The sequence below is a fragment of the Modicisalibacter coralii genome (assembly GCF_004117855.1).
GTDB lineage: Bacteria > Pseudomonadota > Gammaproteobacteria > Pseudomonadales > Halomonadaceae > Modicisalibacter > Modicisalibacter coralii.
The window spans coordinates 1-112,055 of the sequence record NZ_QWBW01000013.1; the positions used below are offsets into that span (position 1 = coordinate 1).

A 112,055-nucleotide genomic window follows, 5' to 3' on the forward strand; every position below is an offset into this window, starting at 1 on the left:
CTCACGGTCGATGCCGAGGAACTGGCGCAGCTCGACCGCTATGAACACCTGGGCGTGCGCTATCGTCGGATACAGACCACCCTGGCCGATGGCCGGCGCGTATGGCTTTACGACCGGCTGACGCCCCCTGAATCCTGAGCGGGACGGCCATGCGTTGTGGCCCTTCGGCCGCCCCCGTAGAATGGACGGCATCATCAACCCTTGAAAATCAAGGAGTCGGCGTGTCCGCTCTGACGCTCTATCACAACCCGCGCTGCTCGAAATCCCGCGACGCCCTCAAGCTGCTCGAGGCGCGCGGCGTCGAATTCCAGGTTCACCGCTATCTCGACGATCCCCTGCCCAGGGCGCAACTCGAGTCGCTGGCCGCGCGCCTCGACACCCCGCTCGAATCGCTGCTGCGTGACAACGAGACGGAATGGAAGGCTCTCGCGCTGAGCTCTCCGTCCCGCGACGAGATACTGGCGGCGATCGCCGAGCACCCGCGGCTCATGCAGCGACCGATTCTCGATCGTGGCGACAGGGCGGTCATCGGTCGGCCGCCGGAAGCGATACTGGCCCTGCTCGCCGACGACTAGAACCTGGCACGCCCACGGCCCGCACGACACGGGACCGTCGGTGCCGAACACTCTTTCCGACTGGCCGGCTGGCCGTCGCAACGACAAGGAATGCCCATGAGTTCGTCACGCCCCTTCGTGCTGGTGCTGTACTACTCCCGTCATGGTGCGACGCGCCTGCTGGCCGAACAGGTCGCGGCCGGCATCGAGAGCAACGCCGGCATCGACGCCCGGCTGCGCACGGTACCGCCGGTGTCGGCGACCTGCGAGGCCGTCGATCCCGAGATCCCCGACGAGGGCGCGGTCTTTGCCACGCTCGACGACCTGCGCGAGTGCGCCGGCCTGGCCCTCGGCAGCCCGACGCGCTTCGGCAACATGGCCGCGCCGCTCAAGTACTTCCTGGACGGGACCAGCGAGCTCTGGCTCGGCGGCACCCTGGTCGACAAGCCGGCCACCGCCTTCACCTCCACGGCGAGCCTGCACGGCGGTCAGGAGGCCACCCTGCTGACCATGCTGATTCCGCTGCTGCACCACGGCATGGTCTATGCCGGCGTGCCCTACAGCGAACCGGGGCTGCTGGCGACCACCAGTGGCGGCACGCCCTACGGCACCAGTCACGTTGCCGGGGGGCGCAGCGATCGCAGCGTCGACGACACCGAACGCGAGCTGGCCCAGGCCCAGGGGCGGCGGATCGGGCGACTGGCCAAGGCACTGCAGGGGCTGACGGAGGCGCGCCGATGACGGGCGACGCCGCGACGCCTGCGACCCATCAGGACCAACGCCTGCGTCAGGCGCGCCGCGTGGTGATCGGCAGCTATGCGGCATTGATCGTGCTGCTGTGCCTCGGCGGCTGGCTGCTCAAGAGCCAGCATCAGGTGGGCTGGGGGCCGATCCTGGTCCGCCTCCTGCCGCTGGTGCTGCTGCTGCCGAGCCTGTTGACCCGCCGCCCGCGCGGTCACCTCTGGCTGGCCTTCGTCAGTCTGCTCTATCTCATGCAGGGGGTGATGATCGCCTCGCTGCCGGACAAGCTCTGGCTGGGCGGGCTCGAGATCGCCGCCGCGGCGGTGCTGTGTGTCGCCAGTGCGCTCTATGCGCGCTGGCGCGGGCGGCAACTGCGCTCGTGAGACCCTCGAGCGCGCTGATCCTGGCGATGCTCGCGTTGAGCATCGCCAGCAGTCTGATGCACTGGCCGCTGTGGCCGGCGGCGATTCTCAGCTGGCTGGCGACCCTGCGTCTGGCCCGTCAGTTGCCACGGGCCTCGCGCCGCCAGGCGTTGGCCCTGGGCGGTGCCGGCGTGGTGTTCTGGGCCGTCGCCCTGGTCCGCGGCACGCCGGTGACGCTCCTGCATGCCCTGGCGATCAACCAGACGCTGCTGATGATGTTCGCCGGCGTGAGCTTTCTGTCGATGGCCGCGCCCAGCGTGCCGACCCGGGCCGACACGACACAGCGCGACAGTTTCTGGGGCACGCTGTTCGGCGTGCACCTGTTCGGCGCCGTGATCAATCTCTCGGCGCTGTTCCTGTTCGCCGACCGCATGCAGCACGACCGACGGCTTTCCCGGCGGCAGGCGATGGTGCTGGGCCGCGCCTTTCCCGCGGCGGCGGCCTGGTCGCCGTTCTTCGTCGCCATGGGCGTGGCCCTGACCTATGCCCCGGGGCTCGAGTTCACCGCCCTGCTGCCCTGGGGGCTGGCCTGCGCGCTGGCCTTGCTGACCCTGGTCGCCCTGGACACCTTGCGCGTCAAAGGGCCTTTCACGGGCTACCCGCTCGAGGCACGCGCCCTGGTGCTGCCCGGCGTTCTCGCCCTCGCCGTTCTCCTGCTTCACACCGCCTGGCCGACGCTGGGCATCCCCTTGATCATCAGCATTGTCTCCCCGCTGGCCGCCCTGCTGCTGGCGCCGGCACGCGAGCGCCGCTCCCGGCTGCGTCACCAGCTCGACCACGGGCTGTCACGGCTGATGCCGCAGTTCGCACTGTTTCTCGCCGCCGGGGTACTGTCCAGCGGCCTCAGCGCCCTGCTGGCGAGCTGGCCGGAGGGCCCGGCACTGCCGTTCACGCACTTCGGGCATCTACAGGCCTGGTTGACCCTGGGGGTGATCGTGGCACTGGCCTTCGTCGGCATCCACCCGCTGGTCGGCGTGACGACCCTGGCGCCGCTGCTCGCCTCGCTGCATCCCGACCCCACGCTGCTGGGCATGGTCTTTCTCATGGGCTGGGCGCTGGGGACCGGCAGCAGCCCGCTATCGGGCAGCAATCTCGTGTTGTGTTCGCGCTATGGCGTCGCGCCCCGGGAGATGCTGCGCTGGAACCTGCCCTACGCGATCGTCGGCTGGCTGGCCTGCGGGGCGATCCTCGGCGTGCGTGCGGCATTGTCCTGATCACGGCCTCTCGACGCGCCGGGCTCGGGTGCCTATGTTGTGAAGGTCCCGGGGGCGATCGGTGGCAGGACTGACATCCCGGTCGTCGGCGGCGAACGCCGCAATAACAAGACAACAAGGAGTGACTCATGAAGCGCATGCTCTCCCTGCTCGCCCTGGCGAGTCTGACGGGCGGCCCCGCGACGATCGCTCAGGCCGATGACATCGACGACGCCATCCACTATCGGCACGCGGCCATGGAAGTGATCGCCTGGCAAATGGTGCCGATGTCCCGGATGGTCAAGGGCGACATCGACTACGATGCCGAGGCGTTCGCCGAGCGTGCCCGACGTGTCGCCGACCTGGCGCCGCTGCCCTGGGAAGGGTTCATCGCGGACTCCTACGATCGCCAGGGCACCCATGCGTTGCCCGACATCGCCGCTAATCGCGATGATTTCGATGCCAAGGCGCAGGCCTTCGAGGACGCCGCCGTGCAACTGGCCGAGGTCGCCGGCGACGGCAGCTTCGATACGGTGCGGGCCCGCTTCGCCGAGATGGCGCGCAGCTGCAAGGCATGCCACGACGACTACCGTGCCGATTGAGTCGCCGCCGGGTCAGGCCCACTCCAGAATGGCCACCAGCACCGCGACGGCCAAGGCGGCGACGGCCCAGGCCCGCCAGCCGGATACCGGCTGGTTCTCGCCATCCTTGACGGCACCAGAGAGCCGCTTGCGTCCGGTGACCATCGCCACGACCAGCGCCTCCCCCCGGAGTCGGTGAAGCACGATCGCCGCCAGGTGGATGCCCACCAGCACGAACAGCGCGTTGCCGTTCCAGTGGTGCAATGCCACCAGGATCTCCTCGAGGCGCCCGCCCAGCTTGCCGGCCAGCGGTGCCGTGAACAGCACTTCGTCGCTCATCACCAGCCCCGAGGTAACCTGAAGGCTCAGCGACAGCAACAACAGTAACGTCATCCAGCCGCCCAGCGGGTTGTGGCCGACATACCGGTCGGGATGGCGCCGAAACCAGCCCGCGGCGTAGCGCGCCACGACCCGTGGCGAGCGCAGCAAGGCGCGCAGCCGGGCGTGCCGGCTGCCGACGATACTCCACGACCAGCGAAAGACCAGCAGCACCAGAATGGTGTAACCGGCGCGCGCATGCCATTCGATGGGGAACAGCAGGGGTTCGCCACTGGTCTTCACCGTGTACCAGGAGACCAGGATGCTGGCGACCAGTATCCAGTGGAACAACCGGATGGGGACGTCCCAGGCTTTCAGCGTCTTCATCGTCACTCCTCGTGGCCACGCCCTCGATCGGTAGAACCGGCCCCGTTCCCCTCATCGAGGGAGTATAGCCGCGACGTCCCGGGGGCACCGGATGAGGTGCGTCAGGTGAAAATAGCGCCCGGCATGATCTCGATGCGGGTCATCGGCCCTTGACAGAGGGTGATTCGGGCCCGCTACGCTTGAGCCTCCCGGCATCACGGGCGATGATGAGGAAAACCTCAGGAGAGCGCCATGAACACCGACATTGCCGATGTACGACGCGACTACAGCGGGGACCACCTCGATACCGAGAGCACGCCGGACGCGCCGCTCGAGCTGTTCCAGAGCTGGCTGACACTGGCGCTGGAGCGCGAGAACGACGATGCCAACGCCATGACCCTGGCCACCGTCGACAGCCTGGGACTCCCCCATGCGCGCATCGTGCTGCTCAAGGGCCTCGATGAGCGCGGCTTCGCCTTCTACACCAGCTATCAGAGTCACAAGGGCGCAGAACTCGCCAATGTGCCCCACGCCGCCCTGGTCTTCTGGTGGCCGGTCCTGCAGCGCCAGGTCCGCGTCGAGGGCCGGGTCGTGCAGGTCGAGGACGGCGAATCGGACCGCTATTTCCAGAGTCGCCCGCGGGCCAGCCAACTGGGTGCCTGGATCTCCCAGCAGGGCGTGGAGATTCCCGACCGCGAATGGCTCGAGGAGCGTCGCCACCGCTTCGAGCAACTCTACACCAGTCAGGATGTCGATCGCCCGCCACACTGGGGCGGTTACCGGGTCGAACCCGAGATCATCGAATTCTGGCAGGGGCAGGCCGACCGGCTCCACGATCGCCTGCGCTATCGCCGCCAGGACGATCACTGGAGCAAGGTGCGTCTGGCGCCCTGAGCCGTCGGGCGCGCGCCGGATCGAAAAAACGCCCGGCCAGGCCGGGCGTTTTCGTCAGCGACATTCGCTCGGGGTTCAGCCCTGGATGTCGGCGGTCCACTCCTTGACCACGTCCGGGTGCTCGTCGACCCACTTCTGGGCATTTTCGTACGGGTCGGAGCCTTCCTTCTGGTTCATCAACATGACCTCGCCCATCTGCTCGGGCGTCCAGTGGAAGTTGTCGAGGAATTCGTACACCGCCGGCATGTCTTCCTCGAGACCCTGGCGCACGATGGTATTGATGTGCTCGGCATCGCCGTAGACGTTCTTGGGATCGTCGAGATACTTGAGATCCCAGCGCGAGAACATCCAGTGCGGGGTCCAGCCGGTGACGACGATGTCCTCGTGGTTCTGGATCGCCGACTTGAGCGCGGCGGTCATGGTCGCGCCACTGCCGCTGCGCAGCTTGACGTCGCCCTGCAGGCCGTAATCGTCGATCACGTCCTCGGTCAGGCCCATCAGGCCGGCACCCGGGTCGATGCCGATGATCTCGCCGCCGTAGCTGTCCGCCTTGTCGTCGAGCTGCTCGATGGAATCGATGTCGGTATAGGCGGGAACCACCAGACCCAGCTTGGTGCCGTCGAGATTGGCGCCCAGGTCGACGACCTTGTCCTTGGTCTGTTCGTAGTAGTTCTTGTGCGTGGTCGGCAACCAGGCGGCCACCATGCCATCGGCATCGCCATAGGCCACGGCCTGCCACATCGCGGCGGCCGACAGCGAGGACATCTTGACGTCATAGCCCATGTCCTCGAGCACCGCGCGCACCACATTGGTGGAGGCGACCTCGGAAGCCCATTCGACGTAGGCCAGGGTCACGGTGCCCTTGCTGTCGTCCTGCGCGTGAGCCAGTCCGCTCATGCCCAGGCCGGCAACCATCATCAGCGAACCGAAACGCACGGCGCGTGACATCGTATTGAACGCTTTCATCACTTTCCCCTTCTTCTTGGTTGAGTGTGAGGGCGGCCCGCCGTCACGCTTCGGGCCGCCCCGACCCTGCATGAATCATGCAAGAGTCGGTCCAGGCGTCTTATTCACTGCTTCATTGCGCCTTCTTGGTCTTGCGGAACGACTGAGTCAGGCGATCGAGCAGCATGGCCAGGATGACCACCGCGATCCCCGCCTCGAAGCCATCACCCGGGCGCAGCCGCTGGATGGCCTTCCAGACCTCGTTGCCCAGACCATCGGCACCGATCATGGCGGCAATCACCACCATCGACAAGGCCAGCATGATGGTCTGGTTGATGCCGGCCATGATGGTCGGCAGCGACAGCGGCAACTGGACCTTGAACAATTTTTGCCCGCGTGTCGAGCCGAAGGCATCGGCCGCCTCGATCAATTCCTTGGGAACCTGGCGAATGCCCAGGGTGGTGAAGCGGATCGCCGGCGGCATGGAGAAGATCACCGTGGCGAAGATCGCCGACACCGAGCCGATGCCGAAGAACGGAATCGCCGGAATCAGGTAGACGAAGGCCGGCATGGTCTGCATGAAATCGAGCACCGGCATGATCACGCCGTAGAGACGGTCCGACAACGCCCCCGCGATGCCCACCGGCAGTGCGATGACGATCGCCACCAGGGTCGCGATCACCACCAGGGTGAGCGATTCGATCATCGGGAACCACAGACCCATGTTCCAGATCAGTCCCAGGCCGAGCAGCGAGCCGATCGCCAGGCGGATGCCCGACAACCGCCAGCAGAGCAGCGCGATGAGCGCCATCAGCGACCATTCGGGCATCCACGCCAGGGCGTCGTTGAGCGCATTGATACCGGTCTGGGTGACGTGGGAGATGCCCCGGGTGACCGAGGAAAACTGCGTCGTCAGGAAGTCCAGTCCACTCTCGATCCAGTCGCCGAGAGGAATACGGGGAATATCGATAGCCATCAGCGTTCTCCAGATTCAGCCAGTTCCGCCAGCACGGCACCCTTGACCACCACGCCGAGCAGGCGCTGGTCCTCGTCGACTACGGCGATCGGATAGCTCTTCTCGCTGAACATCGCGAAGAGGTTGTGCAGGGGCTCGTCGGGGCCGACCCGCGGGAAGTCGTCGTGGATGAGCGACTTGATGGACTGCGCCCCGTCCTTGGCGGCCTGGTCGACGGCGTCCACCTCCACCAGGCCCAGCAGCTTGCGCTCGCGATTGGTGACGTAGATCGAGTCGAGGCTGTTCTCGCGGAGCTTGTGCAGGATGGTACGCGGGCCGTCGTCCTCGCGGGCGGTGGCACGGACCGGCCGCATGGCATGGCGTGCGGTGAGAATCCGCGACATGTCGACGCCCTCGATGAAGCGCGCGACATAGTCGTTGGCGGGCTTGGTGAGAATCTCCTCCGGCTTGCCGATCTGCACGATCTCGCCGTCCTTGAGCAGGATGATGCGATCGCCGATGCTCAACGCCTCATCGAGATCGTGGGTGATGAAGATGGTGGTTTTCTTCATGCGATGCTGGAGTTCCAGCAGTTCCTGCTGCATGTCCTTGCGGATCAACGGATCGAGTGCCGAGAAGGCCTCGTCCATCAGCAGCACGCTGGAATCGTTGGCCAGTGCCCGGGCCAGGCCGACACGCTGCTGCATGCCGCCGGAGAGCTGGTTGGGCAAGGCGTCTTCCCAACCGTCCAGACCGACCTGCTTGAGGGACTCCCGCGCCTTGTTGGCGCGCTCCTCCTTGTCGATGCCGCGGATCTCGAGACCGTACTCGGCATTCTGCTGCACCGTGCGATGGGGGAACAGCGCGAAGTTCTGGAAGACCATCGAGAAGTGCCGACGACGGCACTGCAGCAGCTCTTTCTCGTTGAGCTGAGGGATGTTCTCGTCGTCGATGATGATGTCGCCCTCGGTGGGCTCGATCAGTCGGTTGAGACAGCGGATCAACGTCGACTTGCCGGAGCCGGAAAGGCCCATGATCACCAGGAGTTCCCCCTCCTGGACATCGAAGCTGATATTGGACAGACCCAGCGTCTGGCCGGTCTTGTCGAGAATCTCCGGGCGCTTCAGGCCCTGGTCGCGCAACTCGAGCGCCTTCTTCGGCTGGCTGCCGAAGACCTTGCTCAAGCCGCGTACCTGAATCTTGATCGTTTGGGATTCGCTCATCGGCTTTGCCTGTTTTTCGTCGTGACCTGTTCTCGTTGTGTCGGGGGCGATCGCCAACGATTTTCCATTGAAATCGTTACCCCTTTTTTTCATAACGATTGATTATGATTTTTCACGCATCGTACATTCTTATTAAACGGGCTTCAAATCAGAAGATCTGATGATTGATCAACGGTTCAATAACCCGTTGGCTCAACCATGCGCCTTGGTGAGCATTCCCCGATCAGTACAGTGAGTTCTCGAGACGGTGGCGTTGCCAGTCGCTGCTCGGTTCGTTGAGCCTCAGCGAGGCATCAATCACCTGCTCTTCCATGTTGTAGCGGCAGGTAAAGCCCAGCTGCTTGAGCAGGGCGCGCATCGGGCCATTGTCGACCATGATCTTGCCGGTCATCTCCAGCGTGCCCAGCCCCCGGGAATAGCGGATCATCTTTTCCATCAGCAAGCGCCCCAACCCGTGGCCATGCAGGTCGTCGCGAATGATGATCGAGAACTCGGTGCGGATGTTGTCGGGGTCGTTCCAGACCCTGACCACGCCGAGCATTTCCTGGCTGCCGTCGTCGCGCCGGTGCTCGGCGATGAAAGCCATCTGGCGGTCGTAGTTGATCTGGGCCAGCGTCGACAGGTCGCGCTGGGACAGGTCCGCCTTGTTGTGGAAGTAGCGAAAGCGGATGCTTTCCTCGGAGAGCCGGTCGTGGAAGGCACGGATCAGGGGGGCATCCTCGCCGCGGATGGGGCGTATCTCGACGGCCATGCCATCGTCGAGGGTCAGCCACTCACGCAATTCTTCAGGATAGGGCATGATCGCGTGGCGCGCCGGTTCACCCAGATCCATGGCGAAATCCACCGCGACCAGGCCATCGCGATTGAGCAGCAGCGGGTTGAGTTCGAGCCCGCGCAGTTCCGGCAGGTCGGAGGCCATCTGCGAGAGCTTGACCAGCAGTTGGCAGAGCCGCTCGATGTCGCGGTCGGGGGCCCGGGAATGCTCGAGTATCAAGCGCGCGGCGTGGGTACGCCGGATCAGTTCATCGGCCAGCGTCATGTTCAACGGCGGCAGCGCGACGTGGCGATCGGCCAGCACGTTGACCTTGTAGCCGCCGATGCCGAAGACGATCACCGGCCCGAAGACCGCATCGCGGGTGATGCCGGCGCACAGCTGCATCGAATGCTTGCCGCGCTGCATGCTCTGCAGGCAATAGCTGTAGACCGGGCTGTCGGGAAACTTCTCGCGGACCTTGTCGCCCAGCTGGCGGACGCCCTCGGCGACCTGCTCGGGGGTTTCCAGGTCCTGCAGCAGCCCCGCCGAGAGCTTGTGGGGGTGCTGGCGATAGCGAAACGGCAGGCAGTTGTGCGCGTGAACCACCTTCAGCGCCAGGCGTCCGGAGAGCTGGGCCGCGGCCTCGGCAGCCTGATCGGGATCGAAGACGTAGCGACTGGGTGCCGCGGGAATACCGTAGGCGGCGAGCACGTCGGCGGTTTCCTCATGGGTCAGGCGGTCGCGGCCGCGTTCCTTGGCCGACTCGATCAGCCGGTGGCAGCGCTCGCGGATCGCCGGCGTGGTGGTGAACGGCAGACTCGGCGGGGTTTCCTGCAACAGCGCCTGAACGCGCTGGTAGTCGACCATGTGCATGAAGGCCTTGATCGCCTTCTCCGGCGAGATATAGGTCGGGATCCCGGCGAGATTGCACTCGTGACGGGCCGACAGCGCCTCTTCCAGCCCCATCCAACTGGTCAGCAGATTGCGCTTGAAGCGCTTGCGGTTGGCGACCAGCGCCTGTGCGGTGGTTCGCGACGGCGCCAGGCGGGTCGGCGCATGGACGACCAGCACCGCATCGGCCCCGGGATCGGCGGCGACGATCTCCAGGGCCTCGACGAAACGTTCGGGCGTGGCGTTGCCGCCCAGGTCGACGGGATTGCGCCCGGGCAGGCTGATATCGAACTCGCCGGCGGTGAGCGCTTCCCGGGTGGCATCGCTGAATTCGGCGAGTTGACCGCCGGCACTGATCAGCTTGTCGATCGCCAGCAGGGCCGGCCCCAGTCCGTTGGCGACGATCGCCAGGCGGTCGCCGCGCAGCGGTTTCATGCGTGACAGGGTTTCCAGGGCGTCGAACAACGCGTCGGAATCGTCGACCCTGACCACCCCGGCACGCGCGAGCGCGGCGTCGATGACCACGTCGCGGTTGGCGATGCCCGGCGTGGGCGGCGCCTGGGACAGGTCGGAGCGTGGCGTGCGGCCACTCTTGATCGCCAGAACCAGGCGATTGCGCGAGGCGTCGCGCAGCGCGGTCATGAAATGCTGGGCGTCGTGGATACGCTCCAGGTGCAGCAGCATCGCCTGGCAGGGCGAGTACTGGTTGATGTAGTCGATCAGGTCGGGAAGCATCACGTCGACGCTGTCGCCCAGGGTGGCCAGGTGCGAGAAGCCGATGCCCCGCCCCGCCGCCCAGTCGATCATGGCGTTGCCGAGCATCCCCGACTGGCCGAGATAGGCGACCCGGCCCGCCTTGACCGGCTGGCTGGCGTAGGTGGCGTTGAGCCGCCGGCCGGGCACGATCATGCCCATGCACTCGGGGCCGAGCACGCGGATCCCCGAGCGACGCGCCGCCGTCAGCATGCGCTCGCGGATGGAACCGCCGTGGTGCGGCCGGTCGTCGAGATGGGCGCCACCCGAGAGTACCATGGCCGCCCGCACGCCGAAGCGGCCGAGCTGTTCGATCAGTCCCGGGACACTGGCCACCGGGGAGCAGATCACCGCCAGATCGGGGACCTGCGGCAGGTCGGCGACCCGGCGCACGCAGTCGCAGCCATGGACCGACGCATAGCCCTTGGGATTGACCGCCCAGAGGGTGCCCGGAAATTGGCTGTCGGTGAGGTTACGAAGCACCAGACCGCCCATCGAATGGGTCTTTTCGGAGGCGCCGATCACCGCAATGCTGCGTGGGTCAAAGAAATACCGTAGAAAGCGCGTACTCACGATGCTCTCCTGCCTCGCCCTTGCCTCGAGAATGTTCCCTGTGTACGACTTATTGCCAGTGTCGTGCAAGCCTCGTCGCCGATTACCGTGGAACCGCTCGCCGCCGGAGACAGCCCCTCATGATCACCGCTTTCATCAGTCACCCCTACTGTGATCGTCACCACATGGGGCCGGCGCACCCGGAAAGCCCCCAGCGGCTCGAGTCGATCCGCTCGCACATGGCCCTGGCCGGGGTGCTGCAGCAGACCATGCAGGCGGATGCCCGCCAGGCCAGCGACGAGCAGATCTCGCGCATTCATCCGCTGCGTTATCTCAAGGCGCTGGCGCGCTGCGTGCCCGATCAGGGGCTGATCAACCTCGACAACGATACCTTGATGAATCCCGATAGCCTCAAGGCGGCGCGGTATGCGGCCGGGGCCGCCGTCGCCGGGGTCGACCGCGTCTTCCGCCATCAGGCCGACAACGTGTTCTGCGCGGTACGGCCACCGGGCCACCACGCCGAGCTCAGCGAAGCGATGGGATTCTGCTTCTTCAACAACGTCGCCGTGGCCGCCGCTCACGCCCGGGCACAGTACGGGATCCGGCGCGTGGCGATCATCGACTTCGACGTCCACCAGTGCAACGGCACCATCGATATCTTCGGTGGCGATCCGGACACCCTGATCTGCACCAGTTACCAGTACCCCTTCTATCCGTGGCGCTACCTGCGCCCCGAGTTCGACAACGTGGTCGATACCCCGCTGGAGGCGGGTTGCGACGGCGCCACCTTCCGTGCCCGGGTCGAGCGGGACTGGCTGCCGGCCCTGCAGGCCCACCGCCCCGAACTGGTGCTGGTCTCCGCCGGGTTCGATGCCCATCGCGACGACCCGCTGGCGGACATCTGCCTGGACGAGACCGACTATCACTGGGTCACCACCCTGCTCATGGACGTGGCGAGAAGCCATGCCGACAACCGGCTGGTCTCGGTGCTCGAGGGGGGCTATTCGCTCGAGGCCCTGGGGCGCAGCGCGACCGCCCACGTCCGGGCACTGCTCGGCCAGCCCTACGTCATGCCGTGAGTCTGGCGCGGGAGGTTTCTCGGTCCCGGGAAACCTCGCCGGCCCCCAGTCGCCGGCGACCACGTGCGTGGCGCGAATGGCACGGCCCGGCGAGGCGAGTGTGGTAGCATGACGGGAAATTTTGTTTCCTATCGTGAACCGCCGCCATGTCCAACACCGATCAGGATGCCGCTCTGCGCATCGCCTCGGGTCGCAAGCCCTTCGTCGAACCGCTACGCCTCGGCGAGCGGCTCAAGGAGATTCGTCTGGCCAACCAGTGGACGCTCGAGGACGTCAGCCAGCGCACCGGCCTGGCCCGTTCGACGCTGTCCAAGATCGAGAACGGCCAGATCTCGCCGACCTTCACGGCGGTGCAGAAGCTGATCCAGGGCCTGGACATCGACCTGCCCCAGTTGCTCAGCACGCCGAAGGCCCAGACCCGTACCATGGGGCGACGCGACCTGACGCGTTCCGGGGACGGCCAGCGCCACCCCACCCCGACCTACGAGCACGAACTGCTGTCCCATCAACTGGCACAGAAGCGCATGATCCCCTTCAAGACCATCGTCCGGGCCCGGCGCTTCGACGAATTCAGCGAGTGGGTCCGTCACGACGGCGAGGAGTTCCTGATCGTCCTCGACGGCAGCATCATGCTCTACACCGAGTTCTACGAGCCGGTGCCGCTCGACGCCGGCGACAGCATCTATTTCGACAGCGACATGGGCCACGCCCTGGTGTCGATGAGCGAGCAGGATGCCATCGTGCTGTCGGTGTGCACGCGGGCGGACGCCGGCTGAGCGCCCGCCTGTCTCGCATTCAGCGCGACTCGCCGGCCAGCTCCTCGCGAACGATCTCCCGGGCCGGCTCGAGGCCGTAGCGAGCCCGCGACCAGGCATACATCGCCAGCCCCACCAGCATGGCGACACCGAAAACCGCCCACTCCACCGGCGTGAGGGCCGAGGGGCTGCCGGGCAGATAAAGCACCACCATCCCCAGGCCCAGCAGTACCGCCACGCCACCCACCACGAGCCCGCCGGGTACCCGAAAGGGCCGCGGCATCGCCGGCTCGCGCAGGCGCAGCACCACGAAGGACAGCGCCACGCACAGGTAGGCGATGACGATGCCCAGGCCGCCGGCGTCGACCAGCCAGACCAGGGCCGGACGCCCGAAGAACGGCGCCAGGCTGGAGAACGCCCCCATCAGCAGGATGGCGTTGACCGGCGTGCGATGACGCGGATGCAGCTTGGCCAGGAAGGCCGGCAGCATGCCCGACGCGGCCAGTGCGTAGATGGCCCGCGAGCCGCCCACGTAGAAGGCGTTCCAGCTGGTGATGATTCCCGCGACGCCGGCCAGTACCATCAGCTTGCCGGCCCAGGGTGCATCGAAGACCGCCTGCATGGCAGCCGGCACCGCCAGCTTGCTGTCGGCCAGGGCCTGACTGTCGAGCATCAGCGAGGTGCCGAGAATGATCAGGGCGTACCAGAACACCGCCAGGATCACCGAGAACATCAGCACCCGGCCGATCTCGCCAAACGGCAGGTCGATCTCCTCGGCCGCCTGCGGGATCGCATCGAAGCCCACGAACATGAACGGCACCATGACGATCACCGTCATGATCCCGCCGACCACCCCGGCCTGGGTATTGAACAGCGGCTGCATGGTGGCCGTGTCACCCTCGAACAAGGCGCCGGTGATGAACATCACGCCGACCACCAGGATCAGCAGCGTGACCAGTTTCTGGACCAGCGCCGCGGTGCGAATCCCCAGGTAATTGACGCCCATCATGATCAGCGAGCCGATCACCCCGACCGCCACCCAACTGGCGGTGACCTCCCAGCCGGCGATGGTCCACAGATGCCCGGCCGAGTACCCCGGAAACAGGTTCTCGAACACCGTCGGCAAGGCGACGGCTTCGAAGGCGACCACGCTCACATAGCCCAGCACGATCGACCAGGTACAGAAGAACGACGGAAAATGCCCCAGGGCGCGGTAGCTGTAGACGTGCTCGCCACCGACCCGCGGCATCGCCGAGGCGAGCTCGGCGTAGGTCAGGCCGACCAGCACGATCGCCAGGCCACCGAGGATGAAGGCCGTGATCGCCCCCAGGCTGCCGGCCGAGGCGATCCAGCGTCCGGTCATCACGATCCAGCCCCAGCCGATCATCGCCCCGAACGCCAGGGCCAGAACATCCTTGCGGGCGAGCACGCGGACCAGTTGGTGGGAAGACGTATCCCCTGTCATAGTAATTCTCCTTGTGTCGGGAATGACCAGCGGCCTCTCGTTCGAGTGCGCCGCTATTCTCGAAAGGTAGAAACCGCCGCCGGCCGCCGCCACGATAGTGTCGCCGCTCTGGATGGCACATCGCTCAGGAGAACCGCATGTCCGCCCCCTCATGCACTGCCCGCCGTCGCTTTCTCCGCGGCCTGGGCCTTGCCGGCCCCGCCCTGGCAATCGTTGCGCTGCTCGGCGGGCGCTCGGTATACGCCGAGCGGAAACCGGCCATCGGCGACAGCGACGGCGGCGAGGCCGACCTGAGGCGCCAGGTGGGTCACTTGAGGGCCTTCCGCGCCGCGCTGGGCGAGTGATCCCGCATCGGGCAGCCCTGTCGTCATTGCCTTTTTGTTATGCTGGGCGCACTTTCATCACCCGGAGCCGCCTGCTATGGACCATCTGGACAACGCCACCCGCGACGCCATCGAGGCTGCCGCCTTCCGGCGTCTCCTCGAGCACCTGGACGCCAACAAGGACGTCCAGAACATCGATCTGATGATCCTCGCCGACTTCTGTCGCAATTGCCTGTCCAAGTGGCTGGCCGCCGCCGCCGAGGAGCGCGGCGAGACCCTGGATTACGAAAGCGCCCGCGAGTACGTCTACGGCATGCCCTACAGCGACTGGAAGGCCCACTATCAAGCGCCGGCGACACCCGACCAGCTGGCGGCGCTGGAAGCCCGCCAGAGTCGCAAGCAGAAGGACGACGCATGAGTACCGATCGCGACGCTTTCGTGCCGCTGAATATCGCGGTACTGACCATTTCCGACACCCGTACCGAGGACACCGATCGTTCCGGCCAGGCGCTGGTCGAATGCCTGAGCGAGGCTGGCCACCAGCTCGCCGAGAAGCGCATCGTCGTCGATGACGTCTATCGAATCCGCGCGGTGGTCGCCGAGTGGATCGCCGATGCGCGCGTCCAGGTGGTGCTGACCACCGGGGGCACCGGCTTCACCGGCCGTGACTCGACCCCCGAAGCGGTTGGCGTGCTGCTCGACAAGACCATCGAGGGTTTCGGCGAACTGTTCCGTCACCTCTCCTGGCAGGAGATCGGCAGCTCGACCATCCAGAGCCGCTGCCTGGGCGGGCTGGCCAATGCCACCGTGGTGTTCTGTCTGCCGGGCTCGACCGGAGCCTGTCGCACGGCCTGGGACGGCATCCTCCGTGAACAGCTCGACAGCCGTCACCGGCCCTGCAACTACGCCAATCTGGTGATCCCCGGACGAGGCCAGCATGGCTGAGTTGCAGAGCGTCGAACGGGCCCTGGCCGCCCTGCTCGACGGCGTCGCGGCGCTGCCCGCCGAGCCCCTGTGCGTCGAGCGGGCGGCCGGGCGCGTGCTCGCCGAGCCGGTGGTCGCACGCCTCGACGTGCCGCCCGCCGACAACAGTGCCATGGACGGTTACGCCCTGCGCGCGACCGATGCCGGCCGCACCCTGCCGATCAGTCAGCGGATCGTTGCCGGCCGCGCTACCGAGCCGCTGGCGCCGGGCACCTGTGCGCGCATCTTCACCGGCGGCGAGATTCCCGACGGCGCGGACTGCGTGGTCATGCAGGAAGTCGTGAACGTGGCGGGCGACAGCGCGATGCTGCCCGCCGACATCCCCGCCGGCGACAACGTGCGGCGTCGCGGCCGCGATGTCAGCGTCGGTCAGCCGTTGCTGGCGGCCGGAACGCGGCTCGAAGCCGCGGCCCTGGGGCTGCTGGCGGGCCAGGGCATCACCCGGGTGGCGGTCAGGCGACGGCCCCGCGTCGCCCTGCTCTCTACCGGCGACGAGCTGATCGAGCCCGGCGAGCCGCTTGCCCCCGGGCAGATCTACAACTCCAACCGGCCCATGCTGGTGCGTCTGCTCGAACGCTTCGGCGCCGAGGTAGTGATGGCCGTCCACGTTGCCGACGATCCGGCGACGACGCGCGAGCAGCTGCAGGCGGCGGCCGAGCGGGCCGATGTGGTGGTATCGACCGGCGGGGTCAGTGTCGGCGAGGAGGATCACGTCAAGCAGGCGCTGGAGGCGCTCGGTCGGCTCGATCTGTGGCGGCTGGCGATGCGCCCCGGCAAGCCGCTGGCATTGGGGCGGCTGGCGGGGAAGGACACGCAGATGGTTCGCTTCGTGGGGCTGCCGGGCAATCCGGTGTCGAGTTTCGTCGGCGCCTGGCTCTACCTGCGCCCTCTGATCGGCGCCCTGCTGGGCTGCCCCCGACTGAATGAACTGCCACGGCTCGTCGCGCGTGCTGCCTTCTCGACGCGCACCCAGGCGCGCCGGCACTACATGCGGGTGAGTCTCGAGTTCACTACGCATGGGATCGTTGCCCGGGCGTTCGCCGATCAGAATTCCGCGGTGCTCACGTCCTGTGCGGCGGCGGATGCGCTGGCGGTGATACCCGCCCACAGCGTGGTCAACGAAGGCGACGCCATCGAATGCCGGTGGCTCGTCGACGATTGAACGCCGTTCACACGCCGAGTGCGTCGTTGAGCGCCGGCCACAGGGCGTTGAAGTCGCTTTCCAGCGCCGGATAGTCCGCCTCGACCCAACTCACCAGGCCGGCGAGCCGGTTGGGGCCGGACAGTCGGCGGCCGAGGCCGGCCATTGCCCGACAGGTGAAGGCGAGTTCGGCGTAGCGTGACAGCCAGTCCTCGGCGATCAGGGCGGGCACCAGGCGCGCCAGGCGATCGGGGGCTTCGCCCGACGCCAGGACCCGATAACAGCGCTCGATCAGCGCCGCATCGGCATGGTCCCGGGCGACGAAGTGATCCCAGACCATGTCCAGCGCGATGCCCGCATAGCGCCGTCCGGGACGAGGCGCCCTGGCGCGCGCGCCGAGAACCACGGGGTGCCGGTCGACCCAGGCATCCACGCGCCGATGGTGGCGGATGCCGGCGGCGACATCGGCGGGCCACGCTTCCAGATCGCGCCCCTTGACCCCGTCGGCGATCAGGTTGCCGTAGAGAAAATCATCCGAGCCGCCGCGGGCCAGCCAGCCATGGGCGAGAAAGTTCACGGCGTGCCTCGGCCCTGGACGAAAACTGCCCGTGCTCGGCGACTTTTCATATAAGCCTAGAGACAGTTGGTCGGTTTGGGCAGGCCGGCGAGACGCGCCGCCACCTTGGCCGGACTGTCGGGAAACAGCCGCATCAGGTGCAGCGAACGCCCCTTTTCCGCGCCGAGTTCCAGCCCCACCGCCTTGACCAGCGGACGCATTGCCGGGGCCGCCTCGTAGCGGGCATAGAAGGCGCGCAACACCTCGATGACCTCCCAGTGATCGGCGGTCAGTTCACGCCCCTCCTCGGCGGCCAGCGCCTCGGCCACGGCGGGCGTCCAGGCCTGGAGATCGACCAGATACCCTTCCGGGTCGAGCGCCACCTCGCGCCCGTCGACGACCAGATGACGTGTCGGGTTGGTGGCTGCCATCAGTACCAGCTCACGGTGCGTTGGGTTTGCGCGGTCAGGTCGACGAATTCGGCCATGTCGACCATCGCGATCCAGGGGGCGCAGTGTTCGACCAGCCCCCGCGACACGAGGTCCTCGCGCAGGGCGAAGCAGCGCCCCTCGAGCGCGGCGTACAGGTCCGCCTGGGGCGCCACGGCGCCGTAGACCGCGGACTCGATGAGCAACAGCCGATCGTGCGCGCCCATCGCCCGCAGTGCGTCCTGCGGGACCTGGCTGCTGGCGGGCGAACGGTTGAGGAGATGCAACAGCATGTCGACAGGCTACCTGGCTGGGGTCAGAAATTGAAAACGGCGGCGCTGCCGGCGATCAGGGCGGGCAGTGACTCGACGTCCACCGGCGCCGCCGTCCAGCCGAGCGCGTCGGGCGTCAGCCCGCGACGCTCCAGCGAATCGCGATCCACGCGGATGTCCTCGATGTCGTACATGGCGAGCATGTCGAGGGTGGGATGCGTCCCCTTCTGCCCCAGGGCACCGGCACTCTGGCCGGGGCGCAAGGCCTCGACGCCGTCGCCCAGGAACAGCAGCGTCACGCGCTGGCCGAACGCCGCCGCCACCAGCGCCACGTCGAGCCCTTCGCGCAGCCAGCTGCTGTCGTGGGGGGCGTGGCGCAGGATCACCAGCATCGCGGGCGCGGTTTCCTCGCTCATCTCGGCTCCTCAGGGCGAAAACGTGACCAGCCGGTCGTGATCGACCGCCGCCTGGACCAGCTGCCCCAGCCCGGTCAGCACGAAGGGCGCTTCGAGGCTGTGGGCCGGCTTGCCGTGTCGTGCGGCCTCGCCCTCGTCGATCAGGCCGCGGCGCAGGGCGGCAGCGATGCACACCAGCAGTTCACAGCCGTGCTCGCTGGCCAGTGCCTGCCAGCCTTCCCGCAGTTGCGGTTCGTCCTGGGGGGGCGCGGCCAGTCGCGAGGCATTGTAGACCCCGTCGTGATAGAAGAACACGGTTTGCAGCCGATGCCCGGCAGCGATGACCGCCCGCGCGAAGCGCAGCGCGGAATGCGCCGCCTGGTGGCTGTAGGGGCCGCCCTGGACGACGACGGCGTAGCGCAACGGTGCGTTCTGCAAGCTGAACTGACTCCCTGAATGCAAATGGCCCCGTCATCGCGACGGGGCCGGAAGCACGACGTTACCCCGACGCTCAGTCGTCGCTCATCACGCCCAGCAGCGACAGCAGGCTGATGAACAGGTTGTAGATGGACACGTACAGGGTCACGGTGGCGAGGATGTAGTTGGTTTCCCCGGCGCGGTGCACGATCTCGCTGGTCTGGTAGAGGATCACGGCCGAGGAGAACAGCACGAAGCCGGCCGAGACCGCCAGGGCGAGCGCGCCGATGTTGAAGATCATCGCCACGACCATCGCCAGGATCAGCACGATCGCGCCGGCCATGAGGAAGTTGCCGAGGAAGCTGAAGTCCTTGCGGGTCACCAGTGCCACCGCGGAGAGACCGACGAAGGTGGCGCCGGTCATGGCCAGCGCGGTCATCACCAGTTGCGCCCCGTTGGGCACCGACAGGTAGAGGCTGAGGATGGGGCCCAGCGTGAAGCCCATGAACCCGGTGAAGGCGAAGATCGCCGCCAGGCCCGCCGCGGAGTCGGCGGTCTTGTGCACCAGGAACATCAGGCCGTAGGCGCCGATGAAGAAGATCAGGATGTTCATCTGGCCGACACCCAGGGCGACGGCCACCGCTGCGGTGACTGCCGAGAACAGCAGCGTCATCGCCAGCAGCATGTAGGTATTGCGCAGAACCTTGTTGGTCGCCAACGCCGACTCGCGGCGATCGGTGACCTGGGACGATTGATAGGCCATGTGCTCGGACTCCTGTGGGATCGAATACTGCACGATTGGACCTAGCATGCCGACTGCGAGTTCCCTACGCAAGCCCGCTGCGAACGCGACGGTTGACGCTTTTCAGGCGTCCCCGTCAGTCGGCGAGCCTGGCCAGACTTTCGCTCAGCGGTTCGACATGCAGATGCTGCGTGGTGAAGGCGCCGGTATCGATGTAGCGAACGTTACCCAGATTGGTCGGCCGTTCGAGAATCGAGTGGCCGACGATCACCGCATCGATGCCGGCGACCGGCCGCGTATCCCAACCCGCCAGTCGCTGCCGCGCCCAGACGAGATGCCGGCGCAGCATGGAGTCGGCCTGCTCGATATCCCGCCAGTCATCCGGCGGTTCGGCGTGAACGATGCCGATCCGCGTCGCACCGAGCGCCACTTCGATGGCGTAGGGCATCCTCGCCAGCGCGGCATCGACCAGCGCCTGCAGCGATACCCGATCTTCCTTCAGTGCCCAGCGCCCGCCGTTTTCCAGCCACAGCGGCCAGGCGCCGTTGTCGAGGGCGTCCTGCGCGAGGCATTCGTGGTTGCCGCGCACGGCGTGGAACCAGGGTTCGAAGACCAGCTTCAGACACGCCGGTGAATCCGGGCCGCGATCGACCAGGTCGCCGACGCTGAACAGACGGTCGCGGGCCGTATCGAAACCGAGCCGGTCCAGGGCCGCCATCAGCAGGCCATGACAGCCGTGGATGTCACCGACGACATAGTCGGTACCGTGGCGATTGGGGGCGAAGCGTTCGATCATCGTGTCTCGGGCAGACGGTGCCGGTTGAGGTCGGTCGCCACGCATGGCGTACCGCGATCGATGATGGCGGAGGTCGGGTGGGGGCGTGCAACGGCCCCGGCGCAGGCCGGGACCGAGCGACCGGCGTCAGGTCTTCTTGTCGCCGGTGAGGTTGATCTTGAGGGCAATGCCGGCATTGGTGCGGACATTGTTGAGCTCCAGCGCATGCTGAGTCATGTCCGCTTCGAGCTGCTTGAAGGCCTCGGCGTCATCGCGCTGCATGGCCAGCAGCTGGTTCTCGGACAGATTCTTGGAACCGAGATAATCCTTGCCGGTCTTGCGCAACGCGGTACCGACTTCCCCGGCGACCATGTCGTGGAAGTTGGTCTCGTCTTCGCCAGCGTTCTGAATCGTGATCTCCATGGCGTCTCCTTTTGCCATTCTGGAATGGGTCTCGCATCCGGCGAGAGCGTTCAGGACTGAGGCTGTACACGCGCCTCGTAGTGCGCCGGCACATCGCCGACCTCGGGATGGTAACGCGGGTCGGTCACCGTCAGCCGGGCATCGTCGGTATCCACGCGGCGGTGAATCAGCACGTCACCCTTGTCGATGTCGTGCAGCGCCTCGAGGATGACGGTGTCGCCCGTGACCGTGCCATGCACGGGACCCAGCCGCTCACCCGAGGACGATTTCTCGATGAGGAGCGTGTCATTCTGAGGGTTCTCGGTTTGCATATGCCTCTCCGTGGCCGTTTCGTTTCAGAGCTTGCCGTAGAACGCGTCGACTTCCTTCTTGGCCTCTTCGCGCTCCATGCCGTGGCGCTCCTGGAGCTTGCCGACCAGCTTGTCGTATTCGCCGCCGATGACGTCGAGGTCATCGTCGCTGAGCTTGCCCCAGCGCTTCTTGGCTTCGCCCTTGAGCTGATTCCAGTTGCCTTTGACCTGATCCGAGTTCATGACTGTCTCCTTGTCTCGCTCATGTGGGCAGCCTTCTTGGCTGCTCATGGATTACCCTAGCAGGCCTGCCGCGAGTTCGCCTAGGGTTTGCGCCACCGTCCGCCGAGATCTTCGGCGTCGCGTCCCGCCAACGGGAAGAGCGATCTGCCATCGCCCCGCCATGGCCAGCGCAAACGAAAAAGGGAACCAGCCAAATGGCTGATTCCCTGGAATAAAGTGGCGGGGCACGCGGGATAGCGATGAGAACTACGTTTGCTCTATAGCCCTCCATGCCCCTCTAAAATAGACTGGCGACCTATCCAGATGCCGTGAGCAACACACAAGGATCATCCTCCGGCGTGAGGATTGTGGTGCGTAGCTTTGCGCGTGTAACGCTTACGCGGAAATTCTGTCGAGCCTGCACCATCGGCCCGGCAGCAATATTCTCACGCACGATCCGGTCGAAGTTGGCCACGACCTTGCCTTTCGCACGCCTTGGCCATCCCTCGAAGATAATGACCTCATCGAATTGCTTCCCCTTGGCCTTGTGCATATTCATCACCACCACGCCGGTTTCCGGCTTGTGCGCCGTGGCAAAATGCTCCTGCACAAAGGATTGCCGCGTGATGGCAAGAGCATTGAGATAGCCGCCGGTATCTCGCCAATCTTGAGTTAAGCCCTGCCGAAGCTGGGTGCCGCGCTCGAGCAGGCGGACGTTGCGAACGTCTCCAGCTATCGCCCGCAATCTCGCACAACCGCCGGCCTCCAACGCCGCGCGGATCGCAGCCCAATCGCGGTCAGGATCGCCGGTCAAGCCAAGCTCTAGGGCGGTCGCATAAACCGCCGCAGTCGCGTTCAGCACGGAGTTTTTGGGAGGTGCCTTCCCCACTGCCAAGCACTGATTCCATTTCCCGAGCGCTGCATTGAGACGCGCCGCTTCCGTCAGATCGCCCGCTGTCGGCGCTGCGCCACCCCGGCCATGGTAGTAACTACAGAGCAGGTCCAAGAATTCGTCGAAATGGCCGGCATGACGCCCCTGTTGAAGCAGGAAGGCTACGATCTCCGCCGCGAGAATCGGCCCATCCATATCAACGGCCGCCGTATGTCCGATTGCTGGCACCTGCCCAAAGGGCTCACGCAACACATCCGACACCAACCGGGTCATCTTCTTCGTAGGCACAAGGATCGCGAGCGACCAATTAGGTTTGCCGCTGTCTATCAGCCGCTTACGTGCTTGGAGCACATGACCAACCAAGCTAGCAAAGGCTTGGTTCTGGTTCGATTTAAACCCCTGAAAAGCGATGCCACTGTAGTTGCTTTGCCGGAATTTCCCGCTCAGCACATCGTTACCGAACAGGGCGATTTCGGTGCCTTTGCTGCGGTGGTTGTCTCCGGCTAGGTCATGTTCTGAGGGGTGAAACGCGGCGCGAAAATGATCCAAGCGTTCGGGGTCAGCACCGATAAAGTCGAATATCCGCTGCTCGGGATCAGCCAGTGCGATTAGTGTGCTGTTCGCGCCAAGCGCCTGGACTACACGCCATTGATCCGCGCTAGTGTCCTGAAACTCATCGAGGATGATAAATGGATACATGGTTGAGATCAGTGTCCGAACCTTCGCCGAACCATGCAGCAACGTCGCAACCCGGTCGGCGAAAAGATCGAAACAGACCCGGCCTTCCTCTTTCGCCAGACGGTTCCGTTCAGCCTCTTCGCGCGCTTTCTTTTCGGCCTTCTCCGCGTCACTGAGCTTGGAGTTGGCCTTGTAGCCACTCCGCACCGCCGATAGGGCGATGGCCTCGTTAGGTGGTGTCAGGATCGCCAGCCGGCGCGGAAAGCCTACGAGATAGCCGTGCGTCTTGAGGATGCGCCAGAAGAACGCATGGTAGGTGTCCACCTCAATACGTCGCTTTTCGTCTCGTGAAATCCGGCTTTCTTCATCCATGGCCTCCAGGACGCGGGATACGGTTGCACGGGCGAAGCTGAGAAAAAGGATACGTTGCTCCGGTCGCAATGCCTCACGCGCGATCTTCGCTGCCTTGAGGATAGAAACCGTGGTCTTGCCCGATCCGGGGCCGCCGGTGACGAGTTGATAGCCGTCCGTGGCAAGCACATCCTGTTGGGCCTTCGTCAACTCGACCATAGCAGAGCACTCTAGCCAAAAATGTCAGCGAACAGGTCGCCACCATTAGCGCCCGCCGCCGGCGGCGCCGGCGGAGGATCGCATCGCTTGCGCAGTTCGATGCAGGCATCGCGTATCCATTGCGGAATCTCCGCCTCCGTGCATTGGGCGAGAAACTCCGCAATTCCCCAATTTCCCTTGGACCAGCCAAAGTATGCCTTAAGAGCGTCGACAGCTTGAGCTTTGGGGTCAGGATATTGTGCGAGTAGATGCGGCGGCCAATCTAGCATCTCTGCGAACCGCCCAAGCGCGGCCGCCGTTGTGTTGTTCAGCACCAGATCCTCGATACCCTTTTCCTCGTGCATGAAAAGATGCTCAACTTGCGCCTCGATAGCTCCTTTGGCGGCATCGGTCTGCTTATCGCAAACCGCGAAGGTCCGCTTACCAAGACCTCGGTAAAGCAATGCCAGATCGGCAATCTGGCTTTCGCTACCGGCGTCGATGATGCACAGCCCCAACGCTTCCAGAGATGAATAGATTGCCGGGTTCAACTCCGCTAGCCGGCGCGCCGCTGCCGGAAAGGCGGTCGCCTCGGTCGCGCCCTCTGCGATTAGCACCCGCCGGGCGAGCAGCCCTTCGCAGAAACGTGTGCGGAACTCCTGGCGATAGCGCTTGTGTTTCACGCTGTCAGGCAGCGCGATCTTCGCTTGGCTGAGGTCGCCGCCGTCAGAACGCGCCAAAATTACGGTTTGCTCCAGCCCGAACTCCTCCAGCACATAGGGAGAGTGGGAGGTGATGATCGACTGCGCGGAGAGCTTGCGTAGCTCATGCACGATGCGCTTCTGCGCATAGGGCGGGATCGCGGTCTCGACCTCCTCCATAGCGAAGATCACGTTCTGCTTGTCCTCGGCAATTTGCGAAAGCATCGCCAGCACCAGCATGTTGATGGTGCCCGTGCCCTGTCGGTAGAACGGTGCCGCATGGTCGCCGTTGCCCGTCGCTATGAACGCGGTCACGACCTTGCGCAGATGCTCACGGGTGAGGCTGGATACTTTGAGGTGCGGTTTCGCTCCCCATTCTTGCGGGACATATTTTTTCAAAGACGTGTTGATGCTTTCCAAGACGCCGGAAATCCCCAGCTCCGGGTCACTCGCCACGTCAAAGCCCGCGAGCGTCGCGATGGTTGCTTCCCACATCTGCGGCCGGATTTCCTTTAGGCGCAGGATAATGTCGAGCAGGCTGCCATGTTCGAGACTGAGAGCGCGTGATCCGGTCCTGAGCGAGCGCAGATAGAGGAACCCGCAATGCTGCTTGTCCTTCTTTGAGAAGGTCGCTGGGGGATCGTCCTCCGTGAGACTGCGCGTGTAGTAGGTGTTGCCGTCGAAATCATCCTCATCGACGTTGTATTCGCCAATGAATGTTACGCGCAACGCTGCCACGATTGCGGCGGCATCGACACCTGCTGGGTTAGCCTCTGCATAAAGATCGCCGGTCTCGACGTTCAGCCACTCGATATGTCCGCCGAACCGCGCCTGCTGTTCGATGGAGAGGTGAACGATAGTGACGTTAATCCTGATCTTGGGGGCATCGTCCTCGACGGCGTTCTCGCCCTCCAGCACGGCGGCGACATAACGACCCTGCCAGAAATCATGCTCATCCACGGGTGGACGACGGTTGAGACGATCCGGTCCCAGAACGAGGTCGATGGCCTCGATCACCGACGACTTTCCCGTATTGTTGTCACCGATGAGCACCGCATGATCGGGCAACACGATTGTAGCCGTGCGGATGCCACGAAAGTTCTCGATGGCCACAGAATAGATTTTCATTGCTCGCCCCCAAACATGGCAAGGTCGCTCGCCCCACTCACGCACTTCTTCCTTGTTTGCCCACGACCCGCCGTATCATTTCGATATTCGATTTCACGGTGCTTAGAAAGACTGAGCCTAAATCTCAGTTGCAAGGCGAAGCGGACCTGCTGCGCGGACGAGGCGCTTCCGCATGGTCACGTGAAGACCTCGCCCGGCATTATGCGGCTATCAGTGTGTCAGGGTCTTCGGCTTTCCGGTTTCCCACATCCTGATCCTGTTCATACACCCGGCCGCCGCTTTGCTCTGGCCGGGCCGGTTGCTTGGGGGCGCTGCCCCCTGGCGCGGCACAAGGGCGGCCGGGCGGTATCCCCGACCTTCCGCGCAGATGCCAGCATCGCACCTTCGTCACGACTTCGATCCGCTTGTGCAGGCCGGGTGATCCCCCTCCGCCCGTCCGCCCTTGCGCCTTGCACCCCCCGGTCTCGCCGACGGGCAGGGTTGCAGCGCAGCGCTGCGCTCCAACCCAAGCCCATGAAAGGAAAGACCATGAACACCAAACCACAGACCTCGACCGTCCCCGAACATGGCGAAACGGTTTTCATCCCGCTCAACAAACTCAAGAAGCACCCGCAGAATGCCCGGAAGACCCCGCATAGCGAGGCGTCCATCGAGGCGAAGGCGGCGAGCATCGCGGCCAAAGGCATCCTGCAAAATCTGGTGGTGGAGCCTGAGCTTGACGCGGAAGGCGAGCTGACCGGCTGCTATCTGGTGAGCGTCGGAGAAGGCCGCAGGCTGGCGCAGTTGCTGCGCGCCAAGCGCAAGGAGATCAAGCGGACCGAACCGATCCGCTGCGTCATCGACACGGCGAACGATCCCGCCGAGATCAGCCTTGACGAGAACGTGACCCGCGAAGACCTGCACCCCGCCGACCAGTTCGAGCGCTTCCGCGAGCTTGCGGAAACGCGCGGATGGGGTGCGGAGGAAATCGCCGCCCGGTTCGGCGTCACCGCGCATGTGGTGAAGCAGCGGCTTCGCCTCGGCACGGTCAGCCCCAAGCTGATGCAGATTTACCGTGATGGTGATCTGACCCTGGATCAGTTGATGGCCTTCGCCATCACCGAGGACCATGCCCGGCAGGAACAGGTTTACGAAAACCTGTCCTACAACCGCGAGCCGTGGATCATTCGCCGCGACCTGACCGCCAGCAACGTGGCGGCGACCGACCGGCGCGCGATCCTTGTCGGGGCGGAAGCCTATACGGAGGCAGGCGGCACCATCATCCGCGATTTGTTCACGGAGGATCGCGGTGGCTTCTATGAAGATGCCTCGTTGCTCGACCGGCTGGCCCTCGACAAGCTGGAAGGCATCGCGGCGCAGGTGCAGGAGGCCGAGGGATGGAAATGGGTTTCGGCCCATATCGACTGGCCCCATGCCCATGGCCTGCGCCGCACCTATCCGCAGCCGGTGGAGCTTTCGGAGGCAGACGAAGCCGCCTACGCCGCCGCGCAGGAGGAACTTGAACGCCTCTCGGCGGAATGGGAGGACGCGGAGGTGGACCTGCCGCCGGAAGTGGATCAGCGTTTCGCGGAGCTTGAAGCCGAGATCGAGCGCATCGACGCCAAGCGTTATGCCTATGAGGCCGACGAGATCGCGCGCGGTGGCGTGTTCGTGGTTCTGACCCATGACGGAGAAGCCCGGATCGAGCGCGGGTTCATCCGGCCCGAAGACGAAGCCCCGGAACCGGAGGAAGAAGAAGCGGGGGACGGCAGCACCGTTTTCGACGGGGTGCGCGTCAATGGCGATGGCGAAATCATGGACGGCGACGAACATGATTGCGACGGCCATCCCGTTTCCGACCACGGGCGGGAGGACAAGGACGCGGAGGAAGACGGCAAGCCGCTGTCGGACTCGCTCATCCGCGATCTGACCGCGCATCGCACCCTTGCCCTGCGTCTCGCCCTTGGCGAGCAGCCGGACATGGCCTTGATCGCCGTCACCCATGCGCTTGCCGCGCAGACCTTCTATCGCGGCGGCGGGGATGCCCATTGCCTCGAAATCCGCCCGACGAGCGGCTATCTCGCCAGTCACGCGGACGGGATCGAAGACACGGCGGCGGCGAAGGCATTGGAGGATCGCCATGCCGGATGGGCGGCGGACATGCCGCGCGAGGTGGCGGAGCTTTGGGGCTTCATCGCCGGTCTGGACCATGCCAGCGTCATGGCGCTGTTCGCGCATTGCGCTTCGCTGACCGTCAATGCCGTCAAGCAGCCATGGGAGGCCCACAAGCGCCATACCCTTGCCACCGCCGACAGGTTGGCGACGGCGGTTGCGCTCGACATGACGGCGCACTGGACCCCCACGGTTCGCGCCTATCTCGGGCGCGTCACCAAGGCGCAAATCCTCGCCGCCGTGCGGGACGCCCTTGGCGACGAGGCGGCGGAGCGGATCGCGGACAGGAAGAAGCCGGAAATGGCGGAAGCCGCCGAGCAACTTCTGGCCGGAACCGGCTGGCTGCCGCCCGTGCTGCGCACAGAACGGCCCGCATGGCTGACCGACGAGCAGTCGGAACCCTCCGCCATCGAAACCGAGGACGTGCCAGAGACCGAGAGCGCCGAGGCCACGGAGGACGAGGCTTTCCCCGTCGCGGCGGAATGAAAGGTGGGCCGGGATCGCGCGAGCGGTCCCGGTCTTCCACCGAAAAAATCGCGGCCGCGCGGCTTCCCCGCGCGGCCGGATGACCTCGACAGATTGGAACGATAACGGCACCATGATGTGCAGCGACTTTTTTGACAACTGCGCGAAAGGCGGTGCCGAAAAGGTAAGGGAACAAGATCATGGTTGCCGTCATGTTCATGAGCGTTGCGCTGGTCGCGCTTCTCTGCCTTCTCGCCTACACGCTCGCCATTTACGCGCTGCCCTTCTTCGTCGGGCTGGCCGCCGCGCAGTTCGCCTACCAGACCGGCTCCGGCCTGATCGGCGCGGGGCTGGTCGGGCTGTTCTCCGCAGGCGTCGCCTTCGGCATCCTGGCCGTGCTGTTCGAGACGATCCGCACACCTATCATCCGCCTGATCGTGGCGCTTGTCTTCGCCGCGCCCGCCGCCGTGGCCGGTTATGCATTGGTCCATGGCATCACCAAGGAAGCCGTGCCGTCCGAAATCTGGCGGCAAATCTTCTGCATCGTCGGCGGCGGATGCGTCGGTATAGCGGCATGGATGCGACTGGCGGCGGGCGTCGGCCAGCCCGCGGGTTAGCCGTGTTGCGCGATGCTGATCCTACCTTCGCCAGTTCTGTTTGAATTCATCGTCAAACCACATCTCCACGTCGTAAGAGACGGAGGTGGTGGTGCGAAAATTGAGATAGGATGAATAATCCTGCTGGACCCATGACAGGAAGCTGCCGAAGCTCAACTGGTCTGCCGGAGTGGACGAAAAGCCAGATTCTTTCCGCCATTGATGGCACAAATGCCGGATAACTTGCTCGCATTCAGCTTTTTTCACGCATCGTCCCCGTTCGCCGCGAAGATTATGATTTCAGGCTCCCAACCGGCAGGAAGCTCCGGCGGACTCACCGAGTCCAGATCGAGGCGGATAAACGACTTGAGAATCGACTGAAACGTGTCCGTATCCCGCGCCCAGTGAATGACGCCATCGAAATCTTTGGCGAGCTTGTGCGTCAAGTCGAGTGAAGACCGCCGATTGACCCCAACAGGACTGTCCACCTGCACGATGGCGATCCTGTCGCCGCCAACCCATCGCACGATGTTTTCAGGGAGTTCATGCGCATAGTTGCGACGGCCATCCCAAACGGCGGTTCTGATGACTTTTCCGGCAGGAGTTCCAACCCGGAATATCCATGGCGAGTCTTCCTGCGTGACACCGGATGCTGGATAGAATCTGGGCGGCGGCGGTCGATTGAGCATCGCAGCTTTTTGTTCGCGTATCTTGCGCCGCTGCGCTTCGGTCAATCGGCCAAGCAAAGCGCCGCCTGGATCGAACTGACGGATATGTTTCGAGTAGGAAACTTCTGCGGTGCCCGCATCGTAAACATCTGAATTCGGGAAGGCGAACAACAATACCTGCCCCGTGAAGCTGCGTAGATGCCGCATCACGATGTCCCATGCGATGTCGTCGTGAACGATAGGCACAATGTGAAGCGCGGCTCCGGGCGCTTCCATCGACAGTCTTTCGATGACGGCGATACCAACAGCGCTGAAGGATTCTCCGTCACCGAGGCAGAATCCGACATGGAAGGTCCGCTCACCAACGACTGCTCTGAACGCGCGCAAGATGACCTGCGTCGTGTCCGGTATTGTATCATCACCTGTCAGTTCGCGAATGCGTGCTCCGTCAATCTCCGCCGCCGGCTGCAGAACGTGAAGATTTATCGTGCCGTTGTAGCGATCAGAATCCGGCCAAGCAGCCCGTTCTTGCTTCTTTCGCTTGGCTTCACCCATCGCATTTCTCCCAAACTCTAGCTAAACGCCGCGACCACGGTTTCGATAGGCAGGAACAGCGTCCGGCTGTCTTCGGGATATTCGACGAACTCGGCACAGCGCAGATAGAAGCGTTTGGCCGCTTCATCCTTCGCCTGGACCATCACGGCCCCGATGCCGATGCTTTGCGAAGCCAGCGCGATCCGGCGCAGCGCGTCCGCCAAAAGGTCCGCGCCGAGACCCTTTCCGGCGTGGTCGAGGTCAACGGCCAGCCGGCCGACGACCGAGACCGGAATCTGGTCGGGCGCGTTGCGCCGCACCTTGCCGGGCGCCGCACCGCGCTCGACCGACCCGGCCGAAATGCAAAAATAACCGACGACCTGATTGCCCACGCACACGACATAGGTGCGCGAGAACCGGCTTTCGTTCTTCAAGGCCCGGTGGCGCAGCCAGTCGTTCAACGCAGGCTCACCGCAGTCGAATGCCGCAAGGTCATGCTCTGCCGTCAGAGGAACAGGAGCAGACAGTGGCAATTCGGGATGGTCGGGCGTGTCGTCTATTTCTGCCATGCCGGGGTCCGGCGCAGCAGGGCTTTGAGCTTCGGCCCCGGTGCGGGCGGATTGTCGAGCGCTTGCATGAAGGCGTCGTAGCGCTCGGGGTCGAGCGTGAACAAGCGCTGGTCGAGCAGCACATCGACCGCTTGCCGCCGGGCGCTTTCCACCATGAACTCGGTGCGCGTCTTGCCGAGCACCGCCGCCGCATCGTCGATGAGCTGGCGCGTGCCAGTCTCGATCCGCAGATTGATGCTGCCCTTGGTGTCAGCCGCAGAGGCACGAACTGCAACGGCGGTGGTCGCAGAACGGGCAGAGTCCGAAGGGGCGATACGAGCTTTGGTCATGATCGCAATATGAGTGCTCGTATCCACAATGTCAATACGGCAGGAGGAAGGGAAGGCTTGGGCGTTCCCCTTCGGGCCGGGCTTTCGGCTGCGCCGGAACCACGCCTCTGGCGCGTTTCCGCCATTCGGCTTAAATCCCTAACGCAAGGGGGCGGCGGCGTCCATTTCGCGGTAGGCTCCACACGGATAGACGGGAGCAATCCGAGGCGTCGATCCCGGTCGCCGCGGCAGGCCCATGAGATTGGGCTTTCCATTCACTTCAACTGGCAGGCGGATCAGCGCCGGGAAGCTGGAACCATCCACCTGGCCGAGCATGGCGCAACGCCCGCAAGCGACGTTCCAGCCGCATCGGACACGGCAGCACCGGCGAAGGTCAGACGAGACCACACCCGCAGGCCCACACTGGCGACAGCACGAATTGGCCTTGCCGGTCGGATCAGGGAAAACCGCAGCCAATAAACCCGCGTAGAGTCCCCGATTCCGGCGAGGCACAGGACGGCCGTCATTGCCGTATTCCACGCGATTTCCTGTGATGGGCGCTCCATCCGCGTCCTCGATCTGGCAAGGTCTGACCGAAGACCGGCTTCGCCTCGCTCGTCTTCCCGCAACGTCCGCCGCCAGCTTTTTTCCGCCGCCCAACCACCCCATACGGCAGGCCGCATGGGGACCCCGGATTGGCTTTGCAGCGCGAAACAAAAAAGCCGTCGTCGGCCGCCTTCCACTTGTGTTCCAGCCCCAAGGGGTGCGGGGCCGATCGTCCCCGGTCTCACGACCGCCATCGAGGTCGCAATGGTGCGGCCCGACAGGAAAAGGAATACGATAATGGCAACCATCGGCACCTTCACCCAGAACGAGAACGGCGCGGGCTTCACCGGCGCGGTCAAGACCCTGACCCTCAACGTCAAGGCCAAGTTCACCGCCACCGAGAGCGACAGCGAGCGCGGCCCCGACTTCCGCATCTTCGCCGGAGCCACCGAGTTCGGCGCGGCCTGGAAGAAGATCGCCCGCGAGACGCAGCGCGAATACCTCTCCGTCAAGCTGGACGATCCGAGCTTTCCGGCACCGATCTACGCCAGCCTGGTCGAGGCCGAGGACGGAAAGTCCCACAATCTCATCTGGTCCCGCCGCAACGGCGACTGAGACCGAAACCCGAGATCGCCCCGCTCATCCGAGCGGGGCTTCTTTTTTGCTCATGGCCGCCGCCTATCAAGGAACAAGGAGATCGGGATACACGGCTTTCCGGTTTTCAGGCTTTGCGTATCCCGATCAGATCTTATCCCCCGGCCGCCGCTTTGCTTTGGCCGGGCCGGTTGCTTGGGGGCGCTGCCCCCTGGCGCGGCACAAGGGCGGCCGGGCGGTATCCCCAGCCTTCCGCGCGGATACATGCTTCGCATCTTCGTCATCACTTCGATCCGCTTGTGCAGGCCGGGTGATCCCCCTCCGCCCGTCCGCCCTTGCACCTTGCACCCCCCGGTCTCGCCGACGGGCAGGGTTGCAGCGCAGCGCTGCGCTCCAACCCAAGCCCATGAAAGGAAAGACCATGAACACCATGACCCTGAACCATCAGCAGAAACCCGTTTCCAAGGGCTTCCGCGTGGACATTTCACGCGGCGAGAATATCGGCCGCGTTTCGTCGGAATGGTTCTCGCGCCCGGATGATGAACGCTATCTGTCGCTGACCGAGCTTTACGGCGCCGTGAAGTCCCGCGCGGATCGCGCCAAGGCCCGCACCGTGGAGAGTCGCGCTGTGCGCGTGGAAGCCAGCCGCGACGATGCGGAACGGCTTTCGCTGATCGTCCCCGGACAGGAGCAGCCCGTCGCCCCGACGCATTGGAGTTTCGGGCAGCTTTGCAGCCTCGTCGGCGCACCCGCCCGCTACCTGCGCGACCTTCCCGCACCGCTGGCGGGCATCAATCTGCAACATGGCCTTGTCAGCCATCGCGGCGAATTGGTGAAGACGCTGGAAACCGAGGACGGGCGCGTTGAGCTTCGCGCCGTGACCGGCCCGGACTACGGGCGCATCTGGGATCACGAGCTTGTCGCCGCCGTCATGAAGATCGCGGGCAATGGCGTCGGCGATACCATGTGGAAGGTGCCGGGCGTTCTGGATTGGGCGACCATGACGCACAATCCATTCGTGGACGTGACCAAGGACACGACAACGCTTTACGCCAGCGACCGCGACGTGTTCCTGTTTCTGGTGGACGATACGCACCCAATCGAGGCCGGACGCCTGCCGAACGGCGACCCCGACCTTTATTTCCGGGGGTTCTATTGCTGGAACAGCGAAGTCGGATCGAAGACCCTCGGCATCGCCTCTTTCTATCTCCGGGCGGTTTGCATGAACCGCAACCTTTGGGGCGTGGAAGGGTTCGAGGAAATCAGCATCCGGCACAGCAAGTTTGCCGCGCAGCGTTTCGCCCATGAAGCGGCCCCGGCATTGACCAGCTTCGCCAATTCCTCACCCGCGCCGTTCGTGGCCGGAATCAGGGCGGCGCGCGAGCGGATCGTCGCCCGCACCGATGAGGACCGCGAAACCTTCCTGCGCAAGCGCGGGTTCAGCAAGGCCGAGACCGGCAAGATCATCGAGACCGTGTTGCAGGAGGAAGGCCGCCCGCCCGAGAGCATCTTCGATTTCGTGCAGGGCATGACGGCCCATGCCCGCAGCAAGGTCCATCAGGACAGTCGCCTTGAACTGGAGGCGAAGGCCAAGACCTTGCTGGAGAAGGCCGCCTAATCAGCAGAGCCGCGCAGCCGGAAACCCGGTTGCGCGGCTTTCTGCTTTTCAGGCTTTCAGGGTTCCAAAATTTTCCGCCGATCCGGCGACGCGGATCGGCGTTGCGGCCATGCCCGATCACATGGCCGCGCTCGCCGGGCTGCGCCAGGCTCGCAAAATCACGCAAACACTGTTAAGAATAAAATAACTATAAGTGTTCTGGATATACGAACAACGTTTCAGATCATACAGACTATTTCCCGCATAGATCGTGCCCGAAACTCCTTGGTCCGGGTGTCTTCCCAAGCACCCGTGAGTAAAGGGAGGGTGCGCCATGCTGAAGATCAATTGGCGGGCGCCGGCGGCCTACAGGCACACGCGAAAGATTCCCGCCGCCGGATTCGCCTGGGAGTATCTGCGTCGCAACGACGACTACCGAGAGGATTTCCGGCTTCTCGTCCGCGCGAAGCGCCCGGATGCGACCGAGCTGGAAGCCTTCGCCCGACGCTGGGGCTTGCGATTTCCCGCACGATCCCGACGCCGCGCCTGACCGCGACCCGCTGTTCTGGTCGCCCCGGTTTCAGCCGCAAGCCGTCAAACTCGTGCCGGCCGAGCCGGATGAGGCGGCAAGCCAGCCGACCGTCGTTCTCGCCCATCTCGACGGCCTCGACCTGCGCCGCGCCGCCGATGGCTGGCACGGCATCTGGCAGGCGGATGGCGTCGAGCACCAATTCTGGCTGTCCCAATCCGTGCCGGATGCGGCGGCGTTCTACGCCGTCGAACTGCCTCTGGACGACTTCATGGAGCTTCGCGTCCATGCGGCGCGGCGTCTCTGGCGGTCCATCAAGGGCCGAACGCCTGGCCCCGACTTCCGCAACATGCCCGCCCAACTCCGGCAATGGCATATCCTGTCCCTGCGCGCGCTCGACGCCCGGCTGCGCGGCGAGAGCTATCGCACCATTGCCGAAGTCCTGCTTGGCTTTCGGGGCGCTAAGGAAGATTTCGAGAGCGACCCGAGCAAGAACAAGGCGCGTCGCCTCGTCGCCCACGGCATCAGGATGATGCGCGGCGGCTACCGGCTCCTGCTGCACTATCCGATTAAGGTCGATTCGTAGTCGCGCCGAAGACTTACCGTCATCTATGAATGGTCTCACGCCTTGTTGGCCGCGGCCTGTTCCAGTATCCGCTTGTAACCCTCACGCGAAAGCCATTGCGCGCGTTCGAGATGGCTTTGCCAGCATCGGCGTGTCCTGAACTCGTCGCCGACCGGATCGCGGTGCAGCACGATTTGCGCCACTTCCTTCCAGTCCGCGCCTTCCGCCTTCGCGTCGAGCAGCCGCAGATAGGTCACGAAATGCGCTTCGTCATAAGGCGTGATGTCGTTTCCCGCTGGCGCTTCATCGTCCACATCGGGATCGAGTTCGACGGGCGTTCGCATCGTCGTTCCCCTTCTACCCGGAAGAGCCGTGGCTTGCGGTGCGCCCCCGCAATTGGCCCCTCTGACCTGGTGATCGGGGAGTTAGTAACCGTCACGAAACGGCCCCGTGGCCTTTAGGCGGGCAGCCCTGGACATGCGCCACGGGCTCCCCGACCATAAGGTCAAGGAGTGTGGTGCCGTCATGGCCAGCACCAGCCATTCGTGAGGGGTTACTAAGCCCCAGAGCAGCGCGTCTGCTCCGCGTTCAGTCTTACCTGACCCGCACCGGATTGTCTTCGCCGAATTGGCGCGCGCGCCACTGACACGCCGAATCTCTCCATCTTTTCAGTCTGATCCCGCCCCGGAGGGGGTGCCGCCAGCGCGGTAACGCAAATGCGGCACGCTACAGGCCGCCGGTCCCTCGCCATGGTTCGCCATAGCGCGCCGCCCTCATCGGCAGCGCCATTCACTGACGAACCGGAGGTAATCCATGGCAAACCGCCGCAATGCGGACCTGCCGCCGCGCCTTCTGCGCACACAGGAAGCCGCACGCTTCCTCGGCATTTCGATCCGCACCCTCGAAAAGCACCGCACCTACGGAACCGGCCCGCTCTATCGAAAGATCGGCGGCCGTGTCCTCTATACCCTGCGCGATCTGGAAGACTGGAGCGCCATCGGCACGCGCAAATCCACCAGTGACACAAGCGCCGGCACCGTCTTCGCCGCACGCCCGCTCACCCCCGAAGAGCGGGACGAATGCTGAATGTTGCGCGACGATGATGACAGCCCCCCGCAGCCGACCGACACCAGCGAGCGCAGCCGCCTCGACCCCTTCGTGGTCGCGACCGGCGACGCTGCCCCGCGCGACCAGCGCGATCTGATGGAACGGCCGTTCTTCTCGCTGGCGAAGCGCCCGCGCACAAAACCGATCCTCTATCAAACCGCCGATGTCGAGGTGCAGGTGTTCGCCATGCCCGAGCACGGCATGGCAACAATCTGGGATGCCGATGTGCTTATCTGGGCCGCAAGCCAGATCGTCGCGGCCGAGAACGACGGGTTCACCACGTCGCGCTTCTTCCGCTTCATGCCCTACCAGCTCCTGCGCGCCGTGGGGCGGGCCACCGGCAACCGGGATTACTTGTTGCTCAAGGCCGCGCTCGCCCGCCTGCAATCCACCGTCATCGCTACGACGATCCGCAACGGTAAGCATTGGCGGCGGCGGCAATTCTCATGGATCAACGAGTGGGAAGAGATGACGACGCGCGCCGGCCGCGTCGAGGGCATGGAATTTGTCCTGCCCGAATGGTTCTACAACAGCGTTATCGACCGTTCGCTGGTGTTGACCATCGACCCGGCCTATTTCCGGCTGACCGGCGGCATCGAACGCTGGCTCTATCGCGTCGCTCGCAAGCACGCCGGCCGCCAGCCAGAGGGCTGGGCGTTCGAGGTTTCCCACCTTCACCGGAAATCCGGCAGTTCGGCCCGGCCGTCCGATTTCGCACTCGACCTGCGCCGGATCGCGGCCCGTCAGTCGCTGCCCGGCTACGGCCTTCAGATCGAGTGGGAAGACGGGCGCGAATTGCTGCGCTTCGTCCCTGAAAATCTATCCACAGTGCCTGTGGAAACCCCTGTGAATCCTATCGGGACATTAGGCGCACGGACTATCGGGACATTAGGCGCAAATCGCGCGCCAGACTCTATAGAAGAATCTAACAATAAAACTAACTCTTCTTCTTTGACGCGGGCGCACGCGACCCATGGTGCCGGTGCCAGGTCTCTCGGATGGGGGCGAGGTGCGCCATGATCGTGGCGTTTCTCAACCAGAAGGGCGGCGTCGGTAAGACCACGCTGGCGCTGCACCTCGCCGGAGCCTGGGCGGCGCGAGGACGGCGTGTTGTCCTGATCGACGCCGACCCGCAAGGCTCCGCGCTCGACTGGTCTGAGCGGCGCAGCCATGAAGGGCTGCCGAGGCTGTTTAGCACCATCGGCCTGGCCCGTGACACGCTGCACCGGGAAGCCCCGGAACTGGCCCGCAACGCCGACATGATCGTCATCGACGGGCCGCCGCGTGTCGCCGGTCTCATGCGCTCGGCATTGCTCGCCGCCGACCTGGTGCTGATCCCGGTGCAACCATCGCCCTTCGATGGCTGGGCCTCGGCCGAGATGCTGGCGCTTCTGAGCGAAGCGCGCATCTACCGGCCCGAACTGGCCGCCCGTTTTGTCCTCAACCGTTGCGGCGCTCGCACCATCATCGCCCGCGAAACGGCCGAGACGCTTGCCGATCACGATCCGCCCTTGCTCGCCGCCACCATCGGCCAGCGCGTCGTCTTCGCCGATGCCGCGCAGTCCGGCCGGCTTGCATCCGAGATCGACGACGACAGCCCGGCCGCGCGCGAGATCACGGCGCTGGCCGCCGAGATCGACCGGCTGCACATCGGGAGGACCACGCCATGACCGGGCGCATCCGCAAGCCCGGTTTCGCATCCCGGCCGGGCAATCCCGATAGCTGGATCAAAGCGGCCGAAACGCCGCCGGGTGGCAAGCCCGCCGGCGAGGCGTTCACCGCCCGCCTGACCATCGACATCACGCCCGCGCTGCGCGGCCGCATCAAGGTCGCGGCCTTCCGGCGCGGCATCACCGTCACCGACATGCTGCGCGACCTGCTCGCCCGCGAATTTCCATCCTCCGAGGGAGATCAACCATGACCGGCAATGCGGCGCATCGCTTGCACGGCCGTCCGCTGCCGAACGGACCCGCACCTTTCACCACCTTGGTCGAACTGACTTTCCAGAAGCGCAAGGTCGAGCACTGGATACGCTTCGGCCGCAAAAGCTTTGAGACGATCCTCGACCGCCGCCGCAGCATCGTCGGCTTCGCACCGGGCAGCATCTTCGCCTTCGTGCGATGGGCGTCCGGCGAGCATGGCACGATCATTTCCCGCATCGACATCCTGCGCGCGGTTCGTGGCGGCGAGCCGTTCCAGACGCTGCCCTTCGTCCGCCCCGGCGGCGACATCCTGTTGCGTCTCGATAGCTGGGCGAAGGTGCAGCGCGCCTTGCAGGCCATCGACGCCGTGGAAGCGCTCGGCCTCGATCCGGCCGACATATCCCCGGAGCACTGGCGGCACGTCCACAACCGTCTGACTGCCGGTCTGGAGCCGCACGCCTATACCCCCGAGCGGCACGCCGCCTGGCTCGGTCGCCAGAGGATCGACCCATGACGCGCCGCCGTATCCTCACGGTAACGGCGTTGGCCGTCACGGGCATCGCAGCCGCCAGCGTCGCCGATTGGCCTGCGAAACTGATCTGGAACGCGACCGCCAGCGCGCCCATCGGCTTCTACACCGTCGAACCGGCCGACGCGCTCGACGTGCCGGACCTGGTCGCCGTCATGCCGCCCGAACCGCTGGAGCGATTCATGGTCGAACGCGGCTATGTCGGGCGCGGCGTGCCGCTCCTGAAGCGCGTCCTCGGACTGCCGGGACAGCGGGTTTGCCGTTTGCGATCCACGATCACGGTGGACGGGATCGAGATGGGCGAGGCGCTCGACCGCGACCGGATCGGCCGCGATCTGCCCGTCTGGAAAGGCTGCCGCGTCATCGCCTCCGGCGAAATCTTCCTCATGAATTGGGAGGTCCGAGACAGCCTCGACGGCCGTTATTTCGGTTCTCTCCCTGCAAGCTCTGTCATCGGCCGGGCGGTCCCGCTCTGGACCGATGAGGACGGCGACGGCCGCTACGAATGGCGTGCAACGACCCAATGACCGCTTCCCATCGGCGGGAGCGGTGCCCGCCGATGGTCTTTCCAACCTCACCGCCAAGGAGACTGTCATGCCCCAGATTGGTGAATTTGCGCGCGACGAGGCCGGCTTCATCGGACACTTCGGGACGCTCTTGCTGCATCGGGACATCATCATCGTCGCGGCAGAGCCGTCCGACGCGGAGAACGCACCGGATTATCGTGTTCACCTCTTCGACGGCATGAGCAACGAAACCGGCCCGGAGGTCGGCGCGGCCTGGAAACGCACCGGCGAGAAGGCCGGCGAATATCTCTCCGTGCTGCTGGACGATCCCACATTCCCGCATCCGATCCGCGCCAACCTGTTCCGCGACGACGACGCGGGCGCGTCGTGGTCGCTGCACTGGAGCCGCCCGAAGCCGCGCGACGAGCGGGACTAAGGCCATGCGATCCCGCGTCATCCCCGCGCTCAAAACCCTCATCCCGTTGTTCGCGGAAAAGCCGTCTCATCCCGTCGTCCCGCTCAGGCGCAAGACGGCCGGTGCGCGCAGCGAAGGTCAGGGGCGGCGTTTCGCCGGCGCTTGCGCCTTGCCCTTGACCGCAGCGAGCACGCTGGCAGGCTGGCGGCGTGTCGGAGACAGGGCGGCATGGCGTTATGTCGTTCTGCTGACCGCCGCCATGCTGTCGGTCGGCGCGGGATCGACAATGGCCGTTGCGCAATCGACGCCGATGGTCCGAACCGCCGCCGTCGATCCCCACGCCGCCCACATTGCCGAAGCGGCGCGGCGCTTCGGCATCCCCGAGCACTGGATTGACGCCGTTCTGCGCGCCGAAAGCGCGGGCGACGTGCGCGCGGTGTCGTCTGCCGGGGCGATGGGGTTGATGCAGGTCATGCCCGACACCTGGGCGGGCCTGCGCATCCGTCATCGGCTCGGCCGCAATCCCTATGACCCGCGCGACAACATCCTCGCTGGCACGGCTTATCTGCGCGAGATGTTCGACCGCTACGGCAATGTGGCGGCCATGCTTGCGGCCTACAATGCCGGTCCCGGCCGTTATGACGAATACCTTGCGACCGGCCGCGCATTGCCACCGGAGACGCGCGCCTATGTCGCCGCGCTCGCGCCGATTCTCGGCGGCGAGGCTTCTCCCGATGCAGCACCGCCGCCGCCCGACTGGCGCGAAGCCCCGCTCTTCGTCACGCGCCCGGCCGACGCGCGGTCTGTCGCCGCGCCGCCATCCGGGGCGCAATCCGGCGACGGCCGCGCAACCGTTCCGGTGCGCGGTCCCGTCGATGCGGAGCCGGAAACCGGCGGCATTTTCGTGGCCCGCGCCGACAACGAGGAAACGCCATGAGGACGGCGTTGCTGCGCACGGCGCGATCCGTTCCAGTGTCCAGTCAGGCAGGTTTGCGCCTGGCTGGAATCCCGGCGGGAAAGGCGGAAAGGGCGATAAGCAGGGAGGGCAAGATTGAAGGAACCGGCACCATGTCGGGCCGAGTTCCGGAATTGTTGTTGTCTGCACACTGGTTAGGCCGCCGTTTCCGGCACTGTTGCTTTGAGGCGGGGAGCGCCGCGATTTCGCGCAACGCCTTGGCTTTACGAGGTTTCGACCGGCACCATGGCCGCCGATTGCCCGATTTTCCGCAATTTCGGCCGGAGGCGCATCCATGAGCGCCGACGACGAAAACCGCTTCCGCCCGAAGCCCGGCCGCATCCGCTCGGACACGCCGCGCGCGGGCAAGACAAAGAGCTTTCTTACCCAGGCCAAGAAGATCGCCCGGCAGCAGCGCCGCACCGCGCCCCGCGTCAGTTTCGGGACGGTGGCGTTCACGCCCGCAACCCCGGCGGGTTCGGGTGTTGTCCTGTCGAGCGGCAAGGGCGTGAAGCGCGGGCGCGGTGCGGTCTTCGTCCGCACCCGCAATCTCGGCGGCGGCTGGCATCACCGGCAGCCGGGAGCGAGGCGCGTCATGGTCCAGCAGCGCTACATCCTTCACCCCGGAAAGGGCCGGAAGGCGCAATCCCATCTGCGCTATATCCAGCGCGACGGCACATCGCGCGACGGCGAGCGAGGGCAGCTTTATTCGCGCACCGAGGACTGCGCCGATGGCGACGCCTTCCTTGAACGCGGCCAGGACGACCGCCACCAGTTCCGGTTCATCGTCTCCCCCGAGGACGGGGCGGAACTGTCCGACCTCACGGCCTATACCCGCGACCTCATGGGCCGGATGGAGGCTGACCTCGACACCCGGCTCGATTGGGTCGCGGTCAATCACTACAATACCGGCCATCCCCATGTGCATGTCATCGTCCGGGGCAAGGACGATCTGGGCGAGGATCTGGTCATCAACGGCGACTACATCGTTCATGGTGTTCGCGAGCGGGCCAGCAAGTTGGCGACGCTGGAACTCGGTCCCGTTCGGGAGATCGAGCAGACCCGCAAGCTCACCGCCGAGATCGACCAGGATCGTTTCACCCGCATCGACCGGGCCATGGTCGAAGAAGCCGACGGACGGTTCCTCGACCTGCGCCACAAACCGGGGGAGCCAAAGCGGCAGTTCGAGCGCACGCTTCGCCTGCGCCGGCTGTCCAAGCTGGGGCGGATGGGCCTCGCCACCGAACACGCGCCCGGCGTCTGGGAATTGAACGAAAAGCTGGAACCGACCCTGCGCGAACTGGGCGAGCACGGCGACATCATTCGCACCATGCAAAGATCGCTCGCCGCCGATGGGCTCGAGCGCGACCCGATGACCTTCCGCATCCATGAGGGCGCACCCGCTGCACCCGTCACCGGCCGCGTCCTCGACAAATATCTCGCCAACGAGCTGGGCGACAATCTCACCGTCGTCGTCGACGGGATCGACGGACGGACGCACCACATCGCCAACATCGACCCCACGCAATTGGAGGACGCCCGGATCGGCGGCGTCATCGAGATCAGCCGGGCCGAGGTAACGGCCCGGCAGTCCGACCGCACCATAGCGACAATCGCCGAGGACGGTATCTATCGGCCGAGCCGCCATCTGGAGCAGGCGAAATTCGAGGGCCGCGTTCCGGGCGGCAACTATGAGGGCTATGTCGATACCCATGTGCGCCGGCTGGAGGCGCTGCGCCGGGCGGGGATCGCGGAGCGGATCGACAGCAACCAATGGCGCATCCCCGAGGACTTCGAGAGCCGTGCCGCCGCCTATGATGCCCGCCGCACAAGGCAGGCCAGCGTTCGCCTCCTGTCGGCCTTCGATCTGCAAAAGCAGATCGGCGCGGATGGCTCGACCTGGCTCGACCGGCGGATGATTCATAGCGAGGTTACTGACCTTGCGCCGGCGGGGTTCGGTCAGGAGGTGCGCGAGGCCATCGATCGCCGCCGTGAACATCACGTCGAACAGGGCGACGCAACCCGCGCGCGGGACGGCCGCGTGTTCTACCGGCGCAACCTTCTCGCCACGTTGCGCGAGCGGGAGGTTGCCCGCGTCGGCGTGGAGATGGCTGAGAGCAAGGGACTGCCGTTCCGCGCGCCCACAGACGGCGAGAATGTCAGCGGCAATTTCACCGGCACCGTGCAGCTATCGAGCGGCAAGTTTGCCGTGGTTGAGAAATCCCATGAGTTCACCCTTGTCCCGTGGCGGCCGGTCATCGACCGCCAGCTCGGCCGTGAGGTCATGGGCGTCGTGCAGGGGGGATCGGTGTCGTGGCAGTTGGGAAGGCAGAGGGGAATAAACATATGACCCAAAACATGCCTACATATAGCGCCCATTACTTCTTCCCGACATCTAGCCGATCAAGGTGACACGTAAGCAATTCCATTGCGGCATCTCCGCTTTGAAGGCCTATCATCACGGCGGTGCTGAGGCCATGAATAAGCCCTAGTAGAACGGCAGCTTCGCTATCTGCGTCGAGTTCGATATCAAACTCACCCAGCGCCTTACCCTGCCGAAATAATGACAAAACATGTTGCAGTAACCGACTAGGTCCTGCCACGACCATGTGGTTCGGAATCTCTGGGTCCGTCTGCCCGAGGACCGCATAGGCTGTCCAAAGAAGATGAAACTCACGCTTCTGTCTGTCGGTCGGCAAGGCTTCGGCGAACAACGCCCTCAAAGTTTCCTTAGCAGTCGATGCTTCTGGCAAACTATGGACACGTTTCTCCCAGCGTTCGTTGCTCACGTTTTCCAGCATAGCGAGGCCCGACTGCATCAGCCCAGCCTTCGTCTTGAAATAGTACTGCACCAGACGAAGCGAGATCCCTGCTTCGGCAGCGACAGAGCGCATGGAGACCGCGTGTAACCCGTCTCGTACAGCCAAGGTGACAAACGCGCCTAAGATCATTGATCGGCGCTCATCGTGGTCAACAGTCTTTGGCATCCAGGGGTCCTTGGTTCTTGTATGTTTATATGATACGACTGTATCATAAAAATCTAATTGTGTCTTCTGGTGTCGTAAACAATGTCGTCAGCTCCCCCCACCATTTCACCTCGTCTCTGGATGGTCGCCGCAGTCACGGGGTGCGGCGCGTTCATAGCGATGCTCGATTCCACTGTCGCCAACCTCGCAATCGACGCAATCAGCAGAGAATTTGGAGCGCCATTGGAGGACGCGCAGTGGGTCGCTACCAGCTATCTCGTAGCGCTTGCGCTCTCACTCCCTTTGTCGGCGTGGCTCTCGCGCAGATTTGGATCGCGCCGCGTTTGGGTTACTGCACTCCTTACGTTCGTGGCTGCGTCAATATGGTGTGCGCTATCGCGCGACATGGCGACACTAACCGTCGCCCGATGCCTGCAGGGGCTGTCTGCCGGTTTGATGGTGCCGACTGGACAGGCGATTCTCAGCGAGGCCGCCAATCGTCAACAGCTCGGCCGATTGATGGGAACGGTAGGTTTTGCGGTTGCACTTGGTCCCGCGCTTGGTCCGGGGCTTGGCGGGGTGTTGATTGACGGCCTGTCTTGGCGCTGGTTGTTTTGGATCAACGTGCCGGTAGGGATCGGGGCAGCGTTTGCCGCCAAATATGTGCTTCCACTGGGCGAAGCATCAAGCGCAGACCGGCTCGACACCACCGGGCTGATACTGATTGGGCTGGGCCTTCCGCTCGTGTTGTTTGGTAGCGCCGGAATCGGAGAGTCGGGCCTTACTCTCTCATCAACCTCTTCGCTGGGCGTCGGAATGGCTCTTACTATGGCGTTCGTTATACATGCACGCCGTTCAGAAGCACCGCTAATCAACATTCGACTATTCCGGCGAGCAGGCTTTGCCGCAGCCGTAGGCACTGCGGGTCTTACCGGCGCAGCCATGTATGGCGGCCTCCTTCTTATACCGCTATTTCTACAAGACAGTTTGCACCTATCGGCGACCGACGCCGGCTTGATGTTGTTCATAATGGGCATGGGAGCGGCAGTCGTCTTGCCAGTGGCGGGCAACGTGACAGACCGCTATGGCGCTCTCGCGGTCAGTTTGATCGGCAGCACCATCTTGTTGCTGAGCACGACAGCCTTCCTTTGGCCTTCGATGCTGTCGCTTGCATGGGCGCCACTGCTGTTTGCTCGTGGAGGCGGGCTGGCATTGGCTCAGATGCCTGCGATGACGGCGGCTTATGTCGCTGTCGGGAAGAATGAGACCGGCGATGCCGCTACAATTGTCAACATCGCACAGCGCATTGGTGGCGCTCTGGGCGCTATCACAACTGTCGTCGTTCTCGAGAAAGCCGCTAAGGCTGACAACCAGTTAGCATACGGTTGGGGCTTCGCTGTCTTAGTCACCTTCGCTGCCGGATCAATGGTTACGTCGATGCTCTTGAAACGGCCACTGACACAATCCGACAGGTGATGAGCGTTGCGTGGTCGTTTAGCACACGGGATCGATCGCTCATCGGGAGCGCAGACATCGCCAGGCCCGCGCCTTCTTCTCGCGTCGCCCATCCAGACGCTCGCTGTCACTGAATATCTGAACCTCAACAGCCTATCTGTAGCGTCCGGGCGAGATTCCCATAACGCGGCGAAACGTCGTGCTGAACGCGGCTTCGGACTCGTAGCCTACGGACAAGGCGATGACATTGACGCGATCGTCTGTTCGCCGCAGTCGGTCGGCCGCCAATCTCATGCGCCAGTTGATGAGGTAGTCGAGCGGCGTTCGTCCCACCCCGTTACGGAAACGCTCGGCGAAGCTGGTTCTCGACATGCCCGCGACGCCAGCGAGTTCGGCCAGGGTCCACTTCCGGCCTGGTTCGGCATGCATCGCGGCGATTGCTCGCGCAAGGCGTGGATCCGCCAAGGCGCCCAGCCAACCCGGCGTTTTAGTGCTTTCAGCCGCCATCCAGAGGCGGAGAACCTGCAACAACATGATCTGGGAAAGATGTTCCGCCATCAATGTGCCTCCCGGCGGTCGTGTCTTGAGTTCGTCTGCAAGTTGTTCCAGCGACCATCGCAGAACGGCCGCCTGAGCGGAAGCATCGTGAACATGGAGGACGGCCGGCAGGGCATCGAAAAGCAACGCTGCGTGATCGCCCTCGAAGGAAAAGCGCCCGCCGATCAAAAAGAAGTCGCCGCCACCATTATAGGAGGCGATACCGTCCACCGCCCGGTCGTAAATCGTTGGGGACTCTATCGCCGGCAGCGACAAATCGGTCGCAAACTGGAAGGGACGGCCCCGCGTCAGAAGGAAACAATCACCGGCTTCGATCCTCTGAGGCTCCGAAGCGCCCTCGACCTGCACCCAGCACGACCCACGCATGACTGCGTTGAACTTGACCCCCTCATGTGCCGGAAAGCGGATCGCCCAATCGCCACCCGCTTCAAGGCCGGCACTGATCGCGCTTTTGGGCCTCAGCAAAGAAAGAACATCGGAAAGAGGGTCCAAGGCAACAAGTCCGAACGATCAAGAAGGATTTCTGTATTCTACAACATGGAACGTTCGCCTTCCAGCACCGATCTTCTGTGCATCGACGATAACAGGAGATACGCATGACCAATAACCAAAACCCCCTTGGCTCCGGCTTCGGTGCACGAACGACAGCTGGCGAAGTGCTCGACGGCATGGATTTATCCGGCAAGCTTGCCATCGTCACGGGCGGCCACTCCGGCTTGGGGCTTGAAACCACGAAAGCGCTAGCCAGAGCCGGGGCGACGGTGATCGTCGCCGCGCGCCATACGGCTTCGGCAATGGCCGCCATCGCCGACATTGGCGGCGTCAACGTCGAGCAACTGGACTTGTCGAACCTGGACAGCGTGCGATCGTTTGCCGACCGCATCCTGGCCGCAGACACCCACATCGACATGCTCATCAACAACGCCGGGATCATGGCCTGTCCGGAGACGCGCGTTGGTCCGGGATGGGAGTCGCAGTTCGCCACCAATCATCTCGGGCATTTCGCGCTGACCAATCTGCTCTGTCCAGTCCTGAGAGGCGGCGCGCGCGTGGTGTCGGTGTCCTCGGCAGGCCACCATCTTTCGCCAATTCGATGGGGCGACGTTCAGTTCGAGCTGGGCTACGACAAATGGCTCGCCTATGCCCAAGCAAAGACGGCGACGGTTCTTTTCGCCGTTCAACTGGACCGATTGGGCCACAGTGAAGGTATCCGTGCGTTCTCGTTGCACCCGGGAAAGATCTTCACACCGCTTCAGCGGCATCTGACGGAAGATGAGATGATCGGCGCGGGCTGGCTCGACGAGAACGGCGATCCGGCCGATCCGTCGTTCAAGACCTCCGAGCAAGGTGCAGCGACGGCAGTGTGGGCGGCGACTTCACCGAATCTCGACGGGCTTGGCGGCCTCTACTGCGAGGATTGCGATGTTGCCGGGCTTGCCGAAAGCGACGACGGCTCAATGGCCGGCGTGCGCGACTATGCCGTCGACCCCAAGGAAGCCGAACGGCTCTGGAAGTATTCGGCCGAGCTCATTGCGGCTTTTGATCTTCCGGCGATGACCGCTGAATGAGAGAGCAGTGAGCGATGCGGCGGCAGCGAAATTTAGCACCGATGATCTACCGCCCATGGGGAGTGCCGACCTCGCTGGGGTCGCGCATTCCACTCGCATCCCTGATTCAGACTCTCGCCGTCGCCGAACATCTCAACTTCCGCCATGCAGCGAATGCGCTCGGTGTCAGTGTATCGAGCGTAAGCACCCGCGTGAAAACCTTGGAGGAAGACCTCGGCATCCTCCTGTTCGAGCGTCATGCTCGGGGCGTCCGGCTCACCGAGGCCGGCCGCCGATTTGTCGAGCAGGTGTCTGTCGGCGTCGATCAACTCGACCATGCCGTGAAGACTGCCGGCATGGCGGCATCGGGCGAGTGTGGCCACCTGCGTCTCGGTATTCACGCTTTGATCCCGCGCAGTTTTCTCGCGAAACTGATCGCGCAATATCGGGACGCCTATCCTGGTATCGAGGTCGAGATTACCGAAAGCACGGCCCGCGATGCACTGACGCAATTGCGTTCTGACCGTCTGAACCTCGCGTTCATCGCTGGTCCGGCCGAGTTGCCCGATTTCCATTCCCGGCGCATCTGGACCGAACCGCTGGTGGCGGTTTTGCCGGAACGGCATCCGCTCGCCAAGCAGTCGGCCGTCACTTGGCCTGATCTGGTGGGCGAGACCTTCCTCGTGCGCCACGGCAGCACTGGCCCGCAGGCCTATGACCATATCATCCTGCGCCTCGCCGGGTGCTTGCCGCCGCCCTCGATTCAGCGCTTCGATGTGGGGCGCGGCACGCTGCTGTCCATGGTCGAGCAGGGTTTCGGCATCACCATCGTCGGGGCCGCCACCGCGTTGCTGCCGACGACCGGCCTCGTCTTCCTGCCGTTTGCCGACGAGCCGGAGCCGGTTTCGTTCTCGGCCATCTGGTCGCCGTTCACCCGAAGCCCGGCCATCCGCAACATGCTGGTCCTTGCGGGCAAACTGGGGCGCATCTGCGATTCGGCTCCCGGTGACATCCAGCACGAACCGCGCGACCGCCCGCAATGACGTGACCCGTCCTATTTGCCGCCGATAGTATCCGACAGCCCTCCCGTATCCGTTTTCCTGTTGCCTGTCGTGGATTTGCCTATTCTCTGATCGGCTCCGTCTCTTTTGCCGACTGGAGTCCGTATGCGCGGAGGCCGAATTCTTTGGGGTCAGATCGCTATCGTCTTCACCATCGTTCTGGTGATGACCTGGGCGGCGACACAATGGGTCGCCTTTCGCCTCGGCTTCCAGCCGCAACTTGGAGCACCGTGGCTAGAGCTGGCGGGTCTGCCGGTCTATTACCCGCCGGCCTTCTTCTGGTGGTGGTTCTCGTTCGACGCCTATGCGCCGGCCATCTTCGTCGAAGGTGCGATCATTGCCGCGTCCGGCGGTTTCATCGCTATCGCCGCCGCCATCCTCATGTCGGTTATCCGGGCGCGGGAGGCAAAGAACGTCGCCACCTACGGTTCGGCGCGATGGGCGGAAGATCGCGAAATCAGCGCAGCCTGTCTGCTCGGTCCCGATGGCGTGGTGCTGGGTCGATACGACCGCGAATATCTACGCCATGACGGACCGGAACATGTCCTTTGCTTCGCGCCGACCCGCAGCGGCAAGGGCGTCGGGCTGGTGGTGCCGACGCTGCTGACCTGGCCGGGAAGCTGCATCGTTCACGACATCAAGGGCGAGAACTGGACGCTGACAGCGGGTTTTCGCGCGAAGCATGGCCGCGTCCTACTGTTCGATCCGACCAACGCCAGATCGTCGGCCTACAACCCGCTGCTGGAGGTTCGGCAAGGCGAATGGGAAGTCCGCGACGTGCAGAATATCGCGGATATTCTGGTCGATCCCGAAGGCAGCCTCGACAAGCGCAACCATTGGGAAAAGACCAGCCATTCGCTTCTGGTCGGCGCGATCCTGCATGTTCTCTATGCGGAGAAGGACAAGACCTTGGCGGGCGTCGCCAACTTCCTGTCCGACCCCCGCCGTCCGGTCGAGGCGACCTTGCGCGCCATGATGGACACGCCGCATCTTGGGCCGAGCGGCGTTCATCCCGTCATCGCGTCGTCGGCCCGCGAACTGCTTAACAAGTCCGAGAACGAGCGGTCGGGCGTGCTCTCCACCGCCATGTCGTTTCTCGGCCTCTACCGCGACCCCGTGGTGGCGCGGGTTACGGCGCGATGCGACTGGCGCATTGCCGATCTGGTCGGCAGCCGCCAGCCCGTCACGCTCTACCTTGTCGTGCCGCCGTCCGACATAAACCGCACCAAGCCGCTTATCCGCCTGATCCTCAACCAGATCGGCAGGCGGTTGACCGAGGACTTGACGACCTCCGGCAAGCGCCATCGCCTGCTTTTAATGCTGGACGAGTTTCCAGCACTCGGACGGCTGGATTTCTTCGAGTCGGCCTTGGCCTTCATGGCCGGCTACGGCCTCAAATCCTTCCTGATCGCGCAGAGCCTCAACCAGATCGAGCGCGCCTACGGCCAGAACAATTCGATCCTCGACAACTGCCATGTCCGCGTCAGTTTCGCCACCAATGACGAACGCACAGCCAAGCGGGTGAGCGACGCGCTCGGCACCGCGACCGAATTGCGCGACTCCACCAACTATGCCGGGCACAGATTAGCCCCGTGGCTGGGGCATCTCATGGTCTCCCGGCAGGAGACGGCCCGGCCGCTGATGACGCCGGGCGAAATCATGCAGCTTCCGCCGACCGACGAAATCGTCATGGTCGCGGGCACGCCGCCGATCCGCGCCACCAAGGCTCTTTACTACGAGGATATACGCTTTACCGAACGCCTCCTGGCTCCGCCCGATCCGGCTGCCGACCCCGCCACGAACCCGTCATCCGACGATTGGTCGAGCCGCGTGGTCGCAGCGAATGGCGATGCCCAGTCCATGGCTAGCGAAACGGAGGACGACCCGGCCAATGCCGGCATCCGCCGCGAGCCGGAATTGCCCGAACATGAGGAAATCGCCCCGCCGCCGTCTCCAGCGCGGGAGTTCGACATCCTGGATGATGAACCGGACCTGGACGCTGCCAAGGCTCGCGCGCTGCGCCAGCGTATGCGCGCAGTCGCGCGGCAGGCGTCGATGAACCCCGATGACGGGATCGAGCTTTGAGGAAACCGCCCATGACGACACGAACCCGCATGAATGTCTATTTCGATCCCGAATTGCTGCAACAGGTCGAGATGCTTGCGCTGCGCCGCAATGTCTCCAAATCCGCCATCGTCGAGGCGTCCGTAGCCTCCTTCCTGTCCGGCGACGCGGCGGATCGGCTGGAGGCGGCCATGTCGCGCCGTCTGGACCGGCTCGGCCGTCAGATGGACGGGCTCGACGAAGATCTCGCCGTGCTCGGCGAGACGCTTTCGCTGTTCGTCCAGTTCTGGTTGACCATCACTCCGCCGATCTCCGACACCGCGCAAGCGTCCGCCCGTGCGAAAGGCGTGGAACGGTTCGAGGGATTCATTCAGACCCTCGGCAAGCGCCTCGCCACCGGAGACAGGTTCCTCAAGGAGCTGTCGCGCGATGTCGATTCGCTTGGGGACAGTCCCGCGCAGGGGCCGTCAGATGGCGATAACAACCGACCCTGAATTTTCAAACCGTCCTATTTGCCGCCGATCGCCGCCGATGGCCGCACGCGCGTAAATAGTTGTTGAATCGGCCAAAAATCAGGTTCTTTTAATCGACCCCGATGCGGGGACCGACTGTCGCGCGCCCCGTCGAAAGCGGGGCCGACATGACTGCCACACATCACAGACCGGAGGCGATCCAGCGCGGCGCGCGGATGTTGCGCACCGCGCTCGGCCCGGCCATTGCCCGGTTTCTGGAAGACCCGGCCGTGGTCGAGGTCATGCTGAACCCGGATGGCCGCATCTGGATCGACCGGCTGTCCGAAGGATTGGCGGATACGGGAGAAACGATGTCGCCGGCCGATGGCGAGCGCATCGTGCGCCTGGTCGCACACCATGTCGGCGTCGAGGTTCATGCCCGCAGGCCCCGCGTCTCGGCCGAACTTCCCGAGAGCGGCGAACGCTTTGAAGGCTTGCTTCCCCCGGTGGTTTCCTCGCCGGCCTTCGCCATCCGCAAGCCGGCTGTCGCGGTGTTCAGCCTCGATGACTATGTGGCGGCCGGCATCATGTCTGCCGACCAAGCCACGACGTTACGCGCGGCCGTTTCTTCCCGCGCCAACATCCTCGTGGCGGGTGGCACCAGCACCGGCAAGACCACACTGACCAACGCGCTTCTGGCCGAAGTCGCCAAGGGCGCGGATCGTGTCGTCATCATCGAGGACACGCGCGAGCTGCAATGCGCCGCGCCCAACCTTGTCGCTATGCGGACGAAAGACGGCGTGGCGACGCTTTCCGATCTGGTCCGTTCCTCGCTGCGCCTGCGCCCCGACCGTATTCCCATTGGCGAGGTGCGCGGTGCCGAAGCCCTCGACCTTCTGAAAGCGTGGGGCACCGGCCACCCGGGCGGGATCGGCACCATCCATGCCGGAACCGGCATCGGCGCGCTCCGTCGCCTTGAACAGCTCATCCAAGAGGCTGTCGTCACCGTCCCGCGCGCCCTGATCGCCGAGACAATCGACCTTGTTGCCGTCCTTTCCGGGCGCGGTTCCGCGCGCCGGCTGGCCGAACTCGCCCGCGTCGAAGGGCTGGGACCGGATGGCGATTACCGCATCGCGCACCCCAGCCCATTGGCAACCCCCACCAGAACTGGAGACCCCGAATGATCCGTCATGCCATGCGCATCCGCCGCCACGTCGCCACGGCTGCGGCCGTCACCTATGTCAGCCTCTTCATGGCCCCGGCCGCCCACGCCTCGGGGTCGTCGATGCCCTGGGAAGCGCCGCTGCAATCCATCCTCGAATCCATCGAGGGGCCGGTCGCCAAGATCATCGCCGTCATCATCATCATCGTGACGGGCCTGACCCTCGCGTTCGGCGATACCAGCGGCGGCTTCCGTCGCCTGATCCAGATCGTTTTCGGCCTGTCCATCGCGTTCGCCGCATCGAGCTTCTTCCTGTCGTTCTTCTCGTTCGGCGGCGGGGCGCTCGTTTGATGGCGGGCGGACTCGAACAGCTCGACGCGGTGCCCGGATTCTCGATCCCGGTCCACCGGGCGTTGACCGAGCATATCCTGCTTGGCGGCGCACCGCGCTCCATCGCCATCATGAACGGGACGCTGGCCGGGGCCGTTGGCCTCGGCCTGCGCCTCTGGCTGGTCGGCATCGCCATTTGGGCCATCGGCCATTTCGCAGCCGTATGGGCGGCGAAGCGCGATCCCCTATTCGTCGAGGTGGGGCGCAGGCATCTGCGCGTCCCGGCTTTTCTGGCGGTGTGAGGGCGCGGCCATGATGAACCTTTCCGAATATCGCCACTCGGCCGCGCGCCTAGCCGACTATCTGCCATGGGCCGCATTGCTCGGCTCCGGCATCGTCTTGAACAAGGACGGCAGTTTCCAGAGGACGGCGAAGTTTCGCGGTCCCGATCTGGATTCCGCCGTTGCGGCCGAACTGGTCGCCGTCGCCGGCCGCATCAACAACGCCGTGCGCCGTCTCGGCTCCGGCTGGAGCATCTTCGTCGAAGCGCAGCGCAGCGAAGCGGCGATCTATCCCGACAGCACCTTTCCCGATGCCGCATCGGCGCTGGTCGATGCCGAGCGCAAAGCTGGTTTCGAGGAAGCCGGCACGCATTTCGTGTCGGGCTACTTCCTGACCTTCCTTTGGCTGCCCCCGGCCGAGGAAGCCGCCCGTGCCGAAACATGGCTCTACGAGGGCCGCGAGAAAACGGGCGTGGACCCGTGGGAGTTGCTGCGCGGCTTCATCGACCGAACCGACCGCGTGCTGGCCTTGCTCGACGGCTTCATGCCCGAGTGCCGTTGGATGGATGACGGCGCAACGCTGACCTATCTCCACTCGACTATCTCGACCAACCGCCATCGCGTGCGCGTGCCCGAGGTGCCGATGCACCTCGACGCGCTGCTTGCCGACCAGCCGTTGACCGGCGGGCTGGAGCCGCGCCTTGGCGGCGCGCATCTGCGCGTCCTGACCATCGTTGGATTCCCGACCGCGACGACGCCGGGCCTGCTCGACGAAATGAACCGGCTGCCGTTCCCGTATCGCTGGAGTACGCGCGCGATCCTGCTCGACAAGACCGACGCCACGCGGCTGCTGACCCGCATCCGCCGCCAATGGTTTGCCAAGCGCAAATCCATCGCCGCGATTTTGAAGGAGGTGATGACCAACGAGGCGTCCGCACTTGTGGACACCGACGCCGCGAACAAGGCGCTCGACGCCGACATGGCGTTGCAGGAACTCGGCGCGGACGTAGCGGGCATGGCCTACGTCACGGCTACCGTCACCGTTTGGGATGCCGACCCGCGTATTGCCGATGAGAAGCTGCGCCTGGTCGAAAAGATTGTTCAGGGCCGTGACTTCACCGCTATGGCCGAGACCGTCAACGCGGTTGACGCATGGCTCGGCAGTCTGCCCGGACACGCCTACGCGAATGTTCGCCAGCCGCCCATCAGCACTTTGAATCTCGCTCACATGATCCCGCTTTCAGCGGTGTGGGCGGGGCCGGAACGGGACGAGCATTTCGGTGCGCCCCCTTTGCTCTTTGGAAAGACCGAAGGCTCAACCCCGTTCCGGTTGTCTTTGCATGTCGGCGACGTGGGGCACACCCTTGTCGTCGGCCCCACGGGCGCGGGCAAGAGCGTGCTGCTCGCCCTCATGGCCTTGCAATTCCGGCGCTATGAGGCCAGCCAAGTCTTCGCCTTCGACTTCGGCGGTTCGATCCGCGCCGCGTCGCTCGCCATGGGCGGCGACTGGCACGACCTTGGCGGCGGGCTGACAGAAGGGGCCGAGGCATCCGTCTCGCTCCAGCCGCTTGCCCGCATCCACGATACTTATGAACGCGCATGGGCGGCGGACTGGATCGCCGCCATCCTCATGCGCGAAGGCATCGCCATCACGCCCGAGGTGAAGGAATATCTTTGGACGGCGCTGACTTCGCTGGCCTCGGCCCCGGTCGAGGAACGCACGATCACCGGCCTTGCAGTGCTGTTGCAATCCAACGATCTGAAACAGGCGCTCCGACCGTTCTGCGTCGGCGGGGCCTATGGCCGGCTGCTCGACGCCGAAGCCGAACATCTCGGCTCGGCGGACGTGCAGGCGTTTGAGATCGAGGGCCTTGTCGGGACTGGCGCGGCTCCGGCCGTCCTGTCCTACCTGTTCCATCGCATCGGCGACCGGCTCGACGGACGCCCGACGCTGCTCATCATCGACGAGGGCTGGCTTGCGCTGGACGACGAGGGATTCGCAGGCCAGCTCCGCGAATGGCTGAAAACGCTGCGCAAGAAAAATGCATCGGTCATCTTCGCCACGCAAAGCCTGTCCGACATTGACGGCAGCAACATCGCGCCCGCCATCATTGAGAGCTGCCCCACGCGGCTCCTGCTGCCGAACGAGCGCGCCATCGAGCCGCAGATTACCGAGATTTACCGGCGTTTCGGGTTGAATGACCGGCAGATAGAAATCCTCGCACGGGCCACGCCCAAGCGGGATTATTACTGCCAGTCGAGGCGCGGCAACCGGCTGTTCGAGCTTGGGCTGTCCGAAGTCGGCCTCGCGCTCTGCGCCGCATCCGCCAAATCCGACCAGACCCTCATCGCTCAGATCGTCGCCGAACACGGCCGCGACGGCTTCCTCGCCGCATGGCTGCGCGCGCGCGGCGTCGAGTGGGCGGCCGAGCTGATCCCCAACCTCACCAATCTTGCCGCCCGACCGGAATCCGCCGCGCCGGCTCGGCTCGATGCCCACCCCACACAGGAGATACTTCCATGACCTATTCCAAGTTCGTCGGGGCTTCGGCCCTTGCGCTGGCGCTCGCCGTGCCCGTCGCGCTTTCGCCCATGCTGGCAACCCCGGCCTATGCGCAATTCGGTTTCGGCCGGATCGTCTATGACCCGAGCAACTATGCGCAGAACGTGCTCACGGCAGCGCGCACGCTGGAGCAGATCAACAACCAGATCACCAGCCTCCAGAACGAGGCGCAGATGCTCATCAATCAGGCCCGCAATCTGGCGAGCCTGCCGTATTCGTCGCTCCAGCAGATTCAACAGAACGTCAGTCGCACTCAGCAGCTTCTCAGCGACGCGCAGAACATTGCGTTCGATGTGCAAAACATCGACCAGGCGTTTCAGCAGCAATACGGCAACGTCTCGCTGTCGGCGACCGACGCCCAGCTTTTCGCCGATGCGCGCGACCGTTGGCAAAACACGGTCGGCGGCTTGCAAGACGCCATGAAGGTGCAAGCCGGTGTCGTCGGCAATATCGACAGCAACCGCGCCGAGATGGCCGCGCTCGTCGGCCGGAGCCAGGGCGCGACCGGCGCATTACAGGCCACGCAGGCCGGCAATCAGATCCTCGCCCTCCAGTCGCAGCAGCTTTCCGACCTGATCGCCATGCTTGCCGCCAACGGCCGGTCGGAAGCGCTGATCGAGGCCGAGCGCGCCACTGCCGCCGTACAGGGCCGCGTCCAGCGTGAGCGCTTCCTGACCCCCGGTAGCGGCTACCAGCCGGGCAATGCGCAGATGTTCAACGGCAACAACTGACCGGGAGGCTCGCCATGGACGGCAAGATGCTGGCCCGGCTCGGGGCTGTCGTATTCGTCGCCATCGCCATCACCGCCACAGTGATCGAGATGACCCGCAAGGACGATCCCGCGCCGGCCAGCACCGCACCGGCGCTGCAACCGCCGACCGATCCGCTCCGCGCAACGCTCCGCCGGTGCCAGCAGCTTGGGGAAACGGCGACGAGCGATCCGGCTTGCCTTGCCGCATGGGCCGAGAGCCGCGACCGTTTTCTTGGCCGGACGCCCGCCCAGACCGCTCCGCAACAGAACGAGGAACAGTGATCCATGGGCGGAACCGGCGTCATCGACTCGTTTCTTGGGGTCTTCACCAGCTACATAGATTCCGGCTTCGGCCTGCTCGGTGGGGAAGTGGCGTTTATCGCCACCACCCTGATCGTCATCGACGTGACGCTCGCCGCGCTCTTTTGGGCATGGGGCGCGGATGACGACATTATCGCAAGGCTGGTCAAGAAGACCCTGTTCGTCGGTGTCTTCGCCTACATCATCGGCAACTGGAACAACCTCGCCCGCATCGTCTTCGACTCATTCGCCGGCCTCGGTCTCATGGCGTCGGGCACGGGCTTTTCCGCTGCCGACCTCATGCGGCCAGGCCGGGTGGCACAGACCGGCCTCGATGCCGGCCGACCGCTGCTCGACTCCATTTCCGACCTGATGGGCTACTGGTCGTTTTTCGAGAACTTCATCCAGATCGCCTGCCTGCTGTTCGCCTGGGCGCTGGTGATCCTCGCCTTCTTCATCCTCGCCGTGCAGCTCTTCGTCACGCTGATCGAGTTCAAGCTGACCACGCTGGCCGGGTTCGTGCTGATCCCCTTCGGCCTGTTCGGCAAGACCGCCTTCATGGCCGAGCGTGTGCTTGGCAACGTGATTTCCTCCGGCATCAAGGTTCTCGTCCTTGCCGTCATCATCGGCATCGGCTCGACGCTGTTCTCGCAATTCACGGCCGGTTTCGGCGGGGCAACCCCGACCATCGACGACGCCATGGCGATTGTGCTGGCAGCCCTCTCGCTGCTCGGCCTCGGCATCTTCGGTCCCGGCATCGCCACCGGCCTCGTCTCGGGCGGCCCCCAGCTCGGCGCGGGCGCGGCCGTGGGCACCGGCCTCGCCGCCGGCGGCATGGTGCTGGCGGGCGGTGCGGCGGCGGGTGGCGCGGCGATGCTCGGCGCAAAAGGCGGCGCTGCCGCTTTGTCCGGCGGGGCCGCGGCCGTGCGCGGCGGCGCGACGGCCGCAGGAGCCGCTTCCGCAGCCTACAGCCTCGGCTCGCTCGGCCAGACCGGCGCGACCGGCGTCGCCTCCGGCGTTGGCGGCGTCGCTCGCGCGGCAGGATCGGCAGCCGTCTCACCCTTGAAACGCGCTGCCTCCCGCGCGTCCGAAAGCGTCAAGTCCAGTTTCTCCGAAGGCGCCAGGGCTGGGCTCAGTGCGAGTGGTGGCACGTCCACCATGGGTACGGTCGGTGGGGTGGCGGAAGCATCCGTCCCTGCCGCGTCCGCCTCGGCCACAGGCGCACCGCCTGCCTGGGCGCAGCGGATGCGGCGCTCGCAGGCCATGAACCACGGCACCACCATGGCCGCGCACGCCGTCCGCTCCGGCGACAGCCACGGCCCCGGCTCTTCCGTCAACCTTTCCGAAAGTGACCGCTCATGAGCATCTTCAAACGACCCGCAGCCCATTACGGCAAGACGCCGGAACCCGAGACCCCGTATCAGAAGGCCGCACAGGTCTGGGATGAGCGCATCGGCTCGGCCCGCGTGCAGGCCCGCAACTGGCGCTATATGGCCTTCGGTTCGCTGATCCTTTCAATGGGTTTCGCTGCTGCCCTCGTATGGCAATCGGCACGCGGGACCGTGGTGCCGTGGGTGGTGCAGGTCGATGCGCTCGGCGAAGCCCAGACCGTCGCACCGGCGAACGCCGACTATCGCCCGACTGACCCGCAGATCGCTTTCCATCTCGGCCGCTTCATCGAGCAGGTCCGCGCCATCCCGGCCGATGCCATCATCGTCCGCCAGAACTGGCTTCGCGCCTACGAGTTCACCACCGACCGGGGCGCTGCGGCCCTGAACGACTATGCCCGCGCCAACGATCCGTTCACGCGCGTCGGCCGCCAACAGATCGCCGTCGATGTGTCCAGCGTCATCCGGGCATCGCCGGGTTCCTTCCGCATCGCCTGGACCGAACGCCATTACGAAAACGGCCAGCTCTCCGGCACCGAGCGATGGACCGCGATCCTGACCATCGTGATCCAGCAGCCCCGAACCACCGAACGCCTGCGCGCCAATCCGCTCGGAATCTACGTCAACGCAATTTCATGGTCGCGGGAGATGAGCCAATGACCCGCACGACGTTCAGTAAAACCGGACTTCCGGTGTTCCGTAAACTCGGCTTTTCGGCTTTGTTGCTTTCGGCGACCATGCTGGCTGGCTGCGCCACCAACCGCGCGCCGCAATTTTCCTATGACGACTCCGTGCCGCCGCTGCCGACTCCACCCGCGACCTCGACCGAAGATCGCTCCCGGCCGCTGCATGTTCCGCCGGCCTGGACCGTCGCGCGGGGCGGCGAGAGGGCGGGCACACCGACCGGCCGCGTCGAGAACGCCAATGCCGCCGCGCGCATCGAGCCGCGCCGGGAAGGCTACTACAACGCCATCCAAATTTATCCGTGGTCGGAAGGCGCGCTCTATCAGGTCTATACTGCCCCCGGCCAGATCACCAATATCGCGTTGGAGCCGGGCGAGAGCCTGACCGGCGCGGGACCGATTGCGGCGGGCGATACCGCCCGCTGGATCATCGGCGATACCGAGAGCGGCAGCGGTGCCAATCGGCGCGTCCATATCCTCGTGAAACCGACCCGCGACGACATCTCGACCAACCTTGTCGTGACCACCGACCGTCGCACCTACATGATCGAGCTGCGCGCGCGGGAAGCGCTCTACATGCCCGCCGTCGCCTGGGCCTATCCAGCGCCACCGGCAGGCCAGCGCCGGGTCGTCCCGGCCGCGCCGATCATCCCTGCCGAGGCGGCGCGCAACTATCGCTACGGATTGCAGGTGCAGGACGACAGCCCGCCGTGGCGACCGGTTTCCGTCTTCGACGACGGCCGGCGCGTCTATGTTGTCTTCCCGCGCGGGATCGTGCAGGGCGAAATGCCGCCGATTTTCGTGCTCGGATCGCACGGCGAGCCGCAAATCGTCAATTCCCGCATCCACCAGAACGTCCTGATCGTGGACCGCCTGTTCGGGGCGGCCGAACTGCGCCTCGGCAGCGGCAACCGCCAGCAGGTCGTCAGGATCGTCCGTATCGAGCAACGGCAGGCCGCCGCTCAGCCCGCAGCCACCGGAGACTCGCCGTCATGACAGACAACCCGATCACCGACACCACCGCGCCCATGCGGCTGCGCGCAGAACCGCCTCGCGTCACCCGCCTGTCCCGCAAGATGCTGGCAGGCATTGGCGCGGTCGCGCTTCTCGGCATTGGGGGCGCACTGATCTATGCGCTCCAGACCCGCGACGCCGGGCCGGGTGGCGAAGAACTCTATTCGACAGAAAACCGGCCCACGGCGGACGGGCTCACGGGCTTGCCCTCCGACTACACCGGCCCGGTGCTCGGCCCCGCGCTGCCCGGCGATCTCGGCCGTCCGATCCTCGACGCGCAGAATCGGGGACAGCCGGTCGCCACGCCTGCGATCACCACGCCCGCCGTCGATCCCGAGGAAGAACGCCGCCGCGCCGAGGAAGAAGCCGCGCGCTTGAGCAATGTGTTCTTCCAATCCGGCCCGCGCACCGGAACGCCGGCAGGGGCAGCCATGCCCGGCCTTGCCGGTCTTGGCCTCGGCGGACAGCCGGAGGGGCAGAACCGTCATGCCGCTTTCCTCAATGGGCCAGTGGACCGGCAGACCGTCGCGCCGGATCGTGTCACGCCGCCGGCATCGCCCTACCTCCTTCAGGCCGGGGCCGTGATCCCGGCTGCGCTCATCACCGGCATCCGTTCCGACCTACCGGGCCAGATAACCGCGCAGGTGACGGAAAACGTCTATGACAGCCCGACCGGCTCACTGCTCCTGATCCCGCAGGGAACGCGGATCATCGGCCAGTATGATGACGGCGTGACCTTCGGCCAGCGCCGCGTGCTGCTCGTCTGGAATCGCCTGATCCTGCCGGGCGGCCGTTCCATCGTCCTGGAGCGGCTGCCGGGCGCGGACGCTTCCGGCTATGCCGGGCTTGAGGATGGCGTCGATTATCATTGGTGGGATCTGATGCAAGCGGCAGGGCTGTCCACGCTGCTTGCGGTCGGCACGGAGCTGGCGACCAGCGACGAGGACCGGCTTATCCGCGCCATCCGCGACGGGGCGCAGGATACCGTCAATCAGGCCGGCCAGCAGATCGTGCAGCGCCAGTTGCAGGTCGCGCCGACGCTCACCATCCGGCCCGGCTTCCCGGTCAGGATTATCGTGGCTCGCGATTTGGTATTCGAGAACGCTGGAGGTTGACCATGACCAAGCTGAAACTCGGCCCGCTGCCCGACGACAAGCCGGTGAAGGTGACGGTGGAGTTGCCCGCGCCGCTTCACCGCGATCTGGCCGCCTATGCCGAGGTGCTGGCCCGCGAAACCGGCCAGCCCGCGGCCGATCCCGTCAGGCTGATCGTGCCCATGCTGGAGCGGTTCATCGCCACGGATCGAGGCTTTGCCAAGGCGCGGCGTTCGGCCGGCTGACCTATTGGCGGCACCCCTGCAAGCGAGGGGTGCCGCCAGCGTATGACTGCAAATGCGGCACGCTACAGGCCGCCGATCCCCCTCCATGCTTCGCCTATTCCGGGCTTCCAGCCCCGGAAAAATCCCGCGAACCACGGAGGATTCCATGTTCACGAAACGCCGTAACAGCAGTGGGGGCCGCCCACGCCAGCCGGTCCCCAAAACGCTCCCCGACGATCTCTACGACTACAGCGACGATCCGATGCCGCGCGTCAGTCCGTCGCGCGGACGCCCGCTCCATCTCTTCGATGTCGAGCGGCTGCCGGTCATCGACGATTGGCCCGAGGACGTGCCGATCACCGAGGCCGAGATTCAGGTGTTCGAGCGCTGGTTCGCCGACGTGTTCGATGAGTTGTTCGGCTCGGTCGATTTGCCCGATGACTTGAAAATATTATCTCGTGATGATAAGGATAGGCCATTACGTGAACGACAGGAATTGCCATGACGACGCTGAAAGTCGGGATTGCCGGCCCCGAGGAAATGAAGGCCCGCACCCTTCGGATCGCCAATGGCGAGGAAACACCCAAGCCCGGCGATCCAGCCGTCTGGTTCGCAACCACGGAATCCTTCGCCCGGCTTTTGTCGGCAGGCAATCGGGAGCTGCTGCGCGTCATCCATGAGCAGAAACCCGACTCGCTGGAAGAACTGGCCCAACTCACCGGCCGCGCCACACCTAACATCTCACGCACACTCAAGAAGATGGAGAGTTTCGGCCTCGTTCGCATGGAAAAAGGCCGGGGTCTGAGACTGATCCCCAAGCTCGTTCATGACCGCGTGGAACTGGTCTTGCCCCTGATCGAGCCTCGCAGGAAAGGAACCCGCAAATGAACATCCAAAATCCCAATGTCGCCCTGCGGGCTGCCCTTTACTTGCGCGTCTCGACCTCCCGGCAGGCCGAGCATGACGTGTCGATCCCCGACCAGCGCAAGCAGGGCGAAGCATGGTGCGAAGTGAGGGGCTATCAGCTTGTCGAGACCTTCGTGGAGGCCGGCGCGTCGGCCACCAACGACCGCCGCCCCGAGTTCCAGCGCATGATCGAGGCAGGCACCAGCAAGCCCGCACCGTTTGACGTGGTGGTGGTTCACAGCTTCTCGCGGTTCTTCCGCGATCACTTCGAGCTTGAGTTCTACGTCAGGAAGCTGGCGAAGAACGGTATTCGCCTCGTCTCCATCACGCAGGAAATGGGTGACGATCCCATGCACGTCATGATGCGGCAGATCATGGCGCTGTTCGACGAATACCAGTCCAAGGAAAACGCCAAGCACGTCCTGCGCGCCTTGAAGGAAAATGCGCGGCAAGGCTTCTGGAACGGCTCGCTGCCGCCGGTCGGTTATCGCGTCGTCGCAGCCGAGCAGCGCGGCGCGAAGGTCAAGAAGAAGCTGGAAATCGACCCGCTGCACGCCGACACGATCCGCCTGATCTATCGCCTGGCGCTCGAAGGCGACGGCGATTCCGGCCAGATGGGCGTCAAGGCCATCGTCAAGCATCTGAACGGCAAAGGCATCTTCACCCGTGACGGGGGCCGATGGGGCGTCGGCCAGGTTCACCGCATCCTGACCCGGCGCACCTATATGGGCGAGCACCAATGGGGCAAGAACCGGAAGAAAAAGACGGACAAGGACGCCGATGAGATCGTCATCGTTCCGGTCCCACCGATCATCGACCGCGAGACCTTCGACGCGGTGCAGAAGCTCTTGCAGGCCCGCAATCCCAAGACCAAACTGCCCGCGCGCGTCGTGATCGGTCCGACGCTGCTGACCGGCATTTGCTATTGCGGCAATTGCGGCGGAGCCATGACCATCCGCACCGGCAAGAGCGGCCGCTATCGCTATTATGCCTGTTCGATCAGGGCACGGCAGGGCGAAACCGGCTGCAAGGGCCGCGCGATCCCCATGGACAAGCTCGACACCATGGTTGCTGGCCATATCGAGGAACGCCTGCTCGATCCCCTCCGGCTGGAGAAGCTGCTTGGTAGCGTCCTCGGCCGCCGCGAAGATCAGGCCGAGCGCCGCCGCCAGCATATCGCCGAATTGCAGCGGCGGGCCACCGAATCGGAATTGCGCCTCAAGCGGCTCTATGACGCCATCGAGGCGGGGGTTGCCGATCTGGACGATCCGGCGCTGACCGAACGCATCGCGGGTCTCAAGGTCATCCGCGATCAGGCGCGGGCCGATGCCGACCGCGCTCAAGCGCTGCTCGACAGCCCCGGCCACAGCGCTGTCAGCCCGGCGATGATCCGGCAATTCTCGCAGATCGCCCGCGACCGTATCCGGGACCGTGAGGGCGGCTATCGGCGGGATCACCTGCGCGCCTTGGCGCAGCGTGTCGAGGTCGCAGACGACGCAATTCGCATCATGGGATCGAAAACGGAACTGCTGAGGACGCTTGCGGGCGGCCAAGTGCGGCAACCGGCGGCGACTGGCGTGCCCAGAGGCGGACTGAAGTGGCGGAGGGACAGGGATTCGAACCCTGGGAGGGCGTTAACCCTCGCCGGTTTTCAAGACCGGTGCATTCAACCGCTCTGCCATCCCTCCGGCTCACGGCGTCGTATATTACCACTTTTTCTTTCGGCGTCAACTGTCTGACACAATCAATACAATGCCTTAGCGGTCGCTCCCGCCACGTGGCACGTCTTTCGGCTTGCCGTGTCTTCAACGAAATGACCCGAAAGCGTCATCGCCTGCTGCCATCGTCCGGGATGGATCCACGACCGTGAGGAAGCCGTCATGCAACTGTCACGCAGGGAGCTCTTCGGCCTGGGGCTGAAAGGTGTCGCGTCAATGGGGGCCGTGATCGCCGCCCCGTCGATCGTGCTGGCCGAAAGCCGGCGTCCGGTCATCACGTCTGGCGTGATGAGCGGCGACATGCTGACCGACCGCGCCATGCTCTGGTCGCGGGTCGACCGGCCCGCGCGGATGCTACTGGAAATCGCCGACAACCCGGAATTTCACGGTGCCCGCCGTCTCGAGGGCCCCAACGCCCTGCCGGCCGGCGGCTTGACGGCCAAGCAGGACGTGACCGGGCTCGATGGCGATGCCCTGCACTACCGGGTGCGGTTCGCGGCACTGGGCGATCCGCGCGCGGTCAGCGAGCCGGTCGAGGGGCGCTTGCGGCTGCCGCCGACCACGTCCCGTGACGTGCGGTTCGTGTGGTCGGGTGACGTGGCCGGCCAGGGCTGGGGGATCGACGAGTCGCGCGGGGGCATGACCATCTTCGAGACCATGCGCGCGCAGCGCCCCGATTTCTTCATCCATTCCGGCGATACCGTCTATGCCGACGGCCCGCTGCCCGAGACGGTGACGCTGCCCGACGGCGGCACCTGGCGCAACCGGCTGACGCCGGCCAAGAGCAAGGTCGCCGAAACGCTCGACGAATTTCGCGGCCAGCACGCCTACAACCTGCTGGACGACAATGTCCGGCGCTTTTACGGCGAGGTGCCGATGCTCGCCCAGTGGGACGATCACGAGACCCTCAACAACTGGTACCCCGGCGAGACGCTCGAGGACGACCGCTACCGGGTCAGGAACGTGTCGTTGCTCGCCGCCCGCGCCCGCCAGGCCTTTCTGGAGTACACCCCGATCCGCCAGCGCCCGGAATCCCCGCAGCGGATCTATCGCCGCTTCGCCTACGGCCCGGGGCTGGAGGTGTTCATGCTCGACATGCGCAGTTTCCGCGACGCCAACAGCCGCAATCGTCAGGCCGCGCCGCAGCCGGCGCCTTTCCTCGGCGACACCCAGGTCGACTGGCTGCTCGATAGCCTGAAACGCTCGACGGCGACCTGGAAGGTGATCGCGGCGGACATGCCCATCGGGCTGGTGGTGCGGGATGGCGACAACTTCGAGGCCGTGGCCAATGACCAGGCGGGCCGGCCGCTGGGACGCGAACGCGAGATCGCCCGGTTGCTGCGGGGCATTCGTGACGCGGACGTGCGCAACGTGGTCTGGCTGACCGCCGACGTCCACTACACGGCGGCCCATCACTATGCCCCCGAGCGGGCCAGCTTCACGGACTTTGCCCCGTTCTGGGAGTTCGTCAGCGGTCCTTTGCATGCCGGCACCTTCGGCCCCGGCGACCTGGACGCCACCTTCGGCCCCCGAGTCGTCTATCAGAAGGCGCCGCCGCAGGGGCGCTCCAACCTGCCGCCGTCCGAGGGCTACCAGTTCTTCGGCCGGGTCGATCTCGACGGCGACAGCGAACGGCTCACGGTGACCCTGATGGATGTCGCCGGACGCGCCCTGCACGAGCAGGTGCTCGACCCGCAGACGGCCTGAGGACCGGGGAAACCGGCCGACATTGACCGAGGTCACGAGACCCGGTTGCCTGCGTCGTGTCACGGTCCGTATCGTGAGTGGGGTACGCCTATCGAACCCACACGACAAGAGCCACGCAGGTGAACCATGGCCGTATTCAACGTCAGCTACGATCTGCAACAACCCGAGACCTACGAGGGCTTCTACAGTCTGCTCGAATCGTTTCCGCACGATCACATCATGGATGGCTGCTGGCTCGTCGAGAGCGACGACGATGCCGGCAGCCTGCGTGACCAGCTCAAGGCGCATATCCATGGTCAGGATGCGGTTTTCGTGGTGCGTATCGGCGACGACTGGGCGGGGGCCGGCACGCAGTGCGGCGGCTGGCTGAACGCCCCGGAGCGGCGCTTCAGTTGAGTCGCCGCCTCGAGCTGCCACGGACGACTTGCTCCAGGTTATCGCGGCGCGGCCTGATGCCTTTGCTAGGCTTCACTAGGCTTGATCCATCGGGTCGGCAGCGGCCCGGACAAGCGACCCACCCATCCGCAGGGCAGGACTCGATCATGCTGCACGAGGCCATCGCGATTCGCGAAGTTCCAGCATCCGGCGCCGATGAGGCGCCCCACTACGAAGTCTACGACAGCGACACGGGCACGCCACTGGGCACCTTCGAGACCTACGAGGCCGCCGAGGCGGAGATGGAGAGCATGAAGGCATCCAACCGTGTCGCCATCGATCCGCCGAACGAGGAGGAACCGGATACGCAGTGAGACGCGCCTGACGCGTCCCCTGCCCTGGCCGCCGCACCGGTCGAGGCCTCACTGGCTGATGCCGGTGGCCGCTGCGGCGTGCCCATCCTGCCGAGACCGCTGCCCGGTCGCACCACGCAATGCCCCACCGCAACAGCGGTCGTGACGTTCACTGATAGAGCCGCAGTCCCACCTTGGTCACCTGATTGCCCTGCATCTCGCTGACCACCCAGTGGATGCCGTGCCAGTCGATGTCATCCCCGACCACCGGATGCCCGCCGACCCGCAGCGAGGCGAACTCGCCGAGCGTCATCTCCTGCTCGCCGGGGCTCAGTGTCAGACCGTAGGCATCGGCCACGTCCCGCATCAGTGCCGCGCCGTCGAGGGTGAAGGTCCCGAAGAAGGCCCGCTCGCGCTTGAGTCGCGCATCGCCGTTGAACAGCCGGTTGAGCGCCGGCAGGTCGTCGCTGCGGCCGATCACGCAGAGCACGTCGTCCATGCGCAGCCGGGTGCTGCCCTTGGGGTGCAACATGGTGTGCTGGCGGAACAGCGCCGAGATCAGGGCCCCCGAGGGAAAGCGCAACAGGCGGATCGGCACGTCTTCGAGGGCATCGTTCTCGACCCGATAGACGAACATCTCGTAGTCGTTTTCGGGCAGCACGCCCAGCGGACCGCGCAGATTGGGCGTGACCCGCGGGGGGATCTGCACCCGGGTCCAGCGGGCCATCGGCGACAGTGAGCCGCCCTGGATCAGCAGCGAAATCAGCACGGCGAAGAAGGCGATGTTGAAATATAGCGCCGCGTTCTCGACGCCGCCGATCACCGGGAAGATCGCCAGCACGATGGGCACCGCGCCGCGCAGGCCCACCCAGGCGATGAAGGCCACCTCCCGCCAGCGGAAACGAAAGAACGGCTTGATGGCGCACACCACCGCCAGCGGGCGGGCGACGAAGATCAGGATCAATGCCAGGGCGATGCCGGGCAAGGCGTAACCGATCATGGTGCTGGGCGTCACCAGCAGCCCCAGCACCAGGAACAGGCCGATCTGGCTCAACCAGGCGAAGCCGTCGTGGACCGGGAGGATGAAATTGAGGTGGCGCCCGGGGCGATTGCCGATCATCAGGCCGGTGAGGTAGATCGCCAGGAAACCGCTGCCATCGAGGGCGCTGGTCAGGCCGAAGACGCAGAAGCTCAGCGCCAGGGTGAGCAACGAATAGAGTCCCGGTGCCAGATCCAGCCAGCTCAGCAGCCGGGCGATCAACCAGCCGGCGCCGAGACCGATCGCCAGGCCCAGGCCGAACTGGTTGAGGAACAGCCACAGCGTGTCCAGCGGGCCCTGGACGTCGCCGGTCAGGATCTCCACCAGCGAGATGGTCAGAAAGATCGCCATCGGGTCGTTGGTCCCGGACTCGATCTCCAGCGTCGCGCCGACACGCTCGTTGAGGTTCACGCCCTGCCCGCCGAGCATCGAGAACACCGCCGCGGCATCCGTCGAACCGACGATGGCCCCCACCAGCAACCCCTGGGCCAGCGACAGGTCGAGGATCCACATGGCGAACAGCCCCATGATCCCGCTGGTCAGGAACACTCCCAGCGTGGCCAGCGACAGGGCCGGCTTGAAGCCGACGCGAAAGGTCTTCAGCCGTGTGCGCAGCCCGCCGTCGAGCAAGATCATCGCCAGTGCCAGATTGCCGATGATGAACGCCAGCGGGTAGTTGTCGAACTCGATGCCCAGCAGGCCGTCCTCGCCGACCAGCATCCCCAGGCCGAGGAAGATCAACAGCAGCGGCACGCCGAACAGCGACGACAGGCGACTGGCGAGAATGCTCAGGGCCAGCAGCGAGCCGCTGAACAGAAAGAGAGTGTGAATGCTATCCATGGCCGTCCCTGTCGCGAATCCGAGCCCATTATGCCATGGTCGCAGGCGAGGCAAGAACGAGAGGCGTCATCGTTGGGAAGGTGCACGCCCGCGGGCCCGTCTGGCCAGGCAGCAAGCGCGCGGATAGACTGGAACGCCGCTCGTCTGCGCGGGACACTCCCATTCGCTACAGGAACCATCGACATCATGCTGGAACGCTGTCTTCCGGCCATCCTGCTGAGCGTGTGCCTGGCGGCCAGTCCCGTGGCATTCGCCGCTGCCTCGCTCGACCCGGCGTCGGTCGCCGCCGCGCTCAGCAGCGTCCAGGCCGATGCCGAGTCCCCGGCCGACATCATTCGCGACAACCCGCTGATCCACGAGCTGGCCGGCGAGCGGGGAGCCGTGCTGCTCGACGAGCCCGACGAACCGGATTACGTGAGCAAGGACCCCGAGCCGATCACGCCACCGCCCACCCATGCGCTGCGGATCGTGCTCGATTGGTACGTCAACCCCTATCACGCCGCCCTCATCGTGGCCCGCGAACGCGGTCTGTTCGATCGGCTGGGGCTCGACGTGACGCTCTCGCCCCCCGCCGACCCCAGCGTGCCGCCCAAGCTGGTCGCGGCCGGCCGGGCGGAACTCGCCCTGGTTTCCGAACCGAGCCTGCACCGGCTGGTCGACCAGGGCCTGTCGCTGATCCGGGTCGGCACCTTGATTCCGCTGCCGCTCAGCGGGGTCCTGGTCCGCGACGATGCCGGGATCGACTCGGTTGCCGACCTCGAGGGCAAGACCATCGGCTATGCGGTCGAAGGCCCGGCGCGGGTCTATCTCGACGCCCTGTTCGCGCATCAGCCTTTCGGTCTCGACGCCGTGACCCTCCAGCCCGTCGACTTCGGTCTCGGGCAGGCGCTGGCCGGCGGCAAGGTCGATGCCATCGTCGGTCCCTTGCGGCCCCTGGAACGTGACGGGCTGGCCGAACAAGGGGTGGCGACGCACGAGCTGGAGATCGAGGACGGCACGCTACCGCTCTACGACGCGCTGACCGTGGTCGCCAACCGCGACACGCTGAGCCGGCATCGGCGGGACATCGCCCACTTCATGAATGCCGTGGAAGAGGCCATGGTCTGGATCGTGCGCCATCCACAGGCAGCCTGGACGCTGATCAGCCAGGCCGAACCGGCCCTCGATACGCCGGAAAACGCCCGCGCCTGGCCGACCCTGCTGCCCTACTTCGCCCTGCGGCCGGGATTGTTGCAGGTCGAGCGCTATCGCCGCTTCGAGCATTACCTGTATCGGCGCGGCCTGGTGGGGCAAGTCACGCCGCTGGCGAGCCTCGCCGTCGATGTCACGGCGCCGGAGACGCCATCGCCCTGACCCGCAACCAACAACACTGCTACCGGACCCTGCGCTTCTGCCATGCTCGAACGCCCGCTGATCTTTCTCGACCTGGAAACCACCGGGACCCGGACCACGCGCGATCGCATCACCGAGGTCGCCGCCCTGCGGGTCATCGATGGCCGCGTCGTCGATCGTTTCGTCACGCTGGTCGACCCGGCGACGGCGATCCCGGCGCGCATCCAGACATTGACCGGCATCAGCGACGCGATGGTCCGCGACCAGCCGACATTCGCGGCACTGGCCAACGACTTCTTCGCCTGGCTGGGTGACGATCCGCTGGTCGCTCACAATGCGCGTTTCGATTACGGCTTCCTGCGTAACGCCTTCGAGCGCGCCGGCCTGCGCTATCGGGCCGAGGTGATCTGCACCCTCAAGCTCTCGCGACGCCTGGCGCCGCAGGAGCGGCACCACAATCTCGACGCCCTGCTCGCCCGGCACGCGCTGAATGACCATCCCCGCCATCGCGCCGAGGGCGATGCCCGGGCGATGCTGGCTCTCTGGCAGCGCTGGCTCGAGGAGCACGCCACGGCCGACATCGAGCGCCTGCTCGACGCGCAGCGTCGTCAGGCCAGCCTGCCGGCGCATCTGGACCCGGCAGAGCTGCAGGACCTGCCGGAACGTCCGGGCGTCTACGTCTTCCGCGGCGAGAACGGCGCGGTGCTCTATGTCGGCAAGAGCGTCAACCTGCGCTCACGGGTCATGAGCCATTTCCACGGCGACCATCGCAGCGATCGGGAGATGCGCCTCAAGCAACAGACCCACGCGCTGACGTGGCAGGAAACCGCCGGCGATCTCGGCGCGCAGTTGCTCGAGGCGCACTGGATCAAGACATTGATGCCGATCCACAACCGCCGGCTGCGGCGGCGCGGGCGACTGGTGAGCTGGCAATGGACCCCGGACGACGCCCTGCCCCGGCTGGTCGACAGCGACTCCCTCATGCCCACGGCCTCGCGGGCCCTCTACGGGCTGTTTCGCAATCGCAAGGAAGCCCGCACGGCGCTCGAACACATCGCCGAGCAGCATCGGCTATGTCCGCAGCTGCTGGGGCTGGTCGCGGGCCAGGGGCGCTGTTTCGCCAGCCAGCTGGGACGTTGCCGCGGGGCCTGTCACGGCGGGGAGAGCCTCGAGGAACATCGGCGGCGCACGGCCGAGGCACTGGAACGGCTGCGTATCCATCACTGGCCCTGGCCCGGTGCCATGGCCTTCGGCGAAGCGGCCGGCGACGGGTCGCGTGTCTGGCACATCGTCGATCACTGGTGCTATCGCGGCAGTGTCGAGCAGCTGTCTCCGGACGCACTGGCCTCGCTGGACGACCGCCCGCCGCGTTTCGACGTCGACACCTACAAGATCCTGCGACGCTTTCTGGATGCCGACGATAGTAGGCTGGAGATTCGCCCACTCCACTGACAGCCTCAGCCGTTGTGCTCGAGGAAGGCGTCGATGGTTTCGCGGAACGCTTTCGGGGCCTCGGCATGCAGCCAGTGGCCGGCCTCGAGCGTGACGATGTCGGCCCTGGGCAGCACCTCACGCAGCTTCGGCAGCAGCGAGTCGGGCACATAGTCCGACTGCGCGCCGCGCACCACCAGGGTCGCTCCCTCGAAGGCACCCTGGCCGGCGGGCTCGGCGATGATCGCGTCGTAGTCGGCCTCGATCTCGTCGAGCCCGACCCGCCAGCGCATGACGCCCGCGTCGTCGCGGACCAGATTGGTGGCCAGGAACTGGCGCGTCGCCTGGGTCTCGATCGTCTCGGCCATCAGCGCGTCGGCCGCCTGGCGTGACGTGGGAGTCTCGCCCTCGACGCGCCGCATGGCCGCGAAGATGTCGTCATGGCCGTGACCATAGGCGACCGGCGCGATGTCGGCGACCATCAACGAGGCCACGCGGCGCGGCGCTTCACGGGCGATGCTGATCGCCACCTTGCCGCCCATCGAATGCCCCAGCAGGTCACAGTCGTCGATCGATAGCCGATCGAGCAGCGCGATGACGTCGGCGGCCATGGCGGTGTAGCTCATGCCGGCCACATGGGGCGAGCGACCATGGTTGCGCAGGTCAACGGCGATCACCCGGCGGCTTCGCTGCCACTGCTTGGCATGCGACCGCCAGTTGTCGGCACTGCCCAGCAGGCCGTGGAGGATGACCAGCGGCCGGGTCCCTTCGGGACCGTTGTCCTGACAATACAGCGCGACGGTGTCGGTCATGGTGGGTCTCCCTTGGTGATGATGGCTTGCCGTCGCTCAGACGCCTTCGCGGCCGGGCGACGCCCCCCAGGCCAGCAGGCGCCGGGTCAGGAAGCCCAGCAGCACGCCATAGAGCGGCAGGAACAGCAGCAGCGAAATGGTCAGCTTGACGGCGTAATCGACCCAGGCGATCTCGACCCAGTGGGTGGCCATGAAGGCGTCGGGGCCCTGGTGGAAGGCGATCGCGAAAAACGCGAAGGTGTCGGCGAGGTTGCCGAAGATCGTGGATATCGCCGGGGCCACCCACCAGTGGGCGTTGCGCCGCAGCCGGTCGAAGACCTGAATGTCGAGCAACTGACCGATCACGTAGGCCATGAAGCTCGCCAGCGCGATGCGCGCCACGAACAGGTTGAAGTGCGTGAGCGCCGCCAGGCTGCGAAACTCGCCCTTCTCGAACAGTACCGAGAGCAGATACGACACCAGCAGGGCCGGGATCATCACCCGGGCGATGATCAGTCGCGCCGGCGTCTTGCCGAACAGCCGCACGGTGAGGTCGGTGGCGAGGAAGATGAACGGGAAGCTGAAGGCACCCCAGGTCGTGTGCACGCCGGCAATGGTGAACGGCAACTGCACCAGATAGTTGCTGGCGGCGATGATCAGGATATGGAAGGCGACCATGGCGGCCAGGCAACGCCGGTACTGGCTGGCGGTGAGCGAGAACATGCGGTTCCTTTTTACTGACGGTCGAAATGGCGAGGGGTGAGGGAACCCTCGAAGTGGCGCCGGATTATACCCGAACGGCCGCCCTGCGTCGTGGTGGCTCGCTCAGCGTGAGCGGATGCCGTCGAGATAGGTCTCGATCAACGCCCGCGATATCGAGTAGGCCGGGGGCAGTTGCGGCAGGCGGCGTGGCGTGAACCAGGCGGCGTCGGCGATCTCCACCCCGTCGATACGGATCCGCCGGCTGGCGGCCTCGGCAAAGAAGCCCAGCATCAGCGAGTGGGGAAACGGCCAGGCCTGGCTGCGGAAATAGCGAATCCGCCCTACTGTCAGCCCGACTTCCTCGAAGATCTCGCGGCGCACGGCATCCTCGGCGGATTCCCCCGGCTCGATGAAGCCGGCCAGCGTCGAGTAGCGCCCGGGCGGGAAGCGCGGGCTGCGGGCCAGCAGCAGGTCCTCGCCGTGGGTAACCAGGGTGATGATGCACGGCGAGATGCGCGGATAGTTGCGATGCCCGCAGGCATCGCAGTGCATGGCGAACTCGCCGGCGATCCGCCGCATGGTGCTGCCGCAACGTCCGCAGAAGCGATGGTTGCGCTGCCAGGCGATCACCTGCAGCGCCGTGGAGAGCAGCGTGAAGCGCGACTCGGGAAGATCGCCGAGCCATTGGCGGGCCGCGGGCCAGCCGCGCTCCTCGGGCTCGGCGAGCACCGCTACCGGCTCGTCGTTCCAGAAACCCAGCGGCTGGGCCGCCTCGGGCCAGGTCTCGACCGCCGCGAAGGGCCAGCCGTCGGGCCCTTCGGCGATGCCCCCGGCGGCGTCGACACGGATCAAGAGTCCGCCACGGTGCGCTTCGGCCTCGGCCAGGTCACGACGAAACATCTACTCGCCTCCGAGACGGCCGGCATCATTCAGGGCATCCCAGCAACACTGCCCGGCCTTGTCGCGGATGCTGGCCAGCTTGGCCTCGTGGGCGGCCCACTCCGCCTCGCTGGGGCGGGCGACGACCAGGCGCGGGCGATCGTTGTTCAGGCGACGTATGCGTGTGGTGCCGGCCCCGCTCTCGCTGGCCTCGACGCTGTCGGCGTCGAGGACCAGGGCGGTCTGCCCGCCGGTCATCGCCAGATAGACGTCGGCGAGAATCTCGGCGTCGAGCAAGGCGCCGTGGAGGACACGATGGCCGTTGTCGATCTCGTAGCGCTTGCACAGGGCGTCGAGGTTGTTGCGCTGGCCGGGATGGCGGTCGCGGGCGAGTTTCAGGGTATCGAGTATGCCGCAGTGCTCGGCCACCGGCCCCAATCGGGGCTCGCCACGCTTGGCCTGCAGCAGTTCGAACTCGTGGTCGATGAAGCCGACGTCGAACGCGGCATTGTGGATCACCAGCTCGGCGCCCTGAATGAAGGCCCAGAACGCGTCGGCGATCTCGGCGAATACCGGCTCGTCGGCGACGCGCTCGTTGGTGATGCCGTGGATCCCCACCGCTTCGGCATCGATGTTGCGTTCGGGATTGATGTACTGGTGATAGTGGCGTCCGGTCAGACGGCGGTTGACGACCTCGACGGCACCGATCTCGACGAGACGGTGGCCTTCCCGGGGGTCGATGCCGGTGGTTTCGGTGTCGAGTACGATCTGACGCATAGGATTCTCGCGGTAACCGGGTTGTCGCTTCAGTCCGTCGTCGCCATGGCGGCGTCGATGGCCTCGTTGGCCAGGGCGTCGGCGCGTTCGTTGCCGGGGTGGCCGCTGTGCCCCTTCACCCAGTGCCACTCGATCTGGTGGCGCCGGGTTTCGGCGAGCAGTTCCTGCCACAGCTCGGCATTCTTGACCGGCTGGCGCGCCGCGGTCTTCCAGCCCCGCTTCTGCCAGCCGTGGATCCATTCGGTGATGCCCTTGCGCAGGTATTCCGAGTCGGTATACAGCGCCACATGGCAGGGACGCTTGAGTTCCCGCAGCGCCATGATCGCCGCTTTCAGCTCCATGCGGTTGTTGGTGGTCACCGCCTCGTAGCCGTTGAGCGTCTTCTCGTGGCGGCCGGCATGCAGCAGCGCGCCCCAGCCACCGGGGCCGGGATTGCCGCGACAGGCGCCGTCGGTATGAATGATCACGGCGGGCGTCTTCTGGTCAGTCAACCTCGGTCATCCTCTCGCGTTCGTGCTCGGTGGGGGCGACTCGCGGCGCATGGCCCAGCAGACGGGGTCCGACCGCCGGTGCCCGGAGGCGCGGGCGAACGATCTGGACCCGCTGGGCACGGCGGCGAGCGCGAATCATGTAACTGTCGCCCAGCGGCACGTTGTGGCGGCGGCCCAGCGTCTCCAGACCGGCGTTCCGTGGCTGGCTGCCGGGCAGTCGGAACGCGCAGTAGTCTACCCGCTCGATCTCGAAGTCGACAAACGTCAGCCAGTCGCGCAGGCGGCCCGGCGTTCGCCAGTTGCCCCGCCAGGGCAGCATCGCCCGACGGCCGGGCCAGGGGCGTCGGCAACCCTCGACGCTCAGCGGCGACCAGCCGAAGAGGATCAGACGGCCGCCGTCGGAGACCAGGCGGGTCGCTTCCTGAAGGACGCGGTGCGGCTCGGGTACCACTTCGAGCAGGTGGTGCACGACCACCAGCGTCATGCTTTCGTCGGGCAGTGGCAGACGGTGGGGCGTGCAGATCACGCTACTCGCGTCCTGGGCGAGCTCACGGGTGGGCGCCCAGGTCAGGGCGTGGCGCACGGGGCACATGTCGGTCAGTCGCGGCGCCATGCCGAGCTGCAGGCTGTGCTGGCCGAAGAGCCGTTCGCAGACCGGGCCCAGGCAGGCCCGCTCGGCCTGCCAGTGGGCCCGGCCATGGGGCGTCGTCCAGTACTGGCGCCCTTCCCGCACCAGTTGAGCCAACGATATCGTCAATGGCGAATTTGACACGGCGGCTCGTTCCCCCCAAGGTTTAGCCATTTTACGCAGCCGGTGTTGCGGAAGGCGCCGTGGGCGATTCTCACGACGCCGCGCCTTGGGACTCGTCGTCGGCTGCCGTCAACCGCGCTAAGGATAGACTCTCCATGATGAGCGTGACACCGATACCGGCCTTCACGGATAACTATATCTGGCTCCTGCGCCAGGATACCACGCCTCAGGTGGCCATCGTCGATCCGGGCGATGCCGCCCCGGTCATCGATACCCTCGAACGCGAAGGGCTCGAACTCGGCCACATCCTGATCACCCACCACCACCCCGATCATACCGGGGGCATCGCCGAACTCGTCGAGCGCTACTCGCCGAGGGTCATCGGCCCGGCCAACCCCGATATCGACGGGCTCGACGAGCACCTCGGCGACGGCGACGCCTGCCGCGTGTTGGGACGCCGCTTCGACGTGCTGTCGGTGCCCGGTCACACCCTGGATCACATCGCCTTCTTCGCCTCGGGCACGCCGCCGCTGCTGTTCTGCGGAGACACCCTGTTCGCCGGGGGCTGCGGGCGCCTGTTCGAGGGCAGCGCCGAGCAGATGTTCGACTCGCTCGCCCGCCTCGCGGCATTGCCCGAGGACACCCTGGTCTTCGCCGGGCATGAATACACCCTGGCCAATCTGCGTTTCGCCCAGGCCGCCGAACCGGAGAACCCGCTGCGCGACGCCTTTCTGCGGGAATGCCAGCAGGCCCGCTCGCTCGACCGACCGACGCTGCCCAGCAACATCGGCCGCGAACGCCAGATCAATCCGTTCCTGCGCGCGGCCGAGCCCGGCGTACAACGCGCCGTGGCCCAACAGGGCGACACCGGCACGCCGCTCGAGACATTCGCCACCCTGCGTGGCTGGAAGGACCGCTTCTGATTCCCCATGGACGCCAACCGACGCGCCCACGAGGCCCAAACGACATGACAGATCGATCGAACCGCCGCCGGGCCAGGTACCTGGCGGGCGGGTTGCTATTGACGCTTTCCACGCTCGGTGGGGCGGTGCAGGCCCAGCCGGGGGCCGCCCCCGATACCTTCTGGGACGCCCTGCAACTGCAGGGCGCCACCGAGGCCAGCCTCTGGGCGCAGTTGCGATCGGGGTTCCAGTGGCAGGTCGACACCGGGGAACCGCGGGTCGAGCACTGGCTCGACTACTATCGCCGCCACCCGCTCGGAGTGGCGCGCATCGCCGAGCGGGCACGCCCCTGGCTCTACTGGATCACTCAGGAGGTCGAGCGGCGCGGCATGCCCGCCGAGATCGCCCTGCTGCCGTTCATCGAGAGCGCCTTTCGGCCGACGGCCAAGAATCCCGGCGGTGCCACCGGCCTGTGGCAGTTGATGCCCGGTACCGGCGATGCGCTGGGGCTGCGCCGTGACGGCTGGTACGACGGCCGCGTGGATGTGATCGCCTCGACCCGGGCGGCGCTCGACTATCTGCAGCAGCAGGCCGACCAGTGGTACGACGGCGATCTCGAGCTGGCCCTGGCCGCCTACAATGCCGGCGCCGGCACCGTGAACCGGGCGATGCGCCGGGCCATCTCGCAGGGCGGCAGCGGCGACTACTGGAGCCTGTCCCTGCCCCGGCAGACCATGAACTACGTTCCCAAGCTGCTGGCACTCTCGGAGATCATCGCCGACCCCGAGCGTTACGGGGTCGTGCTGCCCGACATTCCCGACCGTCCGGCGTTCGCCAGGGTCGAGGTCCCCGGGCAGATCGATCTGGCCCAGGCGGCTCGCCTGGCCGGCGTCAGCAAGAGCAAGCTGCGGGCCCTGAATCCGGGCCTGCTGCAGAGCGCCACCCTGTCGCGGCGCTCGCCGGCGTTGCTGGTACCCACCAAGGCCCGCAAGGCGCTGGTCGCGGCACTGGCCTCCCGGCCCGACAAGGCCTTGGCGCGTGTCGATCGCTACCGGGTCGAGCCCGGCGACACTCTATCGGCGATTGCCGCGCGACACGGTATCCCGCTCAGCGCGCTGCGCCGCGAAAACGGCATTCGTGGCAACATCATCCGGGTCGGCCAGGTGCTTCGTGTACCGCTGGGCCCGCCGGGCCCGGATACCGCCGACGACACCCTGGTGGTCCAGGTCCGACCCGGCGACAGTCTGAGCCGGATTGCCGCGAAACATGACGTGAGCGTCGCGGACCTCGCCCGCTGGAACGAACTCGACAGCGACCAGTATCTACGACCCGGCCAGGAATTGACCCTGTTCGCGAACCAATGACGGCCGGCTGCGATGGCGTTGATTGCCGTTGAAGGAACTCGCATCATGGCCGGCAGTCTTGGAAGAATGCGGCGTCCTGGCCCCTCGGCCGGGCGCCGCTCAGCGATACCGCCGCGCCGTTGCCCGGGCACGCGGCAGCGGATTCGTTTCGAACTGTGCCCAAAAGGACGTCCTCGATGCTACGTAACGCCCTCGCCGCGTTGTTGACCGCCTCGGCGCTGGTCGCCTCCCCCCTGGCGCTGGCTGCCGACCCCGGCGAGGTACCCACCGTGTCGGGGCTGTCACTCTACGACCGCCCGGAACTGGGCGACGACTTCGCCCACTTTCCCTACGTCGATCCCAAGGCACCGAAGGGTGGTACGCTGGCCCGAGCCGCTTACGGCAGCTTCGATTCCACCAACCCGTTCATCGTCAAGGGCACGCCCGCCAGCGGGTTGACCGAGGTCTACGACACGCTGATGGTCAGCAACCCCGACGAGCCCTTCTCCATGTACGGTCTGCTCGCGTCGGGGGTGCGTCTCGATCCGCAGCGTCGCTGGATCGAATTCGACATCAACCCCAAGGCTCGCTTCCACGATGGCACACCTGTCACTGCCGAGGACGTGGCGTTCAGCTTTCGTCTGCTGCGCGACGAGGGCTCGCCCTTCTATGCGTCCTACTATGCCGACGTGACGTCGGTCCAGACCGTGGACGCCGACACCGTGCGCTTCGACTTCGCCGAGCACAATTCCCGGGAATTGCCGCTGATCCTCGGCCAGTTGCCGGTGCTGCCCAAGCATTACTGGCAAGACCGCGACTTCACCCGGCCGACGCTCGACGCGCCGTTGGGCTCCGGCCCCTACCGGGTCGCCCGGATCGAACCGGGGCGGCGGATCGTCTACCAGCGTGTCGACGACTACTGGGGCAAGGACCTGCCGGTCAATCGCGGGCGCCACAACATCGACAAGCTGATCTTCGACTACTATCGCGACCAGAGCGTCGCCCTGGAAGCCTTCAAGGCCGGCAACCTCGACATGCGTATCGAGTCGAGCGCGCGCAACTGGGCGACGGCCTACGATTTCCCCGCCGCCAACCAGGGCTTCGTCGACAAGCTGATGATTCCCGACGGCCAGCCGGCGGGCATGCAGGGCTACGTGATGAACCTGCGTCGCGACAAGTTCAAGGACGTGCGGGTTCGCGAGGCGCTCAGCCTGGCGTTCTACTTTCCCTGGCTCAACGACAACCTGTTCTATGGCGCCTACCAGCGCACCCACAGCTATTTCGAGAACTCACCGATGGCCGCCAGCGGCGAGCCGGGGCCGGGCGAGCTCGAGCTGCTCGAGCCCTACCGCGACCAGTTGCCCGAGTCGGTCTTCGACGCGCCGCTGCCGATCGACGAGCCCTCGGACCTGCGTCCGCGCCTGCGTAAGGCACTCGGACTGCTGCGCGATGCCGGTTACGAGATCCAGAACGGGCAGCTCGTCGACCGCAAGACCGGCCAGCCCTTCACGCTGGAGGTCCTGCTCCACGACACCCAGTTCGAACGCATCGTCCAGCCGCTGCTCAAGAACCTGGCGAGAATCGGCATCGACGGCCGCATCCGCACCGTCGACGTCAACCAGTACCTGAATCGACTGCGCAGCTTCGATTACGACATGATCGTCGGCAGCTTTCCGCAGTCGTCCAACCCGGGCAACGAGCAACGCGAGTACTGGACCTCCGAGTACGCCGACAAGCCGCAGAGCCGCAACCTGATTGGCCTCGAGGACCCGGTGATCGACGCCCTGGTCGATGACCTGATCCGCGCCGACTCGCGGCAGTCGCTGAACACCGCGGCCCAGGCCCTGGATCGCGTGCTGCGCTGGGGCTTCTACGTGATCCCCCAGTGGCATCTCGACAAGACGCGGATCGCCGTCTGGGACAAGTTCGGCCGTCCGCAGCCGCCTCCCCGCTACACCCCCGATCTCGACGCCTGGTGGGTCGACCCGCAGCGGGCGAAGACCATCGACAATCGCCAGCACGGGGAATAAGCCGCGGTGGCTGCGTATGTCCTCAGACGAGTGCTGCTGATGATCCCCACCCTGCTGGGGATCATGCTGCTCAACTTCATCATCGTCCAGGCGGCCCCCGGCGGGCCGATCGACCAGATCATCGCCCGCTATCAGGGCCTGGACAGCAACGCCAGCACCCGTCTCGAGGGCGGGGGCGGCGATTCGGTCGGCAGCGGTCAGGAATCGCGGGGCGCACGCGGTGTCGACCCGCGATTCATCGCCCAGCTCGAGAAGCAGTTCGGTTTCGACGAGCCCGCCTATCAGCGTTTTTTCGACATGATCGTCGACTACGCGACCTTCGACCTGGGCAACAGCTTCTTCCGCGACCGCCCGGTCGTCGACCTGATGCTCGAACGGCTGCCGGTGTCGATCTCGCTGGGACTGTGGACGACGCTGCTGGTCTATCTCATCTCGATCCCCCTGGGCATCCGCAAGGCGCTGCGCCATGGGTCCCGCTTCGATGTCTGGACCTCGGGACTGGTGATCGTCGGCTACGCGATCCCCGGGTTCCTGTTCGCCATCCTGCTGATCGTGCTGTTCGCGGGGGGTAGCTACTTCAACCTGTTCCCGTTGCGCGGGCTGACCTCGCCGGACTTCGATCAGCTGTCGCTGTGGGGCAAGGTGACCGATTATCTGTGGCACATCACCCTGCCGGTGATCGCCGCCTCGATCGGCAGCTTCGCGACCCTGACGATGCTCACCAAGAACAGCTTTCTCGACGAGATCCACAAGCAGTACGTGTTGACCGCCCGGGCCAAGGGCGCAAGCGACCGGCGCATGCTCTACGGGCATGTCTTCCGCAATGCCATGCTGCTGATCATCGCCGGGTTGCCGTCGGCACTGGTGGGCATCTTCTTCACCGGCTCGCTGCTGATCGAGGTGATCTTCTCGCTCAACGGCCTGGGCCTGCTGGGCTTCGAGGCGGTGATGCAGCGCGACTACCCGGTGATCTTCGGCACCCTGTATCTCTATACCCTGATCGGCCTGATCCTCAAGCTGGTCTCCGACTTGACCTATGTGTGGGTCGATCCCCGCATCGATTTCGAGACGCGGGAGTCATGATGGCCACTTCCCCTGCCCGCAAGTCCCGGTTGTCGCCGATCACCCGCCGCCGGCTGCGCATTTTCCGAGGCAACCGCCGCGCCTGGATCTCGTTCTGGTGCTTTCTCGCGCTGTTCACGCTGAGCCTGGGGGCCGAACTGATCGCCAACGACAAACCGCTGGTGATGCACTATCAGGGCCACTGGTATGCCCCGTTGCTGGTCGATTACCCGGAGACCGAGTTCGGCGGTTTCCTGCCCACCACGGCGGACTACCGCGACCCCTTCGTCGCCGAGGAGATCGAGGCACACGGCTGGATGCTCTGGCCGCCGATTCCCTTCGCGTTCGATACCCTCGATCAGCAGCTCAGCCACCCCGCGCCCTCGCCGCCCGACGCCCGCCACTGGCTGGGGACCGACGACCAGGGGCGCGACGTGCTGGCCCGGGTGATCTACGGCTTTCGGCTGTCGGTGCTCTTTGCCCTGGCCCTGACGGTGGGCTCGCTGCTCCTCGGCGTGCTCTTCGGCGGCATCCAGGGCTACTTCGGCGGCAAGGTCGACCTGATCGGCCAGCGGCTGTCGGAAATCTGGTCGGGGCTGCCGATGCTGTTCCTGTTGATCATCCTCGCCAGCCTGGTGGAACCCAACATCTGGTGGCTGCTGGGGATCATGCTGTTGTTCTCGTGGCTGGGGCTGGTGGATATCGTGCGCGCCGAATTCCTGCGCGCGCGCAACCTCGAATATGTGCGTGCCGCACGTGCCATGGGCCTGCCGCCACATCTGATCATGTGGCGCCACGTGCTGCCCAACGCCATGGTCGCCACCCTGACCTTCATCCCCTTCCTGTTTACCGGGGCCATCACCACGCTGACGGCGCTCGACTTCCTGGGTTTCGGCCTGCCGCCCGGATCGCCCTCGCTGGGCGAACTGGTGGCCCAGGGCAAGAACAACCTCCAGGCGCCGTGGCTGGGGATCACCGCCTTCGTCAGTCTCAGCCTGATGTTGTCGTTGCTGGTCTTCATCGGCGAGGGACTGCGCGACGCCTTCGATCCGAGACACATCGAACACGCTGAACGGGCCCAGGTCCCGATACCCCAGAGCGAGGCACCGCCCCACGACCCCGCCGCCGAGAGGGAGCACGTCGATGAACGCTGAAACCATCCTCGAGCTCCAGGACCTCACCATCGCCTTTGGCGGGGAGCCCGTCGTCGAGCGCCTGTCGTTGCGCGTCGACGCCGGTGAAACCCTGGCCCTGGTCGGCGAATCGGGCTCCGGAAAGTCGGTGAGCGCGCTGGGGGCCATGGGCCTGCTGCCGGCCGATACCCGTATCGGCGGGACCCGGCACATGGCGGGCCACGACCTGGGAGCGCTGAACGCCCGGGAGTGGCAGCGCCTTCGCGGCAATCAGGTGGGCTTCATCTTCCAGGAGCCGATGACCTCGTTGAACCCGCTGCACACGGTCGGCAAGCAGATCGGCGAGATGCTGCGACTGCACCGTGGCTTGCGCGGGCGGGAGGCGCGCCGCGAGGCTCGCGAGCTGCTCGAGCAGGTCCGCCTGCCCCGCCCCGAGGAGCTGCTCGATGCCTGGCCGCATCAGCTTTCCGGCGGCCAGCGACAGCGCGTGATGATCGCCATGGCGATCGCCAATCGCCCGCGCCTGCTGATCGCCGACGAGCCGACCACCGCCCTCGACGTCACCGTCCAGCAGGAGATCCTGCATCTGCTGCGCGATCTCCAGGCACGCCACGGCATGGCGATGCTGCTGATCACCCACGATCTCAATCTGGTGCGGCGCCACGCCGACCGCGTCTGCGTGCTCTATCGCGGTCGGGAGCAGGAAACCGGCCCGGTCCAGCGGGTCTTCGAGGCGCCCGAGAGTGACTACACCCGTACCCTGCTGGCAGCGGAACCCGACGGGCGTCCGGCGCCCTGCCACGCCGCAACGACACTTCTCGAGGCGCGTGACGTCGGCGTGACCTTTGCGCGGCCCAAGCGGTTGTTGGCCAAGCGCCCGCCGGATTTCGTCGCCGTGAAGCCATTGGACCTGCATCTGGCACGCGGCGAGACGCTGGGCATCGTCGGCGAATCGGGGTCCGGGAAGACTACCCTGGCGATGGGCATGCTGCGGCTCAACGCCGCGCGCGGCGAGATCCGTCTGGACGGGACGCGTCTCGACGCGTTGAGCGGCAAGGCCCTGCGTCGGCAGCGCCGCCGTGCCCAGATCGTCTTCCAGGACCCCTACGGTTCGTTGTCGCCGCGCATGCCGGTCTTCGACATCGTCAGCGAAGGGCTGCGCTACCACCATCCGCATCTCGGCGACGACGAAGTGCGAGAGCGGGTCGTCACCACCCTGCGTGAAGTCGGCCTGCCCGAGGACGTCGTGTCGCGCTATCCCCATGAGTTCTCCGGCGGCCAGCGACAGCGCATCGCCGTGGCGCGGGCGATCATCCTCGAACCGGATCTGGTGGTACTCGACGAACCCACCTCGGCGCTGGACCGCACGGTCCAGAAACAGCTCGTCGTCTTGCTGCGCGATCTCCAGGCCCGGCATGGCTTGAGCTACCTGTTCATCAGCCACGACCTGAGCGTGGTTCGTGCCATGGCCCACCGGGTGCTCGTCATGAAGGACGGCGAGGTGGTCGAACAGGGGGATTGCGAGCAGGTCCTGCACGCGCCGTCGAGCGACTACACCCGTGCCCTGCTCGGGGCCGCCGGGCTGCTCTCGGCACGATGACCCCCGTGGCCGAATTCAGGCGGCCGCTTTCTCGATCGTCTGGTGATCCTTGTTCAACTGGGCACGCACCAGGGCGGCGACCAGCCGTGGAAAGGTCTCCGGCTCGACCCATTGCGACAGCGTCTCGACATCGTCTCCGAGCCCGAGACGTGCCGCCGACTTGAGGGCCATCTTGTCGGCGAACGGACGAAACTCGGGCCAGCAGACCTGCGCCTCGCGCAGGAAGATATCGGCACCGACACTGCCGATGCCCTTGAACGTCTTGAGTCGCTTGCGCGCCTTGTCGCGGTTGCCGTCCGCTTCCTCGCGAAGATAACGCAAGTCGCCGTGATAGTTTTCCTGCAGGTGGTAGGTCATCACCGCGAGCTGGCTGGCCGTCTTTTCGTCATAGCGCGCATAGCCGTGTTCGTTGAGTATCGTCACTCGCTCCTGCCAGCTCGAGTCGGCCATCTTGCGCGGCGTGGTCAGCCCCGCCTCACCCAGCGCACGGCAGGCCCGCATGGCTTGAGCGGCGCCGACGGGGGCACTGGTCAACAATGCCAGGCACAATACGCGAAACAACGGAGACGGGGTGTTGCGCGGGATGTTCGCCCCCAGCTCTTCGGCGAACGTCTGCCCATGCCGATCCAGCAGCGTTTCGATGATACGTTGCTTTTTCGTCTTCATCGGACATTCCTTATCCTAAGTTTGGGTATACGGATTAAATGGTGGATGGAACTTTCCTGCATATCCACCTCTTGACCCTCTCGGAATGTTGCAGTCAATCATTTGGTCCGGACACTCGTATCGAGCGTATGGGCCTTGAACGCTGCATTGGAGACATCGCGCATGACGGGGAGGCTGGCTTTACACCTTGCGTTGAGGCAGATTGTCCGTGATGAAACGGGTCATCTCCTGCACAAGTTCGAGATCCTCGGGGGCTGTACCTCCGAACCCGCCATGCGGCATCGCCTCGAAGACGTGTAGCTCTGCCGGTACGCTCGCCCGTCGCAGCTTGCGGTGAAGGCGTACCGTATTGGAGAGAAAAAGGTCACGGGTTCCGCTCTGCAGGAACATTGGCGGCATGTCGGCCGTCATCTTACCGAACAGCGGTGAAACATAGGGATGTGTCAGATCCACGTCGCCCGCATAGAGCAGGTTGCATGACATCAAGGAATTCGGCAGCACGACATCGATGGTCCGATTGGTCTGGAAGCTGTCACCCGATTCCGTCAAGTCGATTTCCGGGGATAGAAGGACAACGGCGGCCGGCAGAGGCAGTCCCTCGTCCCGCGCCCGCAGGATCATGGCCATCGCGAGATTGCCGCCGGCCGAGCGTCCGCAGAGGATGACATGATCGGCACCGTACGCTTCGATTGCATGCTCGTAGACCGCCATGCAATCGTCCAGAGCGTTCGGGTAGGGATGATCCGGGGGCATCCGGTAGTCAACACCGAAGCACACCATGCCATGCCGGCCTGCCTGCATCCGCGCACTTTGGCGGCAGGCTTCCCCACCACCAAAGACCAGCGCGCCGCCGTGGATATCGATGCAGACACAGTCTTCGTGTCGAAGATCGTGCGGCGTCGCGATATGCACGGTTGCTGGGCCAATGTACTGAGTCTCGATCTCGGCTTCCAGCTCGCCCGCGAGCCCCCTGACCGCTTCCGCGTAGTGCGCGTCGGCGGCTTCCTGCATTTGTCTCCAGCCGTCATGATCTTCCGGGGCAGGGGACGGATAGAGCGCATTCAGTGGTGTGCCATCGTGGCGTACGGCGGCTTGCAGCATCCCCCGTGCCGCGGCGCTGATCGACGCGGGGATGGGGACCAGACGCTCGTGGATGCGGACGCCCTGCGCCTCCGTCTCTTGGGTTTCTGGCATATCTATCTTCCTGCCATTTCGCAGTTTTCAGAAAAACAGGTGGACCGGCTATCTATAATCGAATCATCGGAGATAACGGTATAATAGATTTCAAAAGGCTTCGATCTCGTCCTGCGTGAGATGCCGGCATTCGCCGGGCGCCAACCCCTCGTCCAGCGACAACGGGCCGATCGATTCACGGTGCAGGGTGCCGACCCGGTTGCCCACGGCGGCGATCATGCGTTTGACCTGATGATACTTGCCTTCGGTGATGACGATGCGCACCGCGGTCGGCGTCAGCCATTCCAGTGTCGCCGGTTGCGTCGGTTTCTTCTCGCCGTCGAGCTGGATGCCCTCGGCAAATTGCCGCGATGCCCTTTCCCGGGCTGGCTCGTCGAAGGCATCGACGAGGTCGGCCAGATACACCTTGGCACAGGCCGCACGCGGTGAGGTGACGCGGTGCGACCATTGGCCATCGTCGCTGAGCAGCACCAGCCCGGTGGTATCCACGTCGAGGCGCCCGACCGGATGCAGGCGTTCCACCTTGGGTAGCTCGATCAGCTCGAGCACGGTCGGGTAAAGGCCTGACTGCGTCGTGCACTCGACCCCGGCCGGCTTGTGCATCATCAAGTAGCGGTGGCCGAACGACACCAGGCGTTCCTCGAGCCAGTGCACCTCATCGTCGTCAGCGACATGGAACGAGGCGTCCTTGACGACCTGCCCGCCTACCGTGACCTCGCCGCGATGCAGGGCTTTCTTGGCCTTGCTGCGGGTCAGGTCGGTCGATTCGCAGAGAAACTTGTCGAGACGCATCAGGCGTTCACCTCGAAGCGGTCGGCATCCATCCACGCCGGAAACTTGTCGCGAAAGCGCGCAAGCGTCTCGTGGGAAATCGAGCCGGTACGAATGAAGGGTTCATCGCGCGGTTCATCGATCAGCGCCTCGCCCTTGAAATCGACGAGCATCGAGTCGCCGGCATAGTCCATCTGCTTGGCGTCCTGGCCGACACGATTGACACCGATGACGTAGCACAGATTCTCGATGGCCCTCGCCTGCAGCAAGGTCCGCCAGGGTTGACGCCGCGGCGCCGGCCAGTTGGCGACGCACAGCAGGGCGTCATACTCGAAATGCTCTCCCCCGCGGGGTTGCTGGCGAAGCCAGACCGGAAAGCGCAGGTCATAGCAGACCGTGAGCAGGATCCGGAACCCCTTGAGCTCGACGATGACCCGGTCGTTGCCCATAGCGTAGCGTTCGTGCTCGCCGGCCATGCGAAACAGGTGCCGCTTGTCGTAGTGGCTCACGTCGCCGTCGGGGGTCGCCCAGACCAGGCGGTTGTAGTAATCGCCGTCTTCCTGGATCGCCACGCTGCCGGTCACCACGCAGCCCCGCTGCCGGGCCTGGGCGCGCAGCCAGGCGACACTGCGGCTGTCTGCCATCGGTTCGGCCATCTCCCGCGAATTCATGGTGAAACCGGTGGCGAACATCTCCGGCAGCACGATCAGGTCGGTCGTCGTTCGGTCCAGACCGCCGAGCTGCTCATCGAGCAGGCGACAGTTGGCATCGGGATCCTCCCAGCGCAGGTCCGGTTGAACCAGTGAGATACGCAGCTCGCTCATGGGGTGTCCTCAATGGTCGAGAAATGTGATCGAAGCCCTGCTGCTTCCAGAGTAATGAAGTGCGCGCCTGCGTGCAGCCGGTCAAGGTGACCCATGCTAACATTAGCGCCGGCTTCAGCGCGGCGATTCGCAACGATCGTCCTCACTCACCAACGTGTCAGGACAACCATGACCCCGGCCACCCCACCCGACAAGGAAGCCTCCCGAGGCGTCGCCTTCGGCCTCTGTGCCTATCTCATGTGGGGCTGTTTCCCGCTGTTCTTCGCGCTCTTCGAGTCGACACCCGCCTGGGAAGTGCTGATTCACCGGGTACTCTGGTCCTGCGTCTTCCTGGCGGGGCTGGTGACGTTGCTCAAGCGCTGGGGGCCGGTGCGGGGCGCGCTGGCCCGCCCCCGCCGCCTGGGGCGTGTGCTGGCCTGTGCCGTGCTCATCGGGGCCAACTGGGGGATCTACATCTACGCCGTGGAAAGCCGGCACGTCTTTCAGGCCAGTCTCGGCTACTTCCTGACCCCGCTGGTCAACGTCGCACTGGGCATGCTGATCCTCAAGGAGCGCATGTCGCGGCTTCAGGGGGTGGCGGTATTGCTGGCGGCGGCGGCCATTCTCGGCCAGTTGGTGATGCTCGGCGAACTGCCCTGGATCACGCTGACGCTGGCGATCTCGTTCGGTACCTACGGGCTGCTACGCAAGCAGGTGCCACTGGATGGCCTGTCGGGGCTTTTCGTGGAAACGCTGCTGCTGTTTCCCCTGGCCGTGCTGGCCCTCGCCGGGTTGAGTGTCGCCGACCAATCGCATTTCCTTCAGGGCGATACACGCGCGACCACCCTGCTGATCGCCAGTGGCGTGATCACCGCGCTCCCCCTGATGGCCTTTGCCGGTGCCGCCCGGCGGCTGCGTCTGGCGACCATCGGATTCCTGATGTACCTCAACCCGACCCTGCAATTCTTCATCGCCCTGCTGGTCTTTCACGAACCCCTGGACCCTGTGCAACTGGCGACCTTCGTGCTGATCTGGATCGGTCTGGCGTTGTATTCCTACTCGGCGTGGCAGGGCCGCTCACGAGCGCGGGCGGCCTGAGCGGCACGGTGTCAGCCGACCGGCTGACAGCGACCCACGGATTGTCGTGCCACACCGCCCTCCCCCTCTTGGCGTGGCGTGCCCAGACAGTCGACGATCGCCGCCAAGGCTCCCGTCGTGGGTATCTGGCACTGCAGCAGCGCGGCCCCCTCCTCGAGGCCCAGCGCCTCGCGGTGCATGGTCGCCGAGGGGTCCCGGCCGCGTTCCTCCCAGCCGTCCAGTGGAATGTCGCCGAGTTCGTCGAGCCGGGTCTCGGGAAGCAGCACGACGCAGCTCCGCACACCTTCGGTATTGAGGGCAAAGCGTCGTCCAGTGGTCGACGAGCGCCAGATCGACAACCGCAGGCGACTGATCGAACGCTCGTAGACCACCGCATCACTCGCCGCCAGCCACTCGGCCGCCAGGCGCCCGTTGATGCGCCGGTCCCGGGTCGCGGCGTTGACGTGGGGATACAGGAAACCGCTGCGCTGGACCATCCAGTCCAGGGCCTCGTCGAGCCCCACCCCGCTGTCCCGCTGATAATGCATTTCGCGGCGCGACAGCGCATTGCGCACCGTCGACAGTTTGAGTCCGCACAGTGCGGCGATCTCGGTGACGCTCAAGCCGTACGGCTCGCCGTCACCGACCATGATCGGCAACGCGGGAGTCAGCCCCACGTGTTTCTCGAGCCGGAGTCGCAAGCCGACCAGGCCCAGCAGATGCAGCAACCGGTCGGGCGGCGGTGTTTCCAGCGTCTCGGTCAGACTGCGGGCCATCATGACCAGGTACCAGAAATCACCGAGCGTCTCGGGGGCCAAGGTGACGCCACCGGACGGCGTTTCGGCCAGCGCCCAGGCCTGCAGGGCATGCATCGGTTCGCTCATGCGCATGGCCAGGGTGCTGGCCGATAGCGCCCTGGCTCGAACATCCCCGGAAGGCGCATCCCCCAGACACAGGCGATGGAGTGGCGCCGCCAGTTCGCGGCAGGCAATCATCAGTTCTTCGGTCAACCGGTCCAGCGACAGTACTTCGCCTGCCGCTTCGCCCAGCAGGGATTCCTGCAACAGGCTAAGCGGGCTGGATATGCCCTTGATCATACTTGACTCCTGCGTACGAAACGGTCTCGCCACGGCAAGCGCGCAAGCCGTTCTTCTTCTTGCGTGTTATGTCATCGACCCTTATCTCCTTTAACGGCCATCATGGGCGCTTCTTGAGCGATTTCACACGGAATGTGCCTTTTTCTTGCGGGAATGAACCAACGTTGCCAAACGATTATTAGGATTCTACCGTTTAGTGTGTTCAAGAAAACAAGATAACGGTATAAATTCAGGGCTGAAAAAAACCCGCCCGACGCTGCCGGGCGGGTACTGGCTGACGATCACTGGCCGCCGGAGGGGAAATGGAACTCGGCGTGGGTCGTCTCGAAGGAGGATGGCCAGCGCTGGGAGATGGCCTTGCGGCGGGTGTAGAAACGCACCGCATCGGGCCCGTAGGCATGCAGATCGCCGAACAGCGAACGCTTCCAGCCACCGAAGCTGTGGTAAGCCACCGGGACCGGCAGCGGCACGTTGATGCCGACCATGCCCACCTCGATGCTGTCGGCGAAACGCCGGGCGGCCTCGCCGTCCCGCGTGAACAGGCAGGTGCCGTTGCCGTACTCGTGGGCGTTGATCAGCGCGATCGCCGCGTCCAGGGACTCGACCCGCACCACGCAGAGCACCGGGCCGAAGATCTCCTCGCGATAGATGCGCATCTCCGAGGTCACGGCATCGAACAGACAGCCCCCGACGAAGAAGCCGCCCTCGTGCCCCGCCACGCTCAGCCCGCGACCATCGGCCACCAGCTTGGCACCACTCTTGACGCCATCCTCGATATAGCCGAGCACTTTTTCACGCTGTTCGGCGGTGATCAGCGGGCCCATGTCGAGCCCCTTCTGGGTCCCGGGGCCGATCTTGAGCGCCGCGATCTTGGGCTCGAGGGAGGCGATCAACTGATCGGCGGTCTCGTCGCCGACACAGACGGCCACCGAAATCGCCATGCAGCGCTCGCCGCAACTACCGTAGGCCGCGCCCATCAGGGTGTTGGCGGCGTTCTCGATGTCGGCGTCGGGCAGCACCACGGCATGGTTCTTGGCCCCGCCCAGCGCCTGGACACGCTTGCCGTTGGCCGCCCCCCGGGTATAGATCGACTCCGCCACCGGCGTCGAGCCGACGAACGACAGCGCCTTGACGTCGGGCGAGTCGATCAGCGCATCGACGGCCTCGCGGCTGCCGTGAACCACGTTGATCACGCCCTTGGGCAGGCCGGCTTCCTGCAACAGTTCGGCGATCGCCAGGGCGGAACCGGGGTCACGCTCGGAGGGCTTCAGCACGAAGGTGTTGCCGCAGGCGATCGCCATCGGATACATCCACAGCGGCACCATCGCCGGAAAATTGAACGGCGTGATACCGGCCACCACGCCCAGCGGCTGGAAATTCGACCAGGCATCGATGGATGGGCCGACGTTGTGGGAATACTCGCCCTTGAGCAGCTCGGGCACCCCACAGGCATATTCGACGTTCTCGATGCCGCGGCGCAGCTCCCCCGCCGCATCTTCCAACGTCTTGCCGTGCTCTTCGCTGACCAGATACGTCAGGCGCTCCGCGTTGTCCTCGAGCAGTTGCTTGAAGCGATACATGACCTGGGCACGCTTGGCCGGCGGCGTATCGCGCCATGCGGGATACGCCGCCTTGGCCGCGGCCACGGCACGCTCGACGGTGGCGGCGTCCGCGCAGGCGACCTGCCGGATCACCTCGCCGGTCGAAGGGTTGGTGACATCCAGCGAGGCGCCGGTACCGTTGTGGGGCTCACCGTCGATCAGATGGGCGATGACCGTCATGGAAGATTCCTTGTCGAGTTGTCGTTGAGTGGAAAGGGATCAGTCGAGCGCGTCGAGCGCGGTGGCCACGGCATCGAACAGCCGCTCGAGCTCACTGTCGGTCGAGGCGAACGGCGGGCCGAACTGCAGGGTGTCGCCCCCGTAACGCACGTAGAAGCCCGCCTCCCACAGCGCCAGCGCCGCGTCACGCGGCCGGATGGTCGGGTCGTTGCCGCGCGGCGCCAGCTGGATGGCCCCGGCCAGGCCGTAGTTGCGGATGTCGACCACGTGGGAGCGCCCCTGCAGGGCATGCAGGCGTGTCTCGAAGGCCGGGGCGATCTCGCGCACCTGGGCCGGAAAGTCTTCGCGCTCGAACAGGTCGAGGGCCGCCAGGCCGGCGGCACAGGCCACCGGATGGGCGCTGTAGGTATAGCCGTGGGGGAATTCGATGGCGTGGCGCGGCCCGCCCCCCTGCATGAAGGTGTCGAAGATCTCGTTCGAGGCGATCACCGCGCCCATCGGCACGGCGCCGTTGGTCACCTGCTTGGCGACGTTCATGATGTCCGGCGTGACGCCAAAGGCCGCCGCGCCGGTCGCCGCGCCGCAGCGACCGAAGGCGGTGATCACCTCGTCGAAGATCAGCAGGATGTCGTGCTGATCGCAGATCGCCCGCAGGCGCTCCAGGTAGCCCTTGGGCGGCACGATCACCCCGGCCGAGCCGGACATCGGCTCGACGATGACGGCGGCGATGTTCGAGGCATCGTTGAGCGCGATATGGTCGAGCAGCGCATCGGCGAGTTCGGCGCCGCTGTCGGCCTGGCCGCGCGTGAAGGCATGGCCGGGTTGCAGGGTGTGCGGCAGATGGCCGACCTCGAGCAACTGCCCGTAGTGCTTGCGATTGCCGACGATCCCGCCGGCACTGGTACCGCCGACGTTGACGCCGTGATAGCCCTTGGCGCGCCCGATCAGGCGCGTCTTCTCGGGCTTGCCCTTGAGCCGCCAGTAGGCCCGCGCCATCTTGAGCGCGGTATCGGCGCTCTCCGAGCCGGAATTGGTGAAGAAGACGTGATCGAGCCCCGTCGGCGTCAGCGCGGCAATCCGTTCGGCGAGCTCGAAGGCCAGCGGATGACCGACCTGAAAGCCCGGCGCGTAGTCCAGGCTGCCCAGTTGGCGCGCCACGGCCTGCTGGATGGCGTCCCGATTGTGGCCCGCGCCGCAGCACCAGAGACCGGACAACGAATCGAACAACCGCCGCCCCTCCCGGTCGATCAGATAGCGCCCCTCAGCGCCGACCACCATGCGCGGATTGTCGCGGAAGTCGCGATTGGCGGTGAACGGCATCCAGTAGGCCGAGCCGGCCGACAGGGCATCGTCGTGGGCGGGTGGCCGCGAGGCCTGGGTGTCGAGACTTGGCATGGCGGGAATCCTGTGGTTGTGATCTTGCCCGATAGTCAGCCTCAGCATGGCCCACGGCTCCGCGTATGAATACCAGGAAGTATCAACCTTCACGTCAGGCTTTCTTCACGTATTGCACGAATCGCTGCGGGCATCACCCTCCCAATACCCCGCTACCGCCCGGGTGGCACACCCGACGAGCGCCGCCACCTGACTTCGCCGGGATAAGGCCAGGCCGCACCTTGCACCCACGCGGGCGACCCCTCATCATTTCCGCAAATCCGCCATGCCGGGCCTCTCGGCAGTTTCCAGACTTCCTAGCTCATGCTCAAACGCTACCTGCCCCTGCTCAGCTGGCTTCCCGATTACCGGCGCGAGACATTCGGCCACGACCTGATCGCCGGGTTGATCGTCACCGTGATGGTCATCCCGCAATCGCTGGCCTATGCCCTGCTGGCCGGACTGCCGGCGGTGATGGGGCTGTATGCCAGCATCCTGCCGGCAATCGTCTACATGGTCTTCGGCTCCAGCCGGACCCTGGCCGTGGGACCGGTCGCCATCATCGCCCTGATGACCGCCGCCGCCCTGGCGAACGTCGCCCCGCCGGGGTCACCCGATTATGTCCAGGCCGCGCTGGTCCTGTCGCTGCTGTCGGGGCTGATGCTCACCGCCATGGGCCTGTTGCGGCTGGGATTCTTCGCCAACTTCCTCAGCCACCCGGTGATCTCGGGCTTCCTGTCCGCCTCGGGCATCCTGATCGCCGCCAGCCAGGCGGCCCACCTGCTGGGCGTGTCGGCCTCCGGCTTCACCCTCCCCGACCTGCTGGGCAGTCTGTTCGGCGACCTCGCCTCGTTGAACCTGCCGACGCTGGCGATCGGCCTCGCCACCCTGGTCTTTCTGGTCGCGGTGCGTCGTCACGGGCGAGGGCTGCTCACGCGACTGGGTCTGCCGAGCAAGCTGGCCGACCTGCTGGCCAAGGCCGGCCCGGTGTTCGCCGTGGTACTGACCACCTGGGTCACCTGGCAGTTCGCCCTGGACGAGGCCGGAGTGGCCGTGGTCGGCGCGGTCCCCAGCGGCCTGCCCCCGCTGACCCTGCCCGGCTTCGATACCGACCTGTGGCATCGCCTGCTGGTGCCGGCGCTGCTGATCAGCGTGGTGGGGTTCGTGGAATCGGTGTCGATGGGACAGATGCTGGCCGCCAAGCGGCGCGAGCGGATCTCCCCGGATCAGGAGCTGATCGGCCTGGGCACGTCCAATCTGGCAGCCGCCTTTTCGGGCGGCATGCCGGTCACCGGCGGCCTGTCGCGGACGGTGATCAACTTCGATGCCGGGGCCCGCACGCCCGCCGCCGGACTGATCGCGGCACTCGGCATCGCCACGATCACACTGTTCTTCACGCCGCTGATTCACTACCTGCCGATCGCCACCCTGGCGGCGACCATCACCGTGTCGATCCTCACACTGGTCGATATCAAGGCCATGCGCCGCACCTGGCGCTATTCGCGCAGCGACTTCGCCGGCTTGCTGGCCACGCTGGCCGTTACCCTGCTCGAAGGCGTGGAGGCGGGCATCATCGCCGGGGTGGCGCTGTCGGTCGGCTTGTTCCTGTACCGCACCAGCCGCCCGCACAGCGCCCTGGTGGGCCGGGTGCCGGGCACCGAGCACTTCCGCAACGTCGCCCGCCACAACGTGGAGAGTCACGCCCGGGTGGCGCTGCTGCGCATCGACGAGAGCCTGTATTTCGCCAACGCCCGCTATCTCGAGGACACCCTCTACTCGCTGGTCGCCCGGCGCCCCGAACTCACCGACGTGGTGCTCATCTGCTCGGCGGTCAACCTGATCGACGCCTCGGCGCTGGAGAGCCTCGAGGCGATCAACGCCCGTCTCAAGGATTCCGGGGTGACCCTGCACCTGGCCGAGGTCAAGGGGCCGGTCATGGATCGTCTCAAGCACAGCGATCTGCTCGACGACCTGACCGGCCGGGTCTTCCTGAGTACCTACGGCGCCTGGAGCGAGTTGCGCCCGCGCCACGTGGAGACCAGGGAGTCGATCCAGCCGCTGGATTGAACCCTGAGGCTCAGGCCAGACGGCGCTCGCTATCTTCCTCGAACAACACCGCCCGACTCATGTCGATCCGCAGCGCCACCCGCTCGCCGGCCACTAGCCGGCTCTTCGGGCCGAGTCGCACGGTCGCCTCGGTCTCGCCCAGGCTGACCTGCAGCAGGGTATCGGCACCGGTGGGCTCGACCACGGTGGTCGTGGCTTCGAACAGGGTCCCCTCGGCCTGGTCGCCGAGTCGGGCATCCTCTTCGCTGAAATGCTCGGGGCGCAGGCCCAGGATCACCGTCTCGCCCACGCAGCGCGCCATCTCCGGCGTTTCCCGCTCACCCGGCCAGGGCAGCGTCAACGCCCCCTGCCCCGCTTGGGTATCGATGCGCAACCGGTAGTCGCCCGGGTTGCCCTCCAGCGCGGCGTGGATGAAGTTCATCGACGGCGAGCCCATGAATCCGGCGACGAACATGTCGGCGGGATCGTTGTAGACCTCGTCGGGCGTGCCCAGTTGAAGGATGCGGCCATCACGCATCACCGCGATGCGATCGGCCAGGGTCATCGCCTCGATCTGGTCGTGGGTGACGTAGACGATCGTGGTTCCCAGGCGCTGGTGGAGCTTCTTGATCTCGGTGCGCATCTCGACGCGCAGCTTGGCATCGAGGTTGGAAAGCGGCTCGTCGAACAGGTAGATCTGCGGCTCGCGGGCCAGTGCGCGGCCCATGGCGACACGCTGACGCTGGCCGCCGGAGAGCTGCGACGGCTTGCGATCGAGCAACGCCGAGATCTGCAGCAGGTCGGCGACCCGTTCCACCGCCCGTTCACGGTCGACCTTGGGGACCTTGCGCATCTCCAGACCGAAGGCGATGTTCTGGCGCACGGTCATGCTCGGGTACAGCGCGTAGGACTGGAAGACCATGGCGATGTCGCGTTCGGCCGGGGTGTGCCAGGTGACCTCCTCGCCGCCGATCAGGATCTCCCCGGCGGTGACCGGTTCGAGGCCGGCGATGGCGTTCATCAGCGTCGACTTGCCACAGCCCGAGGGCCCGACGAGGATCAGGAACTCCCCCGAATCGATCGCCAGCGAGATGTCCTTGAGCACGTCGGTGCTGCCGAACGTCTTGTAGAGATTACGTATTGCCAGTGCGGACATGAAAAACCTCCGAATCCTCGATTCAACCCTTGACGGATCCCGCGGTCAGCCCGCGAACGAAATACTTGCCGGCCAGTACATAGACCACCAGCGTGGGTAGCGCCGCGATCATCGCCGCCGCCATGTCGACGTTGTACTCCTTCACCCCGGTCGAGGTGTTGACCAGGTTGTTGAGCGCCACCGTCACCGGCTGGGAATCGAACCCGGCGAAGGCCACCCCGAACAGGAAGTCGTTCCAGATCTGGGTGAACTGCCAGATCACCGAGACGGTGATGATCGGTCCCGACACCGGTAGCAGGATGCGCCAGAAGATGCGGAAGAAACCGGCACCGTCGAGCTTGGCCGCGGCGATCATCTCGTCGGGCACCGAGACGTAGTAATTGCGGAAGAACAGCGTGGTGAAGGCGATGCCATAGACCACGTGGACCAGCACCAGCCCGCTGACCGAACTCGCCAGCCCCAGCCAGCCCAGGGTCCGAGCCATCGGCATCAGCACCACCTGGAACGGCACGAAACAGCCGAACAGCAGCATCGCGAAGACCAGTTCGGAACCGCGGAAGCGCCACTTGGTCAGCGCATAGCCATTGATCGCGCCGATCAGCGTGGAGATCGCCACCGCCGGCACGACGATACGGATCGAATTGACGAAGTAACCGGACAGCCCCTCGCAGCGCATGCCCGTGCAGGCCTCGCTCCAGGCCTTGATCCAGGGCTCGAAGGTGATCTCCTGCGGCAGGGTGAGCAGCCCGCCGGCACGGATCTCGTCGAGCGGCTTCAGCGAGGTCAGAATCATCACCACCAGCGGCATCAGGTAGACCAGCGCCGCGACGATCAGCAACGCGTAGAGACCGGCGCGCAGCAGCCGGGCGCCGGGCGTCCGACGACGTATCATGTCAGCCATGCTTGCGCCCCCGCAGTTCGGAATACAGGTAGGGAATCAGGATCGCCAGCACCCCGCAGAGCATCATGATCGCGCTCGCCGAGCCCAGGCCGATCTGGCCGCGTGTGAAGGTGTGGACATACATGTAGGTCGCCGGCAGATCGGTGGCATACCCCGGCCCCCCGCCGGTCAGCGCCATCACCAGGTCGAAGCTCTTGATGGCGATGTGCGAGAGGATCATCACCGCGCTGAACACCACCGGGCGCAGGCACGGCAGCACGATGCGCCAGTAGATCCGCGGCAGGCTGGCGCCATCGAGCGCGGCGGCCTTGAACAGGCTGTCGTCGATGCTGCGCAGCCCCGCCAGGAACAGCGCCATGACGAAGCCCGAGGCCTGCCACACGGCGGCGATCACCAGGGTGTAGATCGCCATGTCGGGATCGACCAGCCAGCCGAAGTCGAAGCCCTCGAAGCCCCAGCCGCGCACCATCGCCTGGATGCCCAGGCCGGGGTTGAGCAGCCAGCGCCAGACGACGCCGGTGACGATCAGCGACAGCGCCATCGGATAGAGGTAAATGGTGCGCAGCGCGCCCTCCTGACGGATGCGCTGGTCGAGCAGGATCGCCAGCACCAGCCCCAGCACCAGGCAGATGACGACGAACAGCCCGCCGAAGACCACCAGGTTGGTGGCGGCGACGTGCCAGCGCTCGTCGGCGAACAGCCGCGCGTACTGGGCAAAGCCGGCGAAGTCGTACTGCGGCAGCATGCGCGACTTGGTCAGCGAGAGGATGAACGTCCACAGCATGTAGCCGTAGACGAAGAACAGCGCCACGGCGAGCGACGGCGCCACCACCAGGCGTGGCAGCGCGCGCTCGAGAAAGCCGGACAGCGAACGCCGTCCCGCCTGCGCCCGCGCGCGTGGCAAGGAATGGGTCGGAGTCATGAACAGAACCTTGCTGAGAGGATACCTACCAGGACCGCCCTCGGCTGTCCTGTAAACACCCTCTGGATGGGCGTGGGAAGCCGGGGCCGACAAGGCCGGCCCCGGCGCGACATCAGCTGGCCGCGCGCACCGCGCTGGCCAGGCGTTCCGCCGCGGTTTCCGCGCTCATGTCGGGATCGTTGAAGAAATTGGTGATCACGTCGAACACCGCCCCCTGGACGCTCGCCGAGACGGCCATGCCGTGCGCCAGACTGGGCACCAGCCCACCGCCGTCCTGGGCGGCGAGGAAGGCCTCGTGGGACGCCTTGGCGCAGGGGTCGAAATCATCCAGGGGCACGTCCATGCGCACCGGGATCGAGCCCTTGGCCTTGTTGAAGGTCGCCTGGAAGTCCTTGGAGAGGATCAGGCTGGCCAGATCCATCTGCGCCTGATGCTGGCCTTCGTCGTCGACCTGGAACATCGCGAAGCTGTCGACGTTGTAGGAGAACATGTGCTCGGTCATGGGGGCGGCCTCGCACAGATAATCCTTGCCCGGCTCGAGACCGGCAGCGGTGAACTCGCCCTTGGCCCAGTCGCCCATGATCTGCATCGCCGCCTTGCCGCTGATCACCATCGAGGTGGCGATGTTCCAGTCACGCCCGGCGATGTCCGGGTCCATGGTGCCGCGCAGCTTCTTGAAGGTCTTCAGCGACTCGACCATGGTGTCGCTGGTCAGCGCCTCGGGATCGAGATCGACGAAGGCCTTGCGATAGAAATCGGCGCCCCCGGTCCCCATCAGCACCACCTCGAAGACGGTGGCGTCCTGCCAGGGCTGACCGCCATGCGCCAGCGGGATGAATCCCGCCTCACGGATCTTCTTGGCGTCGGCGAAGAACTCGTCCCAGGTCTTGGGCAGGGTGTCGATACCCGACTTCTCGAGCACCTCGGTGTTGGCCCACAGCCAGTTGATGCGGTGAATGTTGACGGGTACCGCCGCGAAGTGGCCATCGACCTTGTCGTCGGCGGCCAGGCGCTCCGGCAGGAACGCATTCCAGTTCTCCTTCTCGGCGACCTCGTCGATGTTGCCGAGGAAACCCATCTCGCCCCACTCCTGGATCAACGGCCCCTTGATCTGGGCCACCGCCGGCGGATTACCGGAGATCGCCCGCGACTTGAGAACCGTCATGGCACTGTCGCCACCCCCTCCGGCCACGGCGAAATCCTTCCAGGTATGGCCCTTGGCCTCGAGTTTCTGCTTGAGCATGTTGGCCGCCTTGGCCTCGCCACCCGAGGTCCACCAGTGCAGCACCTCGATTTCGGCGGCGTTGGCCTGTCCGACGGCGGCTGCCAGGGCGGCACCCACGGCAAGGGTATGAATCGGCTTCATGGCGTGTGACTCCTTCTGGTTATTGTGCTGACGCGGGGTCGGTCACGAGACGCACTCGTCTCGATCCTGGGAAACACGGGAAGTGGTACGGACGCTACGCGTCACGGAATCCCGATATTCGGCACGGATAGCAAGACGCCATGGCGGCGGGGAGGCACGGCGCATGATGGACGCCTGACTGGTGAGGCATTCGGTAAACGGCATGGCGTGGTCCTGCACTCTTGTCGTTATCACGTGCCGGATTCGGCATCATGTTAAGTACAGTAACGTACGCTCGGCGGTTTGCGAGTTACCGAGTCCTGCAAAGTCTTGCCGGTTTCTTACAGGCTCGTAATATTCCGCTCCGTCGCGCCCAGATTGCCGCCCGGCGCCAGGCTGAGCCGCACGGCAAGGCCGCCGCCCGGCGCCGCGCCGAGCTGGATATCGCCGCCATGGGCCCGGGCGATGTGGCGGGCGATCGCCAGCCCCAGGCCGCTGCCACCGGTGTGGCGACTGCGCGAGGGCTCGAGACGCACGAAGGGCTGGAAGACCCGCTCGCGTTGCGCCTCGGGAATCCCCGGGCCGTCGTCGCGAATGATCACGACCAGCTGATTTGCGTGGCGTTGGCAGACAATCTCGACGCGCTGGCCGTAGAAGATAGCGTTCTCGATCAGGTTGGCCAGACAGCGCTTGAGCGCCAGCGGCTTGGCAACGATCTCGCCGGCCCGACCGTCACGGCGAAGCGGCGTGTCGTAGACGGCCAGTTCGGCGACGAGATCCTCGAGTAGCGCATCCACGTCCACCGTCACGGCCTGCTCGTGCAGGTCGAGTCCCTTCACCGAGGCCAGCGCGCCCTTGACCAGTTGATCCATCTCGTCGAGGGCGCGCACGAACGCCTCGCGCTGGTCGACGTCGTCGAGCATCTCCGCACGCAGGCGCAGCCGGGTGATCGGCGTCTTGAGGTCGTGGGAGATCGCCGAGAACAAACGCTCGCGCTCGTCGACCTGATGGCGAATCCGCTCGCTCATGCGATTGAAGGCGATGGCGGTGTCCCGCAGCTCGCGGGGGCCACGCTCGGCCAGCGGCGGCGATTCCAGATCGTCGCCCAGGCGCCGCGCGGCACGCGCCAGCACCGACAGCGGCCGGGTCAGCCAGCGGATCCCCAGCAACGACAGGCCGATGACCGTGATCAGCACCGCCAGCGAGACGAACAGCCGATCCCCCGAGAACCACGCCGGTTCGTCGAGCAGCCCGGCGATCGGCAGCGTGGTGGCCACGAACAGCCAGTGACGGCCCTCGAGCGGCATCTGTATCACCAGGATCGGCGTCGATAGCGGCGCCATCGCCAGGCTTCGATGGGCCCAGTGTGCCGGCAGTTCGTTGAGCGGTACCTCGTTGTTGAACACGCGCAGGTCGGCGGGCCGCGAGAAGCCGATGTGCAGTTCGAGCTGGCCCAGCTCGCGGGTCAGGCCGTCGCGCAGGTTGCGGGCGACCAGTTCCCGCGCCCGGCCGCCGTGCGTGCGCTCGATCGGGATACGGTGGTCGTTGACGCTGACGAAGAAGCGCGTGCCGCCCATGTCGCGCAGTTGATCGAGAACGATGTGACGGTACTCGTAGGGCAACGCACGGAAGTAGCGCACCGTCGCCGCCAGACTCTCGGCGAGATTGCGCGACACGGTGTCCAGTTGGATCATGCGCTCGCGATCGGCCTGCCAGCTCCACAGGCCATAGCTCGTCACCTGGGCGCCCAAGACGCCGACCAGCATGAGCAGCACGAAGCGTCCGCGCAGGGTGCGCGGGCGAAACCAGTGCTTCACGTCACCGCATCGACCGGCGCGGCCAGCACGTAGCCGGCGCCACGCACGGTGCGAATCAGCTGTGAATGCTGGGCATCCTCGCCCAGACGCTGGCGCAGGCGACACACGTGGACGTCGATCGAGCGGTCCAGCGGCGGCGCGCGACGGCCGCGACTCAGGTCGAACAACTGTTCCCGTGAAAGCACCTGCTCGGGATGGTCGAGGAAGACCCCCAGCAACAGGTAATCCGCGCCGGAAAGCGAACTGCGGTTGCCGTCACCGTCGATCAGCTCGCGGGTGATGCGGTCCAGCCGCCAGTGCCCGAAGCGCACCACCCGCGCCGACTCCGCGGTCGCCGGCCGGGCGCGGCGCAGCACCGCCTTGATCCGCGCCAGCAGTTCGCGGGGGTTGAACGGCTTGGCCAGGTAATCGTCGGCGCCCAGTTCCAGGCCGAGGATGCGGTCGGTCTCGTCGGCACTGGCGGTGAGCATGATGATCGGCACGTCGTCGTGGCGGCGCAGATCGCGACACAGCGAGAGCCCATCCTCGCCGGGCAGCATGATGTCGAGGATCACCAGATCCGGCGTCGCTTCCCGCATCAGGGCATACAGGGCATCGCCGTCCTCGGCGAGTTGCGTCCGATAGCCGTGACGATCGAGGTACGTCTTGAGCAGTTCACGAATCTCGGCATCATCGTCGACCACGACCACCGTCGAAGGCTGCATCGTCATAGAGGGAGCGTTCCCGGGCCCCGCCCGGCAGGAAGGCCGAGGGGGAGATCATCAGTAAAGTTCGAGAGATGATGCGTCGCCCGACCGGGAGCATCAAGCGCTCGGCGCCGCACCCGCGACCAAAGTGGTAAGCCTGACGGGCCCTTGGAGAATGGGCGGCTTTACAGGAAGCAACGGGTAGCGAAGACTAGACAAAACACCCTATGACGCGCCGCTCGACGTCGCCTTACGCCATGGGAACGGCATGCCTCACGAACCGCAGGAAGACCTGATCGACAACCTGGCCGCCTGCGCCAACGGCGAGGCCCGGGCTTTCGAACGCCTGTACCGGGCGACCAGCCCGCATCTCTATGCCCAGTTGCTGCGTATCGTCAGGGAGGAAGGCGCCGCCCAGGACTGCCTGCAGCAGGTCTACCTGCGTGTCTGGCAGACGGCGGGACGCTACGATGCCAACCTGGCCCGTCCCATGACCTGGTTGAGCACCATCGCCCGCAACATCGGCATCGACTGGCTGCGGCGCCGTTATCGCCATGTCGAGGACGGCGACGAGGCGCTCGATCGGCTGGGCAGCGACCCCGACATGGCCGCCATCAGCGAGCTCGCCCAGCAGACCCGGCGCCTGCACGTCTGTCTCGAGGAACTGTCGCCGGATCAACGCCGGGTGCTCGAGAAGGCGTATTTCGAGGGGCTGACCCATGGCGAGCTGGCCGGCGCCCTGAGCCAGCCGCTGGGCACCGTCAAGAGCTGGATACGCCGCGGACTGGAGAGGTTGAAGGCATGCATGAGCCGTGGGATCTGAGCGATCCGCAAGAGCGCGACCTGGCCGCCGGCGAATACGTGCTGGGCACCCTGGACAGCCGCCAGCGCGCCAACTTCGAGGCCCTGCTGGCAGTGAGCCCCGACCTTCGGCGCCAGGTCGCCCGGTGGCGTGAGCACCTCCAGGTATTCAACGACCAGCTCGACCCCGTGCCGCCCCCCGAGACCCTGTGGCCACGCATCGCCCGCACGCTGGGGCTGAGCGACACGCCCTGGCGTCGACGCCTGGGTGTCTGGCGCGGACTGACCGCCGCTTTCGCGCTGATGGCACTGGTTCTCGCCGGGTTTCTCTACCTGCGCCCGGCCCCGGGCATGATCCCCGGCGATGCCGTCTTCGTGGTCCTCGACGACGATCAGGTACCGGGCTGGATCATCAGCGCCAGCGAAAGCGGCGAGCTGATGGTCCAGGCGGTCCAGCCGGCGATGCCCTCGGGCATGGCCGGTGAGCTGTGGCTGATGAAGGATGGCGAGCCCGTCTCGCTGGGCATGCTGCCGGACCGCGGCGAGGCGCGCATGGAGATGCCGCGGGAGTTGCGCTCGCTGATGCGCCACGCCGACCTGGCGGTGAGCATCGAGCCCGCCGGCGGCGCCCCGCAGGGCAAGCCCACCGGCCCGGTGATCGACCACGGTCGACTGATACCGATGCGCGGCGACGACAAGGTACGCCTGTAGCGGCGTTCAGCCACCCACCAGCGCCTTGACCTTGTCGACGATGTGCGCGCCGATCGGCAGTGCCGAGGTGGCCGCGGGGGACGGCGCATTGCAGACGTTCACCGTCCGGGTCGTGTTGACGAAGCGGAAGTCGTCGATCAACTTGCCGTCGTCGGAGACCGCCTGCGCGCGCACCCCGGCCGGATAGGGCTGAAGGTCGTCGAGGGTCAGGCTCGGACAGTACTTGCGCACCTCGCCCAGATAGCCCTTCTTGGACCACGAGTTCCTGAGCTCGGCCAGTCCCGGGCGCAGATTGGCCTTGAGTACCTTGAGCACCCCGCGGTTGGTCAGCATGGCGGCGCTGTCGGCCAGCGACACGTCGCGCTTGCGGTAGCCCTCGCGCTTGAACGCCAGCACCGCATTGGGGCCCACCGTGACGCTGCCGTCGATCATGCGGGTCAGGTGCACGCCGAGAAACGGCATCGACGGGTCGGGAATCGGGTAGATCAGATGATTGACGATGGTGTCGTGCTCGGCCGGCAGACGGTAATATTCGCCGCGGAACGGGCAGATCGTGAAGCCCGGCTTGACGCCCAGCATGCTGACCACGCGATCGGCCATGAGCCCGGCGCAGGAGACGAGGTGGCTGGCGGTATAAGTGCCCTGAGTGGTGTCGACGACCACCTCCTCGCGACGCTCGCTGAGTCCCGTGACGCCGGTGGCGAAGCGAATCTCGCCGCCCTGGCGGACGAATTCGTCGCCCATCGCCGCCGCCACCCGGGCATAGTCGACGATGCCGCTGGAAGGCACGAAGATGCCCCCCACCCCGGTGATGTTGGGCTCGCGTTCGCGAAGCGCCTCGGCGGAAAGCCATTCACGCTGCAGGCCATTGGCCCCGATGCGCTCCCACAGCGAATGCATGCGCTGCATTTCCAGGTCGTTGGTGGCGACCAGGACCTTGCCGCAGATGTCGTAAGGGATGGCATGCTCGTCGCAGAACGCCTTGGTGGCGCGATTGCCCTCGCGGCAGAACGTCGCCTTGTGACTGCCGGGGGCGTAATAGACCCCGGCGTGAATGACGCCGCTGTTGTGGCCGCTCTGGTGACGCGCCGGCCCCTCCTCCTTCTCCAGGACCAGCATGCGCTTGCCGGGATATGCCCGCTTGAGCTGCATGGCGGTCGACAGTCCCAGAATACCGGCTCCAATGATGATGAAATCGTACACGTCTGCCCCTTGTCGGATGAGCGCCACCGGCTGTCGCGTTCGTCGTCGCGTACCGGGCCCCTCGCATGGGATACCGAAATTCGTCGGAGGCTTCAAGGCACTTGAAAAGCCGTATCATGGCAGCCACACCTGATTCAGGCTCCTTCGCGAATCGCTCCAGACGCTGCATGGACGCGCTGCGCGATGCCGGAACCACCATCAAGGAGTGAGAGGATGACGCACCAGGAACTGCCCAGCGACGACGACCTCAGTCTGCTGGTCGATCTCTACGAATTGACCATGCTCCAGGCGTACTGGGCCGAAGGCATGAACGAAACCGCCACGTTCAGCCTGTTCTTTCGCAAGCTGCCGGCCCATCGCAACTACATGCTCGCCTGTGGCCAGCAGCATGTCGCCCGCCTGATCACGCAGTTGCGCTTCGGTGAGCGCCAGATCGCCGCGCTGCGCGAGCTGGGCCTGTTCAAGGAGGCATTCCTGGAGTGGCTGGCGAATTTTCGCTTCACCGGCACCATCCATGCCGTTCAGGAAGGCACGCCGGTCTTTCCCCACGAGCCGTTGCTGGAAGTCGAGGCGCCGATCGCCGAAGCACAGCTCATCGAAAGCCTGATCATGAACTACGTGCACCTGGAGACGGTGCTGGCCTCCAAGGCATCGCGGATCGTCAATGCCGCCGAGGGGCGAGACGTGGTCGATTTCGGCATGCGGCGCATGCACGGCATGGATGCCGCCATCCGCGGGGTACGCGCCTACCGCATGGCCGGGATCGCCGCCACCAGCAACGTGCTGGGCGCGGCGCGCCACGGCCTGCCGGCACGCGGCACCATGGCGCACAGCTTCGTGCAGGCCCACGCCAGCGAGGATGGCGCCCTGCAGGCCTTTGCCCGGGAATTCCCCGGCACGGTGCTGCTGGTCGACACCTACGACACGGTGAACGCGGTCAAGCGCCTGATCGGCTGGCTCGACGCCAACCCGCACCTCGAGATCAGCGCCATTCGCCTGGATTCCGGCGATCTCAGCGAACTCGCCAAGACCTGTCGCCACCTGCTCGATCACGCCGGCCATCCGGAGATCGCGATCACCGCCAGCGGTGGGCTCAACGAATACCGCATCCAGGACCTGATCGCCGACGAGGCGCCCATCGACAGTTTCGGCGTCGGCACCTCGCTGGGCGCTGCCAGCGACGCCCCCTGCCTGGAACTGGCCTACAAGCTCACCGAATACGCCGACGAGCCGCGCCTCAAGCACTCGCCCGGCAAGCACTCCCTGCCCGGCCGCAAGCAGATCTATCGCCACGCCAACGACGACGGCACTTTCCAGCGCGACACCCTGACACTGCGCGAGGAATCCGCCCCGGGCGAGCCCCTGCTCGCGCCGATCGTCGTCGACGGCGCGTTTCAGAGCACGCAGATGGCCTCGATCGACGAAGCGCGTCAGGCGAGCCTCGACGCCGTGTCACGGCTGCCCGAGGGGCTGCGGCGACTCGATGAGGCCGCGCCCTACCGGGTCGACATCAGCGAGCGCATTCACGAACGCCGTCGTCTGGCGGAATCGCGCCTGGGCCTGCCCACCGACGGCTGAGGACGCCTTTCACAACCGGTAGACGAAGTGGGCATCTCCGTCGGCAGGGCGTCGCAAGGGCGCTATAAACCCCTCCCTGGGCGCTACCTTTGCTATCTGACCGCCATGGATGGCGGTAATGCCGGAATGGAAAGGAGCATTTTCCGGCCATGGCAAAGGACCCTCGCTTTGCCCTGCCACCGGTGCCCATGATCCGAGAGTTTGGAAATACGCTCCCTGGCCAGCCACCGCACGAGAAGGCGCACCCGCGCCTTCTCCACAGCTTGACGTACCCGCCGCGTTTCACGAGCATTGACCCTCGCTTTTCAGGGACCCGCCCGATCGATGCCTCTTCACCGTCTCGCCATGGCCGGCCAATGGCACTGGTATCTGCTGCACGACCGTCGTCCGCTGGACCGACACCTGCGCCTGGAGCACCCGGAGGCCATGCAGCCGCTGGAGGATGTCGGCAGCAGTCGCTTCTACCTGGACGCGCACGGGACGCGGCTTTTCAAGATCGTCACGGACAAGTACGACTGGCGACGGCGCCCCATGAAATGGCTGTTGCGCGACCTGCTCGAGAAACGGCTCTCCGGGCGCTTCGCCGGTTACCGGGAGTACCGCAGCAACCGCATCATACGCCGTGCCGGCCTGAAGGCGGTCGAATGCCATGCCTACGGCGTCGCCATCAACCCGTTCAATGCGCTGGGCTCGGTCTATGTGATGGACTATCGCCGCGATGCCGTCTCCGGCGAGCCGTTCTTCCTGGCCCAGGGGGAAAGCGGCCGCCTGGCATTGCTCAAGCGGATGTGCGACGAGGCACTGCAATTGATCGAGCACGGCTACGCCCATCGCGACTTTCACTACGGCAACGTCATGGTCGATGGCGACGGCGGACTGATCTGGATCGATACCCATGTGCGCAAGCTGCCCGCCGACCCGCAACGGCGCCGGGCCTGCGTCGAGGCCATGCTCAGCCCCACCAAGCTGAAGGGCGAAGCGTACCGGCGCTGGGCCCTCGAGTATCTCGAGGCGCGTCTGGTCTAGGGCGCACCATCCACTGCCAGGAAACTCCCATGCAACACGCTTTGTTCATCACGGATCATCTCGGCGGCGGCGGCGCACCGCAGTCGATCCTCGCCCTGACCCGCGCGCTGACGCAGCAGGGTGTTGCCGTGACCCTGGTGGTATTGAGCGACAAGGTCTGGCACGCCGTCCCCGAGGGGGTCGCCGTCCACTGCCTGCCGCTGGCGCCCCGCTGGCCCTGGGACCGCTGGCGCCGTTATCGGCTGCACGCCAGGCAGCTCGACGCTCTGGTGGAACGTCTCGACCTCGCCCACGCCGACCTGGTGGTCGCCAATCTCTACTATTCGCATCAGGTCGTCGTGCGCTCCTCCCTGGCCGACCGGGCCTGGCTGTGCATTCGTTCGGACCGTGCCTCGCATCTGGCAGCCGGCGAGGACCGCAAGACACGCCGTCGGCGTCGCGACCTGGTCCGGCTCTATCACCGGCGCCGCGTCATCGCCATTTCCCGGGGCCTGCTCGATTCGCTACGGCGGGCCGGTGTCGAGCCCGCCGAGACCCGGGTCATCCACAACGGAATCGATATCGAGACGATCCGTGCGCGGATGCGCGAAGCGGTCGATTACCGGGACTATCTGGTCTTCGTGGGGCGCCTGGTGCGCAAGTCGAAGCGCTATGACCGGCTACTGCGCGCCTACCGCGCCAGCGGGGTCACTCAACGCCTGTTGATGATCGGTGACGGCGACACGACCGACGTCCGGCGCGAAATCGAGGCGTTGGGCCTCGAAGAGCGTGTCGTATTGCTGGGGCAACTCGACAACCCCTACCCCTACATGCATCATGCCCGCCTACTGGTGCTGAGCTCCGACTACGAGGGCTTCGGCCGGGTGATCGCCGAGGCGCTGGCCTGCGATACGCCGGTAGTCAGTACCGATTGTCCGTCAGGGCCCCGGGAGATACTCACCGGCGGGCTGGCCAGGGGCCTGGTGCCGATGCACGACGAGGCCGCACTGGCTCGGGCGATCGGCGAGCTGGTGGCCGATCCGCCGCCCATCCACGAGGCCGACTATCGACGCTTCGACCCAGCGGCCATTGCCGAACAATACCGCGCCCTGCCCGGCTGAGGCGGTCATCCACTCCTTTCATCACGGCCCGATACCATGAGCAAACGTTTCGCCTTCGTGATCGAGGATCTCTACGGCGGCGGTGCCGAGAAGTCGCTGCTCTATACCGCCGATGGCCTGCGCCAGCGCGGCAACACGGTCGAGGTGTTCATCCTCCGGGACCGTATCGAGCACCGCGTGCCGCCGGGCCTGACGATCACCAATCTCCAAGCGGTCAACCGCTTCACCAAGCTGTTCTCGAACGCCGGGGTGGAACGCTGGCAGGCACGGCGCATCGCCAGGGCGCTGGACGCCTTCGCCCCGGACGTGATCATTTCCTGCTCCTGCGACAAGATCACCCGGCACCTGCGCTACCCGAACCTGCACTTCTGGATCAAGAGCGACATCTCGGCCAAGTTCAGCGACCCGGCCCTGCGCGCCAAGGCCTTCGCCAAGGTCCATCGCTTCTATACCGGCCGCAAGGTAATCGCCGTCTCGCAGGGCGTCGAGCGCAACCTGCGCGAGGTCATCGGTCTCGAGCCGGCCGAGATACGCGCCATCTACAACCCCTACGAACGCGAGCCCTTCCTGGCCATGGCCGAGGAGCCGGCGAACCTGCCGGACGGCGATTACCTGATCAACGTCGGCACCTACGAGCCCCGCAAGCGCCACGACCGGCTGCTGCGCGCCTACAAGGCCAGCGGCGTGACCACGCCCCTGGTGCTGCTGGGCAAGGGCAAGGGCGATCAGGAAGCGCGCCTGCGCGCCCTGATCGACGAGATGGACTTGAACGACCGGGTCATCCTGCCCGGCTACCAGACCAACCCCTACCCGTTCATTCGCCACGCCCGGGCGTTGATTCTCACCTCGGATGCCGAGGGGCTGCCGCGGGCGCTGATCGAGGCCCTGCTGCTCGGCACGCCGGTGGTCAGCGTCGACTGCCCCTCCGGGCCGCGGGAGATCCTCGGCGGCACGCTGGCGCCCTTCCTGGTGCCGATGGACGACGAACCGGCACTCGCCGACGCGATCGCGCGCATGGACGCCGACCCGGTCCCGGTCACCGAGGATCATTATCGGCCCTTCCTCAAGGACACCGTGTTACCGCAGTTCGAGGCGCTGGAATAAAACCCTCTAATTCCGGGTTCATCGCATTGTGCCGGGAAATCCGGCGTGGATCCTCCTGAACACGCTCCCTCCCACAGCCACCTGCCAGTTGACTGGTCCTTGTGGGAGCGAATTTATTCGCGATGGCGGCGGGCACCGTACCTTTCCCGGCCATGCCGGGCGCCTGCGGCGCCAATCGGGAACAAGTTCCCTCCCACAGGAGCCCCCATGCGCCAGTGCGCCGTCCAGGCTGGTTTTCGTGGGAGATAGTTTAGGCCCCATGGCGGTAACTTAACGTTTCACGCCGATCCGCGAAGCACCTAATTCCCGATCATGGGGTGCGAGACGCCGCGTAGGCACGCAACTCGGCGACCACCGCCTCGGGTAGCTCGATCGACTCGCCACGCTCGGCGCGCAAGGCGTAACGCCGCGCCCCGGGCAGCCGGACCCCCGGCTGGTCGAGCATGGCCTGAAACAGGGCTTCGATGTGCGCGAGATAGCCGTCGCTGAAGCGGGCCGGATCGAAGGCCAGGATCAGATGCCCGACGCTCGGCGCCTCGCCTTCCGCCTCGAAGAAGGAACTGGCCTGAAAGCCGAAGTGGCTGCCGGTCAGCCCAGCGGTGAGCAGTTCCACCATCAGCGCCAGCGAGGCGCCCTTGGCATCGCCGGCGGGCACCATGCTGCCGGCGATCGCCGCATCCGGGTCGGTGGTGGGCCGGCCCTCGATGTCGAGCGCCCACCCCTCGGGGATCGGTTCGCCGGCCTTCTTGGCCAGCATCACCTTGCCGCGGGCGACCTTCGACAACGACAGATCGATGACCAGCGGCTCGGCATCGCGCCGCGGGGTGGCGAAGGCGATCGGGTTGGTCCCGTAGAGCGGGCGCTTGCCGCCCCACGGGGCCATCGCCGAGGGCGCGTTGCTGAAGGCCATGGCCACCAGGCCTTCCCGCGCCAGGCGCTCGACCGGCTCCCCGGCGACCCCGAAGTGATGCGAGCGCCCGATCGCCACGGCGACCAGCCCCAGCTCGCGGGCCAGCGGGATCGCCCGCTCGACGCCCCGGGCGATTGCCGGAAACGCCAGGCCGTGTCCAGCGTCGACGCGAATCACCGACCCGGCGACCTCGACCCGGGCCCGGGCACCGGCAACCACCTTGCCGCTGCAGGCCTGGGCGAGATAGAACGGCAGTCGCGACAGGCCGTGCGAGGGCAAGCCGTCGCGCTCGGCGGCGATCAGCGCCCGGGCGCTGACGCCGGCCTCCCAGCGCGGCACGCCGACCGCCTCGAGGGCCTCGACCGCCAGGGCCTCGGCATCGCGTAGCGACAGCGTCGTGTTCATGCGTTCACCCCCAGCGCCCGGCGCACGTTGTCGACGGTGATCCAGCTGATCCGCTCGTTGGACTCGTGCGTCACGCCGGCGATGTGCGGCGTGGCGATCAGCCCGTCGACGCCGGCCAGCGCCGAGCCTGCGGTGAGCGGCTCGTCCTCGAAGACGTCCAGCATCGCCCCGCCCAGGTGGCCTGCGCGAAGGCTGGCGGCCAGGGCCGCCTCGTCGACGATGCCGCCACGCGCGGTGTTGATCAGCAGGCTTCCCGGTTTCATCGCCATCAGAGCCTCGGCATCGATCAGATGACGCGTGCCTTCGGTCAGCGGGACATGCAGGCTGACCGCGTCCACCGCGGCGAGCAGCGTTTCCAGTCGGTCGACGCGCTCGACCGTCTGCCAGGCGGCGTCGTCCTCGGCCACGAAGGGATCGAACGCCATCACCGACATCCCCAGACACTGGGCGCGCCGGGCCAGATCCCGAGCGATGCCCCCGAAGCCCACCAGACCCAGCATCGCCCCTTGGGTCTCGTGCCCCATCAACGCCTGACGCGGCCACTCGCCAGCCAGCACCCGCGACGTCGACAGGTAGGCCCCGCGGCGCAGCATGAAGATACCGGTCAGCACGTATTCGGCCACCGACACGGTGTTGCCGCCGGTCGCCGGCAGCACGGCGATACCGGACTCCCGGCAGGCCTCGAGATCGATATTGTCCAGCCCCACGCCCAGCCGCCCCACGGCGATCAGGTCGGGAAAGCGCGCCAGCAGTTCGCGGTCGACGCGCGTCCGGTTGCGCACGATCAGCCCACGCACACCGGCGCCCGCCGCCAGCAGCCGGTCACGATCGTCGACCAGGGTGGCGTCGAAGGTCACCGAGCAGTCCTTTTCGAGGTCGGCCACGGCCGCCTCGTCCATGAATTCACTGATAAGTACATCGGTCATCATTGGTCCTCATGAGTGCGCTTGTGCGCCTCGATGATGAAGGGGCGCAGGGGGCAGATCGTCGCGGAGGTCATTCGCCAGGACGGCGAATGTAGCGCCCAGGGAAGGGTTCACAGCGCCTCCGCAAAGATCTGTCCTCGGGTAGCCCTTTGTTGATCAGGGTGCGAAAACTAGAAGTGACGCCACAGGAGCCCCGCCGGCAACGGCACGTTGAGCACGATGGCGAACAGGATGTAGAAGCCGCCGATGATCAGCCCCAGCGCCACCGCGTAGCCGCCCAGCCGTCGCGCCGTCCAGGCGTGGTAATGGGCGTGCGCGGCCAGCAGCGCCGCGCTGGCGACGCTGGCGACGAGAAATCCCAGCCACTTGAGCGACAGGCTCCAGATGAGCATGACGGCGATCAGGCCGAGACGCCGAGCGACGCTGCCGGCCTCGGGGCGGGCCCGCCGGGGATGCGCGACGACACTCTTGATCAGCAACGCGACACTGAACACCAGCAGCAGCACGGCGATGGTTCGCGGAAAGACGCTGGCCATGATCGACATGTCACGACTGAACACGATCGCTCCGGTGGCGATGACAATCATCACCAGCGCCAGGAGGCGATCGGAACGGCGCGCATCGAGCGTCGCTGTCTGGGGGTCAGTGGCCATTGGCGGTCTCCTTGGGGGTACGGCTGCGCCAGGCGCGCCACAGCGGGAACAGCACCGAGAGCAGGACCATCGCGATGATCGCCAGCGACAGGGGCCGGCCGAAGAAGGCATTGACCACCGAGCCGGAGGCGTTGCCCATCAGATACCCCTGGACGAAGCCCTGCTCGGCGATCGGCCCCAGGATCAGCCCCAGCACGATCGGCGAGGGTTTCACGCCATAGCGCGACAGCACCCAGCCAATCACGCCCAGCACGACCATCACCACCACGTCGAAGGGATTGTTGCGGATCGCGTAGGTACCGATGATGGTCATGAAGGCGATGCTCGGCACCAGCAGCGCCTTGGGAATGCTGACGATCGACTTGAAGGCGTAGCGCCCGATCAGCAGACCGATGGGCAGCATCAACAGGGTGGCGATGAACAGCCCGCCGATGAAGGTGTAGGTGACGCCGACGTTGGTGGTGAACATTTCCGGCCCGGTGCGAAAGCCCTGGACCAGCAGCGCACCGAGAATCACCGCGTCGGGCGGCGTGCCGGGGATCCCCAGCACGAAGGTGGGAATGAAGCCGCCACCGACGGTGGCGTTGTTGGCGGTTTCGGTGGCGATCACGCCATCCGGCTCGCCCTTGCCGAAGTTCTCGCTGTGCTTCGAGGTGCGCCGCGCCTCCGAATAGGAGACCAGACTGGCGATCGAGCCGCCGGCACCGGGCAGGATCGCCACTGCCGTGCCGATGATCGCACTGCGCAGGCTATTGAACTTGCCGCGCCACATCAGCGACAGCCCCTCGGCAAAGCGAATCCCCCGCCCTTTCTCGGGCGGTTCCAGATGCGCGCTGGGGGTGGCGACCAGGTCGATGAGCACCGGCACGCAATACAGCCCGATCAGCGCCGAGATGGTCTCCACCCCGCCGAGCAGGAATTGCGAGCCGAACGCATAGCGGATGTCGGCACCGATCACCGACACCCCGACCGTGGACAGCAAAAGCCCCAGCCCGGCGCCGATGAAGCCCTTGAGGGTCGAACCTTCCGACAGCGCCGAGATCAGGGTCAGGCCGAAGATCGCCAGCCAGAAATATTCCACCGGGCCGAACTTCAGGGCGATCTGCGCCAGCAGCGGCGCCAGGGTCAGCAGGGCCAGTGCCCCGACCAGCCCACCGACCATCGATGACAGCGTGGAGAGCGTGACCGCCAGGTCGCCGTCGCCCCGCTTGGCCATGGGATAGCCATCGAAGGTGGTGGCGATCGCCGAGGGCGTGCCCGGCGTGTTGACCAGGATCGCCGCGTAGGAGCCGCCGTAGATGGCCCCGGTATAGATCGCCCCCAGCATGATCAGCGCCGCCTCCGGCGCCATGCCGAAGGTCACCGGCACCAGCACCGCCACCGCCATGGTCGCCGACAGCCCGGGCAGCGCGCCGATGAGAATGCCGGCGGCGACTCCGACGATCGCCAGCATCAGATTGACCGGAGACAGGGCGGCGGCCATGAAACTCAGGGTGTCCATGCACTTCTCCCTCGCGAAGGGGCCCCGAGGCCGGGGCCCATGGAACGCCGCTCAACTCACTCGATGATGCCCATCTCGCGTGCCACCTTCTCGTACTCGGCACGCCGCTTGGCCATGAAGTCGGCCATCTTCATGTACGGCACGTCGATCAGCACGAAGCCCAGGTTCTGCATCTTCTGGCGGAACTCCGGGTTCTGGTTGATCTGCTGAAAGATCCCGGACAGCTTCTGGGTCACGTCGTCCGGGGTGTCCTTGGGCACCGCCATGCCGCGATAGGCCCCACCGGTCATGTCGTAGCCCAGTTCCTTGAAGGTCGGCACGTCGGGGAACAGCGGGTGGCGGTTGTCGGCGGACACGGCCAGCATGCGCACCTTGTCCTTGTGGTTGGCCGCGGTGGTGGTGTAGCCCCACTCGGCCTGCACCTGACCGCCGAGCAGCGCCGTCACCGCCGCGCCGGTGCCCTTGAAGGGGATATAGGTGGTCTTGACGTCGGCCAGCGACTCGAAGCGCCGATTGGCGATGTCGTTGGCGGA

Annotated in this window: 113 protein-coding genes, 1 tRNA gene and 2 pseudogenes (1 of these 116 running past the window's edge); 65 read left to right on the top strand and 51 right to left on the bottom strand. The window is 65.6% G+C overall.

All coding sequences use genetic code 11. The annotated features are described in order from the left end of the window. Positions 1–221: 221 nt before the first annotated feature. From arsC to D0901_RS08235, 5 genes are all read left to right on the top strand, one after another. Complete coding sequence (gene arsC / locus D0901_RS08215) at positions 222–575, top strand: arsenate reductase (glutaredoxin) (RefSeq protein ID WP_129139824.1); 354 nt, start codon at positions 222–224, stop codon at positions 573–575. 96 nt (positions 576–671) lie between these two features. Then, positions 672–1,295, top strand: a complete 624-nt coding sequence (gene wrbA / locus D0901_RS08220; RefSeq protein WP_129139825.1) for an NAD(P)H:quinone oxidoreductase — start codon at positions 672–674, stop codon at positions 1,293–1,295. Continuing rightward, positions 1,292–1,678, top strand: coding sequence for a DUF2069 domain-containing protein (locus tag D0901_RS08225; RefSeq protein WP_129139826.1), 387 nt, complete (start codon positions 1,292–1,294; stop codon positions 1,676–1,678). Before wrbA ends, D0901_RS08225 begins: the two co-directional genes overlap by 4 nt. Further along, positions 1,675–2,931 (top strand): hypothetical protein, encoded by a 1,257-nt coding sequence (locus tag D0901_RS08230; protein WP_224417051.1) that lies wholly within the window; start codon positions 1,675–1,677, stop codon positions 2,929–2,931. Before D0901_RS08225 ends, D0901_RS08230 begins: the two co-directional genes overlap by 4 nt. Before the next feature lie 128 nt (positions 2,932–3,059). Further along, on the top strand, positions 3,060–3,512 hold the full coding sequence (locus D0901_RS08235) for a c-type cytochrome (RefSeq protein ID WP_129139827.1): 453 nt from the start codon (positions 3,060–3,062) through the stop codon (positions 3,510–3,512). A 12-nt stretch (positions 3,513–3,524) separates the two neighbouring features. Here D0901_RS08235 and D0901_RS08240 read toward each other — a convergent pair whose 3' ends face one another. Beyond that, positions 3,525–4,196, bottom strand: coding sequence for a cytochrome b/b6 domain-containing protein (locus D0901_RS08240; protein WP_129139828.1), 672 nt, complete (start codon positions 4,194–4,196; stop codon positions 3,525–3,527). A 231-nt stretch (positions 4,197–4,427) separates the two neighbouring features. Here D0901_RS08240 and pdxH point away from each other — a divergent pair, with 231 nt between their 5' ends. Next, complete coding sequence (gene pdxH, locus D0901_RS08245) at positions 4,428–5,069, top strand: pyridoxamine 5'-phosphate oxidase (RefSeq protein ID WP_129139829.1); 642 nt, start codon at positions 4,428–4,430, stop codon at positions 5,067–5,069. Between the two features lie 75 nt (positions 5,070–5,144). Here the strand turns inward: pdxH and D0901_RS08250 are convergent, their stop codons facing one another. The 4 genes from D0901_RS08250 to D0901_RS08265 all read right to left on the bottom strand — a co-directional run bounded on the left by D0901_RS08250 (position 5,145) and on the right by D0901_RS08265 (position 11,163). Further along, complete coding sequence (locus D0901_RS08250; RefSeq protein ID WP_129139830.1) at positions 5,145–6,035, bottom strand: glycine betaine ABC transporter substrate-binding protein; 891 nt, start codon at positions 6,033–6,035, stop codon at positions 5,145–5,147. A 112-nt stretch (positions 6,036–6,147) separates the two neighbouring features. Then, positions 6,148–6,990: an ABC transporter permease gene (locus D0901_RS08255; RefSeq protein ID WP_129139831.1), complete on the bottom strand. Its 843-nt coding sequence runs from the start codon at positions 6,988–6,990 to the stop codon at positions 6,148–6,150. Beyond that, positions 6,990–8,192: a quaternary amine ABC transporter ATP-binding protein gene (locus D0901_RS08260; protein WP_129139832.1), complete on the bottom strand. Its 1,203-nt coding sequence runs from the start codon at positions 8,190–8,192 to the stop codon at positions 6,990–6,992. The genes D0901_RS08255 and D0901_RS08260 overlap by 1 nt, the downstream gene beginning before the upstream one ends. Positions 8,193–8,415: 223 nt before the next feature. Then, a complete protein-coding gene (locus D0901_RS08265; RefSeq protein ID WP_129139833.1) occupies positions 8,416–11,163 on the bottom strand; it encodes a bifunctional acetate--CoA ligase family protein/GNAT family N-acetyltransferase in 2,748 nt (915 codons plus the stop codon). A 119-nt stretch (positions 11,164–11,282) separates the two neighbouring features. On the opposite strand from D0901_RS08265, the gene D0901_RS08270 reads away from it, so the two are divergent. Next, entirely contained in the window at positions 11,283–12,221 is a 939-nt protein-coding gene (locus D0901_RS08270; RefSeq protein ID WP_129139834.1) for a histone deacetylase family protein, read from the top strand. 146 nt (positions 12,222–12,367) lie between these two features. Continuing rightward, complete coding sequence (locus tag D0901_RS08275; protein WP_129139835.1) at positions 12,368–12,997, top strand: helix-turn-helix domain-containing protein; 630 nt, start codon at positions 12,368–12,370, stop codon at positions 12,995–12,997. A 19-nt stretch (positions 12,998–13,016) separates the two neighbouring features. Here the strand turns inward: D0901_RS08275 and D0901_RS08280 are convergent, their stop codons facing one another. Then, positions 13,017–14,441: an APC family permease gene (locus tag D0901_RS08280; RefSeq protein WP_129139836.1), complete on the bottom strand. Its 1,425-nt coding sequence runs from the start codon at positions 14,439–14,441 to the stop codon at positions 13,017–13,019. A gap of 137 nt (positions 14,442–14,578) precedes the next feature. Between D0901_RS08280 and D0901_RS08285 the strand changes: the two genes are divergently transcribed. From D0901_RS08285 to D0901_RS08300, 4 genes are all read left to right on the top strand, one after another. Beyond that, positions 14,579–14,785 carry a hypothetical protein gene (locus tag D0901_RS08285; protein ID WP_129139837.1) on the top strand — a complete coding sequence of 69 codons (207 nt, stop codon included), beginning with the start codon at positions 14,579–14,581 and terminating at the stop codon, positions 14,783–14,785. A 76-nt stretch (positions 14,786–14,861) separates the two neighbouring features. Continuing rightward, positions 14,862–15,182: a DUF1244 domain-containing protein gene (locus D0901_RS08290; RefSeq protein ID WP_129139838.1), complete on the top strand. Its 321-nt coding sequence runs from the start codon at positions 14,862–14,864 to the stop codon at positions 15,180–15,182. Next, entirely contained in the window at positions 15,179–15,709 is a 531-nt protein-coding gene (gene moaB, locus D0901_RS08295) for a molybdenum cofactor biosynthesis protein B (protein ID WP_129139839.1), read from the top strand. Before D0901_RS08290 ends, moaB begins: the two co-directional genes overlap by 4 nt. Then, positions 15,702–16,910, top strand: a complete 1,209-nt coding sequence (locus D0901_RS08300; RefSeq protein ID WP_129139840.1) for a molybdopterin molybdotransferase MoeA — start codon at positions 15,702–15,704, stop codon at positions 16,908–16,910. Before moaB ends, D0901_RS08300 begins: the two co-directional genes overlap by 8 nt. Positions 16,911–16,917: 7 nt before the next feature. On the opposite strand, the gene D0901_RS08305 is transcribed toward D0901_RS08300, so the two are convergent. The 12 genes from D0901_RS08305 to D0901_RS08360 form a co-directional block, all read right to left on the bottom strand. Beyond that, the gene (locus D0901_RS08305; RefSeq protein WP_129139841.1) at positions 16,918–17,466 is read right to left on the bottom strand and encodes an acyl carrier protein phosphodiesterase; all 549 of its coding nucleotides are present in this window, start codon (positions 17,464–17,466) and stop codon (positions 16,918–16,920) included. Positions 17,467–17,522: 56 nt separating this feature from the next. Continuing rightward, positions 17,523–17,876 (bottom strand): TusE/DsrC/DsvC family sulfur relay protein, encoded by a 354-nt coding sequence (locus D0901_RS08310; protein ID WP_129139842.1) that lies wholly within the window; start codon positions 17,874–17,876, stop codon positions 17,523–17,525. After that, positions 17,876–18,166: a sulfurtransferase complex subunit TusB gene (tusB, locus tag D0901_RS08315; protein WP_129139843.1), complete on the bottom strand. Its 291-nt coding sequence runs from the start codon at positions 18,164–18,166 to the stop codon at positions 17,876–17,878. The genes D0901_RS08310 and tusB overlap by 1 nt, the downstream gene beginning before the upstream one ends. A 23-nt stretch (positions 18,167–18,189) precedes the next feature. Further along, the gene (locus tag D0901_RS08320) at positions 18,190–18,561 is read right to left on the bottom strand and encodes a DsrE family protein (protein ID WP_129139844.1); all 372 of its coding nucleotides are present in this window, start codon (positions 18,559–18,561) and stop codon (positions 18,190–18,192) included. A 9-nt stretch (positions 18,562–18,570) separates the two neighbouring features. After that, positions 18,571–18,963, bottom strand: a complete 393-nt coding sequence (gene tusD / locus D0901_RS08325) for a sulfurtransferase complex subunit TusD (RefSeq protein ID WP_129139945.1) — start codon at positions 18,961–18,963, stop codon at positions 18,571–18,573. Positions 18,964–19,051: 88 nt separating this feature from the next. Continuing rightward, positions 19,052–19,720 (bottom strand): Bax inhibitor-1/YccA family protein, encoded by a 669-nt coding sequence (locus D0901_RS08330; RefSeq protein WP_129139845.1) that lies wholly within the window; start codon positions 19,718–19,720, stop codon positions 19,052–19,054. A gap of 115 nt (positions 19,721–19,835) precedes the next feature. Further along, the gene (locus D0901_RS08335; protein WP_129139846.1) at positions 19,836–20,495 is read right to left on the bottom strand and encodes a metallophosphoesterase; all 660 of its coding nucleotides are present in this window, start codon (positions 20,493–20,495) and stop codon (positions 19,836–19,838) included. 126 nt (positions 20,496–20,621) lie between these two features. Then, a complete protein-coding gene (locus D0901_RS08340; RefSeq protein ID WP_129139847.1) occupies positions 20,622–20,897 on the bottom strand; it encodes a hypothetical protein in 276 nt (91 codons plus the stop codon). A 50-nt stretch (positions 20,898–20,947) separates the two neighbouring features. Next, positions 20,948–21,208 (bottom strand): hypothetical protein, encoded by a 261-nt coding sequence (locus D0901_RS08345; protein ID WP_129139848.1) that lies wholly within the window; start codon positions 21,206–21,208, stop codon positions 20,948–20,950. 24 nt (positions 21,209–21,232) lie between these two features. Beyond that, the gene (locus D0901_RS08350) at positions 21,233–21,430 is read right to left on the bottom strand and encodes a CsbD family protein (protein WP_129139849.1); all 198 of its coding nucleotides are present in this window, start codon (positions 21,428–21,430) and stop codon (positions 21,233–21,235) included. Positions 21,431–21,725: 295 nt separating this feature from the next. After that, positions 21,726–23,549, bottom strand: coding sequence for a UvrD-helicase domain-containing protein (locus D0901_RS08355; protein ID WP_129139850.1), 1,824 nt, complete (start codon positions 23,547–23,549; stop codon positions 21,726–21,728). An 11-nt stretch (positions 23,550–23,560) separates the two neighbouring features. Beyond that, complete coding sequence (locus D0901_RS08360) at positions 23,561–25,357, bottom strand: ATP-dependent nuclease (RefSeq protein WP_129139851.1); 1,797 nt, start codon at positions 25,355–25,357, stop codon at positions 23,561–23,563. Positions 25,358–25,885: 528 nt separating this feature from the next. Here D0901_RS08360 and D0901_RS08365 point away from each other — a divergent pair. Both D0901_RS08365 and D0901_RS08370 read left to right on the top strand, forming a co-directional pair. Continuing rightward, the gene (locus D0901_RS08365; RefSeq protein WP_129139852.1) at positions 25,886–27,994 is read left to right on the top strand and encodes a ParB/RepB/Spo0J family partition protein; all 2,109 of its coding nucleotides are present in this window, start codon (positions 25,886–25,888) and stop codon (positions 27,992–27,994) included. A gap of 179 nt (positions 27,995–28,173) precedes the next feature. Then, positions 28,174–28,590: a hypothetical protein gene (locus D0901_RS08370; protein WP_129139853.1), complete on the top strand. Its 417-nt coding sequence runs from the start codon at positions 28,174–28,176 to the stop codon at positions 28,588–28,590. A gap of 242 nt (positions 28,591–28,832) precedes the next feature. Here the strand turns inward: D0901_RS08370 and D0901_RS08375 are convergent, their stop codons facing one another. Genes D0901_RS08375 through D0901_RS08385 form a run of 3 tightly spaced genes read right to left on the bottom strand, consistent with a single transcriptional unit; the run spans position 28,833 to position 30,669 of the window. Further along, positions 28,833–29,792 carry a hypothetical protein gene (locus tag D0901_RS08375; RefSeq protein WP_129139854.1) on the bottom strand — a complete coding sequence of 320 codons (960 nt, stop codon included), beginning with the start codon at positions 29,790–29,792 and terminating at the stop codon, positions 28,833–28,835. Between the two features lie 17 nt (positions 29,793–29,809). Then, positions 29,810–30,340: a GNAT family N-acetyltransferase gene (locus tag D0901_RS08380; protein ID WP_129139855.1), complete on the bottom strand. Its 531-nt coding sequence runs from the start codon at positions 30,338–30,340 to the stop codon at positions 29,810–29,812. Next, entirely contained in the window at positions 30,328–30,669 is a 342-nt protein-coding gene (locus D0901_RS08385; protein ID WP_129139856.1) for a type II toxin-antitoxin system TacA family antitoxin, read from the bottom strand. The genes D0901_RS08380 and D0901_RS08385 overlap by 13 nt, the downstream gene beginning before the upstream one ends. An 822-nt stretch (positions 30,670–31,491) precedes the next feature. Between D0901_RS08385 and D0901_RS08395 the strand changes: the two genes are divergently transcribed. The 4 genes from D0901_RS08395 (at position 31,492) to D0901_RS08410 (ending at position 34,500) form a co-directional block, all read left to right on the top strand. After that, on the top strand, positions 31,492–31,809 hold the full coding sequence (locus tag D0901_RS08395; protein WP_034827213.1) for a DUF736 domain-containing protein: 318 nt from the start codon (positions 31,492–31,494) through the stop codon (positions 31,807–31,809). 400 nt (positions 31,810–32,209) lie between these two features. Next, entirely contained in the window at positions 32,210–33,406 is a 1,197-nt protein-coding gene (locus tag D0901_RS08400) for a DUF932 domain-containing protein (RefSeq protein WP_129139857.1), read from the top strand. 313 nt (positions 33,407–33,719) lie between these two features. Beyond that, the gene (locus tag D0901_RS08405; RefSeq protein ID WP_036176795.1) at positions 33,720–33,935 is read left to right on the top strand and encodes a transcriptional regulator domain-containing protein; all 216 of its coding nucleotides are present in this window, start codon (positions 33,720–33,722) and stop codon (positions 33,933–33,935) included. After that, complete coding sequence (locus D0901_RS08410; RefSeq protein ID WP_129139858.1) at positions 33,862–34,500, top strand: DUF2285 domain-containing protein; 639 nt, start codon at positions 33,862–33,864, stop codon at positions 34,498–34,500. Before D0901_RS08405 ends, D0901_RS08410 begins: the two co-directional genes overlap by 74 nt. A 35-nt stretch (positions 34,501–34,535) precedes the next feature. Here the strand turns inward: D0901_RS08410 and D0901_RS08415 are convergent. Beyond that, positions 34,536–34,826, bottom strand: a pseudogene (locus tag D0901_RS08415) (DNA -binding domain-containing protein); the annotation flags it as partial. A 466-nt stretch (positions 34,827–35,292) separates the two neighbouring features. Between D0901_RS08415 and D0901_RS08425 the strand changes: the two are divergent. The 9 genes from D0901_RS08425 (at position 35,293) to D0901_RS21235 (ending at position 42,263) form a co-directional block, all read left to right on the top strand. Further along, positions 35,293–35,565 carry a helix-turn-helix transcriptional regulator gene (locus D0901_RS08425; protein WP_129139860.1) on the top strand — a complete coding sequence of 91 codons (273 nt, stop codon included), beginning with the start codon at positions 35,293–35,295 and terminating at the stop codon, positions 35,563–35,565. Beyond that, complete coding sequence (locus tag D0901_RS08430) at positions 35,566–36,606, top strand: replication initiator protein A (protein ID WP_129139861.1); 1,041 nt, start codon at positions 35,566–35,568, stop codon at positions 36,604–36,606. It begins immediately after the preceding gene. After that, entirely contained in the window at positions 36,603–37,256 is a 654-nt protein-coding gene (parA, locus tag D0901_RS08435; RefSeq protein WP_129139862.1) for a ParA family partition ATPase, read from the top strand. Before D0901_RS08430 ends, parA begins: the two co-directional genes overlap by 4 nt. After that, positions 37,253–37,507 (top strand): hypothetical protein, encoded by a 255-nt coding sequence (locus D0901_RS08440; RefSeq protein ID WP_129139863.1) that lies wholly within the window; start codon positions 37,253–37,255, stop codon positions 37,505–37,507. The genes parA and D0901_RS08440 overlap by 4 nt, the downstream gene beginning before the upstream one ends. After that, a complete protein-coding gene (locus D0901_RS08445; protein ID WP_129139864.1) occupies positions 37,504–38,022 on the top strand; it encodes a DUF2840 domain-containing protein in 519 nt (172 codons plus the stop codon). Before D0901_RS08440 ends, D0901_RS08445 begins: the two co-directional genes overlap by 4 nt. Then, positions 38,019–38,564, top strand: coding sequence for a S26 family signal peptidase (locus tag D0901_RS08450; protein ID WP_129139865.1), 546 nt, complete (start codon positions 38,019–38,021; stop codon positions 38,562–38,564). Before D0901_RS08445 ends, D0901_RS08450 begins: the two co-directional genes overlap by 4 nt. Before the next feature lie 67 nt (positions 38,565–38,631). Beyond that, the gene (locus D0901_RS08455) at positions 38,632–38,979 is read left to right on the top strand and encodes a DUF736 domain-containing protein (RefSeq protein WP_129139866.1); all 348 of its coding nucleotides are present in this window, start codon (positions 38,632–38,634) and stop codon (positions 38,977–38,979) included. Positions 38,980–38,983: 4 nt separating this feature from the next. Beyond that, positions 38,984–39,895 carry a lytic transglycosylase domain-containing protein gene (locus D0901_RS08460; RefSeq protein WP_129139867.1) on the top strand — a complete coding sequence of 304 codons (912 nt, stop codon included), beginning with the start codon at positions 38,984–38,986 and terminating at the stop codon, positions 39,893–39,895. 1,135 nt (positions 39,896–41,030) lie between these two features. Beyond that, positions 41,031–42,263, top strand: a complete 1,233-nt coding sequence (locus tag D0901_RS21235; RefSeq protein ID WP_129139947.1) for a DUF3363 domain-containing protein — start codon at positions 41,031–41,033, stop codon at positions 42,261–42,263. 28 nt (positions 42,264–42,291) lie between these two features. On the opposite strand, the gene D0901_RS08470 is transcribed toward D0901_RS21235, so the two are convergent. Continuing rightward, on the bottom strand, positions 42,292–42,900 hold the full coding sequence (locus D0901_RS08470; RefSeq protein WP_129139868.1) for a TetR/AcrR family transcriptional regulator: 609 nt from the start codon (positions 42,898–42,900) through the stop codon (positions 42,292–42,294). A 120-nt stretch (positions 42,901–43,020) separates the two neighbouring features. On the opposite strand from D0901_RS08470, the gene D0901_RS08475 reads away from it, so the two are divergent. Beyond that, positions 43,021–44,355, top strand: coding sequence for a DHA2 family efflux MFS transporter permease subunit (locus tag D0901_RS08475; protein ID WP_267899212.1), 1,335 nt, complete (start codon positions 43,021–43,023; stop codon positions 44,353–44,355). A 132-nt stretch (positions 44,356–44,487) separates the two neighbouring features. On the opposite strand, the gene D0901_RS08480 is transcribed toward D0901_RS08475, so the two are convergent. Then, complete coding sequence (locus tag D0901_RS08480) at positions 44,488–45,384, bottom strand: AraC family transcriptional regulator (RefSeq protein WP_129139870.1); 897 nt, start codon at positions 45,382–45,384, stop codon at positions 44,488–44,490. Positions 45,385–45,488: 104 nt separating this feature from the next. On the opposite strand from D0901_RS08480, the gene D0901_RS08485 reads away from it, so the two are divergent. The 18 genes and pseudogenes from D0901_RS08485 to D0901_RS21430 form a co-directional block, all read left to right on the top strand. Further along, a complete protein-coding gene (locus D0901_RS08485; RefSeq protein ID WP_129139871.1) occupies positions 45,489–46,460 on the top strand; it encodes an SDR family NAD(P)-dependent oxidoreductase in 972 nt (323 codons plus the stop codon). Between the two features lie 41 nt (positions 46,461–46,501). Then, positions 46,502–47,482 carry a LysR family transcriptional regulator gene (locus D0901_RS08490; protein ID WP_129139872.1) on the top strand — a complete coding sequence of 327 codons (981 nt, stop codon included), beginning with the start codon at positions 46,502–46,504 and terminating at the stop codon, positions 47,480–47,482. A gap of 123 nt (positions 47,483–47,605) precedes the next feature. Continuing rightward, entirely contained in the window at positions 47,606–49,585 is a 1,980-nt protein-coding gene (locus tag D0901_RS08495; protein WP_129139873.1) for a conjugal transfer protein TraG, read from the top strand. An 11-nt stretch (positions 49,586–49,596) separates the two neighbouring features. Further along, complete coding sequence (locus D0901_RS08500; RefSeq protein ID WP_129139874.1) at positions 49,597–50,058, top strand: ribbon-helix-helix domain-containing protein; 462 nt, start codon at positions 49,597–49,599, stop codon at positions 50,056–50,058. 146 nt (positions 50,059–50,204) lie between these two features. Continuing rightward, positions 50,205–51,200: a P-type conjugative transfer ATPase TrbB gene (trbB, locus tag D0901_RS08505; protein ID WP_129139875.1), complete on the top strand. Its 996-nt coding sequence runs from the start codon at positions 50,205–50,207 to the stop codon at positions 51,198–51,200. Beyond that, on the top strand, positions 51,197–51,529 hold the full coding sequence (locus tag D0901_RS08510; RefSeq protein ID WP_043869663.1) for a TrbC/VirB2 family type IV secretion system protein: 333 nt from the start codon (positions 51,197–51,199) through the stop codon (positions 51,527–51,529). Before trbB ends, D0901_RS08510 begins: the two co-directional genes overlap by 4 nt. Further along, positions 51,529–51,810, top strand: a complete 282-nt coding sequence (locus D0901_RS08515; protein WP_129139876.1) for a VirB3 family type IV secretion system protein — start codon at positions 51,529–51,531, stop codon at positions 51,808–51,810. Before D0901_RS08510 ends, D0901_RS08515 begins: the two co-directional genes overlap by 1 nt. Positions 51,811–51,820: 10 nt before the next feature. Further along, positions 51,821–54,313, top strand: a complete 2,493-nt coding sequence (gene trbE, locus D0901_RS08520) for a conjugal transfer protein TrbE (protein ID WP_129139877.1) — start codon at positions 51,821–51,823, stop codon at positions 54,311–54,313. Next, positions 54,310–55,083 carry a P-type conjugative transfer protein TrbJ gene (gene trbJ / locus D0901_RS08525; RefSeq protein WP_129139878.1) on the top strand — a complete coding sequence of 258 codons (774 nt, stop codon included), beginning with the start codon at positions 54,310–54,312 and terminating at the stop codon, positions 55,081–55,083. Before trbE ends, trbJ begins: the two co-directional genes overlap by 4 nt. Positions 55,084–55,097: 14 nt before the next feature. Continuing rightward, the gene (gene trbK-alt / locus D0901_RS08530; RefSeq protein ID WP_129139879.1) at positions 55,098–55,385 is read left to right on the top strand and encodes a putative entry exclusion protein TrbK-alt; all 288 of its coding nucleotides are present in this window, start codon (positions 55,098–55,100) and stop codon (positions 55,383–55,385) included. 3 nt (positions 55,386–55,388) lie between these two features. Then, entirely contained in the window at positions 55,389–56,765 is a 1,377-nt protein-coding gene (gene trbL, locus D0901_RS08535; protein WP_129139880.1) for a P-type conjugative transfer protein TrbL, read from the top strand. Then, positions 56,762–57,451 (top strand): conjugal transfer protein TrbF, encoded by a 690-nt coding sequence (trbF, locus tag D0901_RS08540; RefSeq protein ID WP_129139881.1) that lies wholly within the window; start codon positions 56,762–56,764, stop codon positions 57,449–57,451. Before trbL ends, trbF begins: the two co-directional genes overlap by 4 nt. After that, positions 57,448–58,470: a P-type conjugative transfer protein TrbG gene (gene trbG, locus D0901_RS08545; protein ID WP_129139882.1), complete on the top strand. Its 1,023-nt coding sequence runs from the start codon at positions 57,448–57,450 to the stop codon at positions 58,468–58,470. The genes trbF and trbG overlap by 4 nt, the downstream gene beginning before the upstream one ends. Further along, entirely contained in the window at positions 58,467–59,603 is a 1,137-nt protein-coding gene (locus D0901_RS08550) for a TraB/TrbI/VirB10 family type IV secretion system protein (RefSeq protein ID WP_129139883.1), read from the top strand. Before trbG ends, D0901_RS08550 begins: the two co-directional genes overlap by 4 nt. Positions 59,604–59,605: 2 nt before the next feature. Beyond that, on the top strand, positions 59,606–59,827 hold the full coding sequence (locus D0901_RS08555; RefSeq protein WP_129139884.1) for a DUF2274 domain-containing protein: 222 nt from the start codon (positions 59,606–59,608) through the stop codon (positions 59,825–59,827). Between the two features lie 145 nt (positions 59,828–59,972). Continuing rightward, positions 59,973–60,311, top strand: coding sequence for a hypothetical protein (locus D0901_RS08560; RefSeq protein ID WP_129139885.1), 339 nt, complete (start codon positions 59,973–59,975; stop codon positions 60,309–60,311). Beyond that, positions 60,308–60,694, top strand: coding sequence for an HVO_A0114 family putative DNA-binding protein (locus D0901_RS08565; RefSeq protein WP_129139886.1), 387 nt, complete (start codon positions 60,308–60,310; stop codon positions 60,692–60,694). The genes D0901_RS08560 and D0901_RS08565 overlap by 4 nt, the downstream gene beginning before the upstream one ends. Then, positions 60,691–61,734: pseudogene (locus D0901_RS21430) on the top strand (recombinase family protein); the annotation flags it as partial. The gene D0901_RS08565 and the pseudogene D0901_RS21430, both read left to right, overlap by 4 nt. Positions 61,735–62,310: 576 nt before the next feature. Here D0901_RS21430 and D0901_RS08575 read toward each other — a convergent pair. Further along, a tRNA-Ser gene (locus D0901_RS08575) sits at positions 62,311–62,400 on the bottom strand. A 192-nt stretch (positions 62,401–62,592) separates the two neighbouring features. Here D0901_RS08575 and D0901_RS08580 point away from each other — a divergent pair. From D0901_RS08580 to D0901_RS08590, 3 genes are all read left to right on the top strand, one after another. Next, entirely contained in the window at positions 62,593–64,137 is a 1,545-nt protein-coding gene (locus D0901_RS08580) for an alkaline phosphatase D family protein (RefSeq protein WP_129139887.1), read from the top strand. Between the two features lie 126 nt (positions 64,138–64,263). Further along, positions 64,264–64,533, top strand: a complete 270-nt coding sequence (locus D0901_RS08585; RefSeq protein ID WP_129139888.1) for a hypothetical protein — start codon at positions 64,264–64,266, stop codon at positions 64,531–64,533. Positions 64,534–64,679: 146 nt separating this feature from the next. Then, positions 64,680–64,886 carry a hypothetical protein gene (locus D0901_RS08590; RefSeq protein WP_129139889.1) on the top strand — a complete coding sequence of 69 codons (207 nt, stop codon included), beginning with the start codon at positions 64,680–64,682 and terminating at the stop codon, positions 64,884–64,886. Between the two features lie 148 nt (positions 64,887–65,034). On the opposite strand, the gene D0901_RS08595 is transcribed toward D0901_RS08590, so the two are convergent. Next, the gene (locus D0901_RS08595; protein WP_129139890.1) at positions 65,035–66,744 is read right to left on the bottom strand and encodes a potassium/proton antiporter; all 1,710 of its coding nucleotides are present in this window, start codon (positions 66,742–66,744) and stop codon (positions 65,035–65,037) included. A 186-nt stretch (positions 66,745–66,930) separates the two neighbouring features. Between D0901_RS08595 and D0901_RS08600 the strand changes: the two genes are divergently transcribed. Further along, on the top strand, positions 66,931–68,097 hold the full coding sequence (locus D0901_RS08600) for an ABC transporter substrate-binding protein (protein WP_162500840.1): 1,167 nt from the start codon (positions 66,931–66,933) through the stop codon (positions 68,095–68,097). 42 nt (positions 68,098–68,139) lie between these two features. Beyond that, complete coding sequence (locus tag D0901_RS08605) at positions 68,140–69,528, top strand: 3'-5' exonuclease family protein (RefSeq protein ID WP_129139892.1); 1,389 nt, start codon at positions 68,140–68,142, stop codon at positions 69,526–69,528. Between the two features lie 5 nt (positions 69,529–69,533). Here D0901_RS08605 and D0901_RS08610 read toward each other — a convergent pair whose 3' ends face one another. The 6 genes from D0901_RS08610 to D0901_RS08635 all read right to left on the bottom strand — a co-directional run bounded on the left by D0901_RS08610 (position 69,534) and on the right by D0901_RS08635 (position 73,919). After that, complete coding sequence (locus D0901_RS08610; protein ID WP_129139893.1) at positions 69,534–70,319, bottom strand: alpha/beta fold hydrolase; 786 nt, start codon at positions 70,317–70,319, stop codon at positions 69,534–69,536. Positions 70,320–70,355: 36 nt separating this feature from the next. Continuing rightward, complete coding sequence (locus D0901_RS08615; protein WP_129139894.1) at positions 70,356–71,021, bottom strand: 7-cyano-7-deazaguanine/7-aminomethyl-7-deazaguanine transporter; 666 nt, start codon at positions 71,019–71,021, stop codon at positions 70,356–70,358. Positions 71,022–71,123: 102 nt separating this feature from the next. Further along, entirely contained in the window at positions 71,124–71,900 is a 777-nt protein-coding gene (nudC, locus tag D0901_RS08620) for an NAD(+) diphosphatase (RefSeq protein WP_129139895.1), read from the bottom strand. After that, entirely contained in the window at positions 71,901–72,656 is a 756-nt protein-coding gene (gene dnaQ / locus D0901_RS08625) for a DNA polymerase III subunit epsilon (protein WP_129139896.1), read from the bottom strand. It abuts the gene before it with no gap. Positions 72,657–72,685: 29 nt separating this feature from the next. After that, on the bottom strand, positions 72,686–73,147 hold the full coding sequence (gene rnhA, locus D0901_RS08630) for a ribonuclease HI (RefSeq protein WP_129139897.1): 462 nt from the start codon (positions 73,145–73,147) through the stop codon (positions 72,686–72,688). Beyond that, complete coding sequence (locus D0901_RS08635) at positions 73,140–73,919, bottom strand: methyltransferase domain-containing protein (RefSeq protein ID WP_224417075.1); 780 nt, start codon at positions 73,917–73,919, stop codon at positions 73,140–73,142. Before D0901_RS08635 ends, rnhA begins: the two co-directional genes overlap by 8 nt. Positions 73,920–74,053: 134 nt before the next feature. Here D0901_RS08635 and gloB point away from each other — a divergent pair, with 134 nt between their 5' ends. The 6 genes from gloB (at position 74,054) to D0901_RS08665 (ending at position 81,968) form a co-directional block, all read left to right on the top strand. After that, positions 74,054–74,821: a hydroxyacylglutathione hydrolase gene (gene gloB, locus D0901_RS08640; RefSeq protein ID WP_129139899.1), complete on the top strand. Its 768-nt coding sequence runs from the start codon at positions 74,054–74,056 to the stop codon at positions 74,819–74,821. A 44-nt stretch (positions 74,822–74,865) separates the two neighbouring features. Further along, positions 74,866–76,164, top strand: a complete 1,299-nt coding sequence (locus D0901_RS08645) for a LysM peptidoglycan-binding domain-containing protein (protein ID WP_129139900.1) — start codon at positions 74,866–74,868, stop codon at positions 76,162–76,164. 176 nt (positions 76,165–76,340) lie between these two features. Next, positions 76,341–78,173 (top strand): extracellular solute-binding protein, encoded by a 1,833-nt coding sequence (locus D0901_RS08650; protein ID WP_129139901.1) that lies wholly within the window; start codon positions 76,341–76,343, stop codon positions 78,171–78,173. A 6-nt stretch (positions 78,174–78,179) separates the two neighbouring features. Then, a complete protein-coding gene (locus tag D0901_RS08655) occupies positions 78,180–79,256 on the top strand; it encodes a microcin C ABC transporter permease YejB (RefSeq protein WP_129139902.1) in 1,077 nt (358 codons plus the stop codon). Then, the gene (locus D0901_RS08660; protein WP_129139903.1) at positions 79,256–80,389 is read left to right on the top strand and encodes an ABC transporter permease; all 1,134 of its coding nucleotides are present in this window, start codon (positions 79,256–79,258) and stop codon (positions 80,387–80,389) included. The genes D0901_RS08655 and D0901_RS08660 overlap by 1 nt, the downstream gene beginning before the upstream one ends. Beyond that, positions 80,379–81,968, top strand: coding sequence for an ABC transporter ATP-binding protein (locus tag D0901_RS08665; protein ID WP_129139904.1), 1,590 nt, complete (start codon positions 80,379–80,381; stop codon positions 81,966–81,968). The genes D0901_RS08660 and D0901_RS08665 overlap by 11 nt, the downstream gene beginning before the upstream one ends. Positions 81,969–81,983: 15 nt before the next feature. On the opposite strand, the gene D0901_RS08670 is transcribed toward D0901_RS08665, so the two are convergent. The 4 genes from D0901_RS08670 to D0901_RS08685 all read right to left on the bottom strand — a co-directional run bounded on the left by D0901_RS08670 (position 81,984) and on the right by D0901_RS08685 (position 85,423). Then, complete coding sequence (locus D0901_RS08670) at positions 81,984–82,634, bottom strand: hypothetical protein (protein ID WP_129139905.1); 651 nt, start codon at positions 82,632–82,634, stop codon at positions 81,984–81,986. A 180-nt stretch (positions 82,635–82,814) separates the two neighbouring features. Further along, positions 82,815–83,828 carry an alpha/beta hydrolase gene (locus D0901_RS08675; RefSeq protein ID WP_129139906.1) on the bottom strand — a complete coding sequence of 338 codons (1,014 nt, stop codon included), beginning with the start codon at positions 83,826–83,828 and terminating at the stop codon, positions 82,815–82,817. Positions 83,829–83,918: 90 nt separating this feature from the next. Beyond that, positions 83,919–84,620, bottom strand: a complete 702-nt coding sequence (locus D0901_RS08680) for a pseudouridine synthase (protein ID WP_129139907.1) — start codon at positions 84,618–84,620, stop codon at positions 83,919–83,921. Further along, the gene (locus D0901_RS08685) at positions 84,620–85,423 is read right to left on the bottom strand and encodes an amidohydrolase (protein WP_129139908.1); all 804 of its coding nucleotides are present in this window, start codon (positions 85,421–85,423) and stop codon (positions 84,620–84,622) included. Before D0901_RS08685 ends, D0901_RS08680 begins: the two co-directional genes overlap by 1 nt. Positions 85,424–85,591: 168 nt before the next feature. On the opposite strand from D0901_RS08685, the gene rarD reads away from it, so the two are divergent. Beyond that, the gene (gene rarD / locus D0901_RS08690) at positions 85,592–86,500 is read left to right on the top strand and encodes an EamA family transporter RarD (protein ID WP_129139909.1); all 909 of its coding nucleotides are present in this window, start codon (positions 85,592–85,594) and stop codon (positions 86,498–86,500) included. A gap of 11 nt (positions 86,501–86,511) precedes the next feature. On the opposite strand, the gene D0901_RS08695 is transcribed toward rarD, so the two are convergent. The 3 genes from D0901_RS08695 to aptA form a co-directional block, all read right to left on the bottom strand. Further along, positions 86,512–87,576, bottom strand: coding sequence for a hypothetical protein (locus tag D0901_RS08695; RefSeq protein ID WP_129139910.1), 1,065 nt, complete (start codon positions 87,574–87,576; stop codon positions 86,512–86,514). Between the two features lie 281 nt (positions 87,577–87,857). Then, positions 87,858–89,357, bottom strand: a complete 1,500-nt coding sequence (locus tag D0901_RS08700; protein ID WP_129139911.1) for a CoA-acylating methylmalonate-semialdehyde dehydrogenase — start codon at positions 89,355–89,357, stop codon at positions 87,858–87,860. A gap of 39 nt (positions 89,358–89,396) precedes the next feature. Beyond that, positions 89,397–90,677 (bottom strand): omega-aminotransferase AptA, encoded by a 1,281-nt coding sequence (aptA, locus tag D0901_RS08705; RefSeq protein ID WP_224419792.1) that lies wholly within the window; start codon positions 90,675–90,677, stop codon positions 89,397–89,399. Positions 90,678–91,055: 378 nt separating this feature from the next. On the opposite strand from aptA, the gene D0901_RS08710 reads away from it, so the two are divergent. Further along, the gene (locus tag D0901_RS08710) at positions 91,056–92,798 is read left to right on the top strand and encodes a SulP family inorganic anion transporter (protein ID WP_129139913.1); all 1,743 of its coding nucleotides are present in this window, start codon (positions 91,056–91,058) and stop codon (positions 92,796–92,798) included. Between the two features lie 10 nt (positions 92,799–92,808). Here the strand turns inward: D0901_RS08710 and D0901_RS08715 are convergent, their stop codons facing one another. From D0901_RS08715 to D0901_RS08740, 6 genes are all read right to left on the bottom strand, one after another. Further along, on the bottom strand, positions 92,809–93,933 hold the full coding sequence (locus tag D0901_RS08715) for an ABC transporter ATP-binding protein (RefSeq protein ID WP_129139914.1): 1,125 nt from the start codon (positions 93,931–93,933) through the stop codon (positions 92,809–92,811). 22 nt (positions 93,934–93,955) lie between these two features. Continuing rightward, positions 93,956–94,834 carry a carbohydrate ABC transporter permease gene (locus D0901_RS08720; protein WP_129139915.1) on the bottom strand — a complete coding sequence of 293 codons (879 nt, stop codon included), beginning with the start codon at positions 94,832–94,834 and terminating at the stop codon, positions 93,956–93,958. Next, complete coding sequence (locus D0901_RS08725) at positions 94,827–95,756, bottom strand: carbohydrate ABC transporter permease (protein WP_129139916.1); 930 nt, start codon at positions 95,754–95,756, stop codon at positions 94,827–94,829. Before D0901_RS08725 ends, D0901_RS08720 begins: the two co-directional genes overlap by 8 nt. A 112-nt stretch (positions 95,757–95,868) precedes the next feature. Beyond that, a complete protein-coding gene (locus D0901_RS08730) occupies positions 95,869–97,122 on the bottom strand; it encodes an ABC transporter substrate-binding protein (protein ID WP_129139917.1) in 1,254 nt (417 codons plus the stop codon). 320 nt (positions 97,123–97,442) lie between these two features. After that, a complete protein-coding gene (locus D0901_RS08735; protein WP_129139918.1) occupies positions 97,443–98,918 on the bottom strand; it encodes an ATP-binding protein in 1,476 nt (491 codons plus the stop codon). Continuing rightward, positions 98,915–99,628: a response regulator gene (locus tag D0901_RS08740; protein WP_129139919.1), complete on the bottom strand. Its 714-nt coding sequence runs from the start codon at positions 99,626–99,628 to the stop codon at positions 98,915–98,917. Before D0901_RS08740 ends, D0901_RS08735 begins: the two co-directional genes overlap by 4 nt. Before the next feature lie 244 nt (positions 99,629–99,872). Here D0901_RS08740 and D0901_RS08745 point away from each other — a divergent pair, with 244 nt between their 5' ends. Next, a complete protein-coding gene (locus D0901_RS08745) occupies positions 99,873–100,427 on the top strand; it encodes a sigma-70 family RNA polymerase sigma factor (protein WP_129139920.1) in 555 nt (184 codons plus the stop codon). Next, positions 100,406–101,116: an anti-sigma factor gene (locus D0901_RS08750; protein WP_129139921.1), complete on the top strand. Its 711-nt coding sequence runs from the start codon at positions 100,406–100,408 to the stop codon at positions 101,114–101,116. Before D0901_RS08745 ends, D0901_RS08750 begins: the two co-directional genes overlap by 22 nt. 6 nt (positions 101,117–101,122) lie before the next feature. On the opposite strand, the gene lhgO is transcribed toward D0901_RS08750, so the two are convergent. Further along, a complete protein-coding gene (gene lhgO / locus D0901_RS08755; protein ID WP_129139922.1) occupies positions 101,123–102,319 on the bottom strand; it encodes an L-2-hydroxyglutarate oxidase in 1,197 nt (398 codons plus the stop codon). 213 nt (positions 102,320–102,532) lie between these two features. On the opposite strand from lhgO, the gene D0901_RS08760 reads away from it, so the two are divergent. From D0901_RS08760 to D0901_RS08770, 4 genes are all read left to right on the top strand, one after another. Further along, the gene (locus tag D0901_RS08760) at positions 102,533–103,897 is read left to right on the top strand and encodes a nicotinate phosphoribosyltransferase (RefSeq protein ID WP_129139923.1); all 1,365 of its coding nucleotides are present in this window, start codon (positions 102,533–102,535) and stop codon (positions 103,895–103,897) included. 324 nt (positions 103,898–104,221) lie between these two features. Further along, positions 104,222–104,923 (top strand): protein kinase family protein, encoded by a 702-nt coding sequence (locus D0901_RS20875; RefSeq protein WP_162500841.1) that lies wholly within the window; start codon positions 104,222–104,224, stop codon positions 104,921–104,923. Between the two features lie 29 nt (positions 104,924–104,952). Then, positions 104,953–106,023: a glycosyltransferase gene (locus tag D0901_RS20880; protein WP_162500842.1), complete on the top strand. Its 1,071-nt coding sequence runs from the start codon at positions 104,953–104,955 to the stop codon at positions 106,021–106,023. A gap of 36 nt (positions 106,024–106,059) precedes the next feature. Continuing rightward, positions 106,060–107,127, top strand: coding sequence for a glycosyltransferase (locus tag D0901_RS08770; protein ID WP_129139925.1), 1,068 nt, complete (start codon positions 106,060–106,062; stop codon positions 107,125–107,127). 310 nt (positions 107,128–107,437) lie between these two features. Here D0901_RS08770 and D0901_RS08775 read toward each other — a convergent pair whose 3' ends face one another. From D0901_RS08775 to D0901_RS08795, 5 genes are all read right to left on the bottom strand, one after another. Continuing rightward, positions 107,438–108,442: an Ldh family oxidoreductase gene (locus D0901_RS08775; RefSeq protein WP_129139926.1), complete on the bottom strand. Its 1,005-nt coding sequence runs from the start codon at positions 108,440–108,442 to the stop codon at positions 107,438–107,440. Further along, complete coding sequence (locus D0901_RS08780; RefSeq protein WP_129139927.1) at positions 108,439–109,368, bottom strand: hydroxyacid dehydrogenase; 930 nt, start codon at positions 109,366–109,368, stop codon at positions 108,439–108,441. The genes D0901_RS08775 and D0901_RS08780 overlap by 4 nt, the downstream gene beginning before the upstream one ends. A gap of 170 nt (positions 109,369–109,538) precedes the next feature. Further along, positions 109,539–110,021, bottom strand: a complete 483-nt coding sequence (locus D0901_RS21060; RefSeq protein ID WP_129139928.1) for a tripartite tricarboxylate transporter TctB family protein — start codon at positions 110,019–110,021, stop codon at positions 109,539–109,541. Continuing rightward, positions 110,011–111,522, bottom strand: a complete 1,512-nt coding sequence (locus D0901_RS08790) for a tripartite tricarboxylate transporter permease (RefSeq protein WP_129139929.1) — start codon at positions 111,520–111,522, stop codon at positions 110,011–110,013. The genes D0901_RS21060 and D0901_RS08790 overlap by 11 nt, the downstream gene beginning before the upstream one ends. A gap of 56 nt (positions 111,523–111,578) precedes the next feature. After that, a protein-coding gene (locus tag D0901_RS08795) for a tripartite tricarboxylate transporter substrate binding protein (protein WP_129139930.1) crosses the window boundary here: on the bottom strand, positions 111,579–112,055 show its 3' portion. It continues 507 nt past the right edge of the window; 477 of the gene's 984 nt are visible here — the last part of the coding sequence; the start codon falls outside the window, past its right edge; it ends in the stop codon at positions 111,579–111,581.

Bases quoted from the DNA above. Each gene is read 5' to 3' on its own strand.
- D0901_RS08615 (WP_129139894.1), bottom strand. From the start codon at position 71,021: ATGTTCTCGCTCACCGCCAGCCAGTACCGGCGTTGCCTGGCCGCCATG.
- D0901_RS08280 (WP_129139836.1), bottom strand. From the start codon at position 14,441: ATGACAGGGGATACGTCTTCCCACCAACTGGTCCGCGTGCTCGCCCGC.
- D0901_RS08330 (WP_129139845.1), bottom strand. From the start codon at position 19,720: ATGGCCTATCAATCGTCCCAGGTCACCGATCGCCGCGAGTCGGCGTTG.
- moaB (WP_129139839.1), top strand. From the start codon at position 15,179: ATGAGTACCGATCGCGACGCTTTCGTGCCGCTGAATATCGCGGTACTG.
- D0901_RS08585 (WP_129139888.1), top strand. From the start codon at position 64,264: ATGGCCGTATTCAACGTCAGCTACGATCTGCAACAACCCGAGACCTAC.
- D0901_RS08290 (WP_129139838.1), top strand. From the start codon at position 14,862: ATGGACCATCTGGACAACGCCACCCGCGACGCCATCGAGGCTGCCGCC.
- D0901_RS08400 (WP_129139857.1), top strand. From the start codon at position 32,210: ATGAACACCATGACCCTGAACCATCAGCAGAAACCCGTTTCCAAGGGC.
- parA (WP_129139862.1), top strand. From the start codon at position 36,603: ATGATCGTGGCGTTTCTCAACCAGAAGGGCGGCGTCGGTAAGACCACG.
- D0901_RS08410 (WP_129139858.1), top strand. From the start codon at position 33,862: ATGCGACCGAGCTGGAAGCCTTCGCCCGACGCTGGGGCTTGCGATTTC.
- tusB (WP_129139843.1), bottom strand. From the start codon at position 18,166: ATGCTGTTGCATCTCCTCAACCGTTCGCCCGCCAGCAGCCAGGTCCCG.
- D0901_RS08725 (WP_129139916.1), bottom strand. From the start codon at position 95,756: ATGACTCCGACCCATTCCTTGCCACGCGCGCGGGCGCAGGCGGGACGG.
- D0901_RS08375 (WP_129139854.1), bottom strand. From the start codon at position 29,792: ATGGGTGAAGCCAAGCGAAAGAAGCAAGAACGGGCTGCTTGGCCGGAT.
- D0901_RS08285 (WP_129139837.1), top strand. From the start codon at position 14,579: ATGTCCGCCCCCTCATGCACTGCCCGCCGTCGCTTTCTCCGCGGCCTG.
- dnaQ (WP_129139896.1), bottom strand. From the start codon at position 72,656: ATGCGTCAGATCGTACTCGACACCGAAACCACCGGCATCGACCCCCGG.
- D0901_RS08580 (WP_129139887.1), top strand. From the start codon at position 62,593: ATGCAACTGTCACGCAGGGAGCTCTTCGGCCTGGGGCTGAAAGGTGTC.
- rarD (WP_129139909.1), top strand. From the start codon at position 85,592: ATGACCCCGGCCACCCCACCCGACAAGGAAGCCTCCCGAGGCGTCGCC.
- D0901_RS08670 (WP_129139905.1), bottom strand. From the start codon at position 82,634: ATGAAGACGAAAAAGCAACGTATCATCGAAACGCTGCTGGATCGGCAT.
- D0901_RS08340 (WP_129139847.1), bottom strand. From the start codon at position 20,897: ATGGAGATCACGATTCAGAACGCTGGCGAAGACGAGACCAACTTCCAC.
- D0901_RS08515 (WP_129139876.1), top strand. From the start codon at position 51,529: ATGGCGGGCGGACTCGAACAGCTCGACGCGGTGCCCGGATTCTCGATC.
- D0901_RS08455 (WP_129139866.1), top strand. From the start codon at position 38,632: ATGCCCCAGATTGGTGAATTTGCGCGCGACGAGGCCGGCTTCATCGGA.
- D0901_RS08360 (WP_129139851.1), bottom strand. From the start codon at position 25,357: ATGAAAATCTATTCTGTGGCCATCGAGAACTTTCGTGGCATCCGCACG.
- D0901_RS08650 (WP_129139901.1), top strand. From the start codon at position 76,341: ATGCTACGTAACGCCCTCGCCGCGTTGTTGACCGCCTCGGCGCTGGTC.
- D0901_RS08750 (WP_129139921.1), top strand. From the start codon at position 100,406: ATGCATGAGCCGTGGGATCTGAGCGATCCGCAAGAGCGCGACCTGGCC.
- D0901_RS08275 (WP_129139835.1), top strand. From the start codon at position 12,368: ATGTCCAACACCGATCAGGATGCCGCTCTGCGCATCGCCTCGGGTCGC.
- D0901_RS08550 (WP_129139883.1), top strand. From the start codon at position 58,467: ATGACAGACAACCCGATCACCGACACCACCGCGCCCATGCGGCTGCGC.
- D0901_RS08345 (WP_129139848.1), bottom strand. From the start codon at position 21,208: ATGCAAACCGAGAACCCTCAGAATGACACGCTCCTCATCGAGAAATCG.
- D0901_RS08490 (WP_129139872.1), top strand. From the start codon at position 46,502: ATGATCTACCGCCCATGGGGAGTGCCGACCTCGCTGGGGTCGCGCATT.
- D0901_RS08790 (WP_129139929.1), bottom strand. From the start codon at position 111,522: ATGGACACCCTGAGTTTCATGGCCGCCGCCCTGTCTCCGGTCAATCTG.
- trbJ (WP_129139878.1), top strand. From the start codon at position 54,310: ATGACCTATTCCAAGTTCGTCGGGGCTTCGGCCCTTGCGCTGGCGCTC.
- gloB (WP_129139899.1), top strand. From the start codon at position 74,054: ATGATGAGCGTGACACCGATACCGGCCTTCACGGATAACTATATCTGG.
- D0901_RS08660 (WP_129139903.1), top strand. From the start codon at position 79,256: ATGGCCACTTCCCCTGCCCGCAAGTCCCGGTTGTCGCCGATCACCCGC.
- D0901_RS08605 (WP_129139892.1), top strand. From the start codon at position 68,140: ATGCTCGAACGCCCGCTGATCTTTCTCGACCTGGAAACCACCGGGACC.
- D0901_RS08595 (WP_129139890.1), bottom strand. From the start codon at position 66,744: ATGGATAGCATTCACACTCTCTTTCTGTTCAGCGGCTCGCTGCTGGCC.
- D0901_RS08350 (WP_129139849.1), bottom strand. From the start codon at position 21,430: ATGAACTCGGATCAGGTCAAAGGCAACTGGAATCAGCTCAAGGGCGAA.
- D0901_RS08470 (WP_129139868.1), bottom strand. From the start codon at position 42,900: ATGCCAAAGACTGTTGACCACGATGAGCGCCGATCAATGATCTTAGGC.
- D0901_RS08405 (WP_036176795.1), top strand. From the start codon at position 33,720: ATGCTGAAGATCAATTGGCGGGCGCCGGCGGCCTACAGGCACACGCGA.
- D0901_RS08555 (WP_129139884.1), top strand. From the start codon at position 59,606: ATGACCAAGCTGAAACTCGGCCCGCTGCCCGACGACAAGCCGGTGAAG.
- D0901_RS20880 (WP_162500842.1), top strand. From the start codon at position 104,953: ATGCAACACGCTTTGTTCATCACGGATCATCTCGGCGGCGGCGGCGCA.
- trbF (WP_129139881.1), top strand. From the start codon at position 56,762: ATGAGCATCTTCAAACGACCCGCAGCCCATTACGGCAAGACGCCGGAA.
- D0901_RS08385 (WP_129139856.1), bottom strand. From the start codon at position 30,669: ATGACCAAAGCTCGTATCGCCCCTTCGGACTCTGCCCGTTCTGCGACC.
- D0901_RS08250 (WP_129139830.1), bottom strand. From the start codon at position 6,035: ATGAAAGCGTTCAATACGATGTCACGCGCCGTGCGTTTCGGTTCGCTG.
- D0901_RS08255 (WP_129139831.1), bottom strand. From the start codon at position 6,990: ATGGCTATCGATATTCCCCGTATTCCTCTCGGCGACTGGATCGAGAGT.
- D0901_RS08560 (WP_129139885.1), top strand. From the start codon at position 59,973: ATGTTCACGAAACGCCGTAACAGCAGTGGGGGCCGCCCACGCCAGCCG.
- D0901_RS08425 (WP_129139860.1), top strand. From the start codon at position 35,293: ATGGCAAACCGCCGCAATGCGGACCTGCCGCCGCGCCTTCTGCGCACA.
- D0901_RS08260 (WP_129139832.1), bottom strand. From the start codon at position 8,192: ATGAGCGAATCCCAAACGATCAAGATTCAGGTACGCGGCTTGAGCAAG.
- D0901_RS08600 (WP_162500840.1), top strand. From the start codon at position 66,931: ATGCTGGAACGCTGTCTTCCGGCCATCCTGCTGAGCGTGTGCCTGGCG.
- D0901_RS08380 (WP_129139855.1), bottom strand. From the start codon at position 30,340: ATGGCAGAAATAGACGACACGCCCGACCATCCCGAATTGCCACTGTCT.
- D0901_RS08665 (WP_129139904.1), top strand. From the start codon at position 80,379: ATGAACGCTGAAACCATCCTCGAGCTCCAGGACCTCACCATCGCCTTT.
- D0901_RS08300 (WP_129139840.1), top strand. From the start codon at position 15,702: ATGGCTGAGTTGCAGAGCGTCGAACGGGCCCTGGCCGCCCTGCTCGAC.
- D0901_RS08775 (WP_129139926.1), bottom strand. From the start codon at position 108,442: ATGAACACGACGCTGTCGCTACGCGATGCCGAGGCCCTGGCGGTCGAG.
- D0901_RS08675 (WP_129139906.1), bottom strand. From the start codon at position 83,828: ATGCCAGAAACCCAAGAGACGGAGGCGCAGGGCGTCCGCATCCACGAG.
- trbE (WP_129139877.1), top strand. From the start codon at position 51,821: ATGATGAACCTTTCCGAATATCGCCACTCGGCCGCGCGCCTAGCCGAC.
- D0901_RS08610 (WP_129139893.1), bottom strand. From the start codon at position 70,319: ATGACCGACACCGTCGCGCTGTATTGTCAGGACAACGGTCCCGAAGGG.
- D0901_RS21235 (WP_129139947.1), top strand. From the start codon at position 41,031: ATGGTCGAAGAAGCCGACGGACGGTTCCTCGACCTGCGCCACAAACCG.
- D0901_RS08475 (WP_267899212.1), top strand. From the start codon at position 43,021: ATGGTCGCCGCAGTCACGGGGTGCGGCGCGTTCATAGCGATGCTCGAT.
- D0901_RS08715 (WP_129139914.1), bottom strand. From the start codon at position 93,933: ATGTCCGCACTGGCAATACGTAATCTCTACAAGACGTTCGGCAGCACC.
- D0901_RS08225 (WP_129139826.1), top strand. From the start codon at position 1,292: ATGACGGGCGACGCCGCGACGCCTGCGACCCATCAGGACCAACGCCTG.
- D0901_RS08695 (WP_129139910.1), bottom strand. From the start codon at position 87,576: ATGATCAAGGGCATATCCAGCCCGCTTAGCCTGTTGCAGGAATCCCTG.
- D0901_RS08235 (WP_129139827.1), top strand. From the start codon at position 3,060: ATGAAGCGCATGCTCTCCCTGCTCGCCCTGGCGAGTCTGACGGGCGGC.
- D0901_RS08445 (WP_129139864.1), top strand. From the start codon at position 37,504: ATGACCGGCAATGCGGCGCATCGCTTGCACGGCCGTCCGCTGCCGAAC.
- aptA (WP_224419792.1), bottom strand. From the start codon at position 90,677: ATGCCGTTCACCGCCAATCGCGACTTCCGCGACAATCCGCGCATGGTG.
- D0901_RS08590 (WP_129139889.1), top strand. From the start codon at position 64,680: ATGCTGCACGAGGCCATCGCGATTCGCGAAGTTCCAGCATCCGGCGCC.
- D0901_RS20875 (WP_162500841.1), top strand. From the start codon at position 104,222: ATGCCTCTTCACCGTCTCGCCATGGCCGGCCAATGGCACTGGTATCTG.
- D0901_RS08310 (WP_129139842.1), bottom strand. From the start codon at position 17,876: ATGGCAGCCACCAACCCGACACGTCATCTGGTCGTCGACGGGCGCGAG.
- D0901_RS08500 (WP_129139874.1), top strand. From the start codon at position 49,597: ATGACGACACGAACCCGCATGAATGTCTATTTCGATCCCGAATTGCTG.
- D0901_RS08335 (WP_129139846.1), bottom strand. From the start codon at position 20,495: ATGATCGAACGCTTCGCCCCCAATCGCCACGGTACCGACTATGTCGTC.
- trbK-alt (WP_129139879.1), top strand. From the start codon at position 55,098: ATGGACGGCAAGATGCTGGCCCGGCTCGGGGCTGTCGTATTCGTCGCC.
- trbL (WP_129139880.1), top strand. From the start codon at position 55,389: ATGGGCGGAACCGGCGTCATCGACTCGTTTCTTGGGGTCTTCACCAGC.
- D0901_RS08685 (WP_129139908.1), bottom strand. From the start codon at position 85,423: ATGAGCGAGCTGCGTATCTCACTGGTTCAACCGGACCTGCGCTGGGAG.
- D0901_RS08700 (WP_129139911.1), bottom strand. From the start codon at position 89,357: ATGACGGTCATCGCCCATCTGATCGACGGTGAGCCCCACAACGGTACC.
- D0901_RS08645 (WP_129139900.1), top strand. From the start codon at position 74,866: ATGACAGATCGATCGAACCGCCGCCGGGCCAGGTACCTGGCGGGCGGG.
- D0901_RS08320 (WP_129139844.1), bottom strand. From the start codon at position 18,561: ATGAGCGAGGAAACCGCGCCCGCGATGCTGGTGATCCTGCGCCACGCC.
- pdxH (WP_129139829.1), top strand. From the start codon at position 4,428: ATGAACACCGACATTGCCGATGTACGACGCGACTACAGCGGGGACCAC.
- D0901_RS08240 (WP_129139828.1), bottom strand. From the start codon at position 4,196: ATGAAGACGCTGAAAGCCTGGGACGTCCCCATCCGGTTGTTCCACTGG.
- D0901_RS08430 (WP_129139861.1), top strand. From the start codon at position 35,566: ATGTTGCGCGACGATGATGACAGCCCCCCGCAGCCGACCGACACCAGC.
- D0901_RS08270 (WP_129139834.1), top strand. From the start codon at position 11,283: ATGATCACCGCTTTCATCAGTCACCCCTACTGTGATCGTCACCACATG.
- D0901_RS08370 (WP_129139853.1), top strand. From the start codon at position 28,174: ATGGTTGCCGTCATGTTCATGAGCGTTGCGCTGGTCGCGCTTCTCTGC.
- D0901_RS08745 (WP_129139920.1), top strand. From the start codon at position 99,873: ATGCCTCACGAACCGCAGGAAGACCTGATCGACAACCTGGCCGCCTGC.
- D0901_RS08460 (WP_129139867.1), top strand. From the start codon at position 38,984: ATGCGATCCCGCGTCATCCCCGCGCTCAAAACCCTCATCCCGTTGTTC.
- D0901_RS08565 (WP_129139886.1), top strand. From the start codon at position 60,308: ATGACGACGCTGAAAGTCGGGATTGCCGGCCCCGAGGAAATGAAGGCC.
- D0901_RS08710 (WP_129139913.1), top strand. From the start codon at position 91,056: ATGCTCAAACGCTACCTGCCCCTGCTCAGCTGGCTTCCCGATTACCGG.
- trbB (WP_129139875.1), top strand. From the start codon at position 50,205: ATGACTGCCACACATCACAGACCGGAGGCGATCCAGCGCGGCGCGCGG.
- wrbA (WP_129139825.1), top strand. From the start codon at position 672: ATGAGTTCGTCACGCCCCTTCGTGCTGGTGCTGTACTACTCCCGTCAT.
- D0901_RS08720 (WP_129139915.1), bottom strand. From the start codon at position 94,834: ATGGCTGACATGATACGTCGTCGGACGCCCGGCGCCCGGCTGCTGCGC.
- D0901_RS08680 (WP_129139907.1), bottom strand. From the start codon at position 84,620: ATGCGTCTCGACAAGTTTCTCTGCGAATCGACCGACCTGACCCGCAGC.
- D0901_RS08760 (WP_129139923.1), top strand. From the start codon at position 102,533: ATGACGCACCAGGAACTGCCCAGCGACGACGACCTCAGTCTGCTGGTC.
- D0901_RS21060 (WP_129139928.1), bottom strand. From the start codon at position 110,021: ATGGCCACTGACCCCCAGACAGCGACGCTCGATGCGCGCCGTTCCGAT.
- D0901_RS08440 (WP_129139863.1), top strand. From the start codon at position 37,253: ATGACCGGGCGCATCCGCAAGCCCGGTTTCGCATCCCGGCCGGGCAAT.
- D0901_RS08510 (WP_043869663.1), top strand. From the start codon at position 51,197: ATGATCCGTCATGCCATGCGCATCCGCCGCCACGTCGCCACGGCTGCG.
- D0901_RS08770 (WP_129139925.1), top strand. From the start codon at position 106,060: ATGAGCAAACGTTTCGCCTTCGTGATCGAGGATCTCTACGGCGGCGGT.
- D0901_RS08485 (WP_129139871.1), top strand. From the start codon at position 45,489: ATGACCAATAACCAAAACCCCCTTGGCTCCGGCTTCGGTGCACGAACG.
- D0901_RS08730 (WP_129139917.1), bottom strand. From the start codon at position 97,122: ATGAAGCCGATTCATACCCTTGCCGTGGGTGCCGCCCTGGCAGCCGCC.
- D0901_RS08780 (WP_129139927.1), bottom strand. From the start codon at position 109,368: ATGACCGATGTACTTATCAGTGAATTCATGGACGAGGCGGCCGTGGCC.
- D0901_RS08365 (WP_129139852.1), top strand. From the start codon at position 25,886: ATGAACACCAAACCACAGACCTCGACCGTCCCCGAACATGGCGAAACG.
- D0901_RS08740 (WP_129139919.1), bottom strand. From the start codon at position 99,628: ATGACGATGCAGCCTTCGACGGTGGTCGTGGTCGACGATGATGCCGAG.
- D0901_RS08495 (WP_129139873.1), top strand. From the start codon at position 47,606: ATGCGCGGAGGCCGAATTCTTTGGGGTCAGATCGCTATCGTCTTCACC.
- D0901_RS08450 (WP_129139865.1), top strand. From the start codon at position 38,019: ATGACGCGCCGCCGTATCCTCACGGTAACGGCGTTGGCCGTCACGGGC.
- D0901_RS08395 (WP_034827213.1), top strand. From the start codon at position 31,492: ATGGCAACCATCGGCACCTTCACCCAGAACGAGAACGGCGCGGGCTTC.
- trbG (WP_129139882.1), top strand. From the start codon at position 57,448: ATGACCCGCACGACGTTCAGTAAAACCGGACTTCCGGTGTTCCGTAAA.
- nudC (WP_129139895.1), bottom strand. From the start codon at position 71,900: ATGTTTCGTCGTGACCTGGCCGAGGCCGAAGCGCACCGTGGCGGACTC.
- D0901_RS08355 (WP_129139850.1), bottom strand. From the start codon at position 23,549: ATGGTCGAGTTGACGAAGGCCCAACAGGATGTGCTTGCCACGGACGGC.